This is a genomic window from Paraburkholderia sp. HD33-4 (genome assembly GCF_021390635.1).
GTDB lineage: Bacteria > Pseudomonadota > Gammaproteobacteria > Burkholderiales > Burkholderiaceae > Paraburkholderia.
Genome location: NZ_JAJEJS010000003.1, coordinates 1 through 115,343, shown reverse-complemented (window position 1 = coordinate 115,343; position 115,343 = coordinate 1). Strand labels below are relative to the sequence as shown.

Below are 115,343 nucleotides of genomic sequence, written 5' to 3'. Positions count from 1 at the left end.
CTTCTGGAACGCGCCTTATGTGATCGCCAACCACCGCCGCCATGCGTTGAAGGCGGGTGTGCCCGAGGCTGTGGTGGCCGCGATCCTGGAGAAGCGCCGACCCGAAGCAGGCGATGATCGTTTCGGTCTGGTTTGCGACGCGGTCTGCGACATTCTCGCGGGCGGCGCGATCGACGACGCGCGCTTTGCCCGATACGACGCGGGGCTGGGACGCGCGGTGATTGCCGAACTGCTCGTCACGGTCGGCTATTTCACGTCGATTTCACTCGGCATGACGCTGCACGCGCTCGAGCCCAAGGACTGACCCGAACGATCCGGCGGCGAGCGCGTTCTACAACGTGCCACCGCCGGCGACCGTAGCTTTAACGAGCTGGTGAAACCGCGGAGGTACACGACGTGTCAGCTCTCGACTGGTACTTGCAGATCAACCTGAAGGCGCGTCACCTGCGCCTGCTGGTAACGATCGACACATACCGCAACCTGACTCAGGTGGCCGACGTCACGCATGTGACCGTGCCTGCCGTCTCGAAGTCGCTGGCCGAACTCGAAAGGGGTATCGGGCTCACTTTGTTTTCGCGGACGGCACAGGGCCTCGTGCCGACGCAGTACGGCGATTGCCTGATTCGCCACGCGCGGGAAATGCTGACGATCCTGCATCAGGCGCGCGACGAATTGAAGGCGTTGAGTTCGGGCACCGAGGGCAAGATCCACATCGGCATGTTGCCCGCTTCGGCTTCGGTGCTGCTGCCGCAGGCGCTGAGCCTTCTGAAGCAGCGCTCGCCGGGGACCAACGTGATGGTGACGGAGGGCACGACGGGGTCGCTGCTGCCGGAGCTTTGGCAGGGGCATCTCGATCTCGTGGTGGGCCGTCTGCCGCCGCCGGATACGCTCGGTAGTTTCGAGGAGAAGGAACTGCTCGAAGAGCCGGTTACCTTGATGACGGGGAGGCATCATCCGCTGGCGCGCAGGAAGACGCTGGCGTGGTCGGATCTGCGGCCTTTTCCGTGGATACTGCCGCCGCTTGGCTCGATATTGCGGGATCCGCTGGAGCGGGCCCTTGAAGCGCATGATGTGCCGTTGACCAACAATTACATCGAGACGCTGTCGATTCATGTTGCGCGCGCGCATTTGCAGATTTCTGATTTCATTGCCGTGATGGCTGGGACGCCTGGTGGGGATACGGCTCAACCGCTTCATACGCTGCCGTTGAGTTTGCCGCGGTTGCTGCGGCCGGCTGGTGTGTTGTGGAATCGGAATCGAGGGCTGACGCCTAGTGCGCAACTGATGGTGGCGTGTTTGGAGGAGGCGGCCGAGCGGCTGCGGACAGGGGGTGGGACTGGGCCGCGGGCGGTGAGCGGTGCTTCGGGGCACTAGGCGGTTGGGGCGCCCCGCTGAGGGGCGGTAATGGTGGGGTTTCGCGTGGTCGACGCGGTGCTTTTTTTCGTTGTTCTGATTTTCTTGGCCTTTCCTTGCTGTGTTATCGGTCTATTAGCGTTGCCCCTGTGCGGGGCGGCACCTACTTTCTTTGCTGCTGCAAAGAAAGTAGGCAAAGAAGACAGCTCAAACCGCAAATTCTTAAGCGGGTCCCCCGGTCCGCATGAGGTAGTGGTGCATCTGGAATCCGTGCCCCCGCACATTCCGCACCAGTGACAAGGCAGTCATTCCTCCGGCGGCGCTGCGCGCGCCGAATTCCCGTTCAAAAACCACTGGTTGTTTTAGCGCATCGCCGGGCGAGCCGACGGCCCCCGCTGCGCGGGCCAAACCGTTGGTTCTCCTGGCAGACCCGTCCGCGACGCACGCAGTGCGGAGTGGGAGGGATGACGGCTTTGTCACCGGAGCGGAATGTGCGGGGGCACGGATTCCAGATGCACCACTGCCCGCTCCGAGCCAGGGGACCCGCTTATAAGCTGGCGGTTTGAGCTGTCTTCTTTGCCTACTTTCTTTGCAGCAGCAAAGAAAGTAGGTGCCGCCCCGCACAGTGGCAACGCTAATAGACCGATAACACAGCAAGGAAAGGCCAAGAACGCTAGAACAACAAAAAAAGCGCCGCCCCGCACAGGGCAACGCCAATCGACCGACAACACAGCAAGAAAAGGCCAACAAAGCCAGAACAACGACAAAAAAGGCTCCACCCCGCCCAAGGGGCACCGTAACCAAACCCTCAACCCACACCACGACCTCGCACCCCACCCCCCATCCCATCCAACGCGAAGCGCGAACCCCTTTACCGAACGGTTAACCCACCCGCAGCTTAATTCAATAGACGGAAAACCGCCGTGGAAAGATCATCTAGTCAACGAGATCACCTGAATAGCGAAGCGCCTTCCTCAAGCTGCGACGAAGCAGCGAAGAAGCAGCGAAGAAGCACTGGCTGATCCGACCGCCCAAGTCACAGGAGACTAAATTGAGCAAGAAAGTCCACCTCAAGCTCGCCATCGCCGAGCATCCCCACACCGCCGCAATCCGCAACGGTTCCATTCCCATCGAAGGCGTCGACGCCGAATTCATCACGGTCCACCCGCAAATCGGCGCATTCCGCCGTATGGTCCGCGACGTCGAGTTCGACGTGTGCGAGCTGGCCCCGACGACCTACATCATCGCGCGTGCCTATGGCGCACCCTTCGTCGCGCTGCCGATCTTCGTGGTCCGCCGCTTCCACCACTCGGGCCTGCTGGTGCGCCCCGACGCTGGCATCAAGACGCCGAAGGACCTCGAAGGCAAAAAGGTCGGCGTGCGCGCGTACTCGGTGACGACCGGCGCATGGACGCGTCAGGTGCTGATCGACGAATTCGGTCTCGATACGTCGAAGGTAACGTGGGTGGTCGACGACGAAGAGCACGTCACGCAACTCGAGCTCCCGCCGAACGTGATTCATGCGCCGGCCGGCACGTCGCTCGCCGAGATGATGGCCAAGGGCGAGCTGGTTGCGGGCTTTCACGGCAACGCAGGCATTGGCCGCACCGGCGACCCGACCGGCGGCTGGAAAGAGGTCGAGGCCGACTATCCGGATATGTTCCCGAACGCCGCCGAACTCGAAGCGGAATATTACGCGCGCACGGGCGTCTATCCGATGCACGGCACCATCGTCGTGAAGGACTCGGTGCTCGCCGAACATCCGTGGGTCGCCAGGTCGATCTACGACGCGTTCGACAAAGCCAAGAAGGACTGGCTCGCCAAGCTCGACGCAGGCGAGCTCACCGACAAGAAGAACAAGAAGTACCAGGAACTGCGCAAGATCGTCGGCCACGATCCGCTGCCCTACGGCATCGAGGAAAACCGCAAGACCATCGAGGCGCTCGAAGCGACGGCGTTCAAGCAGGGCCTCACGCCGCGCCGCATGACGATGAGCGAGCTGTTCGTCGATCCCCGCGCCTGAACCCGCGTTGACTCCGCATAGAACTCCGGACGGAAAAAAATGATCATCGATTGCCACGGTCACTTCACGACCGTTCCTGCCTCGTTCCGCGACTGGCGCGCCAAGCAGATCGACTCCGCCAACGACCCGGCCAACGCGCCGCCGCTGTCGGGCGCGCACGTCAGCGACGACGAGATCCGCGAAGGCGTCGGCAACGGCCAGTTGCGTCTGCAGAAGGAACGCGGCGGCGACCTCACGCTGTTCTCGCCGATCGCGGGCCTGATGAGCCACCACCTCGGCAACGAGCGCACCAGCCTCGAGTGGGCCGAGGTCTCGAACAACCTCGTGCGCCGCGTCTGCGACATCTACCCGGACAACTTCGTGCCCGTCTGCCAGCTGCCGCAATCGCCGCTGGCGCCGCCGAAGAATTCGGTGGCCGAGCTGCGCCGCTGCGTCGAGGAAATGGGCTTCGTCGGCTGCAACCTGAATCCCGATCCGAGCGGAGGCTACTGGACCGGCAAGCCGCTGACGGACCGCGAGTGGTATCCGCTCTACGAGGCGCTGTGCGATCTCGACGTGCCGGCCATGATCCACGTCGCCGCGTCGTGCAATCCGTGCCACCACGGCACCGGCGCGCATTACCTGAACGCCGATACTTCGGTTTTCATGCAGCTGCTGCAAGGCGACGTATTCAAGGACTTCCCGACGCTGCGTCTGGTGATTCCGCACGGCGGCGGGGCGGTGCCTTATCACTGGGGCCGCTATCGCGGCATGTCGCTGGAAATGGCGAAGCGTCCGCTCGAAGGACTGCTGAGTAATATCTTCTTCGACACCTGCGTCTATCACCACCCGGGCGTGGAATTGCTGACCAAGGTCGTGCCGACCAGCAACGTGCTGTTCGGATCGGAAATGATCGGTGCCGTGCGCGGCCGCGATCCGAACACCGGCGAGTACTTCGACGACACCAAGCGCTACATCGACGCCTGCTCCGCGTTGAGCGACGCCGACCGGCACGCGATTTTCGAAGGCAACGCGCGCCGCGTCTATCCGCGCCTCGACGCACACCTGAAGGCCAAGGGCCTGTAACGGAGCCGATAGCTCGATAGCTGGACGAACCTCATGAACTTCATCGACATTCATCCTCACATCATCTCGGACGATGAGAAGCGCTATCCGCCCGCGCCGCTGTTCGGCAAGCGCTCGGACTGGTCGCAGGAGCGCCCCAATACCGTCGAGGCGCTGATCAAGGCCATGGACGAAGCCGGCGTTGCCAAGGCGGCGGTCGTGCATTCGTCGACGACCTACGGCTTCGACAACAGCTACGTGGTGGACGGCTGCAACCAGTACAAAGACCGGCTCGTGGCAGTCGGCTCCGTGGACATGCTGGCCGACGACGTGCCCGCGGTGATCAAGGGCTGGGCCGACAAGGGCCTCGCCGGCTTGCGCATCTTCACCGGCGGCTCGACCAAGGAGTTCGACCCGAGCGAGCTCGACAACCCCAAGTCCTTCAAGGCATGGGAGATGCTCGCAGAATTGAACCTGCCGATGTGCATCCAGACCGGGCCTATCGGTCTGCCGCAGGTGCGCATGCTCGCCGAGAAGTTTCCGGGCGTGAACATCATCCTCGATCACCTCGGCCGCCCCGACGTGCTGGACGGGCCGCCGTACGCCAATGCCGCGAGCCTGTTCGCCCTGGCGGATCTGCCCAACATCTACATGAAGCTCACGCCGCGCATTTTCGGCGACGTGAAGAAGGAGAAGGCCAGCGCCGCGACCTTCTTCCCGCGTGTGGTCGAAGCATTCGGCGCGCAGCGCATGGCCTGGGGCTCGAACTTCCCGACCTCGCCGGGCACGCTCAAGGAGATCCTCGCGACGGCCGAAGAAGGGCTCGCGTGCCTCGGCGAGGCGGACCGCGCCTGGATCTTCGGCAAGACGGCGCAAAAGCTGTATCCGAGCCTCGGCTGATCGAACATTGCCAACCGCGCGTGCGCCGCAACCGAAGCGGCACCGCGCAGCGTGAAAGAGAGATTCAACATGTCCAACATTCGCCTGAACAGCATCATTCGCGCGTTCGAGTCGGGTAAGGCCGCGCACGCCGCCTTCTCCAAGCTCGACAAGCAGACCGCCATCGAGATGAGCGATGCGCCCTACGACGGCATCGTGTTCGAAATGGAGCACAACCCGTATGACGTGAGCGCGCTCGGCGATGCGCTGCAATACATGCTCAGCCGCAAGCAGATCGCGGAGTCCGGCTCGGTGGCGCCGAAGGTGACGCCGATTGCGCGCATCCCGGCCAACGGCGTCGAGATGAACCAGAGCTTCGCCAAGCAGGTCCTGGACCGCGGCGCCTATGGCGTGATCTGGCCGCACGTCGCGACCGTCGAGCAGGCATATAACGCGGTAGCGTCGTGCCGCTATGCACGACCGAAGAACGCGCCGCTGTACGAGCCGAAGGGCGTGCGCGGCGACGGGCCGGCCAATGCGGCGCGTTACTGGGGCCTGTCGATGCCGGAGTACTACGAGAAGGCCGACGTATGGCCGCTCGCACCGCAAGGCGAGATCCTCGTCGGCCTGATGTGCGAGAGCACGCAGGCGATCGAGAACCTCGACGACATCCTGGCCAACGTGCCCGGGATCGGCTTGATCCTGATCGGCGAGGGTGACCTCAGCCAGGAACTGGGCGTCCCGCGTCAGTACGAGCATCCCGAGGTCATCGATGCGATGCGCCGGATCGTCGAGACCTGCAAGAAGCACGATGTCGTCGTGGGCCATCCGCACGTCACGGCCAAGAACCATCGACGCCTCGCCGAAGAGGGCTACCGCTTCCTGATGTCGGCGCCGCAGCGGACTTACGGCGTGGTCGGTCTCGCGCGCGACATGGCAGGCTACTGATGAACGGCGCCGAAAGTCTCGTCGCGACCCTGGTCGAGCAGGACGTCGACATCTGCTTTGCCAACCCCGGCACTTCGGAGATGCATTTCCTTGCCGCGCTGGGCAACAACCCCGGCATGCGCAGCGTGCTGTGCCTGTTCGAAGGCGTGGCCACGGGCGCGGCGGACGGCTGGTACCGGATGAAGGACAAGCCGGCCTCGACGCTGCTGCACCTGGGACCGGGCCTCGCGAACGGCCTCGCGAATATTCACAACGCGAAGCGCGCGTCGTCGGGCATGGTCAACGTCGTCGGCGAGCATTCGGTGTCGCATCTGAAGTACGATCCGCCGCTGACCTCGGATATCGAGGGCCTCGCGCGGCCGCTGAGCCACTGGGTGCGCCGTGCCGAATCTGCCGACACGATCGGCTGGGATACCGCTCAGGCCGTGGCCAAGGCGAGCGAGCATCCGGGGCAGATCGCCACCTTGATCCTCCCCGGCGACACCTCGTGGCAGCGCACCGATGCGGAGCCCGTGCTGCCGCCGCCTGTACTGACGCGTCGCAAGACGCCGAGCGCCGCGCGCATCGAACACGTCGCCCAGGTGCTGCGCTCCGGCGAGCCGACTCTGCTCATTCTGGCCAACAAGGCGACACGCGGCGCGGCGCTCGAGAAGGCAGGCCAGATTGCCGAGGCGACCGGCGCGAAGCTGGGCTCGCAGTTCTTCACGGCGCGCATCGAGCGCGGCGCGGGCCGCGTGCCGATCGCACGCATCCCCTACGCGGTGCCGCTGGCCACGGCGTTTCTGAAGGACTTCAAGCACATCGTCACGGTCGAGACCACCGAGCCCGTGGCGTTCTTCGCCTACCCGGACAAGCCCAGTCTGCTCAAGGCGGAGGGCACCCTCGTGCATGCGCTGGTCGAGGCCGACGAGGACAGCGAACTCGCGTTCGAGATGCTGCTGCAGGCGCTCGGCGCAACTGGCACGAAGCCACTCCTTCAGGCGCGCGTCGAGACGCCGGTGCCGACGGGCGCGCTCAACCCCACGAGCATTGCTCACGCACTGGCCGCGGCGCTGCCCGAGCACTGCATCGTCGTCGATGAATCGCTGACGACGGGCCGCGAGTCGATGAGCCTGACCATGGGCGCGCGGCCGCACGACCTCATCAACAACATGGGCGGATCGATCGGCTATTCGACGCCCGTGGCGACCGGCGCGGCGCTCGCTTGCCCGGACCGGCGCGTGTTCTGCATGGTCGGCGACGGCAGCGCGATGTACACGATCCAGTCGCTGTGGACCCAGGCGCGCGAAGGCCTGAACGTCACGACGATCATCTTCGCCAACAACAGCTACGCGATTCTGAAGGCCGAATACGCCAACATGGGCGCGGGCACGCCGGGCGAACGCGCGTTGTCGATGATCGACATCGACAAGCCGCGCATCGACTGGCTGGCGATGGCAAAGAGCATGGGCGTACCGGGCATCGCCGTCGACACGGCGGAGGGCTTTTACAAGGCGATGGTCGATTCGACCCGCGAGCCGGGTCCGTGCCTCATCGAGGTCCGGCTGTAATTCGATTCTGAAGACACAAGCATTAGGAGAGACATCCATGACAACGACGCTCACGGGCGTGCCCACGCTGCGCACCAATCTGGCCGAATACGCGGTGACGAAGCCAATGCGCGACGGGCGCGTGAAGTCGGACCTGGTGACGCTGGACTTTTGCGGACCGACCCCGGCGCACAACGGCTTCAAGGCCATGGTGCGTGAGAACAGGTTCGACGCGGGCGAACTCGCCATCGTTACGTTCCTGCAGGCCAAGGCCTACGGCAAGCCCTACGTGCTGCTGCCGACGCCGATTTCCGGGCGCTTCCAGCATCATTGCGCCGGCTACAACATCGACTTCGGACACCTCGATCCGAAGGATATCGAAGGAAAGCAGGTCGGCGTTCGTACCTATACGCAAACGACTGCACTGTGGATTCGCGGCATCCTGCGCCATGAATATGGCGTCGACCTCGACAAGGTCACGTGGATGACGCTGGGTGACGGCCATCTGGCCGAGTACAGCGATCCGTCCAACTGTGTGCGCTTGCCGGCAGGCTCGTCGATTCCGGACATGATGCTCAAGGGCGAACTGGCTGCCGCGCTGCTCGGCGAAGACATGCCGAAGGACCAGCGCGTGCGCACGCTGGTCCCGCACGCGCATGCCGCCGCGAAGGACTGGTTCGCCCGCACCGGCGTCGTGCCGATCAACCACATGTTCGTGGTTCACGAGAATCTGTCGAAAGAGCGGCCGGACATCGTTCGTGAGTTGTATCGCATGATCGTGGCAAGCCGCTCGCTCGCCGAAGGCGTGCCGGCGATCTTTCCGCCGATCGGGCTGGAAGCGAATCGCAAGGGACTGCAACTGGCAGTCGACTGGGCGTTCGATCAGAAGATCATTCCGCGTCGCCTGTCCGTCGACGAGTTGTTCGACGATGTGACGGGCAGCCTCGGTTGAGCGATCGAAGCCGGGCCGCTTCAGACGGACACAACAACAGATAAGACATCGGAGACCAACTGTGGAGATCGCTCGACGCAACGAGGCGCGAACCGGGAAGCGCTGGGGCATCGTCGTGCTGCTCGCGCTCGGATTGATGATCGCCCACGCGGACCGCACGAGCATGTCCGCTGCGTTCGCGGACTACCATTTCGTGCGGGAATTCGGTCTCACGCATGTCGAGCGCGGCTGGCTCGGCTCGGCGATCTTCTGGTCCTACGGCCTGCTGCAATTGCCGATGGGCTGGCTGGTCGACCGTTATGGCGTGAAGTGGCCTTACTCGATCTGCTTCCTGTTGTGGTGTCTCGCGGCAGCCGCAACCGGTGTCACGACCACGCTCACGGGCCTGATTCTCATACGCCTGCTGATAGGCGTTGCCGAGGCGGTGGCGGTTCCCGCGACCTATCGGTATCTCGCGAACAACTTCGACGAAACCCGCAAAGGTACGGCCCTCGGTATCTACTCGATCGGCGGCAAGATGGGACCGGCGCTCGGCGCGCCGGTCGCAGCGTGGCTGATCGCGAACAGTTCGTGGAAGGCCATGTTCATCGTTACCGGTGCGGCCGGGTTGATCTGGCTGGTGCCGTGGCTTCTGATGCTCGACAACGATTTTCCGGGCAAGGCCGAACTTGCCGTTGCCAAACGTCGAGCGGCCTCGGTGCCGCTTGGCAATCTTCTGGCGAGCCCGGTGGTATGGGGCGGTCTCATCACCAATTTCTGCTACAGCTATTTCGCTTTCTACTGCATGACCTGGATGCCGGCCTATCTGGTCGAGCAACGCGGTCTGTCGCTGCGGCAGTCGGGGCTCTACACCTTTTTCAGCTTCGCCGGCATCGCCGTCGTGGCGGCGCTCGCGGGATGGGCGGCGGACCAGCTTATCGCGCGCGGCCGCGATGCCGTCGTCGTGCGCAAAGCGTTCATCGTCGCCGGGTTCATCGGCGGCACTACCGTTCTCCTCGGCGCATACACACGCTCGCCGCAGGCGGCGTTGTTCTGGAACATCGTGTCTCTTTCCCTTTTGGGGCTCGTCACCGCGAACAATCTGGCGCTAGTCAAGCTCACGCTGATTCCGAAGCAGGCGGTGGGTTTGAATACCGGCTTGCAACAGGTGGCGACCAGTCTTGCGGGTGGCGTCTCGGCCAGTCTGTCGGGCTGGCTGCTGCATGTCGGCGGTGACTACACGCTGCCCATGCTGGCCATTTTCGTGTTCCTGTTGCTCGGCGCGACCAGTACGGTGGTGTTGTTGCAGCGGAAGTGGGCGCCGAAAGTCGATGCGAGCGACATGGAAGCGCGGCTTAACGACGATGCGACGATTCAGACCTTGACGGGTGTCGGCATGCGGAACCCGGATGCTGCGGGCACTGAGCCGTAGATGCTCGATGATATCCGTCTCTTTTCATTCATTTCCGCGTGTGGGGGCGCAGGTGCATGGCTTGTGCCTTTGCGCCGCATCCGCTTTATGCCAAGAACAGTTTTCAAAAGCCACGCGCACGGCTGCGACGCGTTGGGCGGGAAGTCGTGATGAGCCAAATCAATGAAGAGTCGTCGCTGGCTTTAGAGGCGCATACCGGCGTGGCACCCTTGCTGCGGCATTCGTCGCTGACTCGCTTTCTGATCGCCCGCGTCGGTTCCATCACCGCCCAGCAGATGCTGCTGCTCGCGATTAGCTGGCATATGTACGACCTTACGTCGAGCGCGTGGTACCTCGGTCTCGTCGGCCTGTTCCAGTTCATTCCCGGGCTCGCCACGACGCTGGTCGCCGGGCATTGCGCCGATCGCATGCATCGCGGCCAGATCGTCGCGGTCTGTCTCGCGGCCCAGGCCGCCGTCGGAACGCTGCTTGCCTTCTCGACCCTGACGCATGTCGTGACCCGCGATCTGCTGCTCGGGCTCTCGCTCGTGCTCGGTGCGATCCGGCCGTTTCAGATGTCCGGTCAGCAGGCACTGTTGCCGATGCTGGTTCCGCAAACACTGCTGGCGCGATCGATGGCGCTCAGTACCGTGGTGCAGCAGGTGTGCGTCGTTGCCGGTCCCGCGTTGGGCGGCTTCCTGTTTGCGATCGGTGTCAATGCGCTCTATTTCACCTGCGCCGCGCTGTTCTGTGTGAGCGCGGTGTTGTACGCGCTGATACGTTATGACCATGTTGCGCCTGCGCGTGAGCCCGTGACGGCCGAGACCGTGCTCGCCGGCTTGCGCTTCGTGTGGAGCAACCCGTTGCTGCTCGGTGGCATTTCACTCGACCTGTTCGGTGTGCTGTTCGGCGGCGCCACCGCGCTGTTGCCCGTCTACGCAAAGGAGATTCTCCACGTCGGTCCACAAGGACTGGGGTTGCTGCGTTCCGCGCCTGCGGTGGGCGCGCTTGGTGTCGGGCTGATGCTGTCGAGGCGTGCCATTCGCAGTGGCGTCGGCAAGAAGTTGTTGATTGCCGTCGCAGTCTACGGAGGCGCTATCGTCGCGTTCGGAATTTCCCGTTCGTTTCCCGTTTCGCTGTTGTTGCTGGCGATCTCAGGCGGTGCCGATACGATCAGCGTGATCGTGCGCCAGACGCTCATTCAGCTCGAAACGCCGGACCGCATGCGTGGACGGGTCGCTGCGGTGAACACGCTTTTCATCGGTGCGAGCAATCAGCTTGGCGAATTCGAGTCTGGTGCGACAGCCGCGGCATTTGGCGTCGTCGGCTCGGTGGTACTCGGCGGATTCGCGACGATTCTCGTCAGTGCTGCATGGAGTCAACTGTTCAAGCCGCTGGCGCGCCGGGAGACGTTGCACTGACTCTGCGACGCGTTAACGTTTCGGTTAAGGCCTGCGCCTTTAACTTCAATAGACGGTAGCAGGCGTGCGGCCGATCATAAACATACCGTCGCGACTTTCCCAATGGATGAGAGTCGGATCGGGTCGTTTGGTGTTGGCGCACAAACGATTTTGCTGCAATAGCTTTGTGAATTTGCCAACACATTCGCGAAGCGCGGAGACACTCATGAGTGGTCAACTCGGTTCCCTTCGTGCCCTTATCGACGACTGGTTTGGAAATGGCGGACCGTTCAGGGTCACGCGACCAGGCCGCTCGACGAAGATGCCATGGCGAGCGGTACAAGTCGAAGTTTCGCGTTCGTCCGGAACGTTTGCGATTGTGTTCTTTCGCCACGACGATGGCTCCTGGTGTGTCTATCCGCCGCCGATCGTGCGGCCTGCGGTGAACTGGCTATGCGTCTAGTTGCTGCGATGCGCGTGCATCATGCCGAAGAACAATCACACTAACTGGTTCCAGGAAATCAACATGACAATCAATGGCGACATGCTTATCGGCTTTCAGGAAGTGCGCGGTGCCGAGGGTGAGCAGCGGGCGTTCAATCCCGCGACCCATTCGGAGATCGCGGAGCCGGTATTCGGCATGGGCGGCGCGGCGGAGGTCGATCGCGCGGCTTCGCTGGCCGCGGACGCTTTCGACCTTTATCGCAGCGCCCCGCTTGCGAAGCGCGCAGCTTTTCTCGAGGCCATTGCCGACAATATCCTGGCACTCGGGGACGAACTGATCGAACGCGCGCAAGCCGAAACGGGATTGCCCACCCAGCGGCTTCAAGGAGAGCGTGCACGCACGGTTGGTCAGTTGCGTCTGTTTGCCCAGGTCGTGCGCGACGGACACTTTCTCGGCGCCACCATCGATCGTGCGCAGCCCGCGCGTCAGCCTTTGCCGCGTGCGGATCTGCGCCTCGCAAAAGTGCCGCTCGGACCCGTCGCCGTATTTGGCGCGAGTAACTTCCCGCTCGCATTTTCGGTTGCGGGCGGCGACACGGCTTCCGCACTGGCCGCCGGTGCGCCTGTCATCGTGAAGGCGCACAGCGCGCATCTGGGGACTGCCAGGCTCGTAGGCGGAGCAATCCAGAAGGCCGTGAAGGAGCAGGGCCTGCCAGCGGGCACGTTCTCGCTGCTGTTCGGGTCCGGTCGCAAGCTGGGCGAAGCGCTCGTGTCGCATCCGGCGATCAAGGCGGTCGGCTTTACGGGCTCCCGGCGAGGCGGTATCGCACTGGTGCAGCTAGCGAACGTCCGCCCTGAGCCCATACCGGTATATGCGGAAATGAGCAGTATCAACCCGGTATTTCTGTTTCCCGCTGCGCTCGCGAACCGCGCCGAGGCAATCGGCAATGCATTTGCTGATTCTTTGACGATGGGTGCAGGTCAGTTCTGCACGAATCCGGGACTCGTTCTTGCCGTCGACGGCCCGGACCTCGAGCGCTTCATCAAGGCGGCTGGCGATGCATTGGCCGCCAGGCCGGCCCAGACCATGTTGACGCCGGGAATCTTCGATGCCTACTGCGCCGGGACGCAAATCGCCGGTACCGTACCGGGCGTGACGAAGGTAGCTCACGGCGAGCCCGCGGGCGAGCGCCCGAACGCCGCGCAGGCGATGCTCTATGTGACCGATGCGCAGCGCCTGCTCGCCTCGCCGGAACTCGAGGCGGAGATGTTCGGTCCGGCATCCGTCGTGATTCGCGCCCGCAATTTTGAAGAACTGGTCGAAATCGCAGAGCACGTTGAAGGGCAGCTTACCGTTACGTTGCAGATCGATGCGGCGGACGTGGCAGATGCCAGGCGGCTGTTGCCTACACTCGAACGCAAGGCTGGACGCATTCTCGCGAATGGCTTTCCGACGGGTGTGGAGGTTTGCCGTGCGATGGTTCATGGCGGACCCTATCCATCGACCTCGAATTCGATGTTTACGTCGGTTGGCGCGACGGCGATCGACCGCTTTCTCCGTCCCGTGTGCTATCAGGATCTGCCGGATATGTTGCTGCCGGATGCGCTGCAAGAGGCCAATCCTTCAGGCGTCTGGCGCATGGTGGATGGGGAACCGGCCGCACCGGCGCAATCGATGGATTCGGCGAACGCCGCAACGACGTAACGCGCAACCCGATCATCCCGCGGGAACGGACGATGGCTACACCGTCCAGTGTGCGGCCATCGTGTCGGAGCCGGATCGTCCCGCTTTCATTCCAACAGGCGCATCTGCCCGCGTGCCTCGAGTTGCTGCGACGCAGGAAGTTTGCTTTTTCGCCGCTTCCGTGGTCCTTGGCGTAGGCACGTGATCATGATCACTCGCGCCTCGTCTTCCGTGCAGGCAAAACCGTCAGGGCGCGTCACAGTGATCGTGTACTCTTCGCCAAGCTCGGTAGGCGCCTGCTGCGCTTTACCAGGCAGTTCGAGAAAGATCTTGGGCATAGGTTGGACGCCTTGGTTGGGATTGGCCTGCAGGGCGGCTACGCGCCGAGTGTCCACCGTCCGTTTGGACCGTTCAGTGCGGTTGCCAACTGTGCCGGCCAGCGCACTGACAGCGCGAGCGCTTTGCATCGCTGGGTCGTGCCGTTGATCAATGAGACGTCGTGTTCACCTCGGCAAGTGGCAATCGTGATACGTTAGCTGCCACAAGCAGCGATGGAGACCACCCATGCTGATTCCTCTGCTGTTACTTGCGGGGCTTCTATGGTGGATGTTCGCGGTCCATCCCGCCCGTTCCGTGATTGCCTCGGCCCTATACGTCATCGCATACGCGACGAGCACAGGCAATCCTGGCCTCGCGCAGGCTCAAACACAGCCGCCGTCGTTCGAGAGCTTCGCCGTCCCGGCCAGCAGCGCACCGCATGACGTCGCACCGGCGCAAGACGGCACCGTGTGGTACACCGCGCAGGCGCGGGGAGCGCTCGGGCGGCTCGACCCGCGCAGCGGCAAAATCGATACGATCGCGCTCGGCGCCGGATCGGCGCCACATGGCGTGATCGTCGGTCCCGATCGTGCGGCGTGGGTCACTGACGGCGGCCAGAACGCAATCGTCCGCATCGATCCGAAGACGCTTGCCGTCACGCGTTTTCCGCTGCCCAAAGACCGGCCAGACGCCAATCTGAACACCGCGGTGTTCGACAAACAGGGGCACCTGTGGTTTACCGGACAAAGTGGTATCTACGGTGAACTCGATCCGCAGCGAGCGCGCATGCGCGTCTTCGATGCACCACGCGGCGCCGGGCCCTACGGTATCTGCGTGACACGCTCAGGGGATCTGTATTTCGCGTCGCTGGCGGGGAATTACCTCGGTCGCATCGACCCGGCGACGGGCGCAGCGCAGGTCATCGAGCCACCAACGCCGCATCAGGGCGCGCGCCGCGTGTGGGCCGATTCCAGCGGGCGCGTCTGGGTCAGCGAGTGGAACGCCGGAAAAGTCGGCGTATTCGATCCCGCCACGCATCAATGGCGCGAATGGCGACTGCCCGGCAGCGATCCGCACGCGTACGCAATATTCGTCGACGATCGGGACATCGTCTGGCTCAGTGAATGGAGCGCTAACGCGCTGGTGCGCTTCGATCCGCGTGCCGAGCGCTTCGACGTGTTGCCGCTGCCGCGTGACCACGCAAACGTCCGCCAGATGATGGGCCGTCCGGGCGAAGTCTGGCTATCCGAATCCGCCACCGATCATCTGCTGCTCTACCGGTCGCGTGCAGCCGATGCGAGAGGGCAGTGACGACACACTGCACCGGGACCGGAATTGCGGTTCGCCGCGCCCGAGTGTGCGCGCTCGCTACAAAGATGGCTTAGAGCAGCTGCAGGGTTCGCGGATCGGCTTCTCCGCCGAAATACTTGCGCAAAGCTTCGACAAACACGTCGTTGTCGTTCGTGGCGCGCGCGAACAGGGTGATCGACGAGCGAAACTTGAGGTCATCCGGGTACCCGAAAATATCCTCGATGGAGCGGTCGCTGACGAGGTTGACCAGTTGCGTCGTTTCGCGCAGCCGTGGGCCGAGAATCGGGTGGCGCAGATAAGCTTGAGCTTCGGCCAGCGACGAAAGCGCGAAGCGCTGAGCCATTGCGCTGGCTCCGAGCCCCTCGATTTGGGGGAACACGAACCACATCCAGTGGCTTCGCTTGCGTCCATGCGTCAGTTCATCGCATACCTGGGCGTAGACCGGATCCTGTGCATCGAGGAAGCGCTGAAGGTCATAGGGATCGTCCATTTCTTACTCCGCTACAGATGTGAAAGCCTATCGTTGAACCACGATTTTCGCACCTGTTTCGCGGCGCGAGTGCGCGCGGTGCGAAAGAGTGCGGCTCGCGGCACTGGCGGACGAAGAATTCGTGATGTTCTCGCGCCAGGTGAGCCCTGTGTATTTCGGCAGCCTCGTGGCGTCCTGCCGCTCCAGCGGATTTTCTCCGCGCATCGTCCACGAGGTTCGCTCGGTGGCCTCTCAGGTCTTGTCGCGATAGTTGGCAGCAGGGGACTCAAGCAGAAAATGCGCAAGTAGTCGCGACGGTAGTCTCGATTCCGAATGCGCCGCTCCAGCAGATGAAGGCGAGTTCTACGCTGGATCTTTGGCCCGAACCGGCGACGGAAGAGACTTGAGTAGTCTCATGAGCCTTGCTTGCTGTAGCGGGGTCAACCCTCGTGTAGCGCTCAGCTGTTGAACGCGTGCGTGCCAATAAACGCCGCTGAACAAAGACTCCGCGGCACCGGCTGACAAGACCAGTTCGAGGTGGGAAATTGCATCCTCTGCAGTCACTGGCGTATAAGGGCTCTCTCTGTCTCCAGATCGTTTCCTGCTTGCCGTTTTCATCCACTTCTCTCAATGTGGTGACCGGATTGAATCCGGTCCGTGCGTCAGGCGTCGTCTTCCTCTGCAATTGCCTGAGGCGTGGCTATGTGGCCATGTGGTTACGTATGCGCCACGATGCAATCACTTTCGCGAGTCCGTTTGTTGCCACGACTGATGACGATTCAGATTTCGCAGCGTTCGTGCCCGCATTCGCTCCCGGCGATAGTGGCCAATGACCATCAACATTGCGATACCAAGAGCCGCGCCTCCGATAATCAGGCCTATCCAGGTTTCACTCATGACACGTTCCTCTCATCGAAGCGTTGGGATGTTGCGTGGGCGTCGCGCTACTGTTACTGCATGTGCTGGCCGCCGTTGATTGCAACATTGGCGCCGGTCACGAAGCCGGCATCGTCCGAACAGAGGTAAAGCACGAGCGCCGCCACTTCCTCGGGCTTGCCCAGACGCCCCATTGGGACATGCGGCAGGATCTTCGTATCGAGAATCTCCTGGGGAATCGCCGTGACCATCTTCGTCGCGAGGTAGCCCGGCGAAACCGTATTGACGGTTACCCCTTTGCGCGCCACTTCGAGCGCCAGCGATTTCGTGAAGCCGTGCATGCCGGCCTTGGCGGCGGCGTAGTTGGTTTGGCCGATCGAGCCTTTCGAGCCGTTGACGGACGAAATGTTGACGATGCGTCCCCAACCCCGTGCGACCATCTCTTCGCACAGCGGCTTCGTCATGTTGAAAACCGAATCAAGATTGGTGCGGATGACCGCGTCCCAGTTGACCTTGTTCATCTTCCGGAGCGTCATGTCCTCGGTGATTCCGGCGTTATTCACCAGAATGTCGACCGGGCCGACGTCAAACTGAATTCTGGCCGCACAGTGCTGGCATGAATCGTAGTCGGCCACATCGACCGGATACGCGAGAAATTTCCTGCCCTGTGTTTCCATGTTCGCGAGCCATTCACCTGCGCCGGTGTTGTTCGGCGAGTACGTGACTACCACCGCGTAACCTGCATCGTGCAGTTTCGTACTGATCGCTTCCCCCAGACCGCCCATACCGCCAGTCACTACAGCAATTCGTTTCGTCATTCTTTCCATCCGTGATGGTCATGTCTGCGAGGAACGTGAATAACCCAATGGCCGTCTCGCACAACGCGCTATTGATTTGGCACAACGTATTGCCGCGACCTGAATTGCATCAGGTCGTCCGACGAAAATGGTTCGGTTCGTTGTCTCTGCCGCAGCGAAATCGCACGCGTTGGTCCGCGGGTTGCGCACACGCTTGTCTGCTGACTATGTGAGACAGAAAACTTCGCTTCTGATGATGTCATTGGTACGACTAATTAATCAGAGGACACTGCGATCAGGATCGGCACCTCGCGCAAACACATTGCGCGATTTTGACGACTGCGGCGCAGCCGCCTGATCAAGCGACCAGACCATAGGTCGGATTTCCGCACGACAGTGCGCCACGCGCACGGCACTAGTTACCGGTAACAATTAAGAATGCGGATAAATCGTCTGCATTCCGTCTCTTGCGGTATGCGCACTGCGTCGAGGAGGTACCGTGAAGGTCGTAAATTCGACCGACGAGGCGATAGTAGTAGAAAAACTACATGTTTGCAACGACTTAAATGTAGTTTTTATACATTTATTAGCGAGTTAATTATTGCCGACGCATTGTTCAGGCTAGTGGGAGTTGTCGCTGTTTCGACAGGCTCGATGGCAACGCTTAGACCGGTCGCCAGTCCGGCATGGCGTTGGAGCAAGGCTTTGAGTTCAGGGCGCAGTCGGTCGCCGCCTTGGGCGGCGAGTGCGCAACCAGGACCGACGCTGCGGGCTGGCCGCTTCAAGGAAGATGCGGACTTCAACCCGGCTTGCCATCGGCTCGGGCGAGGACGAGCCACGCGGCGTACCGGACGCAATAGAGAACCAGCGCGGCCGCCCAGCATAGGCCGGACGCGTATATCCAGGCCATCGTGAGCTGCGGCCCGAGCCACGGGCCGAGTACCCGGATCAACGTCGCCAGAATGACGAGCCCGTAGCAGACGAGCTCGACCCGCCCGGCCACGAGTTCGCGTCCGGTATGTCCGCGCGCGGTGCGCGTGATCATCGCGATGATCGCGCATCCGATGACGCCGACCGTGAACGTATGAATCGCGACCGAATGCGGGGCAACGCCGAGCGCGGCGAGTGCCAGCATCACGAAGCCCGCCGGAATCCCCGCATAGGCGATATGCAGGATCAGGAGGATGGGGCGATAGCCGACGCGCCACGAACGCCATCCGCTGAGCCGCAGTCCATGAACGACCGCCGCCGCGGCGGACGCGGCAACGATTGCCGCCCATGGCGCACCGAGCGCGTCCAGCAGAAACGCGAGCAGCGTCGCCGGAATGACGGTCGCTTCGACGAATCGCCAGCGTCTCGCGCTAAAACCCGGAACCGCATTGGCGGTAAACGACGGAATGATGCGTCCGCCGATGATCGTCACGAACAGAACGAGCATCCCGACCGCGAGCCATGCACTGCGCAGCGCCCAGTCGCCGTGGCCGTGCATTGCCAACACATGGAAGAGGGCATTGAGAAGCGCGAGCAATCCGACCGCGACCGGCAGAAATACGTTGTGGCGATTCTTCGCCCTCAGGAGCACGCGCAACAGAACAAGCGCGACCACGGGCAGAAACGCCACGTCCACGACGACGCCGAGCGGGCCCGCGCCGAGCCACATCAGGATCCGGCCCGCAAGCCAAAGAACTAACAGTGCCGCGAGACCGGCGCCCTGCGCGGGATTCGTGCTGGTCCACGCGCGCACCGCCGTCAGCAAAAATCCCACGACGATTGCGGCGCCAAATCCAAAGATCATTTCGTGAACGTGCCACAGCGTTCCCGACATGTAGGACGTGGAGTCCAATAGCGGCCAACCAGCCAGCGCACCGAGCCAGAGCAGCATGGCAATACTGCCGAACAGAGCGCCGGCCAGATAGAACGGCCTGAATCCGAGCGCCCACAGGGCGATGCGAGGTGATGTGTCGACTTGATCTGATTCGATCCTGATGGTGCGCTTCATGACTGCTCCGACCGGCATCCAGGTGTTGATTCATCTTATACGCAGGACCTTTTCGCCACATGCGACGAATGTTCGCGCCAGGGGAGCCGGCTGGATGCCCGATGGCGCCAGGAAGAAGCCGCATCGACGCACCCGTCAGGCACGGTTAAACACGCGACGTCTGTCCCGACACCGAAAGCTGCCCATTGGCCTGGTTGACGTCGAAAATGCCTATTTCCGATCGGACGTTGATTCGCTCCGTTATTAGCGATACCTTTACATCTATCCTGGTCGTCGGGTCCTGGTCAACGAAGGGAGAACCGTTTCGTGAAGAGAACGTGGGCTTTCTTTTGCATCGTCGCATTGAGCGCGATCCTCGGCGGGTGCGGCAAGCAGGGATCGCAGAACGCCACTGAGGCGTCGGGCGCATCCGCGAGTTCGGCGCCGGTTCAGCCAGCACAGAGTGCGAGCGAGGCAACCGCCGCATCAGGCACGCAGGGAACCGGCGCGGTGGGCACGATCACCAAAACGCAATTGCCGGCGGAGGCAGCCGAAACACTCCGATTGATCAAAGCGGGCGGCCCTTTCCCGTTTAGCGATGACGGCGTCCTGTTTCGTAACAGTGCGGGTTTTCTGCCGAAGCATCCGCGCGGCTACTACCACACCTACACGGTTCGCACACCAGGTGCAACGGATCGCGGGCAGCGTCGGGTCGTATGTGGGGGGGCGCGCAAGCAGACCGGCGAGTGCTATTACACCGACGATTACTACGCCAGCTTCAAGCGCATTGCAGAATAGAGCAGCGATGAACTGCATCGGCGACGCATGGCGAATCGCCGAGCTGGACTCGATAACACAAAAACGCCCCGGACCTCCAATCAAGGAAACATCGGGGTGTCGTGTTTGCATGGACCGAGCCGCAACGGCTCGTTGAATCGCAGAGTCGACGGCAACCGTCAACGATCTCTTCTTCCATCGATCAGTCGAGCGATGCGATTCCAGAGGTGGGGAAACGCCACCTTCAAACGCATCAATCCGTCGACCAAAACGCTGAACGTTGATCACTTCATCCTGACCACCACGAAGTCAGTGGGAGATCCATCAATCAGAAAAACTGAAGGCAGCCATCAGAACTATGAGATTTTCCCGCCGTCTGGCTTCTGCGATAGTTGTTCTCAACCGTTGTGTTGAGTTTCCGTACCGCGCGTCGTCGACCAGGGAGAATCTGCATGCATCGTTTTGTGATCGTGGGAGGAGGGGCGGGTGGAATCGAACTCGCAACGAGGCTGGGCGATCGTTATGGCGGCCGGCGAAGAAGCGCGGCGCAACGTGCGTCCATTACGTTGATCGACCGCAACCCGACGCATATCTGGAAGCCCCTGCTGCACGAGGTCGCGGCGGGAAGCCTGGATCCGTTCGCACAGGAATTGGCGTATGCCGCGCAAGCCCAGTGGCACGGCTTCCAGTTCATCCAGGGCGAACTCGTTGGACTGGATCGCGACTCGCGGCACGTGCTGCTGTCGCCGTTGCTCGATGACGATGGAACCGAACTGGTACCTCCGCGCCGGATCGAGTACGACTCGTTGATTCTTGCCATCGGTAGTACAACGCACTACTTCGGCGTGCCGGGCGCGGCGGAAAACTCGCTGGCGCTCGATAACGTCGCCCAAGCGGAACGCTTCAGAAAACGCCTGATTGCGGCTTGCATTCGCGCCGAACAACAGCGAGACGCCGGTGAACAGAACGCTGATGGAGTGCCCGCCGATCGCACGCCTCGCGTCCAGGTCGCGATCGTGGGTGGGGGCGCTACTGGCGTGGAATTGTCCGCCGAATTGCGCAATACGGCGAAGGTACTTTCATCATACGGCTTGCATCGACTCGACCCGACACACGACGTCGGGATCGTGCTCATTGAAGCAGGGCCGCGGATTCTGCCGGCGTTGAAAGAGCGCGTGTCCACCGCAGCTGCCGGATTGCTGGGCAAACTCAACGTCAAGTTGATGCTCAACGAGCGGGTCGCGGAAGTCACGCCCGGACTGATCCGCACGAAAAACGGCAACACGGTACGTGCCGATCTCACTGTGTGGGCCGCGGGCATCAAGGCACCTGCGGTGCTATCTACGCTCGATGGGCTGACAGTCAATCATCTGGGACAACTCAGTGTGCGTCGCACGCTCCAAACGGATCTCGACGACCATATATTCGCGTTCGGCGATTGCGCGGCCTGCCCATGGTTAGGTTATGAGCGCAATGTTCCACCGCGCGCTCAGGCGGCTCATCAGCAGGCATCTTTTCTGGTCAAGGCACTTGCGCGACGCATCGACGGGCAAAAGCTTCCGGAGTTTGCCTATCGCGATCTCGGCTCGCTCGTGTCGCTCGGGCACGCCGATGCGGTGGGGAGTCTGATGGGAGGTCTCATCGGCGGCAGCATGCTGGTGGACGGACTGCTTGCTCGTTTCATGTACCTGTCGCTGTATCGGATGCATGTTGCAGCGCTGCATGGCTATGCACGCATGATCGTCAATACGCTCGCGCATCGGCTTCGTCGAAGCACGGCGCCGCACGTCAAGCTGCACTGAGCAACAGTTCGTTGTAAATGGCCAGAAGCGTCTGGCCGCGACAAGTAAATCAACCGGTTATAAGCACCAGGAAGACGGAGAGGACACCATGAAGAATTTCAACCTATCGCCGGTCAGTATCGACTCGAGCATTGGCGACAAGAGCGCTCGAAACGCCAAGGATGGCTCTGAAAATCGATCTCGATCGATATATAGATCGTTTCTTGCATCGACCGCATCGACGATCGCCTCGAATGTGCCGGAGAGACCGGACGTGTCGTCTGCCGCTGTCCTTGGCTACAACTGACACGCGTTCGAATTTCCGCCATTGGCTCGAGGTCCACACTCGACATTGGCTGAATGGCTGCGCTATAGTGGGTTTTATGGATACGAAACCGACCTCGCTGAAACTGCATCGTTGGTGGCACGCCTGAATCAGGCGGCCCGTTTCCCCACGCATATCGCAAACGTGATGCCGCCAGTCCTGGCGGCATTTCTGTTTCTGCGCGCTGACGACTGGTGCCATCGAAAATCTGAGGCTCCAGTCCATGAAGAACGCAAACCGTCCCACCATCCTGACCGGCGACCGAACCACCGGGCCGCTTCATCTCGGCCACTATATCGGTTCGCTGCGCGCGAGGGTTCAGCTTCAGCATGAAGCTCAGCAGTTCCTCCTTCTCGCGGACACACAGGCATTGACCGACAACGTCGGCCGGCATCAGAAAGTAACCGGGAATGTTATTGAAGTAGCGCTCGATTACCTTGCTGTCGGTATCGACCCGGCGAAGTCGACCATCCTCATACAGTCGCAGGTGCCGGAATTGGCGGAGCTGTCGCAGTACCTGCTCAATCTCGTGTCGGTCGCGCGTCTCGAGCGCAACCCCACGATCAAGGAGGAAATTCGCCTGCGGGGCTTCGAGCGTGACATCCCCGCCGGCTTCCTGACGTACCCGGTCAGTCAGGCCGCTGATATCACCGCGTTCAAGGCGACGCATGTGCCAGTAGGCGATGACCAGCTACCGATGATCGAGCAGACCAACGAATTGGTGCGTCGCTTCAACAACACCGTCGACCGATCAGTATTGATCGAATGCGAGGCAGTGCTGTCGCAGGTCACTCGATTGCCCGGCATCGACGGCAAAGCCAAGATGAGCAAATCCCTCGGGAATGCCATCACGTTGGGCGCTACTGAGGACGAAATTTCGAAGGCGGTCAACAACATGTATACCGATGCGAACCACTTGCGAGTCAGCGATCCGGGTCAGGTGGCGGGTAACGTCGTATTTGTGTTCCTCGATGCGTTCGAGCCGGACGTACAGAAGGTGGATGAGCTCAAATCGCATTATCGTCGCGGGGGACTGGGTGATAGCGTGGTCAAACGGGTGCTGAACGAGCGACTCCAGGCGCTTATCGAACCGATTCGCACGCGCCGTCGCGAACTGGAGGCAGACCGGGGCGAGGTACTCGCGATCCTGCGTCGCGGTACGATGCGCGCGCGGGAGGTAGCCGGAGAAACGCTGTCAGAGGTCAAAAGCGCGCTGGGCTTGAGCTACTTCCAGAACTGAAGCAGTGCAGAACAGATGCATAACCTACCTTGCCATCAGTCGATCACCTGGATTGGCCACGGCTTCATCGCACCACCCGGATCCGGTTCAATCCGATGTTCCGCTTTGTTTGCTTAGCCATTCGCAAAGGCTACGCAACTCGGGCTGCTCCGCGCGTGCCTTAAGCACGCAGCACGCGAACGATGCTCCGCAGGCAACAAACCCAAAGGGCGCCAGCAAGCGCTGACTCTCGATCTCTCTTGCCACCAGCATGGATGGCGCGACAGCGATACCAAGCCCGGCGGCGGCAGCTTCCAGCATCAGTGGCAGGTGATCGAACTGGCGGCCTTTGGCAAATGCCGGATCGTCCAGCCCCTGCGATTCCCCCCAGGTCGGCCATGCCCGTGGAGAGGATTTCGTGTGCAGCAGCGCAAGGCCGGCAACATCGAGCGGCCGCCGAAGGCCTGCGGCGAGGGACGGTATGCACACCGGGCCGACCCGATCCTCGAACAGCACGGTGGCGGCGATCGTGCGCGGCCAATCGCGCCCGCTGACGATCAGCGCATCGACACGCTGCTTGTCGAGCGCATCGAGTTCGCCGCAGGTATGCAGGTGCAAGCGGATTTCCGGATGAGCCGCCTCGAAGCTTGCCAGCCGAGGGATCAGCCAGTTGGCCAGGAAGCTGCCGGGCGCGCCGAGTACCAGTTCGGTTGCCCCAGCCGCACCGGCCAGGTCCGCACAGCAGCGTTCCAACTGGTCCAATGCCTGCCCCGCAGCCGCCTGAAGGCGCTCGCCGGCAGCCGTCAAGCGTACTCCGCCGGCGTGTCGCACGAAAAGCGAGCAGCCAAGCCAGTCTTCGAGCTGGCGGACCTGATGACTGACGGCGCTGTGGGTCACGCATAGCTCGGCCGCGGCGGCCGAGAGGTTCAGGCTGCGTGCGGCGACGTCGAAGAAACGCACGGCATTGAGAGATGGCAGACGGCGCACGGCTGTTCCTAGGTATGAATTTTTTTTACATCTTACTGCAAGAAATCCTCGCTTTTTAGAGGGGCTATGGCTTGTTACGCTGCAAAAAAATTTTGAAAAGGAGCGCAGCGATGATTACGCCCGGAAGTCCCTATACAACTGAAGGTCCCGATGCCTTTGGCCAGTTTGGCCGCTTCGGCGGCGCCTACATGCCTGAAACGCTGATGCCGGCTCTGCACGAGTTGAGCAGCGTCCTCGCCGGGGCGATGGCGGACCCGGCATTCCGTGCCCGCTATGGTCAGATCCTCACCGATTTTGTAGGGCGGCCGAGCCCACTGTTTCTCGCCGAAAACCTGACGCGCGAACTGGGCGGTGCCCAGATCTTCCTCAAACGCGAAGACCTCAACCACACCGGCGCGCACAAGATCAACAACTGCGTCGGCCAGATTCTGCTCGCCGAGCGCATGGGCAAGCGTCGCATCATTGCCGAGACCGGTGCGGGTCAGCACGGCGTGGCGACCGCCACGGTATGCGCGCTGTTTCGCATGGAATGCGTGGTCTACATGGGGGCAGCGGACATTGCCCGGCAGGCGCCCAATGTGGCGCGCATGCGCCTGCTCGGTGCCGAGGTGCGCGCGGTCCATACCGGTACCGCGACGCTGAAGGACGCGATGAATGAAGCTTTGCGCGACTGGATCACCCATGTGGACGACACTTATTACATGCTCGGCACCGGTGCCGGTCCTCACCCTTACCCGCGGATGGTGCGCGACTTCCAGCGCATCATCGGAGAGGAGACTCGCGAGCAACTGTTGGCCCGTTGCGGCCGTCTGCCGGATGCCCTGGTGGCCTGTGTAGGGGGCGGCTCGAACTCGATCGGCTTGTTCCACCCATTTCTCGCCGAGCCTGCGGTGCGCTGCTACGGCGTGGAAGCCGGCGGACTGGGGCTGGCCAGCGGCAAACACGCCGCCTGCCTGTCCGGCGGACGCCCCGGCGTACTGCACGGCAACCTGACCTATCTGCTGCAAGACGACGATGGCCAGATCGACGACGCCCATTCCGTGTCGGCCGGACTGGACTACCCCGGCGTCGGCCCCGAGCACGCGCAACTCCTCGAGACCAACCGCGTGCAGTACATGGTGGCGACCGACGACGAAGCATTGGCCGCCTTCCACTGGCTGGCGCGTGGCGAGGGCATTCTGCCGGCGCTGGAGAGTGCGCATGCGCTGGCTTTCGCCCGCCGGCTGGTTCCGACCATGACGCCGGAACAGATCGTCGTCGTCGGTCTCAGTGGCCGTGGCGACAAGGATTTGGCCACTATCCTCCACCATCAGGGAGAAACCGTATGAGCCGACTCGACGACACTCTAGCTCGCCTGCGCGAACAAGGCCGCAGCGGACTGGTCTGCTACTTCACCGCCGGCGACCCGGACTATTCCACCAGCCTGGCCTTGCTCCGCAGTCTCGGCGCAGCGGGGGCCGACATCATCGAGCTCGGTCTGCCGTTCAGCGATCCAGTGGCCGATGGCCCGAGCATCCAGGCCGCACACTTGCGCGCCCGTGCCGGAGGGCAGACTGTCGCGCGTACGCTGGAACTCGTTACGGCCTTGCGTGAAACCGATGTTTCTACACCCGTGGTTCTGATGGGTTACCTCAACCCGGTGATGCAGTACGGAGTGGAGCGTTTCATGTCTGACGCCGTGCGCGTCGGAGCCGATGCGCTGCTGGTGGTCGACCTGCCGGTGGAGCACGCCGCACCGTACCGGAAAACCGCCCGTGCCGCCGGCCTCCACCTTATCGCCATGACCGCCCCGACCAGCGACGACGCGCGCCTTGCCGAGGTGCTGTACGAAGCGAGCGGATTCGTCTATCACACGGCTCTCACCGGAACCACGGGAGCCATGCGTTGTGTTCCCGCCGAAGTCAGCAAGGCCATCACGCGCGTGCGTCGCCATACGACACTGCCAGTCGCGGCTGGTTTTGGCATCCGGGATACGGCTCAAGCGCGGGCACTCGCAGGTACTGCCGATTTGATCGTCGTTGGGTCGCAACTCATCGAACTGCTCGCGTCCAAAGGAGTGGAGGAGGTCAGGCAGGCTGTACGCCGCTATGCAGAGTCTCTGGCAAATAGATCCAGTAGCGCCGATTAGATGCGGTTGAGTCGTTGCTACGACGAGAGGCAGATGGCATTCCGCGCCGTTCAACACGACAGGTTGAAACTCGGGAGTGCGACCCCCTTTATTTTCGCCATATAGACGGGATTGTCGAATTGTTTCAGATCGACGACGTAAATCACTAAAAATGACAACGGCGAATTCGCGAGTTGCGATCAAAGGCGAACGTATCGACATTAATTTTTCTCTTTATTGTCATATTTTCGAAATAAAGCGATTAATCGCAGAAAAACAACGCTATTCAGGATGAATGGCTGATTTTCCGACGACTGTGTATGAAATCGCACATACCGAGAATTAAATCTAAATAAATCTTGAGCGCCGTTGGGTTGCGTAATTGCTGAAATTCCAAAACATTGAAAATAAGTTAGAAAAGAAATTGTCAATTAAACGAAAGGTATGTGGGGGCACTCCGTGATGGTAAATTTGCCTGCAAGGCGAAGGAAAACATGAAAAAGTTGCTCCCTGGTCTGGATGTGTTGCGTTTTCTGCTGGCCTGCTATTTGGTTTTTTACCATACGCTCTCTGAGTACCCGGCAGCCGACAAACTGCCGTTCTCTCAGGTATTCAAATTCGGTGGCGGTGCAACCAGTACCTTTTTCATATTATCTGGTTTTATTTTGTCACATGTTTACGTCGGAACAAGGCGTGGCGAAAGAATCGACTCATCGAAATTTTTTATAAACCGATTCACCAACCTTTATCCTATTCACATTATTACGTTATTGCTATCGATTGCGTTGATGGCTCTCGCGTCGCATCCCTATGACGTTGCGCTCAGTACGCTTGATTCCGCACCTGAGCTGATGCACACCATGAGCAGGACGGAAGTCGGCGTCAATCTGATTTTGCAAGTTCTTTTACTTCAGGCGTGGAATCCTCTTTATCTGGGGTTCAACATTCCGGCCTGGTCCTTGTCGACGCTGCTGTTCTTCTATTTGTTCTTTCCGTTCCTTGCGCCCCGCCTGATCTCCATGCGGCGCAAGTGGACGATGCTAACGGCGCTATGGGCTGCCTGCCTGCTCCCCCCGCTTGTCGTCGTTGCGAACGGCTGGTACGGAGTGTGGGCCATTGGGACGCTGCAGCGCAATCCGCTGCTGCGTCTTCCCGAATTTCTGGCGGGCATCGTCGCATACGGCATCTTCTCCGGACACGCAGAGCAAATCGAGAGATTCGTTGCCCGCCACTGGCGCATCGTGATGCTCACGCTAGCTGCATTTTTCGTCGGCACCGCCTACCTGTTCGCGGAGGGGCTCCCGGCCGCGGAGGTTCTCCTGCACAACGGTGCAATTCTGCCGGCGCAAATCGCGCTGATAGTCGTTTGCGCCAGCTTGCTACAAGATGCATCACCGCCTATTGCCGAATGGTTCCGGCGGCTCGGGAATGCCGCGTTGTCCATTTTCGCCCTGCAAATACCGTTTTTTATTCTATTTCGCAAAGCTCAGGAGGCGTTGGGCATTCCATATCCTCTTCAGTCCTGCTTCCATCGATTTCATTTATGCGCCAGCGCGGCCAGTCAGGTGCCGATGCATCTTTCTGCGTATCCCATCTATCTCGTCATGGTTCTGATTGGGTCGGTGCTTTTTCAGGAGAAGATCATCGCTCCTCTCCGACAACCCTTGCGCCGGACATTGACGCGGCAGGGTCGCTCGCCTGTTAAGGCGCACCTGCCCTCGAGTCCAGAGCCAAAGAGGGCGCAAATGGCTGCGCCCGGTGCTCTCGATGATGCCGTGTCCAAGCCATGACAACTGCGCCGCGCAGCCTTGCAGCCGAAGGGTCGCCACAACGCTGATGCGCGGATCAGCGGCCAGGCCGGGCATGGTCGTCGGCCCCGATGCTCTCGGTGCCGACGGCGAGCATCACCCCCATCACGCTGCCAGCGCGTCGCCGCGATAAAACGGATAGTCGGTATAGCCGATTTTCGTGCCACCGAAGAACGTCGGGCGATCGTACGGATTGAGCGGCAAACCCTTGCGCAAACGTTCGGGCAGATCCGGATTGGCGATGAAGTCGCGGCCGAAGGCAACGAGATCCGCATCGCCGGCTTGCAGGATGGCTTCGGCCGTGTCGCGCTTGAACCCGCCCGCCGCGATGATCACGCCGTGATAGTGCTGGCGAATCAGCTGCGCGGCGACGGGGTTCGGGTCTTTCGAATCGTCGTCGACGTTGCCAAGCACACGCGGTTCGATCAGATGCAGATACGCGAGATTCATCGCATCGAGTTGCTCGGCTACGAAAGTAAAAAGGCCTTCCGGGTCGCTATCCGACATGTCGCCCCAACTGCCGCTCGGGCCGAAGCGTACGGCAACACGGTCGCTGCCCCACACCGAGATCACGGCTTCGGTCACTTCGATCAGGAAACGCGCGCGATTTTCGAACGAGCCGCCGTAGATGTCCGAGCGCTTGTTGCTGCCGTCTTGCAGGAACTGATCGAACAGATAGCCATTGGCCGCGTGCAGTTCGACGCCGTCGAAGCCGGCCGCCTTGCCGCGCAGCGCGGCGCGGCGAAAGCTTTCGACGAGACCGGCGATTTCCGGCAAGCTCAGCGCGCGGCTCGGTGTGTTGGGGATCCAGCCTGCTTCCGTATAGGCCACGCCGCCGTGCGGCACGGCGGAGGGGGCGACCGGCTGCGCACCGTCAGGCTGCAACTGACTGTGCGACTGGCGTCCCGCGTGATACAGCTGAAGGAAGATGCGGCCGCCTTTGGCATGCACGGCATCGGTCACCTGCTTCCAGCCTTCGATCTGGCTGTCGTCGTAGAGCCCGGGCGCCCCGAGGTAGCCGTTGCCGTTGGGTGCCGCGATCGTGGCTTCGCTGATCAGCAAACCGCCTTTCGAGGTGCGCTGCGCGTAGTACTCGGCCATCAGCGGGCCGGGTCGCGCGCCTTCCTCGGCGCGCATGCGCGTGAGCGGCGCCAACACGACGCGATGGGCGATTTCGAAAGGTCCGACCTGGATGGGTGAATGAAGTTTGGACATGATTCTCTCCGGTTCAAGTGGCCATCGATGGCAATCGACGGCGGTGTCAATACTTGAAGAGAGTGTAAGAACCGATCCATAGAAGAAAAATGGGCCAGGGTTCCGAATATATCGGACAGAAATGTCCTAAATTGAAAGTGTCGTGTCGACATCGTGCTTGCGCCGCGGGTCCGGCGAGCCAGCCCACCAACCGTGCGGAGAAATGCTGATGGATAGCTTTGGCGGTATTTCTCTTTTCGTGCAGGTCGCCGATACACGCAGCTTCACCGAGACGGGACGCCAACTCGGTCTGTCGTCGTCGGCCGTTGGCAAGAGCATCGCGCGGATGGAAGAGCGCCTCGGCGTGCGGCTTTTTCATCGCAGCACGCGCAGCATTACGCTGACGGCGGAAGGCGCGCTGTTTCTCGAGCGATGCCGTCGCATTCTCGGGGAAATCGAGGCCGCCGAAGCGGAACTCTCCGGTGCCGCCGGGAGCCCGCGCGGCCGCCTGCGGATCAGCACGCCGCAATTGTCGGGGCTCATCATGCCGGCGCTGGACGGCTTTATGGCGCAGTACCCGGACATCGAAGTCGACGTCGATCTGTCGGATCGCATGGTGGACATTATCGAAGAGGGCTTCGATGCCGTCATTCGCACGGGCGAGCAGCACGACTCGCGGCTGGTGTCACGTCGACTGGGCTCGTGCGGCCAGGTACTGGTCGGCTCGCCCGGCTATCTCGAGCGGCACGGCACACCCGCGCATCCGTCCGAACTCGCTGCTCACGCCTGCCTGCTGCATAAATTTCCCGCCACGGGCAAGCTGGAGCGCTGGCCATTCCGGCTTGGGGCATCCGAAGCTCAGCCGGAATTACCTCAGACCTTCTCGGCCAATACCATCGAAGTGCTGGCCTTCCTCGCGCTTCAGGACAAGGGTCTCGCGTTCCTGCCGACATTCATCGTGCGCGATGCGCTGTCGAGCGGCGCCTTGCGGATCGTGCTCAACGACTATATCGAACAGACCGTGACCTTCTGGATCCTGTGGCCCGCAAGCCGTTACGCCGCGCCCAAGCTAAGGGTGTTCATCGACTACATCAGCCGCAACTTGCGGATCTGACGCCGGCTTCCAATGCGCCACGCGATTTCGGACGAGGATGTCCTGAATGTTCGGAACCGCTGCGTGTTTATCTTCAATGGTGCGCGCCTTAGTATGGGGCCTGTCGCTGCCACCGCCGCATATCAGCTTTCAAGGCGACGGTACGTGCTGCATCGTCGATGAGGTCCACTGGAGAGAAACATGTCCGAGCATCCTGTCGTTCTGATCACCGGCGCGCTGACCGGTATCGGCCGCGCTACCGCGCTGGCCTTTGCCCAGGAGCGGGCGCATATCGTCGTGTCCGGGCGGCGCGTCGAAGAAGGCCGGCAATTGGCCTCCGAACTGCGCGCGCTTGGATCGGAGGCTGAGTTCGTTCAGGCCGACGTCCGCTTCGAAGATTCGGTTCGTAACCTCATCGAGCGCACCGTCGAACGGTTCGGCAGGCTCGACGTGGCGGTCAACTCGGCCGGTACCGAGGGCGAGCCCGCGCCCGTCACGGAACTGACGCCTGAGCGCTATGTGGCCGTCTTCGATACCAATGTGCTGGGCACCATGCTCAGCATGAAACACGAGATGCGCGTGATGCTGGCGCAGGGGAGCGGCAGCATCGTCAATATCTCGTCGACGATGGGATCGCGTGGCGCGCCCAACGTCTCGCTGTATGCGGCAAGCAAGCACGCAGTCGAGGGACTGACCAAGTCCGCCGCGATCGAAGGCGCCGCCTCGGGCGTGCGCGTCAACGCCATCGCTCCGGGGCCGGTCGAGACCGCCATGCTCGCAAGGCTGACCGGCAACGAGGAACGCAAAACCGCGTTTCTCGCGAGCGTGCCGCTCAAACGGGCGGGGACGCCGGAAGAAATCGCCGACGCGATCGTCTTCATCGCGTCGGCGAAGGCGAGCTTCATCACCGGTGAGATTCTGAAAATAAACGGCGGGAAAACGGCATCGTGAAATGCGCCGTCAACCAGGCAAACGAGCTCCACACCATTCAAACCTGTCACATCGTTACCCACGAGGTGCCCCATGTCCGATCTGGTCTTCGAGACCCTTCCTCTCCCGCTGAAAAGCATTGCGACACAACCGTTGTTCGTCATGAGGCTCGACGTCAAGCCGATCGTGGTGGTCGGCCAAACGCCGGGACCGTTTCGCCGGGTCGGCATTGTTCCTTCGGGGACATTCGCGGGTGATCGATTGTCCGGAACCGTCCTCGATGGCGGCAGTGACTGGCAAGCCGTACGGGACGACGGCAGCACGACGCTCGATGTGCGTCTTCTGCTCAAGACGGATGATGACGTGACGATTGCGATGTCCTACCGCGGTGTTCGCCACGGTCCCGCCGAACTGATACAGCGGCTCGAACGAGGAGAGGTGATCGATCCATCGAGCTATTACTTTCGCATCGCCCCGATTTTCGAAGCGCCGGCCGGACGATATGAATGGCTCAATCGCATCATTGCCGTGGGAACGGGGCACCGCTTCGAAAATGGACCCGTGTATAGCGTGTTCGAGGTTTTGTGAGTGGCCGTCGACAGACGGACGCCGGTCTGCCTCGATCACGGCCATTTGGCGGAGCGCGCAATAAACTACTCAGTCACGGGATCGTGACAACAGACGCAAATCTTGTTTCCCTCCGGGTCACGGAAATACGCCCCGTAATAGTTCGGATGGTAGTGTGCTCGCAAGCCTGGAGGGCCTTCACAAGAACCTGAGTTCGCCAGCGCGCGGGCGTACGCGTTGTCGACCGAACGACGATCAGGCGCAAGCAAGGCCACCATCTGACCGTGTCCGTGTTCTGCTGCGTTGCCATCATATGGTTTGCCGATAAGGAAGAGCGGACGCGGCATCCCCTCGGCCATCCAACCTGCCCATGGTTTATCTGGCTCGCAAAACTTCAGTTTATGTCCTAACTCGTTCATGACGACCGAATAGAAATTCAACGCACGGTCAAAGTCATTAACCCCAACGAAAACATGCGAAATCATCCTGACGTGTTCCTGTTCGAGTGTTGATGTCTTTGGACCGTACCACGGCAGAGTTGCGCTCGACACGCTCGAGCGCGCGAGTGGCAACCTGGAAGGTTCGTTTAATGAATATGTAATGAATCGCCCGGAAACCCTGTCTTGGCGGGGGCGTCTGGAATTCTCACCCGACGAACTTCACTTCGGTCCCATTCAGCGCCGCGCATGTCACGGTACAGCGCGGTGTTGATTTTCACGGAGTCTTAACCCACCGTTTTCATCTAAATTTGACCCACCTCGAGACAGCGTAGTACATCTATTCCGGTGTGGATAACTCTTCGTTTCCAGCCGGTTTTGCTGCCCTTTTTCTCGTTGCCTTCGCTTTGGCAGAACTGGTCCTGAAGCGCCACGATTCGTTGCCAGTCTCGACGATGTGGCAATGATGCGTAACCCGGTCCAGCAGCGCTGTCGTCATCTTTGCATCCCCGAACACCGTTGCCCACTCGCCGAAGCTGAGATTGGTGGTGATCGCGACACTCGTATGCTCGTACAGCTTTGACAGCAGGTGGAACAGCAATGCGCCACCGGTCTGGCTGAACGGCAGATAGCCAAGTTCATCGAGAATCACCAGATCGACGTACATCAGCTTGTGTGCGATCTGGCCTTGTTTGCCCGCCGATTTCTCCTGCTCCAGGGCGTTGGTCAGCTCGACAGTTGAGAAGTAACGCACACGCTTGCCGTGGCGCTGTACGGCCTCGATTCCGATTGCCGAGGCAAGGTGCGTCTTGCCAGTGCCCGGCGAACCCACTACACACTGCCCATCATCATTGCGATGATGTGATCATCCGCTATCCGTTTCACCCTCGCTGCGGTGAACGGATAACCGTCATCGGGATGAACAATTACCGGGGCGAGTCGTATCTGACTATCAGGCAGCCCGATGGCACTCTGACGCATCTTCCGCCGTGGATGGCAGGCGAGGATGCTGCCCGCATGTCTGTCGTCGTCCAGCCGGAGTTGCCTCATGCGGTGCTGATCGAACTTCTGCGCCTGGTCGACACGGCGTTATCGTGCTTTGCGGCGGTAACACCTGAGGGAGGCAAAGATGCGCAACCAGATGACGAGGCAGAAGGATCTGTTCGAGGAAACTGTGCCGGAGGCGTTAGTATCAGAGGAGATGCAAGCCGAGCTGGTGACGCAACTGGCGCTGCTGATGTTCGCGTTGATCGACGTCATCGAAGCGGAGGCGCGTGATGAGCAAGATCGGCGCTGAACACCTTTCCCGTCGTGCATACGTGTACGTCCGTCAGTCAACGCTGGATCAGGTCCACCACAATCGCGAGAGCCAGTTGCGCCAATACGGGCTTGCCGATCGCGCACGCGGACTTGGCTGGCCAGATGCGACGGTTATCGATGACGACCTGGGTCGCTCCGGCTCTGGCAATCATCGTCCCGGATTCGAGCGCCTATTGGTGGCACTGTGCAGCGGCGAAGTGGGTGCCGTATTCTGCATCGAAGCCTCGCGTCTTGCGCGCAATGGTCGTGACTGGCACACGCTTCTGGAATTCTGCCGTCTTGTAGGATGCCTGCTGATTGACGAAGATGGAATTTACGATCCGAGACAGCCTAACGATCGCCTCCTGTTAGGCATGAAGGGCACGCTTTCCGAGATGGAGCTTTCGACGTTTCGCCAACGCTCACAGGCGGCTCTTGATCAGAAAGCCAAACGCGGTGAACTGTTCACGTCGGTGCCAATCGGTTATGTGCGTGCACAAGGAAATCGTATCGAGAAGGATCCTGATACCCGCGTCCGGGAAGCGCTCGATCTGGCGTTCCGGAAGTTTCGCGAGTTTGGTAGCGTCAGGCAGGTCCTCCTATGGATTCGACAGGAATGCATTGAGCTACCCGCGGTGAACTACGGCCCGGACGGTCGCCACATTGTATGGAAGCTTCCCGTCTATAACACCCTTCTGCACATCCTGACGAATCCGACTTATGGCGGCGCATACGCGTTTGGCAAGACCCGGACTATTGCTCGCATTGTGAACGGACGCAAGCGAGTGTTTGCGGGCAACCCCCTTCAGCGCGAGGAATGGCAGGCCTTGATCATCGAGCACCACGCGGGCTACATTAGCTGGGACGAGTACGAGGCGAACCGCAAATTGATTACCAATAACGCGAACATGAAGGGCAGCATGGTCCGCGGCGCTGTCAAGCGCGGGAGCTCGCTTCTGGCGGGACTGCTTCGTTGCGGTCACTGCGGGCGCAAGCTGCACGTTGCGTATTCCGGCACCAAAGGCACCGTCGCGCGGTACAACTGTCAGGGCAGCATGATCAATCATGGTGGCCCTCGCTGCATTTCGTTTGGTGCGGTTCGTGTTGATCAACGCGTTACTGAAGAAGTTTTGCGCCAACTTCAACCGTTAGGTATTCGTGCATCACTCGAGGCCATTGAACGTACACGAACAGAGCAGGACGAACGCGTGCGGCACAAGGAGCTGGCACTTGAACAGGCGCGGTATGAAGCTGCGCGAGCACGTCGGCAATACGATGCGATTGATCCTGAGAACCGGCTGGTTGCGGCGGAACTTGAGCGACGGTGGAATGAAACGCTGAAGACGCAGGTGCAAATACAGACCGAACTCGACCTCCTGCGCGAACAGTCATCGAGGGCGCTGAGTGCGGGCGCGCGTGATGAACTTCTGCGACTCGGTGAAGACCTGCCCCGGCTATGGCACCACCCGGCCAGTTCGGTCGAGATCAAGAAACGCATTCTTAGGACGGTCGTCAAGGAGATCGTTGCCACAAAGCAGGACGACACGATTCGTGCACTCGTGCATTGGCAAGGAGGCGATCACACCGAGATCGTGTTCGAGAAGAACCACACAGGTGAGCATCGCTGGGCCACCGATGTCGCAACGATAGACATCGTTCGCGCGTTGGCGAGAACGTTGGCAGATCAAGGCGTAGCGGCGGTCATCAATCGACTAGGCAAACGGACGGCGAAGGGCCACACCTGGACCGCCGCGCGAATCTGCACGCTGCGGAAGGACCATCGAATCCCTGCATATCGCGAAGGCGAACGGCAGGAGCGCCGCGAACTGACGGTTACAGAAGTAGCCACCCTGCTGGGTATCAGTGCGCCAACCGTCATCCGCCTGATTCGAGTCGGGAGGTTGCCGGCGTCACAGGCTTGTCTGGGTGCGCCATGGATCATCCAGCAGGTGGACGTCGACAATTATCTGGAGCGACGAGCTGCGGACCGTCCGCAATCAGATAACTCAAATCAATTATCCATTGATCTTCAATGACATAGGGAGGTGAGCATTATGTCTCGTGCCCGGGGCCGCCGATGAACACGACGTTGTGTGCGCTTGCGAGAAACGACAGTTCGCTGAGTTCACGAATCAGCGCTTCATCAACTTGTGCCTGTGCGAAGTCGAAGCCTTTCAGGTCGCGGTGAGCCGGGAAGCGTGCGGCGGTCATCTGGTAAGCGATCGAGCGGACCTGCCGTTCGGCGGTTTCCGCCATCAACAGCTGCTTCATGAAGCGCTCCGGCTCGAAGTCAGTGTGACGCGCCTGTGCCAGTAGCTCCGGCCAGGTACTCGCCATGCCGTGCAGTTTGAGGCCCTTGAGCTGGGCAATGATGTCGTTAGACATGACGATCCTCCGGTGGGTTGGCGCGTAGCGTCTCGTAGCGATTCACGTCAGCCGCCGGTTCTTCCTTGAGCTGGAGTTTCGTGGTGGCGAGACTGGCACTCGTGACAGGCGCCTTCAGCCGGCTCAGCACGTTCAGGACATGCTCCCCACTGGGGCGCCCTGAATCCAGCGCAGCCTGCACAGCGAGCAGCACAGCATCGAGTCCGTGTTCGCGCACCGCGGCGAGCACCTGCGTCATGATGCGATCGCCGCCCGGGTGTTTGAGCAGGTGCCGCTGCAATAGCTGCAGCGGTTGCGGCATCGTGATGAAGGGCGCACCGTTGCGCAGTGCGCCGGGTTTGCGCTCGACCAGCGTGATGTAGTGTCGCCAGTCGTAAAAGGTCATGTGCCGCTCGAAGCTGCGTTCGTGGCGGGCGATCTCGTGCGCGTCGGCGACGACGCTGAGATACGCCGGATAGCAGCGCACGCTCACCAGCTGGTTCGTGTACTCGGTAGGCACGCTGTAGCGGTTGCGCTGGACGTGGATCAGGCTGGTCGACGAAACCCGCAGGGTCTGCTCGACGTAGCCGTCGAACGGCCGTGGGTTGGGCATCAGCCGGGTGCGCTCGTCCTGCAACACGTCCTCGACTGTCAGCTCGGGCCATTGCGGGTGCCGCATGTGCCAGGCTTCGCGACACTGGCCGGCGACCCATTCGTTCAGAATCTCCAGCGTCTCCCAGCGCCGTAGCGCCGCTTCGTGCCAGATCTGCCGTCGGCGGTCCTGAACATTCTTTTCGACGATGCCTTTCTCCCAGCCTGCCGCCCGGTTGCAGAACTCTGGCTCGAACAGATAGTGGCTGCACATCGCTTCGAAGCGTGCGTTGACCGCGCGCTCCTTGCCGCGGCCAACCTTGTCCACGGCGGTCTTCATGTTGTCGTAGATGCCGCGCCTGGGCACACCGCCGAATGCGGCGAATGCGCGGGCGTGCGCGTCGAACAGCATCTCGTGACTCTGGGTGGGATAGGCGACGAGCCAGAACGCGCGGCTGGCGTTGAGTTTGACGTGGGCAACCTCGAGGCGCCGCCGCAGCCCGCCGATGAAGGCGTATTCGCAGCTCCAGTCGAACTGGAAGGCTTCGCCGGGCTCGAAGGCGAGCGGCACGTAGGCCTTTCTGCGCGGCGCTTCGGCCTGTTCCTCATGCCAGCGCCTCACGAACGCGCTGACGCGGCCGTAGCTGCCCGCGTAACCCTCGCCGCGGATCGCCTCGAACATGAATCGCGCGGTGCGCCGGTCGCGCTTCGGGCGATGACTGTCCGCCCGCAGCCAGCCCGTCAGCTGTGCGGCCCACTCGTCAACAACGCTCGGACTGACGCGCTTTGGATACTTCGGCTCGACAGAATCGGTCTGCCGCAGCCAGCTGCGCACCGTGTTTCGGGACAGGCCCGTACGCCTCGCAATCTCGCGCAGCGGGACCTGCTCGCGGAAATACATCCGCCTGATCTTGGCCAATATGCCCACCGTGATCACCTCTGTATCCCCTGCTCAAAGATTGAGCAGGACATTCAATCACGTGGGTCAAAATTCGATGAAAATTACGCCCCTTAGTGGGTCAATTCTGCGTGAACATCAACAACCTCAGTGATCAACGTACGATTGGCGCTGAATCCTCGCGCAGTTTCGTCGAAGAATTTCGTGAGGTATACAAAGGAACGGTGATTGCAGCCGGTGGCTTTGACGGCGATAGCGCAGAAGCTTCCCTGAAGCGCGGCACGCTCGATCTAGTCGGCTTTGGAAGTCCATTCATTGCAAATCCCGACCTGGTGCAAAGGCTTGCCAGCGGTTGGCCGCTGGCGAAGGCTGATCGCGCCACCTACTACGGTTCGCACGGTGCGCGCGGATACACGGACTATCCAACTTATAGCGAATCCGAAATCGCATCGCGGTAAATGCACACGACGTCCTCGACTAAAGGAGCAAGCACATGACCGAAGCTAGCCTCAGTAAGCTTCTTGATTTGGAAGAGATCAGGAACTTGCGCATTCGTTACAGTCACTATCTCGATACCAACCACGTGGAAGCACTTGGCGAATTGTTTGCCTCCGACGGCGTTTGCGATGCAGGCAGGGGCGTCTGGGTTGGTCGCGAAGAGATCCGTGCGGGCCTGTCCGAAGCCTTCAAGGCTTATGACCACGCCGGTCACGGGTCCTACCCCTTCCTCCACGCAGTCACCAACCACTGGGTCGAGATTATCGATGCCGACACGGCGCAGGGACGTTGCTATCTCCTTGACCTGGAGACTGCCGAGAAGCCCGAACGCGATCCATGGCTGCTCCTCGGCTCTTACGCCGACGAATATCGCCGTATTGATGGCCGTTGGTACATCAATCGGACGCGACTAGATATCGTGTGGCCCGCACGCAATGGCGGTGGAGGTCTTCCGGGGCTCGGACTGGTACTGCCAACGCGACCGGTACCCTGACTTTAGGGCGCTCGTAAAGCGCCATATTGCAATTCAGACTCGAGGGTATCGATGGAATCGGCAAAGCACGATGAAATGAAGGATCAGGCCGCCTGGGCAGTATCTCGGCTCGGTCCGCTCGAAGACGTCGTTTCAGCCGGGAAGCTCACGCTGGGGCAAATTAGGCCGTTGGAGGCCTATGCTCTCGCACGCAGCGTCGGGCGGAAGACGGTGTAGCGTTCGCGAGTAAAGTCTCAGGGCTTGGGACGACCTGCAGGCGAACGGTCGGTAATTGCCCGGGCGCCCGCGCTTTCCTGCTATCGCTTTGTCCGCGCCAGCCCGCATCGTTACCTCACGTATTGTCATCGTGATCGTCCCAGCCGCGCTCATAATTGCTCAGACGTAGCTTTAGGGTTGGTTTCCTAGTGGTTTCAGAGGCGCGATGAAGCGCGGTCGATGGCTGTGCGACCGGCGGATTCCGTCTTACCCGTTAAAAACGACCTACAGTGGGAACCCGTCAGCAAACTGCTCACGAAGATAATTCACAAACAGTCCGACTGCCCGAGGAACATGCGACGCATACGGTCGCAGGATATAGAGCGTTTCGGCGAACGCGCCCGTGACGCGCCACTCGGGCAGTACGACAACGAGCTTGCCCGCCTGCACAGCGGCCTGCGCCGTGAAGTCAGGAACCAGCGCGATGCCGAGACCTTCGAGGGCGGCATCACGCAAGGTCTCGCTGTTATTGGCTGAGAACGGCCCGTTCACAGGCAGGATGACGGGCTTCGCCTCTCTCTTTCGCCCCGTCTTGCGTTCGAACGACCACATTGTTTCTCCGCTCGAACGTGGGTAAAAGAGGCAGGCGTGCGACGCGAGGTCGTCTGGGTTCGCTGGCGTGCCGCGCTTGCGCAGGTAGCCTCTGGTTGCGACGATCACCGAGTCGGTGTCGCATAGTTTCCACGCAACATGGGTGTCGGGCGGCTCAGCCGTGTGACGGATCGCCAGATCGAAACCTTCAGTCGCAAGCGATGCGAGCCGGTCGGACACTTCCAGCTGAACACGTACTTCCGGATTGGCCGTCAGAAACGTCGGCAGCCTGGCGACAAGCTGCTGGCGCGCAAACGCGACTGGAGCGGTGACGCGCACGAGGCCCCGCGGGACACCAGACAGTTCGCGGACCTGCGCGAAGCTCGCGGCGATCTGCGAATACTGACTGCGCGTGCTGTCCACGAGCTGCTGACCCGCTTCCGTCAGCCGCACGCTGCGAGTGGTGCGTTGCACAAGCGAGATTCCAGCTGCCCGCTCCAGTTCGGCGATGCGCTGGCTCATCGCGGCTTTGCTGACGCCAAGGCGCGTGGCTGCCGCGGTGTAGGTTCCCTGTTCGGCAAGCGTCGTGAGCCAGTGCAAATGCACCCATAGTTCTTCGATATTTCGCGGTTCCATACGGTGATTGTTCACAATGGCAAACATTGAATTCAATGTTAGCGTCTTTCCAGCGCGTGCGCTCGTCCATACACTTCAGTCATTGCCATTGCGGCAACCCATCATTTCGAAGGAGACGACATGCAAGCCTTTACCGACAGCACCGACGTTGGCCATTTCATCGCGGGTCAGAGGGTCAACGGAACCTCAACCCGGAGTCAAGCCGTGTTCAATCCGGCAACGGGAGCACGGGCCCGCAAACTGCTGCTCGGTGAGGTCGCTGATGTCGATGCCGCCGTGGCAAGCTCGAAGGCTGCGTTTCCGGCCTGGCGCGACACGCCGCCGATCCGCCGCGCGCGCGTCATGCTGCGCTTCCTCGAATTGATGAACAAACACCGCGACGAGCTGGCCGCGATCATCACCGCCGAGCACGGCAAGGTGTTTTCGGATGCACAGGGCGAAGTGGCGCGTGGCATCGATGTGATCGAATTCGCGTGCGGAATTCCGCAACTGCTGAAGGGCGATTACACCGAGCAGGTGTCGACCGGCATGGACAACTGGACGTTGCGCCAGCCGCTCGGCGTCGTCGCGGGCATCACGCCGTTCAACTTCCCGTGCATGGTGCCGTGCTGGATGTTCCCGGTCGCGATCGCGGCGGGTAACGCGTTCATCCTGAAGCCGAGCGAGCGCGATCCGTCGGCGGCGCTGTTCATGGCGGACCTGCTGAAGCAGGCTGGCCTGCCCGATGGCATCTTCAACGTCGTGCAGGGCGACAAGGTCGTCGTCGACGCGCTGCTCACGCATCCGCAAGTGAAGGCGATCAGCTTCGTCGGCTCGACGCCGATCGCGAACTACATCTACGAAACCGGCGCGAAGCACGGCAAGCGGGTTCAGGCGCTTGGCGGGGCGAAGAATCACATGGTCGTGATGCCGGATGCGGATATCGATCAGGCCGTCGATGCACTGATCGGCGCGGGCTACGGCTCGGCGGGCGAGCGTTGTATGGCGATCTCGGTCGCGCTGCTGGTGGGCGATGTCGCTGACAAGATCGTGCCGCGACTGGCCGAGCGCGCGAAGCAGCTCAAGATCAAGAACGGGATGGAATCGGACGCGGAAATGGGCCCGATCGTCACGCGCCAGGCGCTGGAGCGCATCGAAGGCTACATCGCGTTGGGCGTCGATGAAGGTGCGAAGCTGGTCGTCGATGGTCGCGGCTACACGGTGCCGGGTCATGAAGGCGGCTTTTTCACGGGCGGTACGCTGTTCGATCACGTCACGCCGGAGATGCGCATCTACAAGGAGGAAATCTTCGGCCCGGTGCTCGCTTGCGTGCGCGTGAAGGACTTCAGCGAAGCCGTCGATCTCATCAATGAGCACGAATTCGGCAACGGCGTCGCGTGCTATACCCGTGACGGCCACATCGCGCGTGAGTTCGGACGTCGCATCGAAGTGGGCATGGTCGGCATCAACGTGCCGATCCCCGTGCCGATGGCATGGCACGGTTTCGGTGGCTGGAAGCGCAGCCTGTTCGGCGACATGCATGCATATGGCGAGGAGGGCGTGCGCTTCTACACGAAACAGAAGTCGATCATGCAGCGCTGGCCAGAGAGCACCGAAAAGGGTGCCGAGTTTGCGATGCCAACCGCGAAGTGAGCGTGGGCTATAGGTGAAAATCGAGCTGATCCGCCAGGTAATGCTGTCGCCTTGTGTGCGGCTGCGGCGGATCGGTGAGCTTGCCCGGGCAGTCTGCCGGCCCGCGGGTGCCCGTCCTCGACCTGCATCTGCGTATGCGCTGGCCCAGCCGATGTATTATCAACCGCGCCCCAGAAGATTGAATCTGGTTTCCAGTTTCTGAGGCGCCGCTCAGTGCGTATCTTTTCTGGTTCGCTTCCTGTTCGCTGCAGTGTTCTGTCCGGAATACCGCCTTTCGCGCAACGCCGCGCAGACCAACCAGTCAACTCCGCCATGGATGCGGTAGGGCATTCAGGTCAAAAGACTCCAGATGGCGAGAAACGGCGTGTCACCGGATCGCATTGCATGCAATCCGTGTGGCTCATTGTGTATTCCTCCGACAATCCCGGGTCAAACCATTCCCCGTCCTTCTGGCGAAACTCGCCTCGGGTGAAGAGAACATGTGCTTCCTCGGGCGGGTGACTATGATCCGGGTAGCGTGTGTTCGGCACCATGAGGGAGAAACCGGGCTGAACGTCATAACGACTCTCCGCGCCGCCAGGTCCGCAGATCATCCCGTGTACGTGCCCGTCGATGAAATCTGGACTGCCATGTTGACCTGTAGTGCGGGGGGACCAACCGGGTGTCGGTTCGAGCGTCTTGATCGCACGCGCGGCGGCGCCGAACTCAGTGTTCTCGCCGATGACAGGAGCGAGAGCAGTATTAAGCCACTCGCACGCTGGATATCGGGTGCTATGTCGAACGCCGTCGTCCGACGGAATTCTCAATCGTTCGAACACCAAAGCGGCAACTTCTCGTCCGCCGGGTGGTAACAACTCCGACTGGAACAGGCGCTGTGCGATCGCGACAAAGGCTGCGACGCTTTCGACCCGATTCGTCACGTTGACTCCCTGTTGAAAAAAAAGCCGGTCCAGGACCGGCAAACGCTTCTCGCGTGGAAACTCTAGTTGGGACGTGGGATTGACAACGCCGTGTCATCGTCACGACGACCGAATCACGTCACCTGAATACGACCGTTTTGCTGCCGTCCAGAAAGACTCGACTCTCGATATGAAACCTGACGGCTCGTGCGAGTGCCAGCTTTTCCGAATCACGCCCTGCGGCAACCAGCTGTTCGGGACGGAATGTATGGTCGACCCGCTCCACTACCTGTTCGATGATGGGGCCTTCGTCCAAGTCGCCGGTAACGTAGTGCGCTGTGGCCCCGATCAGTTTTACGCCCCGTTCAAAGGCCTGATGGTATGGCTTGGCGCCCTTGAAACCCGGCAGGAACGAGTGATGAATGTTGATGGCCTTGCCGGACAACTCCCTGCACAGATCGTTCGAGAGCACTTGCATGTAGCGGGCAAGGACCAACAGGTCGCTGCGAGTACCGAACTGGGCGTTCTCGATGTGCAAGGCGCCTGGCGCCTGATGCCGCACAATCTCAAACTGCGGCAGGAAATCCTGAAGGAGAAGGGTAACCGACGTTCGCAGACGTCAGTCGAGGCGAATCCGATCGAAGAGTACGTGCAATGCAAACTGGCCAAGGCAAAGGGGACACGCAGGGCAACCTCAAACATCGCGGCGCTTCTCGGCAAGCCTGTTCCTGTTGATCAAGCCCCTTTAGTCTTCGGTGCGAGCATGCGCTTGACGACCAGGGCGAGCGGAACAGTAAAGACAAAATGCGACATGAACCCGCCGATGATCACGTTGGGGTCGAAATAGTTCGGGTGGCTGCTGGACGAGATCATGATCATCACGTGCATCACAATCCACGCAAAGATTGCATAGAACAGCGCGACAAACGTCGCTTCAAAGCCGCGCCGGCGAAAGTAAGGCCAGATCACCGCAAACAGCACGCCCCATGACAGCGCGAAAACGAAATGAATCGCTGTACCAAGGAAGTACGCCCAGATGCCGAGCGCATCCTGGACGTCCTTACCGAATACCAACCCCGTCGCGTTGCGCGGAATGCCGCCAAGCGGCATCAGATGTTGGGCTCCGACCCAGACGAGCGCCTCGTAGACCCAGATGAGGAGGGCACCAGTCAGACCGCCGGCCACGCCCGCTTTGATCGTTACCTTGATGTCGCGTCGATCGCGCGTCGCGTTAAAACGCTTGCCCGCCCCGTTGCTGCTCGTACTGATATGGCTAGCCATCAAATCTCCTGAGATGTTACGTTGAACGACTGGCGCCTTTCGGCGACATTACGACGCCGATTAGATGGGGTGTCCGGTTTGTCCCATCGAGGATGACGGCGTCTACGGGATCCAAAGTACAAATCCGGGCAACTGTTCGAAAGTTCGGGTAAACGCAAAGATTCCGGGCGTAATCGCCACTAGACTAACGCTGGATGCCTACTTGAACGGACGGTGCCAGATCTGGAAAGCCCGCCGGATAGACTCGGCACGGTATCCCGTCTGGTTTGGCCGTTCCTCGGTCCGACCTTGCCGTTGAGAACGATTCGATAAAGAAAATAGATGGCCGAATAACAACCTTGCAACCGATGGAAAGTGCCGTTTCGGACTCAGTCATCCGCCGCGATTGGGCTTACCCTGCTTCGCCAAGGATGTGGTCGGCGAGCTTGATTTCGCTCAGGTCATGATTTGAGACGCCGACATGTTTGACCTTCCCGCTCCTCAGCAACGAAATCAGATGCGGAGTCCACCGAGGCAACAAGAGGCGAGAAAATGCCTCGTCTGGAATCGCGTTATAAACCGTCGATTTTATTTGGCATCGCTTGTGCATTTCAGTCGCTATCCGCACAACTCAAAATGCCGGCTTTCCTTCATATATACAACAGCTTACGGCACTTTACGAAATCTAATGAATATGTAATAGCTGGCGGCAGAACCGTGCACACATGCCCGCTATTGGACCGACGACAGGAGAGCGCGCTCGCACATGGTGCCTGGGTCCATTCGTCCGCACGCCGAATTCTGCCAGGAAGCCTTCCGACAGTTCTGCCGCCAAATCCCGTTGCCCTCCCCACGACATCCATCTAACCGCCGAAGGAACGGAAGCGCGGCTTCTCCGACAACTCCCCGCTCCAATGCCATTCTCGCGAATTGGCATGACAGTTGCTTTGAACGTCTCCGCGCGCTGAGCCACGGTTATTCGCGGCCAGCATCGGGTTGGGCGATCAACGGAGAGGCAAATTGAAACTAATAAGTGCGGTCATCAAGCCATTCAAGCTTGATGAGGCTCGAGAAGCCTTGTCATCGCTTGGTGTCTCTGGAATCACGGTGACGGAGGTCAAAGGCTTTGGGCGTCAGAAAGGGCACACCGAACTGTATCGGGGCGCCGAGTACGTCGTCGATTTCCTGCCGAAAGTGAAGATCGAAGTCGCCGTCCCGGATGACATCGTCGATCAGGCTATCGAAGCGCTCGAGCGTTCGGCGCGTACCGGCAAGATCGGTGACGGCAAGATCTTCGTCATGCCGATAGAACAGGTGATCCGGATCCGCACCGGCGAGACCGGCGCGGACGCCTTATAAAGAAATAGCGACAAGAGGAAAGAGAGATGCGCAAACTGTTGATGACTTTGTTGATGGCCGGCTCATTGCTCGCGGGCGGTGTCGGGACCGCATTCGCGGACGACGCGTCGGCGCCAGCGGCCGCCTCCGTGGCGGTCGCGCAAGCGTCCGCGACTCCCGCGGCACCGGCCGCGGCGGATGCCGCCGCATCGGCGCCGGCCGCCCCAACCGCACCGTTCTCGGTCGATTCATCGAAGATCAACTCCGGCGACACCGCGTGGATGCTGACCTCCACCGCGCTGGTGCTGTTCATGACGATCCCGGGCCTCGCGCTGTTCTACGGCGGCATGGTCCGCAAGAAGAACGTGCTGGCGACGCTGATGCAAAGCTTCGCGATCACCTGTGTCGTGACGATCGTCTGGACCGTGGTGGGCTACAGCCTCGCGTTCACGCCGGGCGGCTCGTTCATCGGCGGCTTCTCGCGGGTGTTCATGACGGGCATGAACTACATCAAGGGCGACAAGGCCACGACGCTGACCGTCAGCCACCTCGCGCCGACGATCCCCGAGACGGTCTACTTCGTCTATCAGATGACCTTCGCGATCATCACGCCGGCGCTGATCACCGGTGCGTTCGCGGACCGCATGAAGTTCTCGGCGATGCTGGTGTTCATGACGCTGTGGTCGATCATCGTCTACTCGCCGATCGCGCACATGGTGTGGGAACCGAGCGGCTGGCTGGCTAGCGCTGGCATCCTCGACTTCGCGGGCGGCACGGTGGTGCACATCAACGCCGGTATCGCGGGTCTGGTGTGCTGTCTGGTGCTCGGCAAGCGCGTCGGCTATGGCCGGGAAGCGATGGCGCCGCACAACCTGACGCTCACGCTGATCGGTGGTGCGATGCTGTGGGTGGGCTGGTTCGGCTTCAACGCGGGTTCGGCGGTGGCAGCGGACGGCCGTGCCGGTTTCGCGATGTTCGCGACGCAGGTGGCGACCGCCGCGGCGGCGCTGGCATGGATGTTCGCCGAATGGGCAGCCAAGGGTAAGCCGTCGGTGCTCGGTATCGTATCGGGCGCGGTCGCGGGTCTGGTGGCGGTGACGCCGGCGTCGGGCTTCGTCGGCACGCTCGGCGCGCTGGTGATCGGCTTCGTCGCGGGTGTGGTCTGCTTCTGGTCGGCCACGTGGCTCAAGCACAAGCTCGGCTACGACGATTCGCTCGACGCGTTCGGTGTGCACTGCGTAGGCGGGATCGTGGGCGCGATTCTAACTGGCGTGTTCGCGGTCAAGGATATCGGCGGCGCGGACGGCGACGTGGTGCTGCAACTCAAGGGTGTCGCGACGACGCTGATCTACAGCGGGGTGGTTTCGTTCGTCCTGCTCAAGGCAATCGACGCCGTGATGGGGTTGCGTGTCGCCGAGGAAGAAGAGCGCGAAGGACTGGACCTGGTCCTGCATGGCGAGGCGGTCGAATAACGGTTGCGGCGCGCACGGAGCGGGTACGACGGTCATCGCCTGTCCTTGGGGGTGGCCCGTACCCGCGGGCATCGCTGCCATGCGCGGCAGCGCGCCTGCGTGCCCTGGGGTTGGGGGCCTGGCGCTTACAGCGGCCAGGCCGCGACTGAAGTCGAAGCACCCTTCGTACTTGAGGGCATGCGGGTGTCTGCCCGGTACGCGCCCGTACTGCCGAAGTTCGGCCGGACGAGCGAGGAGGTCGTGCCGGGTTCGAGCAACCGGATTTCCGCCAGCCGATGAAAAAGAATAATCAGCAGCAAGTCGTCGTACTGGTTGTTCTCATATCTCAAATCGCCTTTTTGGCAATGTTCGCATTCGCTGAACATGTCGTCAGGCATAACAAATGGGTCGCCGCGGGATTTGGATTCGACCTTTTATTCGGTCTGATTCTGTCGGTCGGCTTTGTCGGAGTGTGGCGCACGCGCGCTGTCGATTCAGATTTTCTCGGCTTCCTTCTGGCTAATCCGGTTGATCTGGCAGTCGTTATTGCGACCGCCGGTCAGCTAGTGGCCATTCTGCTTGTTTGAGGCGATTGGAAAACGCATTTAGTTATAGAAGCGGATCGGCGCGAACTGCGCATTCCTGGTGATACCTGCCGGGATCGAAGTCCAATTAAAAAAGAGCTGTTCTATTTTTCTGCAATCGCAAATGGGGCATAAAGGCATGAAAAAAACCTTGCTGGCAATCGGGGTCCTCGGTGCATTTTCGGTTTCCGCGTATGCGCAAAGCAGCGTGACCCTGTACGGGCTTATCGACACGGGACTGATCTATACCAACAACCAGGCCGGTCATAGCAATTGGCAAATGGCGACCAGCTCCACGCAGAATACGGTATTCGGCCTCAAGGGTACTGAAGATCTGGGAGGCGGTGTCCGCACGACGTTCAAACTCGAGCAGGGCTTCAATCTGAACAACGGTAGCCAGGCCTTTCCGGGTGATGGGTTCGGTTCGCAGGCCTGGGTTGGGTTGCAAAGCGATAATCTCGGCACCGTGACGTTCGGCCGCCAGTTCGATGTGCTGAACGACCAGCTCGGACCGATCTCCGCGGGCAGCAATACGTGGGGCGGTAACCTCGCCGCACACCCGTTCGAGAACGACAACCTGGCGGCCGACTCGGTGGTGGTCAACAACTCGGTCAAGTACGTGAGCCCCACCTATGCCGGCGTGACGTTCGAAGGCATGTATTCGTTCAGCAACAAGGCGGGAGGATTCGCGGACAATCGCGCGTACGGCTTTAGCGTAGGTTATGCCCAGGGCCCGGTGAATCTTGCAGGTGGATACCTGCAGTTCAATAACGCGGGCGGCGGCGTATCCGGCACGAATCCAAACGGGGCAATCGCGCAGGGCGACGGCAGCGCGAACTTCATCGCGGAGCGCCAGCGTATCTGGGGTGCAGGCGGCAATTACACGTTCGGTCCCGCAACCGTCGGACTACTGTGGAGCCATACTCAGATCGACAACATGGCGGGCGTCATCTCGCTGGGCCTGGGTAGCTATCTGCCGCTTGGCGGCAATCTGCGACTGGACAATTACGAGGTGAACGCGCACTACTCGGTGACGCCTGCGTGGAGCGTATCCGGTGCCTATACGTTCACTGACGGCGCCTACAACCAGGGGGCCACGAACGCCTCGCCGAAATGGAATTCGGTCATGCTGCAGACCGACTATTCGTTGAGCAAACGTACCGACGTGTACCTGGAAGGCGTCTATCAGCATGTTCATGGGGCGCCGGCCGATTCCGTGCTCGCGGAGGCGATGATCAATACGCTTTCGCCATCGTCGACGGGCACGCAGGTCGCGGTCACCGTGGGACTGCGACACCAGTTCTGAGCTACTGATCGCCTTTCGCCACTGGTAGGTCGTCGGCGCGGCTAAGCCGCGTGGGCGGCCCAGTACGAAATCGCGTCCTGCTTGTCGAACACGAAGGCTTTCAGCGCGAGTTGCTGCTCCGGACTCAAGCCTTCGAATTCGAGGCCATGCGTGCAGAGCGCCGCTGGAGTCGTTCCGGTCTGAACGTTACGGATGACGGCGACAGCCGAGAATTCCGTGTCGACACTTCGCGTCGTGAGTTGAAGCGCAACGCGCAGGCGCTCGCCGATCCTTCCGATCGGCGCGCTCGTCGCGAGCGACATGCCGAACACGCTAAGATCGCAGCCCACTCCCATTCCATCGAGCGCGGGACCCGTCAAATCGATTCCATGGCGCACGGCGAGATGCGTGCGCACACGCACCGCTTTACGCTCCCGCAACTGCCGGATGTTGCCCGGCGCGGACAGCACCAGGTAGTCGAATGGGTGCGTGCAAACCGTCTCGACGGTACACACGAACCAGAACACCGCCTGGGTAGTGACCGCAACGATCTCGACGTTCTCGCCGGGCATCGGCATCAAGGGCTGACCGCCGACCACGGGCGGTGTGACGAACAGCGTATGGCTCGGACTGAAACCGATGACCCGGCTCGCATGCATCGCCCGGCCCATGCCGATCTGGCTGCGCATGCCGAGCAGCGCACCGATGGTCAGGTGCATGTCTTCGAGCGTGACCGGATGCGGCTCGGCGTTGCGCGAGTTCTGCTGGAATGCAGTTGCGTCGCCGCGCCGAGGATGGAAGTGTGACAGCAGGAAATTGCGCTGGGATTCGCGGCACAGAATCGTGCCGGCACGAAGCAGCACGCTGCCATCCTGGTCTACGACGCGCCACGGAAGTGGCTCCCCGATCGGTAATTCTTCGCCGGCCAACGGCGCTACAGTTTTCGTGCTGCTTGGACCCTCGTCGTGCTTGCTCTCAGGCATTGTTCACCCGTTATTCTGTTTTAAGGCACTTGTTCTAGACTGCTATATTTTTTATACCATCTTACCGACGGATCGATATACCGTCAAAGCGACTTTCGGCAATAGGGATGCCGCCTATGCGCGATGTGGTCCGACGATGCCCAGCCGGGCGATGCGCCGGTACAGCGTCGCGCGCGACATGCCTAGAGCCGACGCGGCGGCGTTGGGACGCCACTGGCAACGCGTGAGGGCCGCGACGATGCGCGCCCGTTCGTCGTCGGGGCTGGCCGGCGACGTGGAGTCCGCCGCGAGGACAGGCGCGAAGGCGGGCGCGAGTTGCGCCGCGAAGTCCGGCGACACGTGCCGCATCTCGACACGAGCCGAATCGCAGACCGCGCACGCATAGCGCAGCACGTTGCGCAGTTGCCGGATGTTGCCGGGCCACGCGAAAGCGGCAAGACGCTCGGCGAATTGCGGATCGAGCATCAGCACATGGCTGGCCGCCTGGGCTTCCTCGTTGAACACCGTATCGATCACATCGCGGATGTCGGCTCGCTCGCGCAGTGGCGGTATCCGCAGAGTCGCACCGCTCAGGCGATAGTAGAGATCCTCGCGGAATGATCCCGCTTCGACCATCTGCATCAGATCGCGGTGCGTCGCGCAGATCACATCGATATCGACGCGCACCGGCGTATCGCCGCCGAGCGGCACCACTTCACCCTCGGCCAGCACGCGCAGCAGGCGTGTTTGCAGGCCGAGCGGCATGTCGCCGATCTCATCGAGAAACAGCGTGCCGCCGTGCGCGAGCGCGATCTTGCCGCGCGCGCCTCGGCTGCGCGCACCGGTGAAGGCGCCGGGCGCATAACCGAACAGTTCGCTCTCGATCAGCGGCTCCGGAATCGCGCCGCAATTCACGGCGACGAACGGCCGCGTGCGCCGCGAACCCGAATCATGCACCGCGTGCGCGAACACCTCCTTGCCCACGCCGGTTTCGCCGAGCAGCAGAACCGGAAGTCGCTTGCCGGAGATCCGCAATGCGACTTCCGCATTGCGCGCGATCCGTTCGTCCGAGCTGTGCAGAAAGCGGCTCATCGCGCCGATGCTGTTGCCCGCTTGCAGATCGCCCGGCCGGGGTGTGACGAGCGGGCGAGCCGCGCGTCTCATCGGAGCGCGAATGCGTGCATACAGCATCGCGCCGGTCGCGCGCAGCCGCAGCGCCACGATCATGTCGGTGCGCGCGACGTCGTGCAGACGGACCTCGGACGTGTCGAATATCTCGTCGATGTGACGCGGACCTTCGAGGCCCGCGATACTCTCGTGCGCCTTGCGGTTCGCGGCGACGATGTTGCCGCATTCGTCGAATGCGATCAGCGCTTCGGGTTGAGCTTCGACGAAATGGCGGCTTTGATGGCCGAACAGGATCCAGTGCTGTGCGGTCTGATTCAGGAAGTAACCATCCTCGATCAAACTCGCGCTTTGCCGCACCAGTTGAAAAACCAGTCCCTGGCTGTCGCGGTTGTCGGGCGATTGAATCGCCGATGCATCGAGCACGCCGATCAACTCGCCGGTCGGCGCGAAGATCGGCGAGGCGCTGCACGTGAGCGTCGTGAACGCGGCCCGGAAGTGATCGGTCTTGTGCACGGTGATCGGCGCGAGATCGGTGAGCACGTTCGCAATGCCGCACGTGCCTTCTTCGCGCTCGGACCAGCACGAGCCGATATACAGCCCCGCATGCTTGAAATCGTTGCGCCGGTCGCGGTCGATCCGATAGTCGATCGTGACGCCGTGCGCGTCGGACAGCATCACGCAATAGTCGGCGACGCGAATCATTTCGTGCAGCCGCGTCAGGCACTGGCCCGACGCGCGTAGAAAGGCTTCCTCCTTGCCCTGGACTTCGCGCAGCTCGGCGGAGCTCAGCACGCGCGGGCCGATCACGGAGCTGGGGTCGAGCCGGTACTGCTCGTACGAACGCTGCCACGACGACACGAGGCGCGGCGAATTCGCGGGCGCGGGCAGGCGTCCTTCGATGGCCCCGCGGACGCGATCGATGTGCTGCGTTTGAGAAACGTAGGGCATGGCCGGCTCCAGGCGAGCGACACCGAGTAGGGCGCGTCCCTGACTTGTAGCACATCCACAACGAGCAATCACATTGCGGCGCAGCACATAAGGGGCGTGAGACGAACGTCTCAGCGCTGGGCGAGACGCTGGTCGCATCGAGCAAACCCCTGTCTGGCGCGGTACCGCGCATGCATCGCGGCGCGCGTCGAGGCTCTTGCCGCATCGCCGGACATGCGCGTGAGACACAGTGAACTGCGCAGCGCAGGTCTGATGACAGCGGCCGCGAACGCCAGACCCCCGCGTCTGCCCTTTGAATACGACGCTTGCGCCGCATGCGCACGGCGCGCGAGCAACTGGCCCGACCTTTGCAGTATGGCTGGCAGACGAAAGCAAACGCGACAGCAAACACGAAAGCAAACGCGGCAGCAAACGCGGCAGCAAGCGCGGCAGCAAACGCGGAAGCAAGCGCACTTCATCACAGCAGGTCCGCTTCGCGACTCGCGCACAGGAGACAAGCCAGTGTCATTACCCATCACCGTCGGCGTGATCGCGAACCCCGCATCGGGCCGCGATATTCGACGCCTCACCACGCACGCTTCGGTGTTTCCGACCGCCGAGAAAGCGAACATGGTCGTGCGCCTGCTCGCGGGTCTCGGCATGCTCGGCGTCGCTCGCGTGCTGACGTTGCGCGACCAGACCGGTGTCGCCGCCCTGGTGCTGCGTGCGCTCGAAACGCATGCGGCCGTGGCCGAGCGGCAGCCGTGGCCCAGCGTCGAATTCCTCGAGCTGCCGATCACGGACAGCGCGGCGGACACCCACGCGGGTGTCGCGCGGATGGTCGGCCTGGGTGTCGATCTGATCGCGGTGCTGGGCGGCGACGGCACGCATCGCGCGGTCGCCGCGCATTGCGGCGACGTGCCGCTGCTGACGCTGTCGACGGGGACCAACAACGCGTTTCCGGAATTGCGCGAAGCGACGGTGGCGGGACTCGCGGGTGCGCTCGCCGCTTCGGAACTCGTGCCGCCCGAGGTCGCACTGACGCGCAACAAGCGTCTCGTGGTCCGCTGCGTCGCGGGTCCCAACGAGGGGCGCGAGGAAATCGCGCTGGTCGATGTGTGCGTGAGCCGCCAGCGCTTCGTCGGTGCGCGGGCCGTCTGCGAGCCGGCGGATATCGAAGCGCTGTTTCTGACGTTCGCGGCGCCGGATGGGATCGGCCTGTCGTCGATCGGCGGCGCGTGGGCGCCGGTCGAGCGCAGCGCGCCCTACGGGCTGCATCTGACGTTCGCGCGCGCGGGCGAATCCGGCGTGCCGATCTTCGCGCCGCTTGCGCCGGGCCGCGTCGACCGGGTGACGATGCGCACCTGCGAGCGCTTCGAAACTGGCCGCTGGACGCCGCTGCATACCGAACAGGGAACGCTCGCCTTCGACGGCGAGCGCGAGATCGAGCTCGAACGCGACGACCGCTACGAGATCGCGCTCGACTGGGCGGGACCGCTCACCGTCGATGTCGGCCGCACGCTGCGCTATTGCGCGTCGCGGCAGCTGATGCGCGAAGCGGCGGCGCGTCGCAGGTAATCAACTCAGGAGGATGCGAACGCCTGAAGCAAAGCAGGTTGAAGTAGCAGTGACCATCAAGATCATTCCCAGGAGACACACCATGTCTGTATCGACGCAGTTGAGCAAGGAAAAGCTGCTGGAAGCGTACCGGATGATGCGCACGATCCGCGAGTTCGAGGAACGTTTGCACGTCGAATTCGCCACCGGCGAGATACCCGGCTTCGTGCATCTGTATGCCGGCGAGGAGGCGTCGGCGGTCGGCACGATGATGCATCTGAACGACGCGGACTATGTCGCGACCACGCACCGTGGTCATGGCCACTGCATCGCGAAGGGCGTAGACGTGCGCGGCATGATGGCCGAGATCTACGGACGCAGCACCGGCGTGTGCCGCGGCAAGGGCGGCTCGATGCATATCGCCGATCTGTCGAAAGGGATGCTCGGCGCCAACGGGATCGTCGGCGCGGGTGGTCCGCTCGTGTGCGGAGCGGCGCTCGCCGCGAAGCTCAAAAAGACCGGCGGCGTGGGCGTGTGCTTCTTCGGGGACGGCGCGTCGAACCAGGGCGTGATCTTCGAATCGATGAATCTCGCTTCCGTGTGGCGCCTGCCCGCGATCTTCGTCGCGGAGAACAACGGCTATGCGGAGGCGACGTCGTCGACGTGGTCGGTCGCTGCCGACAACATCGCCGACCGCGCGAGCGGCTTTGGCATGCCCGGCGTGATCGTCGACGGCTTCGATTTCTTCGCGGTGCACGAGGCGCTCGGTGCAGCAATCGAGCGGGCGCGCGGCGGCGGCGGTCCGACGCTCGTCGAAGTGAAGCTTTCGCGCTATTTCGGTCACTTCGAAGGCGATGCGCAAACGTATCGCGCGCCCGGCGAAGTGCAAAAGCTGCGCGACGAAAAAGACTGCCTGAAGCGTTTCGAGGAGCGCGTGGTGCGCGCCGAAATGCTAAGCGCTGACGATCTGCGCGGCGTCGATGCCAAGGTGAAGCAGTTGATCGACGGCGCGGTGAGTGAAGCGAAGGCTGCGCCGTTGCCGACGGCCGCGGATCTGCTGACCGACGTCTACGTGTCCTATCCGTAATTCGCAGTGCGAACCAATCAACCTTCAGCTTTGCATGGGATCGGAATAAGCACTAAAGCGCTAACTCCGATCGACAGGAGACAGTCATGGCACGGAAGATCACGTTTTCACAGGCGATCAACGAAGCGCTGAGCCAGGAGATGGCGCGCGACGAAACCGTCATCGTAATGGGCGAGGACAACGCGGGCGGCGCCGGCTCACCAGGGGAACAGGATGCGTGGGGCGGTGTGCTCGGTGTGACCAAAGGGCTCTTTCATAAGTATCCGGGGCGCGTGCTCGACACGCCGCTGTCCGAAGGCGGCTTCATCGGCGCGGCGGTCGGCGCGGCCGCATGCGGCCTACGTCCGGTGGCCGAGCTGATGTTTATCGATTTCATGGGTGTGTGCTTCGACCAGATCTTCAATCAGGCCGCGAAGTTTCGCTATATGTTCGGCGGCAAGGCAGTGACGCCGGTCGTGATTCGCACGATGCAGGGCGCTGGCCTGCGCGCGGCCGCACAGCACTCGCAGATGCTGACGTCGTTGTTCACCCACGTACCTGGGCTGAAAGTAGTGTGCCCGTCGACGCCGTACGACGCGAAGGGCCTGCTGATCCAGGCGATTCGCGACAACGACCCGGTCATCTTCTGCGAGCACAAGCTGCTGTATGGCCGCGAGGGCGACGTGCCGGAAGAGTCGTATGCGATTCCGTTCGGCGAAGCGAACGTGGTGCGCGATGGCGACGACGCGACCATCGTCACCTATGGCCGCATGGTTCACCACGCGACGGATGCCGCCGAAAAACTCGCGAAAGAGGGCATCCAGGCCGAGGTGATCGATTTGCGCACGACCTCGCCGCTCGACGAGGAGACGATCCTCGAAAGCGCTGAGCGCACCGGGCGCGTCGTCGTGGTCGACGAGGCGAATCCGCGCTGCTCGATCGCGACCGATATCGCCGCGCTGGTCGCGCAGCGAGCGTTCCATTCGCTGAAGGCGCCGATCGAACTCGTGACCGCGCCGCATACGCCCACGCCTTTCGCAGGCGTGCTCGAAGACCTGTATATCCCGTCGGCGGAGAACATCGCCGCGGCCGTGCGGAAAGTGAGGAGCTGAGCAATGCCGATTCATATGATCACGATGCCCAAGTGGGGGCTGTCGATGGAGCAGGGACAGGTCAACGGCTGGTTGAAGGAGGTCGGCGAAAAGGTCGCGAAGGGCGACGAGATACTCGACGTCGAGACCGACAAGATTTCATCGGGTGTCGAGTGCGCTTTCGACGGCACGCTGCGCAGACAGATCGCGCAGCAGGGCGACACGCTGCCGATCGGCGCGCTGCTCGGTGTCGTCGCCGACGCCGAGACGTCCGATGCCGACATCGATGCTGCGGTCGAGTCGTTCCAGCGCGACTTCGTGCCGGCCACCGCGGACACCGCGGAGGCCGGACCGCAGCCGGAAAAAGCACAGATCGGCGGGCGCACCGTGCGTTACCTGAAGATCGGCGACGGCGGCACGCCCGCGGTGCTGATCCACGGCTTCGGCGGCGATCTGAACAACTGGCTGTTCAATCATGCGGATCTCGCCGCACACCGCGCCGTGTGGGCGCTCGATCTGCCGGGGCATGGCGAGTCGGGCAAGGCGCTCGACACAGGCAGCCTCGACGAACTGGCCGACAGCGTGATCGCGTTTCTCGACGACCGGGGCATCGAGCGCGCGCATCTGGTCGGCCATTCGATGGGTAGCGCCGTGTCGATGACGGTCGCCGCGCAGGCGCCCGAACGCGTCGCGTCGCTGGCACTGATCGCGGGCGCGGGGCTCGGCGACGAGATCAATCGAGAGTACATCGAAGGGTTCGTCGAGGGCAGCAGCCGCAACGCGTTGAAGCCGCACCTGGTGAAGCTGTTCGCCGACGGGTCGCTGGTCACGCGGCAACTGATCGAAGACATCGTCAAGTACAAGCGGCTCGAAGGCGTGAACGACGCGTTGCGCAAGATTGCCGGGTCCGCATTCGAGGGCGGCGTGCAGCGTCGCGTCTATCGCGAGCGGCTCGACACGCTCGCGCCGCGCACGCTGGTGATCTGGGGAGCGCAGGACCAGATCATTCCGGCCTCGCACGCGCAGGGGCTGCCCGCTCAGGTGCGCGTGCACGTGATCGACGGCAAAGGGCACATGGTGCAGATGGAGGCTGCATCGGAAGTGAACCGCCTGCTCAACGAGTTCTTCGGATAACCGCAATGGACGCCTCTGCTCATACCGACAGCCTCACGGCGCTTGGCCAGCATGGCAAGCGCAACCGCGACAAGCTTGCCCGCATTCCGGTGAAGATCGTGCCGGCGGAACATTCGACCGTATTGCCGAAGCCGCCCTGGCTGCACGCGCGGCCGATGATGAGCGAAACCGTCGCGGGCATGGCGGCGATTCTGCGCGAACACAAGTTGCATTCGGTCTGCGAGGAGGCGATGTGTCCGAACATCGGCGAGTGTTTTGCACAGCGCACCGCGACATTCATGATCATGGGAGGGATCTGCACGCGGCGCTGTGCATTCTGCGACGTTGCGCATGGCCGGCCGCAAGCGCTCGACGACGATGAGCCCGCGCGGCTCGCCGATGCCGTCGCGGCGCTTGCGCTGCGCTACGTCGTGATTACATCGGTGGACCGCGACGACCTGCGCGACGGCGGCGCCGCGCACTTCGCGCGCTGCATTGCGCTCGTGCGCGAGCGCGTGCCGGGCATTCGGGTGGAAATCCTGACGCCCGATTTTCGCGGGCGAATCGACCGCGCGCTCGATGCGCTGTCCGGGGCGTGGCCCGACGTCTTCAACCACAACATCGAGACGGTGCCGTCGCTGTATCGGGCAGCGCGGGCCGGCGCGGACTATCGCGGTTCGCTCGAGCTGCTTGCGCGCGCGAAACGGCGGAACGCGGCGGTGGTGACCAAATCCGGCCTGATGGTCGGCCTCGGCGAAACCGACGGCGAATTGCTCGCGACGATGCGCGATCTGCGTGCGCACGACGTCGACGTGCTGACGATCGGTCAGTACCTCGCGCCGTCGCGGTACCACATGCCGGTGCGGCGATACGTGTCGCCCACGACGTTCGACATGCTGCGCGACGAAGGTTTGAAGATGGGGTTCCGGGAAGTGGTGTCGGGGCCGCTCGTGCGTTCGTCGTATCACGCGGATCGGGTTGCGGGAAAGCTTTGAATGCGGGTTGTAGGTTGTCAGAGATAGTGAGAAAAATCTCACTGAGATGACGATGTTTGCCGACGGGTCAGTCGGCCTAAGCCGACGGCTGTTCGGCCCGCACCCGCACCCCTCAGAGTCGCGCGACGTCTGCTGCAGCGTTTCAAGGCATACCTGAAGCCCAGATTGAAACCGCTATATTCGGCCACGCATCCATTTTTGACTGAATTGGATGAGTCATTCGCCTGCATTCCGTAAAGCAATCTTCTATATTCATTTAACGCGAAGAAACGAAGGGGACGCGTTGGCCGCCGCGCGCCAGATGTGCGGCCGTGCGGGAGGCGTGTGCTTCAGAGCATCGAGTCTTATCGGCGAATTTGCGCCTGCATGCCTATCTCACCGACTTGCGTAATGCCGCCGGGCGGCTCAGTCAACAAGGACAATAAGCAATGACGCTCACCCGCGTGTTTAGCCGTGGCTATTCTGCATTCGCAATTTGCGTACGAACTTTGGCGCTGATGAGCTCGCTCGCACTCGCCTCCTGCGGCGACAACCTTTCCGCCGATCCCGCTTACGTGACGATGGCACGGCCGCAGATCATGCAACTACTCGCGCACACGCAGACCTCCGGCGCCGTCGTGTTTGTCGAATCGCCGAACGGAAACTGGAGCGAATCGTTCGGCACTGCGCAGAGCGTGGTCTGGGCCACGAGCGCGGATTCGCCCGATGGCACAGCGCCCGCCGATGCAATCGGAAAGCTGCTGATTGCCGCGCTTGGCAACGAGAACATCGTCGCCGATCTCGATGAGATCAAGCCTTGAGCGCCAACGAAGATAATTGCGGGCGAGCAATGACGATCAAACGCACTTTCTCAAAACGCTAACTGAGCCTGGGAGACCTGAAATGAACAGGAGATTCCTGAAAATAGTCATGCGCCTGTCTGCGATCGCCACGGCGACGCTATTGATATCGTGCGGCGGATCGATTGACAGTAGTAATAGTACCGCCGTGCCCGATTCGATCCTGCAGGTGATGCAAAAGCCGGTGTACAAAGGCGCGACGTGGTCGCTCCAGGTCGTCGATCAGGGCACTGGAAGTGTGATTTACGATCTGAACTCCAGCTCGCAGGTGTACATCGCGTCGGTGCGAAAGGTCTTTACAACCGGCAACGCGTTGAATGCGATCGGCGCGCAGCACAGAGCGGTGACACCGGTGTATAAAACCGGCACCGTCGATGCGACCGGCACGCTCAACGGCAATCTCATTCTGGTCGCGAGCGGCGATCTGACGATGGGCGGACGCGCGAATCCAGATGGCACGATTGCACTCACGTCGTTCGATCACAACGAAGCGAACGGTCTCGGCAATGCGGTGCTATCCGCGCCCGATCCTCTCGCCGGCTATAACGCGCTAGCACAGCAGGTGGCGGCCGCCGACATCACGAAGGTCAACGGTGACATCGTGATCGACGACCGGCTTTTCACCGCATTCGACTTCCGTGACGAGTTCATGGCAACCCCGATCTTCGTCAACGACGATCAGGTCGACGTGTCGTTCACCCAGAGCACTGAGGGCCAGCCGCTGCCGTTCGACTACCGGCCCAAGTCGGCGGCGGTGACTGTGCAGTCGACCCTCTCGACCGGCAGCGCGTCGTCGCTGGCCTCGATCGAACTCGATCCGGACGAGCGCCAAACGTTTCTGACGTGTATCGGCACGACGCCGTGCGTCGGAAGCGTCAGCGGCTCGGTGCCGGTGGGCTACGTACCGGTGCCAGTGAATACGTTTCCGTTGGTCCGCACGTTCCGCATCACGGCACCGTCAAGCTACGCGCGCACCGTGTTCATCGAAGCGCTGACGCGCGCAGGCGTCACGGTGACGGCCGCGCCGATCGGCGTCAATGCCACTGCGTCGCTGCCGGCGAAGGGCTCGTACTCGAGCGCGCAGCAGGTCGCGCAATTGACGGCCGCACCGTACGCGCAGGACATCCGGTTCGTCAACAAGGTCAGCTACAACCTCGGTGCCGACACGACGCTATTGATGTGGGGTCTTGCAAAAAACAATTCGACTACGATGGACGCCGCACTCACAGCCGAGCAGACCGAATTGCAATCGACGTTCGCTATTTCGCCGAGCCAGTATCACTTCGTTGACGGCAGTGGCGGCGGTGAAACGACTGCCAATGCCAAAGCCGTGATCTCGATGATGCGCGGGATGGTATCGAAACCCGACTTTGCCGCGTATAAAGATTCGATGCCATCGCTTGGCGTCGATGGTTCGCTGACGACAGTCACCGCCTTCGAGTCCGATCCGACGCTTGCTGGCGCAAAAGGTCAGGTTCAGGCGAAGACCGGAACCTACGTCGTTGAAAATCCAGCTGTACCCGGAACGGGGTTGCTCAGAGGGCAGGCGCTTGCCGGCTATATCACCGCAAAGAGCGGGCGGCAGCTCGTATTCTTCATGACGGTCAACAACGTACCGGTTCCCGGCGGCGTTTCGGATGTGGTGCCGGTATTCAACGACGAGGGGATGATCGCCGCAACGTTGTGGAAACTGCAATGACGTTCGACGCGCCGTGAGTCAGTGGCGGGCCCAGCCCGAAAACCGGGCGCCTCAATATTGCGAGTAGACGATGCCGAGAATGTCGGCTTCGTCGTTAAACACGTCGAGCGCTGCGGCGGGCGTGCTGGCCGGGCCAGCGTGGTTGACAAAGAGCGCATAAGCAAGCTGGCGTCCGCTCTTTGCGCTGATATAACCAGCCATGTTGATTGCGACCATCTGTCCACTTGCGTCGATCGTCGCTCCGCTCTTCACCAGGATGTTCTCCTTGCCGACAACGGTTTTGCCGACTGCCGCGAGCGAACCGTCGGTGCCGAGGATCGACAGTGCGTTGCGATACACGGTGGCGTTCGCGCCGCGGTGCATCGTCGCGAGTAGCGTTGCGGTGGTGCGTGCGGTCGCGCGGCAGTCGGGCGTGCCGCTGCCGTTGGTCGGGAAGTCGAAGCTCGATCCGTCGAGGCCGAGCGTGCCGGTGAGATATTTGCGTTCGGTGCCGAGTGCATCGCCGACGGTACGTGCGCCTTGCGCGACTCCCTGGTACATCAGGCTGAGATTCGCACCAGTGTTCAGGCTGACTTTGAGGATCAGTTTCGCGAACTCGGAATAGGGCGGTGACGTGAAGCTCGCAACCTGGTTCGCACTCGTATAGCTTTGCGAAGATGGCAATGCGGCCGACGCATTCGGTTGCACCGCGGGCGCGCTCACTGTCACGCCAGCACGCGCGAGCGCATCGACGAGCGCGGTGCGCGCGAACGACGGCGGATCGTCGATGCGAACGTTGCTCACGTAGATGTCGTTGCCGATCAGCGCCGACCTGTACGCAAGCGGGATCGTCGCCGGGGTGTCGAGCCCGGCTCCCCCCGAGACCGTCGCCCTACAGCCAGGTGTCGAGACGCAACTGAGCGGGGCTTTGTCGAAGGCGTCGCCGGACACGACGATGTCGGGATCGATACCGGCAGCGGTCGTAACGGCCGTGCCCTGGAACATCATCGCGCTGGTGCGCGGTCGCCAGTCGAGCACCGCCGCCTGGCCGACGCCCGCTCCCGGGCTCAGCGTCATGTCGATCACGTTCTCGTTGACGAGCATCGGCGAGATCAGCACATTGCCGTTTGGCACGCGAAACGAATCGAACAGGCGGTCATCGACGATCACGTCGCCATTCACCGACGTAATGCCGGAGGCACGCACCTGCGCGGCAAGCGCATTCATCGCGGTGAGCGGATCTTCGGGCGTCAGGATCGCCCCCTGGAAACCCCGTGCATCGTTGTGATCGTAGTCGGTGAAGTCGACCGTGCCGTCCGGCTTCTGGCGGCCGCCAAACGTCAGATCGCCGGAGGCCTGGATGATCAGGTCACCGGTCAGCTTACCGGTCGTATCGACCGTTCCGTTGCGATAGACGGGCGTCTTGAAGCGATGGTCCGCGCCGATCACACCCAAAGCGGTGGCGACAGAGTAGAGTTTGCGCACCGAAGCGGTGAAAATCATCGTGTCGGGATTCAGCGAGTAGAGAATCTGACCCGTTCCCGCATCCATCACAATCATCGACCACTGTGATTGCGCGCTGACGTAACGTGGCTTGTACATTACTTGCGCATAGGGATCGGTCGCCGATATGTCGCTACCGCACCCGACGATTAACGAGCACGATACTAGTACTGCGAAAACCGACCGCGACTGTGCGCGCATGGGTGTCCCTGCCTGATTAGGGGATCTTTCAGCATAGGTTTCAGCGAACCGGGATGCAAATAGGGATGCTTGCAAGCTCCGTGCGGTGACTCACATATCGATGGCTTCGCCGTAGCTGGAAATGCGAGCCAGAATCCGTTGGCGCATGGCGCCGTATTTGCCACACTGATCCGCAGGGTCATACCGTCGCATCTCCTCAACGGATGTCAGCAAGGACCCGGTTTTACAAGCGTTCAATCAAGCGCGGATCCCCCAACTCGCAATACCTATGACATGCCGCACGCGCCGCGTTCGCCGCGCCATGTACGAGCAGCGGCGCATCCGCGCGGCGTGACATCGACACCACGATGGACGGCGGCGAAGGCTGCAACGGCAACTCCACCACCTCGCCGCGGGCGATCAGATCGTCGACAAAGAGACGCGGAATCGCCGCCACGCCAAACCCATCGCGCACGAGTTGCACGATCACCGAAATCGAAGGCGAGCCCGTGATACGCGTATCCGCTAGCGGCACGCCATTGGCGAGCGCCAGCTTGGCGACGATGTCCTCCAGCGCGCGATGCGGCGCCGTTCCGCGCCCGAACGTCAGGATCGGATGACGCAGCACGCGTTTCGCGAGCCCGCTGCGCGAAAGCGGCAACAGACCCGCGCGCGCTATCCAGTGCACCGGATAGTTCGCGAGCGCGTCGCACACCACGGATTCCTCGTCGCTGCCTTCCACGCGAATGATGAGATCGAGTTCGCCCGCCATCAGCCGCCGCTGCAAAACAACGCTCACGTCCACCGCCAGCTCAACTTCGAGTTGCGGGAAGTCGTCTGCGAGACGCCGCATGTAATCGGCGAGCCAGCTATGCACGACCGTCTCGATCACGCCGAGCCGCAGCTTGCCGCGCATCGCGCCTTCATGTGACGCAGCGGCCTGCAACTGGCGCGTCGCTTCCACCACGGCCTTCGCATAGCCCAGCAGATATTCGCCGTTCGCCGTGAGCCGGAAATCACGGCTCTCGCGATCAACGAGCGTGGTTTGCAATTCGTCTTCCAACGCTTTCAGACGCTGCGAGATCGCCGCGGGCGTGGCGTGCAAAGCCGTCGCCGTGGTGCGAAAACTGCGCAGCTTGGCCAGCGTGACGAAGGTTTCGAGAAAGCGCGTGTTCATAGGCCGAAGGTGACAACAGCGACTGGGAGAGTTGCTCCAAAAAACTCATCGTGATTCGGGAAAACCCGCGATTTCGTTAAGAAATTCTATCCATTTGTCGCAAATAAAACTAGTTGGCATCATATTTTCTTCTTTTCTATGCTTTGTTTGAGCGCAAAAACAGCGCTTCGCGCATCTCACCTGTACGCAGTCGACAAAGACGAACCAGAGCAACCCGCACGAGCACGCTGACACCATGACTCCATTCGAATTTCGCAGAACCGTACGACATCGCGACTTCCGCGGCCCCACGGCTGGCCATTGCGGCGACTTCGCGCAAGCCAATCTCGCGATCCTGCCCGCCGCGTACGCGCACGATTTCCTGCGCTTCTGTCATGCGAATCCGAAGCCGTGTCCGCTGCTCGGTGTGGGCGAGCCCGGCGACTTTCGCGTGCCGGTGCTTGGGCGCGACATCGATATCCGCACCGATGTTCCGGCCTACAACGTCTACCGCGATGGCGAGTTGAGCGAATGCGTCGCATCGATCGAAACGCACTGGCGGGACGATTTCGTCGTGTTCGCAATCGGCTGCTCGTTCTCGTTCGAACACATGCTCGCGAAGGAAGGCATCGGACTGCGCCATGTCGAAGAAGGCCGAAACGTGCCGATGTATCGCACGGACATTCCGAACCAGCGCGCGGGCGTGTTCGGAGGCGAACTCGTCGTGTCGATGCGCCCGCTACGCGGCGCTGACGCGATCCGCGCCGTGCAGATCACGAGCCGTTTTCCGGGCGTACACGGCGCACCCGTGCATATCGGCGATCCGGCGGAACTCGGTATCGCCGATCTCGCGCGCCCCGAGTTCGGCGATGCGGTGACGATCCACCCGGGCGAACTGCCGGTCTACTGGGCGTGCGGTGTGACGCCGCAAACCGCGTTGATGGCCGCGAAGCTACCGATCGCCATCGCCCACGCGCCGGGACATATGCTGATGACGGACATCACCAACGCATCGCTGGCCATCTTCTGAGCGTTCCTGCGGCGCGCGTGGCCTAACACGGCGCCGTCGAGCCACAACCCAGTCAAAGCATCCCGAAGCCATCCGGCCGACAGGCCCGGAGGGAATGACGCATCCCTACGCTCTTGCGTGGCTTCGCTCGTTACTCATGCGTCTATCCACAGGAGCAGCAGATGGACAGCAAGACACTCATGGCAAGCGTCAACGATGCCACCGACATGAAGGCAACGGCAGACAGCCCGCAGCTTTCCTGGTACGCGGAAGCCGGTCCGCGCGCACGCCGGGCGTTCTGGAGCTGCAAGGTCGGCTATATGCTCGACGGCATGGACACGCAGATGCTCTCCTTCGTCATTCCGACGCTCGTGGCCACCTGGGGCATCTCGCTTGCCGACGCCGGCTTCATCGGCACTATGACGCTGCTTTCGTCCGCGCTTGGCGGCTGGATCGCGGGGATACTATCCGATCGTATCGGCCGCGTACGCACGTTGCAGCTCACCGTGCTGTGGTTCGCGGTGTTCACCGCGTTGTGTGGTCTCGCGCAAAACTACGGCCAGCTGCTCGCCGCCCGCGCGCTCATGGGCTTCGGCTTCGGCGGCGAGTGGACGGCGGGCGCCGTGCTGATCGGTGAAGTGATCCGCGCACGCGATCGCGGCAAGGCGGTCGGTCTCGTGCAATCCGGCTGGGCGCTCGGCTGGGGCATGGCCGCCCTGCTCTACGCCGTGCTGTTCTCCGTGATGGCTCCTGAAATCGCGTGGCGCGCGTTGTTCCTGATCGGGCTCGTGCCGGCGCTCCTCGTGCTCTTCATTCGCCGATACGTGAAGGAACCCGAAGTGTTCGAGCAAGCCAAGGTTGCGCAGCAGGACGCGCAGGACCCACCACGTTTCACCGAAATCTTCGCACCCCGGCTGCTTACGACGACGCTGCGCGCCGCACTCCTCACCACAGGCGCACAGGGCGGCTACTACGCGATCACGACATGGCTGCCGACGTTCCTCAAGACCGAACGTCATCTCACGGTGCTGGGCACCGGCGGCTATCTGGCGATGATCATCGCCGGTTCGTATGTGGGTTATCTATGCAGCGCGTGGCTCACGGACCGCATCGGCCGCAAGCCGAACTTCATCCTGTTCGCGCTCGGCTCGATGGCGATTGCTTTCGTGTACACCTCGTTGCCGCTGACGAATGCGTCGATGCTGTGGCTCGGCTTTCCGCTTGGCTTCTTTGCGTCGGGCATTTTCTCCGGCATGGGCGCATTGCTCACCGAACTCTTTCCGACCCGCGTACGCGGCTCCGGCCAGGGCTTTTGCTACAACGTCGGCCGCGCGATCGGGGCGCTGTTCCCCGTGCTGATCGGCACACTGTCGAGCCGGTTTGGCCTTGGCACGAGCATCGGGATATTCGCGGTGGCCGCATACGGCGTGCTGATAATCGCCGCGCTCACCTTGCCCGAAACGCGCGGCCGTGAACTCGAATCGGCCTGATTGGCATCTCTCGCATCTCTTACATATTTCGCATCCAAGACCTCGACACCATGAAGCACAATCACAGCTCCGATGTTTGCACGCCGTCCCGCTGGCAGTTCTGGATAGACCGCGGAGGCACCTTTACCGATATCGTCGCGCGCCGCCCGGACGGCACGCTCACCACGCACAAGCTGCTCTCTGAAAACCCTGAGCAGTATCGCGATGCGGCCGTCGCAGGGATTCGTCATCTGCTCGGATTGCAAGCCGGCGAAGCTATCACCCCACACGACGTCGAAATGGTCAAGATGGGTACAACGGTCGCGACTAACGCTCTGCTCGAACGCAAGGGCGAACCGGTCGCGCTCGTCACCACGCGCGGCTTTCGCGATGTGTTGCGAATCGCGTATCAGAACCGCCCGCGCCTCTTCGATCTCGACATCGCGTTACCGGAAGCGCTCTACGAGCGCGTAGTCGAAATCGACGAACGGGTAAGCGCGCAAGGCGAAGTCGTCGCGTCGCTCGATCGCGTTGCGGCAGAACGTGCACTGCACGAGATTTACGACGCGGGCATTCGCGCGCTCGCCATCGTGCTGATTCACGGCTATCGCCACACGTCGCATGAACGTGAACTGTCAGAACTGGCACGTCGTATCGGCTTCACGCAGATCTCCGTGTCGCACGAAGTTTCGCCGCTGATGAAAATGGTCTCGCGCGGCGATACGACCGTCGTGGACGCGTATCTGTCGCCGATCCTGCGCCGTTACGTTGATCAGGTCGCGCACGAAATGCCCGGCGTGAACCTGCAGTTCATGCAGAGTAGCGGCGGACTGACACGCGCCGATGTGTTCCAGGGCAAGGACGCGATCCTTTCCGGTCCGGCGGGCGGCATCGTCGGTATGGTGCGCGCGGCGCAGGCGGCGGGCTTCGAGCGCGTGATCGGCTTCGACATGGGCGGCACGTCGACGGACGTCTCGCACTTCAACGGCGAGTTCGAGCGCGTGTTCGAAACACAGGTAGCAGGCGTGCGCATGCGCGCGCCGATGATGAGCATTCACACGGTAGCGGCTGGCGGCGGCTCGGTGCTCGGCTTCGACGGCGCCCGGCTGCGTGTCGGCCCCGACTCGGCAGGCGCGAATCCCGGCCCCGCCGCGTACCGGCGCGGCGGCCCGCTTGCGGTCACCGACTGCAACGTGATGCTCGGCAAGATCCAGCCCGACTATTTTCCGCGCGTGTTCGGTCCGCATGCGAACGAGCCGCTGGATCGCGATGTCGTCGCGCACCGCTTTCAGGCGCTCGCCGACGAAATCTTCGCGGCGACGGGGCAGCGCCGCACGCCCGAAGAACTCGCGGAAGGCTATCTGGAGATCGCCATCGGCAGCATGGCGAACGCGATCAAGAAAATTTCCGTCCAGCGCGGCCATGACGTCTCGCAGTACGTGCTGACGACGTTCGGCGGCGCAGGCGGTCAGCACGCATGCGGGGTGGCCGACGCGCTCGGCATGACGCGCGTGTTCGCGCATCCGCTCGCAGGCGTGCTCTCCGCGTACGGCATGGGTCTCGCGGATCAAACCGCCATGCGCGAACGGGCGCTGGAAATCACGCTCGACGCAGCCTCGCTGCCAACGCTTGAAGCCGCACTCGATGCCCTCGCGGACAACGCAACCCACGCCCTGCTCGAACAGAGCGTTGACGTGGCGCGCATTACGACCGAGCGGCGTGTGCATTTACGTTATCAAGGCACCGATTCGTCGCTTGCCGTGCCCGCGGGCAGCGTCGACGCAATGCGCGCCGCGTTCGAAGCGGCCTATCGTCAACGCTACGCGTTCCTGATGGCGGATACGCCGCTCATCGCGGAACTTGCGTCCGTCGAGGCGATTGGTCATTCCGATGCACCCGTCGATGTGGGCAACCTGTCGCCGCGCGCGGCAGACGACGCGCTTCGTGCGCAGACGGTCGTACGCATGTATTCGGCTGGCGCGTGGCACGACGCGTCGCTCTACCAGCGCGACACGCTGTGCGCCGGCGACACGCTCAATGGCCCGGCGATCATCGCTGAAAAGAACGGCACCACCGTGGTCGAGCCGGGCTGGCAAGCCGTTCTGAGCGCACAGGGCAACGTGGTGATGACGCGTGTACAACCGCTGCCCACTCGCCGCTCGATCGGCACCGAGGCCGACCCCGTGCGCCTGGAAATCTTCAACAACCTGTTTATGTCGGTTGCCGAGCAGATGGGTTTGCGCCTGCAAAACACGGCGTATTCGGTCAACATCAAGGAGCGTCTCGACTTCTCGTGCGCGATCTTCGACGACGCAGGTAACCTGATCGCCAACGCACCGCACATGCCGGTGCATCTCGGCTCGATGGGCGAGAGCATCAAGACGGTGATCGAGCGCAATCGCGGCGCGATGCGCGACGGCGACGTGTTCATGCTGAACGACCCGTATCACGGCGGCACGCACTTGCCCGATGTGACCGTCATCACACCCGTGTTCGCTGATGGTTCGTGCGAGCCGCTCTTTTACGTCGGCTCGCGCGGTCATCATGCGGATATCGGCGGCATTACGCCGGGCTCGATGCCGGCGGCCTCCTCGCATATCGAAGAAGAAGGCGTGCTGATCGACAACTGGCAGCTCGTCTCGGCGGCCGTGCTGCGCGATGCCGACACTCGCGCGCTGCTCGCGTCGGGTCGCTATCCCGCGCGCAACATCGCGCAGAACATGGCCGATCTGCGCGCGCAGGTTGCAGCGAACCAGAAAGGTGTGGACGAGTTGCGTCGCATGGTCGCGCAATTCGGCCGCGACGTGGTGCTCGCCTTCATGCGTCACGTGCAGGACAACGCGGAGGAAGCGGTGCGCCGCGTGATCGGCGCGCTCAAGGACGGCAGCTATCGCTACGAACTCGACAACGGCGCGGTGATCGAGGTTGCGATTCGCGTCGATGCCGCGACGCGCAGCGCCACGGTCGATTTCAGCGGCACGTCTGCGCAGTTGCCCAACAACTTTAACGCGCCGAAGGCGGTCTGCATGGCGGCAGTGCTCTATGTGTTCCGCACGCTCGTTGGCGACGATATCCCGCTCAACGCAGGTTGCCTCAGGCCGCTGTCGGTGATCGTTCCCGACCGCTCGATGCTCAATCCGGTGTATCCGGCGGCGGTGGTATCGGGTAACGTGGAGACGTCGTCCGCAATCACCAATGCGCTCTATGGCGCACTCGGTGTCGTGGCATCGAGCCAAGGGACGATGAACAACTTCACCTTCGGCGATGCCCGCTACCAGTACTACGAAACGATTGCGGGCGGCAGCGGCGCGGGCAACGGTTTCAGCGGCGTCGATGCTGTGCAGACACACATGACCAACTCGCGCCTGACCGATCCCGAGGTGCTCGAATGGCGCTACCCGGTGCGGCTCGAATCGCATATGATCCGCGCGGAATCGGGTGGCGCGGGACGCTGGCACGGAGGTAACGGTGCGATCCGGCGCATTCGCTTTCTCACGCCGATGACGGCGTCGATTCTGTCGAATAACCGCATTCATGCGCCTTTCGGCGCGGGTGGCGGACGGGCGGGAAGCTGCGGCAGCAATCGCGTCGAGCGCGCGGATGGTCAGATAGTCGCTTTAGGTCATATCGCGAGCGTCGAGATGGAGGCGGGAGATGTGTTCGTGGTGGAAACGCCGGGGGGCGGTGGTTTCGGGGAAGTCTAATTCCCGTGCAGCGGGGCTTGTGTCCAGCCTGGGCTCGTCGTGCCACGCTGGCATGGTTGACTGACCAGCAGTGGGTAGGGCGCCTCTCAGAGTAAAGCAGCCGTTGGAGGGTCCCTGGCGCCGCCAGTGCGAACGGCCGATACTGGCCGACTCAGAACTTTCTGCAGCCGGACATGCTTTTCCAGAGAGCCAGATCAATGAACTGCCTTTCGAGAACTTCCTTTGACGGTGATTGCAGTGTCGTAACAGCTCGCTGACAATAATGCAGGCGTGCTATTGCGCAGATGTCTCAGAGCGCGGATCACGCTGCGGCCCACAGGTCGGGGCTGCGGTCGTCAACCGACACATCGCGACTGCGGCGCCGTTCACGATAGACACGCGCTCCATGGATCGGCCGGCAAACTCCGTCTGCGCAATGCCTTGCCGGAGGCCGCCACAAACGCTCTCCGATGCCTCATTGATGCAGAATTGGCGCTAAGGCCACAACGACACGACCTGAATACGATGGACGACCCAGAATCGCTTTCCGTGGCACTGCCCGACGGCACTAAGGTCTCCGCGCTCCTCCGAGTGCCGGAGGACGCGCGAGCCCTGTATGTCTTCGCGCACGGTGCCGGGGCGGGCATGCAGCACGCCGGCATGTCGTCATTGGCCGACGCGCTTGCGGCGGTCAATGTCGCCACATTGCGCTACCAGTTTCCGTACATGGAGCGGGGCTCCAAGCGGGTGGACTCGCCGGCCGTGGCACATGCTGCCGTGCAGGCAGCCGTCGCAGAGGCCCGCCGGCGGCTGCCAGCCCTGCCGCTCTTCGCGGGCGGCAGGTCGTTCGGCGGCCGCATGACGTCCCAAGCCCAAGCCATCTCCCCGCTCGACGGCGTGCGTGGCCTCGCTTTCGTCGCGTTCCCGCTGCACCCGGCGGGCGCGCCCGGCGTGGAGAGGGCACGGCACCTGGCGGACGTCACGGTGCCGATTCTCTTCCTGCAGGGCACGCGCGACAAGCTGGCCGAGCTTCACCTGCTGAGGTCGGTCGTCGGGACGCTGGGGCCACGCGCCACGCTGCATGTGGTGGACGACGCAGATCATTCGTTCCACGTGCGCGCGTCCTCCGGCCGGACCGACGCGGAGGTCGTGCTCGAACTGGCACGGACGATGGCGGCGTGGTTCTTCGCCGAAGGAGAGTTCGTGCCCGTTACGTGAGCGAGCGCAGGAATGCTTGTAGCGTAGTCGGGGCGGCGACCCGGCGAATTCGCCGTGCTGCGCTCGCCCGCTCAATGCCTTTCCCTTCGCTATCCGCAGATGGTCTGTCGCATAGCCACGATAAGCGACGCCTGTCGCGTCAGCGACCAAAAGTGCTCGGCAGTAGTCACTGCGTTTCTGCAAGTCAGAAGGCCTGGATAAGACTTGACGTTCCAGAGATCATCTGGACACCCCCGAACACAGCTATCACGATGGCCGACATACGCGAAAAGCTGTGCGTCAATGAGACAGGTATCGCTTTCCGAAATGTGGTGGTCCCAGTGCTCAAGCACAACCACCAGACGGCAGAGCCGACAAACACCCCGCTGACCATTCGCGATACCGCTAACCATCCAAGGCCGTCGTGTGAACCCGACTGCGGCCCGAGCGCTGCAAAAATCCCGATGAACGACAGAATGGTCATGGGATTGGACAGCGTAAGGGCAAACGTAGTCAGGAAATCGCGAGCGACAGTTGCGCGCCGTGCTCCTTCGGAAACGTTAGGAACAGCAGGCGCTTCGCGAGCAATACCGCAGGCCAGCCAAACAAGAAACACTCCACCGCCGATTTTCAGGGCCACGCTCAGCATCGGCAGCGCCGCTACCACGCCAGCGATACCGAGCGCGCCGAGCAACCCGTAGATGCCATCCGCGCATGCTGCGCCGATGCCTGTTGCAAAGCCGGAGCGAAAACCACGGCTTAGACTGCGCTGGATGCACAACATACCGATGGGGCCAACCGGAGCGGCAATGCAAAAACCCATCACCATCGACTTAACGAACAACATGACCTTCTCCGACGAAATGCGTTGATATGGAGAAGCATCGTAGGCGGTTTATGATCGTGCAAGAAGTCAGTTTTTAAGAGAAGATGGCGTTTTTGCCTTAAAAACTTCGGCACAATGGACGAACTGGATTGGAAGGTGCTTTCCTTGTTGCAGCACAACGGACGCATGACCTATACCGATCTGGGCCGCGAGGTACATCTATCGGTGCCGGCGGTAACGGAGCGCGTCAAGCGCCTGGAAGAAACCGGGGTCATCGAAGGCTACTCAGCACGGATCAACCTCGTCGCGGCGGGCTATGCGGTGAATGCGCTGATCGGCATTACTGTGCCGCAACCTGCAAAAGCGAAGTTTCTTAAGTTGCTCGACACGATTCCCGAAGTGCTGGAATGCCATCACGTGACCGGGGCGGACTCCTACGTCATGCGATTGGTGGCGGTGAGTCTGGCCGATCTGGAACGACTGATTGAACGTATAAACTTGTACGGCGAGACTCGCACGTCAATCGTGATGTCGACCCCGCTAGCTGCCCGGGGTCTGCAACGGCCGCCCGCCAGGCCGCGCAGATGAACGACGCCTTCACTTTGGAAGCTGCCCCTTGAGCGGAAATGAGTTGATTGGCCGCAACGGGTCCAGGCCGTGTGGAAACGCCGATTTTTCCGCAGCATGCTCGACCACCTTTGCGTCTTGGCGTAGTTTGCTGTTTCCTCGGTCAATTTCGCGACGACGATCGGCTGAGCGACTTTGTTACCTTCCGGACCGTCGTCTCCCGTCCGCTCGGCAGGCATAACGGGGCGGGTCTTATGCACCCGCCAGTCGCATCGCTTTCATTGTTCTCGAGAACCCCAGTATTTTTAGCACTCGCATGAGGTTGTAGCTCAGCACATGCAGGCTCATCTCGGTACCGACGTTGGCCAGCCTGCGTGTCAGGAAGTGCGTGTAGCCCATCCAGTGCTTGAACGTCCCGAAGACATGTTCTACGGTTCGCCTTCGGACTGTCATCGCATCCGGAGTTTTGTCGAGCCGCCGCTGAACTGCCTCCAGCACTGATTCGTGCTCCCATCGGGAGATTCGTCGATACACGCTCGGCGTGCATTGCGACTTGATGGAGCACTGGGGACAAGCACTGCTCCAGTAAGAGCGGCGTTGCAGCCCCTTTTCCTCCCTGGTAAAGCGGTAAATCGCGCGTTGGCCGGCGGGACATTGATATTCGTCATCTCGTGCCGAACGCGTCTACAGGTGCTGGAGCGCAATGGAATCTTCGAGCTACTGATCGAAGATCCGGGCGAGCCGAAATAAGGCCAGAGCGGTTGTCGTCGCCGCGCCGCCGACCTGTTCGACGGTGTATGAGATGCATAAGCGCGGCCTCGGCCGCGCGATCCGTATCGACACGCCACACGCTGGCCGCACGGTGCGCCATCCGCAGGGGGAAAACGATGGCGGGTCGATGGAGCGCTGACACGCCCATTGCGCCCTAACGCTAGCGCTCAGCGATGCGCAAGTCGCGCTGAGTGTGCTTCGGCGCGTAGTCGCCGTCATCACCAGACTGGCGTTCCCGTCGCGTACCGGCAAGCTTTCAGGCGGCCCGCAAATGCGGGCCACCCGTGCCGGCTCATTGGCCGCCTTCGTGAAGAGACAGAGTGTTCTTCACCGACGTCACTCCGGGAACTTGCTGCGCAATCGCAGTAGCCTTCTCGATCTGGGGCTGTTCTGGAACATCCCCAGCGAGTGTCACCGCGCTACCTTTGATCAACACCCTGACGCCCGAAGTTTCGATCCCCCCTTTTGAAAGCGCGTGCAATACCTTTTTGCTTAGCGCCCGGTTCGCCTTTCTCACGTCCGACTTGGACGGAGTCGCCGATTCCGTGGACGTGGCAGCGGCATCGCTGGCTTGTGACCATGCGTTCATGGACGCGACAACGATCAATGCCCCACCGGCCAGCCTGAGTGTTTTGCTTACTTTCATGTCCTTCTCCCGTGTTGACGCGCTACGCGCAGACACGGCGCAACTCCCGATGCGCCGCAGTCGTATGTCCTTCACACCCTCCGCAAACCTCTTGTGACGACTTCGAGACCGAAATGTCAGAGTAAGCCGCCACAGGTCTGCGACGTTTGCGGTGCGGTCGTACGGTGAAAATGCTCGGGTTTTGGCCGGTTTGCTATCGGACTTTGGTCCCATTTACGCTCTATCCGTCTGACGAATCAGGAACATTGACCATGGATCCGTTGATGGAGCGCGGACGATTTGGCCTGTCGTCTTGACTACGCATATCGATAGACTCCCCAACCGGTCTTCCTGCCCAGGCGTCCCGCCGCCACCAGTTCACGCAGCAGCGGACATGCACGGTATTTGGAATCGGCGAAATCTTTGAGATGCTGACGTAGAACCCAGCGCCTCCAATGTCGGCTCAGGCCGAATTATGTGTGTCCTCGTTCGTCAGCTTCCGGATGTAGTGCGGCCGTTGAAACAGCAATTTTCCCCGCTCGCTGAACGGCAGGTCGTGGCCCGAATCCGGTCCGCGCGGTTGTCACGGGCAACTAGGCTCACGACTGCTCGGAATTTGCACTTTCGTTGGCAATGACCACACGCCTTTTCACTTTCTGCGGCACCGCACACGGATGCCGAGCCTTCGATGGGGCCGCCGGGCCCCAGAACGTCATTTTTCTACACGTTTCGCGAACGTCTTTGAGTACGCGCGTCGTTTCTCCGTGTCGTACAGTCCGCACGAGCGCAAGTCCCTGCGTATCGGCCCGGTTCGGCGTGGCCAAAGTTCGCAAATCCGGAAACATCAGGCCCTCCGGATCACCGCTGCAGCAGGCGCCCGAGGCAACCGGGCGCGGCAAGATCGTGGCGCAATTCCGTGAATACCTCCCCGTAACCTCGGCTTTTCGACGGATTGGCCGCCGGGGAGGTAGCCGACAATTCGTATCCATGCAAGGCGGATCCCAGCGCGCGGCCGCCTCCGGAATGACGAAACGGTATTCGTCACCACGTGCACTTTGTCGAGGCAGACATGTCAAGCAACATTACGATCACGGACGAACTCGTATCTGAAATCGCAAACCGGATGGCCGACGAGGGCCAGAAGGTGTCTCCGGTGGCCATCTGGAACGAAGTCCATACCGGTTCGGTGGTCGCGGTGTCCGCGGCATTGCGTAAATGGCGCGAAACGCGCGCCGCGCGGGTGCCGCAGGTCGTCGAGCGTCCGGCTTTGCCGGAAACCGTGACGGACACGATGCGCGATGCGCTCGACCGGCTGTGGACGTCGGCGCAGGACGAGGCCGAGCGCGCGGTGGCGCGACGCCTCGCCGCGATGCGCCAGCGCGTCGAGGACGCCAGCAACGAGCGCGACGACGCGCTAGCCGAACTGCAAACCACCGTCCAGGAACTAGATGCGCTGCAGGTCGAGTTGAACAAGATCACGAGCGCCTACGACGAGAAGGTCGATGCAGTGGCCGGGCTCGAAGAGGACATCGCGCTCGCGGTGCAACGCACCGACGCAGCGGAGAAGCGCGCGCAGCAGCTCGCCGATCGCGTTTCGCTGCTCGAAGCGGAACTGGAGCGCGCGGAACAGGCCGCGGAGAGCGGTGCGATTGCACGCGACGAAAGCGAGACCGTAGGCGAAAGCGAGATGGCGAGCGAGTCGGCAGCAGCAGCCGTCGAAACGCCGGTCGGCGAAGCGGAGCGCGCGGCATTGGAGGCGGCGCATTCCGAAGCGGTCGCCCGTCTTGAAAGCGAGCTCGAAGCGATTCGCGTGGAACTGCAGGCCGAGCAGGAAGCGCACGCCGCCCGACGTGACGAAGTCGCGGGCGCGCAGGCTGAACGGGATGCCGCCGCGCTTGAATTGCAGACTGCCCAGACGCAAATCGCCAGCCTGACCGATGAGCGCGGCGCGGACGCCTCCGAAATCGCGAGGCTGTCGGCCAGCTTGTCCGAAGCGCAGGAGCGCGCCGACGCGGAGCAGCAGCGCGCGGCCGAACTGGCCGAGAGCGCGGCAGCGAGCGAACAGGCCGAGGGCGCGGAGTCGGCGTCGCCGTTGGCTGTCGACTCGCAGGAGCTCGAAGCATTGAAGGCGCAGATCTCGCGCGACGCGCAAGCGCATGCCGCCGCGATTGCCGAAGCGCGGGAGACCGTCAGGAAATGGTCCGAGTACTCGAACGCACTGAAGCAGCAACTGGCTCAGGCGAATGAAAAAATGGTGGTTGTCGTTGCCCGCGGCGCAGGCGAAGCAACGTTGAGCCGCCGGCTTGCCGCTGAACTGGGCCAGCTCAAGCCGGAGCATGAATTGCTGCGCAATGAAATTCAGCAGCAAGTGGTCGTCGAAACGATCAACGCTCACCTCGAGAAACAGGGCTATCGCTACGACGAGAAGACGGGTGCGGTGTCGAAGCTGAACACCGAAAGCACACCGGCGTGACGGTACTGTTGATTGGATGACGCGCGTCGCGGGTAGGGCGACGCGCATTGTGCTCGTAGGAAAGGTGGCGCTGTTGGTGTCGTTCGCTTCGGCGATACGGCTCGGCAGCGCCGTTTGTTTTTTGCGCGCTAGAAATCAGCGACCAAGCCGAAGATCGCTGTGAAGCCGCCGGGATATGGCGTTCCGTTGAGCGGATAGTCGAGCGAATAGGGCGCCGCGAATAGAGCGCCCCGTGGCAACGCTGGCCGTTCTATCGGCGAGAGCCGGTCGACCGCTGCACGCGCCATCCACGTGACCATCGTTGCCGGACGGGCCAGCTAGCTCATTCCGAAGCAGGAACACCTGCCGGCACACTGTGCCGCGACCGCGAACCGTCGTTCGATGCAAACAGGTAGTAGGTCACGGCCGTCGCCACCAGGCCGACGATCCAGGAGACGTCCGCACCGCCCATGATCGATGCCCACGGACCGTGGAAGAAGCTCTCTTCCATGAACGGAACCTGAATCGCGATACCGAAGATGTAAATCGCAATCGCCTTGAAATTGAACGAGCCGTACACGCCGCCGTTGTTGCTGACGATCTCGGACACGCGGTAGCGCCGGTTGCTGATCAGGTAGAAGTCGACCAGATTGATCGCTACCCATGGCGCGAGCACGATACGCATCGCGAAGATCGCATTCAGGAAGATCGCGATGAAGTTGCTCGAAGCCCACAACGCGGTGACGGTGGACGAAACCAGCAGCACCGTCGACACGACGATGCGAACGTTGCGGCCCGGCACCCAGTTCGGACGGAACGTTTGCGCGGCGGTAATGAACGACAGCACCCCGCCATACAGATTCATGCCGTTGTGCCCGATGATATTGACCAGGAACAGCAGGATCAGAACGTAGCCGAACACGCCGGTTTGCGCGCGAATGGCTTCCATCGGATCGGTGGCGTGGCTGGTGCTGATCGCCAGTACGCCGAACAGGAATGCGAAGATCGTGCCGAGCGACGTGCCGAAATACGTGAACGCGAAGGTCTTCGCGAAGCCGGTGGTGGCCGGAAGGTAGCGCGAATAGTCGGACGTGTAGGGCGCGAAGCTGATTTGCCAAACGGCGCAAAGCCCGAACATCGCGAACCAGTTCGACACGTCGAAATGGCCTTGCTGGAAAATCCGCGCGTCGAGACCGGGCGCCATCATGATCATGCCGATCAGCAGCGCGCCACCCATGAACCATGCGCCCACCTTGTTGAAGCGGTGAATGAAGTGATAGCCGATTACGCCGACGAGCGTCGCGAGAATCGCGCCGAGCACGGTGCCGACCGCCACGGGCACCGCGGGCGCGGCGGTGTGCAGCGTCTTGCCCGCGAGGATGATGTTCGACACGAAGAAGCCGAGATAAATCAGCGTGGTGAAACCGACCACGAGCAGCGAGCCATAGCGGCCAAACTGCGCGCGGCTTTGAATCATCTGCGGCACGCCGACGAGCGGACCTTGCGCGGAGGTCAGCGCATGGAAAATGGCGCCGAAGAACTGACCGGCGGCGATCGCGAGAATCGCGCTCACCACGTCCAGGTGAAAGACCAGTACCGAAGTCGCGCCGGAAATCACCGCAAGCGGCGCGACGTTCGTGCAGAACCACAGGGTGAACAGATCGACGGGTTTGCCATGCCGATTCGCGGGAGCGACGTACTCGATCGAGTTGCTTTCAATAGTCAGAACGCTGTTATCGTTCGACGGGCTTTTCATAGTGTCTCCATTTTTATTGCACAGGCGGCACCCTGCCACGTTCGATGAACGCGACATGGCGTCGCCCTTTACGGCTTTGAAGTGGTGCAGCAGGAAAAGGATCGCGGTCCGTCGCTCGTGGGAATGAGCGCGGACCGCGCGCCGGGCTCAGCGCATCACGAACGGATCGCTGATCGGCTCGTCCGAGGTGCGCAGCCATACCGACTTCGTCGTCGTGTACTCGAGCGCGGCGGCCATGCCGCCTTCGCGCCCGTGGCCGGAAAGTCCGAAGCCGCCGAACGGGACGAGCGGCGACACCGCACGATAGGTGTTGATCCAGACGATTCCCGAGCGCACGCGCTTCGAAACGCGATGCGCGCGAGTCAGGTTGGTGGTGAAGATGCCCGCGGCGAGACCGTAGGCGGTGCTGTTCGCCTTGTCGATCGCCTCCTGCTCGGTCGCGAACGTATCCACCGAAAGCACCGGCCCGAACAACTCCGTCGTGATGCTGTCCGCGTTGCTCACGCCGGTGCAGTCGAGAATCGTCGGCGCGTAATAGTAGCCGTCGCGCTCCAGCGTCTTGCCGCCCGCGAGTACCCTGGCGCCCTGAGCCACCGAGCTCGCGACGACCTTCTCGATGTTGCGCAGTTGCCTGTCGGTGCAAAGCGGCCCGTATTCGGTCGTCATCTCGTTGGGTGAACCCACGCGTATGCGCGACACGCGCTCCACCAGCAGCGCGAGAAACTGCTCTTTCACGGAGGCTTCGACCAGCAGCCGCGAGCCCGCCACGCAGCTTTGACCGCTCGCCGCGAAAATGGCCGCGACCTGCGCGTTCACGGCGCTCTGGATATCGGTATCGGCGAACACGATGAAGGGCGACTTGCCGCCCAGTTCCAGCGACACCTTCGCGAGGTTGTTCGACGTGTTCGAGACGATGTGCCGTGCGGTTTCCGGGCCGCCCGTGAAGGCAACCTTGTCGACCTTCGGATGGCTGCTGAGAACCGCGCCGCATTCCGGCCCGAAGCCGGTAATCACGTTGACGACGCCCGCCGGGAAGCCGGCCTCGTGCACGAGCTTCGCGAATTCGAGCAGCGGCCCCGGCGCCTCCTCGGAAGCCTTGAGCACGACCGTGCAACCGGCGGCGAGCGCCGGCCCGAGCTTGACGGCGGATAGAAACAGCTGGCTGTTCCACGGGACGATGGCGGCGACCACGCCGACAGGCTGCCGTTCGAGCCAGACCTGCATGTCCGGCTTGTCGACGGGAATGTTGCTCCCTTCGATCTTGTCGGCGATCCCGGCGTAGTAGCGGTAGTACTCGGCGACGTAAGCGATCTGACTGGACGTCTCGCGAATGATCTTGCCCGTGTCGTTCGTTTCGATTTCAGCGAGTCGCGGCGCAGCCTTTTCGACGAGCGCTGCCAGCTTGTACAGCAGCTTGCCGCGCGCCGAGGCGGTGAGACCGGCCCACGCGGAATCGGTCAGCGCGCGGTTGGCCGCCTCGACCGCGCGGTTGACCTGCTCCGTGCGCGCTTCCGGCATCTGGGCCCACGCTTTGCCGGTGGCCGGGTTCACGCTCGCGAAAGTGGCCGCGCCGGGTTCGAACTGTCCGTCGATATACAGCTGAAAATGCGAATCCATGGAGTCGGCCCCTTATCTGAACGCAGGCATCACGTGGTTGATCATGCGTTCGAGCGACGCCTTCTTACGCTCGAAGCTCATGCCCGTATCGATCCAGAACGAGTACTCGTCGAAGCCGAGCGCCTCGTAGGCCTTCAGGCGCCCGATCACTTCCTCGGGCGTGCCGATCACGTTGTTCTTGCGCATCGCCGCGGGTGTGTAGAACGGGTGAGCGGCAATCTCTTCCGGGCTCAGCGTCTTGATCATGCCGCGGCTGATAGGCCGCTCGTTCTTGAACCACGCGCCGAAGTAGTTGTAGAACGTGTTCACTTCGTCGGCCGCGACCTGCGCGTCGTCCTCGCTGCCCGCGACATAGGTGTGACGCAGCAGCATGATCTGCGGACGCGGCAGGTTGCTGAACTTCTCGCACGCGGCATTGAAGTGGCCAACCAGCTTCTCGACCTCTTCGTCGCCCAGATGCAGCGGCGTCACCTGCACGTTGCAACCGTTGGACACCGCGAACTCGTGGCTGTTCGGGTCGCGCGCGGCCACCCAGATCGGCGGATGCGGGCGCTGTAGTGGTCGCGGTGAAGACGTCGTGGAAGGGAATTTCCAGAACTCGCCTTCGTGCGCGTAGTCGCCTTCCCACAGTTTTTTCACGGCCGGAATCAGTTCGCGCATGCGTTGACCCGCGCCCCACGCGTCGAGCCCCGGATGCAGGCGTTCGTATTCGAACGAATAAGCGCCGCGCGCGATGCCCAACTCCAGGCGGCCGTTCGAAATGATGTCGGTCATCGCCGCTTCGCCGGCGAGCTTGATCGGATGCCAGAACGGCGCGATGACCGTGCCGGTGCCGAGCCGCACGTTCTTCGTCTTGTTCGCGAGGTCCGCGAGATTGATGAACGGATTCGGCGCGATCGTGAAGTCCATGCCGTGGTGCTCGCCGGTCCAGACGGCGTGCATGCCGCCGCGGTCAGCAATCTGGCAAAGCTCGACCATTTCGTCATACAGCTGCTTCTGACTGGTCTGCTCGGAGACGCGCTCCATGTGAACGAAGAGTGAGAATCGCATGATGTAACCTTTCAGGAATGAAGCGGGCGGACTGTGCCGTTGCTGTGGTCGCCGAAGTACAACCCGTAACTTTTCAACTGGCTTTCCTTGCGGTAGCGGTGGAGCATGCTGGCCAAGGCGCTGTCCTGCAACGCTTCGGTCTCGATGTCGTCGAGGCTGATGAATTTGCCCGAGGCGTCACCCGAAGCGGCGAGTTCGTCCGGCGCGCTGCACAGGAACGAGATGTACTGGTAGTGGGTTTCGGTGTTGTTGTAGGCCGAATAGATGAAGCTTGCCGATGCGTCCGGCTGATACTTGCTGAAGATCTCGGCGAGTGCCTTGTCGGCGCCTTCCTTGCCGATCTCCTTCGACGGGAGTCCCCATTTGTCCTCCGCCGATTTCACCAGCAGCACCTTGTCGTCGCGCGCGATGATCGCGCTGACGATCACCTTCGGGCCCGCGATGACTTCGGCCGACACCCTGGCCGGCGTGAAATAGCCGCCGCGGTAGTAGCCGAGGCCCGCGTATCCGGCCGAATGAAACGCCTCGACCTTGCCGACGATCAGCGCATGGTCGCCCGCGTCGATCACCGCGTGCGTGGTGCAGTCGAACCACGCGCTAACGCCGTCGATCAGCGGGTTGCGGTGCTCGCTCAGATGCCAGCCCACGTTGGCGAAGCGATCGTCGCTCGGTCGCGCGAACGTGTTGGACAGATCTTTTTGCCCTTCCGCGAGGATGTTGATCGCGAAGTGCCCAGTGGTGGAAAACATCTGGTAGTTGCTCGACGTCTTCGCGATGCTCACCAGCAGCAACGCGGGGTCGAGCGAAACGGACGAAAACGAATTGGCGGTGAAGCCGAGCGGCTTGCCGTCGTCGCTGGCGGTGGTCACGATCGTCACGCCGGTCATGAACGCGCCGAACGCGTCGCGCAGTTCGCGGGTGTTGAGTTTCGCTGCTTCACGGCTAACTTCACAGCTAACTTCACGGCTAACTTGCTGGCTGTCTTGCTGACTCGTCTGTTGGCTCATTTCACACTTCCGCTTCGTGGTTTTCCGTCTGCGGCGCCGTCTGCAACCAGGCACGCAGCGCGCGATTGACTTCCTGAGGCGCGGTCAGATTCACCATATGCCGCTCGTTCTCGATCACGACCGCGTGACCGCGATGGGCGGCTCGGGCCATCTGTCTGGCCATTTCCGGCGTCGAGTTCGGATCGTCGGAGCCGGTGAGCACGAGGGCAGGGCAGGCGATCGTGTTCCAGCCGTCCGCATACATGTCGTCGCCGTTCGCGAAGGCCGTATAGGCGGTCGCGTAGCCACTGAGGTTGACCGACATCAGCCACGACTCGACCCGTAGCGCGGCAACGCGCTGCGACTCCTCGGCCGTGAACCAGCGCTGCAACGGCGTGGCCACGTCGATGGCGCCCGAGTGCAGTTCGGCCGCGCGACGCAGCACGGCATCGCGCGCTTGCGCGGTGCGTCGATAAACGCCGTTCAACACGGCGACGCGCTTGACCAGATCGGGGCGCGTGACCGCGACGCCCGCGGCGATCAACGAACCCATCGAATGGCCGGCCAGATTGACCGGGCCCATGTCCAGCGACTCGATGAAACCCGCTGCCCACTCGACGAACTGTTGCAAGCCCGCACCCGGTTCCAGCGGATCGCTGCGACCGTGGCCCGGCATATCGACCGAGATCACCCGGAACTCGTGCGCCAGCGCTTCGATCTGCGGATACCAGGCGAGCGCCTGCATGCCTACGCCGTGGATCAGCACCAGCGGTTCGCCGGTGCCGTGCTCCAGATAGTGCGCGACGCGCTTAGTTGACAGCTGCAGGGTTCTTGACGTCATTTCCGAGCTCTGCGAGGTCTTTGTAGCGGTCGCCGATGCGGTGATGCGGGCGGCCCCCAATCGAGGCACCAATCGCGATCACGAGTTCGTCCTCGGCCGGCGCGTCGGCAATCGCGAACTGCAGCGTCAGGTAGTGCGAACGGCGGCCTTCGTCGTTCTTGTCCATCATCGGAATCAGCAGCGGCGCGTTGGCGGGGCCGCGCGTGTTGTTGAACGCCAGATACGACTTCGCACCGACGGCCGAGCGATAGATGTTGCCGAAGTGCAGCGTGTGGATCAGCGCGGACGCATGCTCGATCTCACCCGCAAGGCCGACGATCGCGCTCTTGCCGAACGCTTCGACCGCTTCGCCCGAACCGGCTTCGTCGATGATCAGTTTGGTCAGGTGCTCGCTCAATTGCGGCGCGAGCGCGCGAATCTCGGGAGACAGGTCTTCCACATAACCGCGGCCCGCCCACGGGTTCTTGATCACCGCGGCCGCGCCGATCATTTTCAGCGGCTTGGCGGCGACTTTGTCACCGTCGACGAAGACGGTCTCGACATGGAGGATGGATTTGCGAATCAGGCTCATGGCAACTTCCTGAGTGGGTTGGATGTGTGAGGCATTGTGGTATACCATGTTACGGCATGCCATGAGTGTTAACCCGGGGCGTCGCTGAGAGCCGCGTCCGGCGGGGAAAAAGGGCGTTTTTGCGAGGGATTGGATTGCGATCGTTGACGCCAAAATGACGCGGCGCGCGATTCGTCAGGCCATCAACGAAGCGGCAGGCATTGCGCAAACCATTGTGGATTCAAGGAGGAGATATGGCTGCATACTGGATCGCCCACGTGACCGTGCTCGACGGGGCGAAATACAAGGGCTACACGGACATCGCACCGCAGGCGTTCAACAAATACGGCGCGGTGTTTCTCGCGCGCGGCGGCGCGTCGGAGGTGCTGGAAGGCGAGTCGTTCGAGCGACACGTCGTGATTCGGTTCAGGGACATGCAAACGGCGCTCGACTGCTATCACTCGCCCGAATATCAGGCCGCCAAACAGAAGCGCGATGGACATTGCCGGGCGCAGATCACGATCGTCGAGGGCTTGGGCGGCTGATTGTGCCCTTGCATGCAAGCCTGGACGTCAGATAAGTCATAATATGGCATTCCACGCCCGCACCCCGCGGGCGGGCCTTCGTCCACCGTCCCACTGCCGCCTATGCAAGACCTCAAAATCGACCGCAATGTCAAAACCTTGCGTGAGCTCACGCTCGACAAACTGCGCGCCGCGATAGTCCAGGGATATTTCCGGCCGGGCACCCGACTCGTCGAACGCACGCTGTGCGACGAGCTTGGCGTGAGCCGCACCGTCGTGCGCGAGGTGCTGCGGCATCTGGAGACCGAAGGTCTGGTCGAGATCGTCGCGCGGCAAGGACCGATCGTCGCGCGGCTCGACCCGGCTCAGGTCGGCGAGATCTATGAGTTGCGCGGGCTTCTCGAAGCGAACGCCGCGCGCGCCTGCGCCGAGGGCGCCACGCCGGAAGTGGTGCGGCAACTGCGCGAGGTCCGCGCGGTCATCGAAGACGCATTCGAAAAACGCGATTTGCCGCGCGTGCTCGAATACACCGAGCGCTTCTACGAAACGCTGTTCGAAGCCGCGAAGAAACAGGTGTCGCTGGCGGTCGTCACGTCGCTCAACGCGCGCATCAACCGCCTGCGCGCGTTGACCATCGCGACGCCGGGGCGCGGCGGCGACTCGAACCGCGAAATGAACCAGCTGCTCGACGCGATCGAGCGGCGCGACGGCGACGCGGCCGCCGCGGCGTCGTTCGCGCATATCAAGCGGGTAGCTGAACTGGCTTTGGCGGTGCTTGCCGCGCAGAACGAGACGAGCGGCGACGCCTGAGCCCGTCTGTAGTCGTCCCTGCCAACGCCGCCGGCACATGCCGGCGGCTTTTTTTTGCCTGTTAGATCGGGCAAACACGCGCATAGCCCAAAGCGTGCCAGCGTAACCTTCCCAAATATCATGGTATTCCATAATACGTTGAGCATTGTTGTGGGCCATAAGATGGAATACCATAATCTCATCGATTGAGATTTGCGACTCGAAGCCTGAAAGGAGAACCCCATGACGTTGGAAGCGTTCACGCTGCGTGGCTGTGGTCTGCATCGCCATCTGGAGCGTGTCTGATGAAGCCCGATCTGTCGCCAACGCGTGCGATCTCGCATGGCCAGCAGGGTCGAACCGCGGGCACCTGCTACAGCGTGTACGTGCCGCAATCGGACGCCGCGCCCGAAACCGTTGTGCTGATCCACGGCGTGGGTATGAACCAGAGCGTGTGGGCGCCGCAGATCGATGCGTTGTCCGGATCGTTTCGCGTCGTGGTCTACGACATGCTGGGGCACGGCGACAGCGTGCTGCCGAGCGCGGAGCCCACGCTCGACGAATACGCGGCGCAGCTCGCGTCGCTGCTCGACGCGCTGCAGATCGAGCGGGCGCATGTGGTCGGGCATTCGATGGGCGCGCTAGTCGCACTCGAATTCGCGCTGACCCACCCGCAGCGCACGCTGAGCGTCGCCGCGTTGAACGCGGTGTACGACCGCACGCCGGCACAGCGCGAGGCGGTGATGACGCGGGCGGCCACGCTAGGCGACACGCGCGCCGACACTGGCGTCGACGGAACGCTGTCGCGCTGGTTCGGCGATCCGATTCCGGGGCACCTGACCCAGGCCGCGCAGGCGGTGCGCGCGCTGCTGCTTGCCGTCGATCCGGTTGGCTACGCTCGCACCTACCGCCTGTTCGCCAGCTCGGACGACGCGCACGTCGGGCGTCTCGCGAGTCTCGCGGTACCCGCGCTGTTTCTGACAGGCGAGGGAGATCCGAACTCGAGCGCGCAGATGTCACAGGCGATGGCGGCGGCAGCACCACGTGGCCGCGCTGAAGTCATCGCGAACGCGCGCCACATGATGAACGTCACCGACCCGGAGCGCGTGAACGCAAGCCTGCTTGCATTCCTCAACGAAGCATCGGCGGTGCGACGGACGAATGCCGCAACGACCGCGACAACGACCGCGAAAACTACCGCAGTACCAACCGGAGAACGCCATGGCTGAGCCGATCACCGCCCCGAGCGCGGAACCCGCTTTCGATATCACCGAATTTCGTCGCGCGCTCGGCGCATTCGTGACGGGCGTGACCGTCGTCACGACGATCCAGCCGGACGGCTCGCCGCGCGGCTTCACGGCGAATTCGTTCACGTCGGTGTCGCTCGATCCGCCGCTGATTCTGGTATGCATCGCGAAGACAGCGGCGAGTTACGCGGTGTTCTCGGACACGCGCCGCTTCGCGGTCAGCGTGCTCGCGGAAGATCAGAAAAACGTGTCGGGCGTGTTCGCGTCGAAGGCCGCGGACAAGTTCGCGCAAGTGCCGTGGAGCACGCGCAAAACGGGCGCGCCGGTGATGGATGGCGCGGCGGCGAGCTTCGACTGCACGACGCATGAGGTGGTCGATGCGGGCGATCACATCATCCTGATCGGTCGCGTGGTGGACTTCGTGCAAACGAGTTCGTCGCCGCTCGGCTATTGCCGTGGCGCGTACGTGAACTTCAGCCTGTCGCAGGACGCGCTGGCAGCGGCCGGTGCGCGCGCGAAAGTCGGCGCGATCCTCGAGCATCGCGACGGGCTCGTGCTCGTCGACACCGGCAAAGGCTTGGGGCTGCCAACCGGCATCAAGCTCGACCCGGCCAGCGACTCCGCGAGCCTGCACGGCGTGCTCGCCAGGCTCGGCCTGCAAGTGCATCTCGACTTCCTGTTCGCGGTATTCGAGGACGGCAGCGGCAAAGAGCCCGGCGTGCATATCTACTATCGCGGCCGCGTGATTCCCAACGCCTCGCCGTGGCTCGACAGCAGCGTGCGCATCGTGCCGCTGTCCCAGATTCCATGGGACGAAGTCAGCGACCCGGCCGTGCGCTCGATGCTCGAACGCTATGAACGCGAACGCAGGCAGGACGCGTTCGGCATTTATGTCGGCGATAGCGAAGCCGGCACCGTGCAGCCGCTCGGCATCGCTCATTGAACGCGGGGTACCGCGGCAACGACGCACCGAAGCGCTGCAACAGACAACTCACAACGATGAAGCCGGCGCGTTATCTCGCCGCCGGACCGACGAAGCAACACCCAACCGTATCCCGGAGACAGACATGAGCAGCAGAAGCATTCCGTTTATCGCGCCGTTGTTCGTTGCTTGCGCGACGACGCTCGCGGCAGCGTCCGCATTCGCGGCAGACCCGATCGTCTTCACGAGCTGGGGCGGCACCACGCAGTCGTCGCAACAGAAGAATTGGGCGCAGCCGTTCACGCAGGCGAGCGGCATCACCGTGTTGATGGATGGCCCGACCGACTACGGCAAGCTCAAGGCGATGGTCGATAGCGGCAACGTGAGCTGGGACGTCGTCGATGTGGAAGGCGACTTCGCGTACGCCGCGCAAAAGGCCGGCCTGATCGAGCCGATCGACTACTCGGTCGTGAAGAAGGACGAACTGGACCCGCGCTTTGCGACGCCGGACGCGGTGGGCAGCTTCTATTACTCGTTCGTGCTCGGCTACAACAAGTCGAAGTACACGGGCGCGCAGCCGCAGACGTGGGCCGATCTGTTCGATACGAAGAAATTCCCGGGCAAGCGCACGTTCTACAAGTGGTCGGCGCCGGGCGTGCTGGAAATCGCGCTGCTCGCCGATGGCGTGCCGCCCAACAAGCTCTATCCGCTCGACCTCGATCGCGCGTTCAAGAAGCTCGACACGATCAAGAGCGACATCGTCTGGTGGAGCGGCGGCGCGCAGTCGCAGCAACTGCTCGCGTCGGGCGAAGCGCCGATCGGGATGTTCTGGAACGGGCGTTTGCATGCGCTCGCGCAGACCGGTGTGCCGGTGGCCATTTCGTGGAACCAGAACCTGACCGCCGCCGACATGCTGGTGATTCCGAAGGGCGCCAAGCACCGCGCGGAAGCGATGAAGTATCTGGCGGCCGCCACGAGCCCGCAGGCACAGGCGAAATTCGCCGCCGAGACGGGCTACGCGCCGATCAACGTGAAGTCGGCCGCACTGATGCCGGCCGCGATGGCGAAGACGCTGCCCGACCAGTACAAGGACTCGCAGATCAATCTCGACATGAAGTACTGGGCCGACAACCGCGACGCGATTGCGAAGCGGTGGTACGCGTGGCAATCGAAATAACCGGGATAGACCGACGCTAGAGCCGTGCGCCGCGCCGCGAACCGGCGCGCAGAGAGACACCGAGCAGGAGACATCATGCCCAACATAATGAGTACCGTCGCGCATCCACCCGCGATGGCCGCGCGCAAGCGGCGCGACTGGCGCAGCATCTGGCTGCTGACGCCGGCCATGCTGCTGCTGCTGATCTTCTTCCTGCTGCCGGTGCTGTCGCTGCTGTTGCGCAGCGTGCTCGAGCCGACCCTGGGACTGGAGAACTATCAGCAACTGGTTGGTTCGACCACGTATCTGCGGGTCTTCGGCAATACCTTCCTCGTCGCGACGGTCGTGACGCTGGTCACGGTGCTGGTGGGCTTTCCGATGGCGTGGCTGCTGGCGATCGCGCCGCGCAAGCTGAGCTCCTTTCTATTCGCGATCCTGCTGCTGTCGATGTGGACCAACCTGCTCGCACGGACTTTCGCGTGGATGGTGCTGTTGCAGGGGACGGGTCCGATCAACCGCGCGCTGATGGCGATCGGCCTGATTCACGAGCCGCTCGCGCTCGTGAACAACCTCACCGGCGTGACGATCGGTATGACGTACATCATGCTGCCGTTCCTCGTGATGCCGCTGCACGCAACGCTGCGCGGCATCGACCCGTCGACGCTGCGGGCCGCCGCAGTCTGTGGCGCGAGCCGCTGGCAGGCCTTCTGGCGGATCCTCGTGCCGCTCGCGATGCCGGGCGTAGCCTCCGGCGCGCTGATGGTATTCGTGATGGCGCTCGGCTACTTCGTCACGCCCGCGCTGCTGGGTGGCCCGTCTTACATGATGCTCGCCGAACTCATCGCGCAGCTCGTGCAGGAACTGCTGAACTGGGGTCTCGCCGGTGCCGCCGCTTTCGTACTGCTGAGCGTGACGCTCGTGCTCTATGCGTTGCAATTGCGCTTCACCGGCAGTGCGCGCGCCATTCAGGGAGGACGCTGACATGTTGCTCGATTTCGATCGTCTCGGTGGGCTACGCTGGGCGTTGGTGGCGATAGGCGCGGCCGTCGCACTGTTTCTGTTGCTGCCGATCGTGTTCATCGTCGCGCTGTCGTTCGGCGATTCGCAGTGGCTGATTTTCCCGCCGCCGGGCTGGACGCTGGAGTGGTATCGGCAGCTTTTCACCGACGCGGGCTGGATCGACTCGCTGCTCACGAGCGCGAAGCTGGCCGTGATCGTCATGGCGCTGTCGGTGCTGCTCGGCTTTCTTGCCTCGCTGGCGCTGGTGCGCGGCAAGTTCCGCGGCCGCGAAGCGGTGAAAGGCTTCTTCCTGACACCGATGGTGCTGCCCGTCGTCGTTCTGGCCGTCGCGCTGTACGCGTTCTTTCTGCGCATCGGCCTGAACGGCACGATGACCGGCTTCGTGCTCGGCCATCTGATCATCGCGCTGCCGTTCTCGATCATCTCTATCAGCAACTCGCTGGTGAGCTTCGATACGGCGCTCGAAGACGCGGCGCTGATCTGCGGCGCGTCACCGCTCACCGTGAAGCTGCGCGTTACCCTTCCCGCGATCCGCCTCGGCCTGTTCGCCGCTGCGATCTTCGCGTTTCTCGCATCGTGGGATGAAGTCGTGGTGTCGATCTTCATGTCGAGCCCGACACTCCAAACGCTGCCCGTGCGTATCTGGTCGACGCTGCGGCAGGACCTGACGCCCGTCGTTGCGGCGGCGTCTTCACTGCTGGTCGCGTTGACGACCGTATTGATGCTGGCGGGCGCGGTGCTGCGCCGCGTGCGCTAACCGAGGTAAACAAGCCATGACCGAATTCCTGCAAATCCAGCGTCTGCGCAAGACCTACGACGACGTGGTCGCCATCGACCAGGTTTCCCTCGATGTGCGCAAGGGCGAATTCATGACGTTTCTCGGACCGTCCGGTTCGGGCAAGAGCACGACGCTGTATATCGTCGCGGGCTTCCAGGAGCCCACCGACGGCCGCGTGCTGCTCGACGGCAAGCCGTTGCTGGCGGTCGCGCCGAACAAGCGCAACATCGGTATGGTGTTTCAGCGCTATACGCTGTTCCCGCACCTGACGGTAGGCGAGAACGTCGCGTTTCCGCTGCGCGTGCGCCGCCGCCCCGAAGCCGAAATCAAGGCCAAGGTCGACAAGATGCTCAAGCTCGTGCATCTGTCCGAGTGCCGCGACCGGATGCCCGCGCAGCTGTCGGGCGGGCAGCAGCAACGCGTGGCGATCGCCCGCGCGCTGGCCTACGATCCGCCCGTGCTGCTGATGGACGAGCCGCTGTCCGCGCTCGACAAGAAGCTGCGCGAGGAAATCCAGCTCGAATTGCGCCGCATCCACCAGGAGACGGGTGTGACGATCCTGTACGTCACGCACGACCAGGAAGAAGCGCTGCGGCTGTCCGACCGCATCGCGGTGTTCAACAAAGGCCGCATCGAGCAGGTGGGCACCGGCGAGGAGCTGTACGCGAACCCGGCGTCGCGCTTCGTCGCGAGCTTCATCGGCAATTCGAATTTCCTGCCGGTGAAGGTGACGAAGAATAGCGAAGGCCGCATGAACGGCGTGTTCCCGAATGGTCACGAGATCGCCTCGGATGCCTTCAGTCGCGACCTCACCGCGGGCGACGAGGGCACCTTGATGATCCGCCCTGAACAGATGCGCATCAGCGCGCTGCAACGTGCAAGCGGCGTGAACGGCACGAGCGGCCTGCCTGTGACGGTGCGTGATATCACCTATCTCGGCGACGCGATGCACTACGCGGTGGCGACGCCGTGGCAGCAGGAAATCTCGATCCGGATGCCGGCCGCGCATCGCCACGACAGCGGCATCGCGATCGGCACCCAGGCGCTGGTCGACTGGGACGCACGCGATGTGCGCCTGTTCGCGCAAGCATGACGGCGGCTGCCATGAGCGGCTCACTGCCATCGCTGAAGGTTCAACGCCCGACCACCACGTTGCGCGAACTCGCGCTCGAGAAAATGCGCACGGCGATCCTGGAGGCCCATTTCCATCCCGGCGAGCGGCTCGTCGAGCGCTCGCTGTGCGAGATTCTCGGCGTGAGCCGCACCGTCGTGCGCGAGGTGTTGCGGCATCTGGAAACGGAGGGGCTCGTCGACTCGATACCGAACCAGGGGCCGATCGTCGCCGTGCTCGACTTCGAGACGGCGGCGGAGATCTATGAAATACGCGCACTGCTCGAAGGCGAGGCGGCAATGGCGTGCGCGCAGCATGCGGACGAGCACACGGTCACGGATCTCGCCGGCTTCATCGAGCAGATCCAGACGGCCTTCGAAGCGCAGGACCATCAGGCCGTCAGGGCGCTCACTTCGGCCTTCTACGAACGCATGTTCATCGGCGGCAAGAAGCATGTGGCGTGGGAGATCGTGCAGTCGTTGACCGCGCGCATCAACCGCCTGAGAGCGCTGACGATTGCCTCCGACGACCGCGGCCGCCAGGCCGTCGGCGAGATGCACCAGATCCTGTCGGCCATCGAGGCTCGCGATACCGCAGCCGCGCGCGAGGCCGCGATCGCGCACGTGCACAGAGTGGCCGAAATCGCCCGCAAGCTGCTGGCGGACGGGCACGAGCAGGCTGTGTGGCGTCAGGCGGGCTAGGGCCTGTTCACGCTAATAACGGGCTTGCGCTGGCCGCCAGAAGGGCCGAGCGCAAGGAGCATGACGCGGCGATCGGCCCTTCTGGCGGCCAGCCCCGCGATGGATTTTTTTGGAACAGGGGAACGTGTCTTTCCGCCCGTATTGCGGCGTCGGTCGTCGCTTGTTTGGCTCGGCCAAACGGCGCTCCTCGCTCCTTGCACTACAGGCGGAAAGGCACGTTCGCAAGCCCGTTATTAGCGTGAACAGGCCCTAGCACGCGTTCCCAATCAAACGACTGGCGCAGCGCGGCATCAACCGCATTTTGTGTATCAAAGGAAAGTAACGTGGAATTGAAGACCCTGTTGAAGGATGCGGCGCTTCTGCGCAATCAGGCCTACATCGACGGCCAATGGCGCGCCGCCGACTCGGGCGCGAGTTTCGACGTGTCGGACCCGGCAACGGGCGCAACGCTCGGCAGCGTTCCCTTGATGGGAGCAGCCGAAACGACGCGCGCAATCGATGCGGCCAACGCCGCATGGCCGGCATGGCGAGCGCGCACGGCGAAGGAGCGTGCGATTGTGATGCGTCGCTGGTACGACCTGATGATCGAGAACGCCGACGACCTCGCGCTGATCCTGACCGCGGAACAGGGCAAGCCGCTTGCCGAAGCGAAAGGCGAGATCCTTTACGGCGCGTCGTTCATCGAATGGTTCGCCGAGGAAGGCAAGCGCGTGGCCGGTGACACGCTGGCGTCGCCGGCGTCGGACAAGCGGCTCGTCGTCCTCAAGGAGCCGATCGGCGTATGCGCCGCCATCACGCCGTGGAATTTTCCGAACGCAATGATTACGCGCAAGGTGGGCCCGGCGCTCGCGGCGGGCTGCCCGATCGTCGTGAAGCCCGCCGAAGCCACCCCATTCTCGGCGCTCGCGCTCGCGGTGCTGGCCGAGCGGGCCGGCGTGCCCAACGGCGTGCTCAACATCGTGACCGGTGACCCGAAGGCGATCGGCGGCGCGATGACGAGTAGTCCCGTGGTTCGCAAGCTGTCGTTTACCGGATCGACCGGGGTGGGCAGACTGCTGATGGCGCAAAGCGCGCCCACGGTGAAGAAAGTCACGCTCGAACTGGGCGGCAATGCGCCGTTCATCGTGTTCGACGACGCCGATCTCGACGCTGCGGTGGAAGGCGCAATCGCATCGAAGTACCGCAACAACGGGCAAACCTGCGTGTGCACGAATCGCTTCTACGTGCATGAGCGGGTCTACGACGCGTTCGCATCGAAGTTGGCTGCGGCGGTCGAAGCCCTGAAAGTCGGGCACGGCATGGAGGGCGGCGTCACGCTGGGTCCGCTGATCAACGACGCGGCAGTTAGCAAGGTCGAGGCGCACATCGCCGATGCACTCGGCAAAGGGGCGTCGCTCGTCACCGGCGGCAAGCGGCATGCGCTCGGCCATGGCTTTTTCGAGCCCACGGTGCTGACCAACGTAAGCGCGCAGATGGACGTTGCGAAAGACGAGACCTTCGGCCCGCTTGCGCCGCTGTTCCGCTTTTCGAGCGACGAAGAAGTGGTGAAGCTCGCCAACGATACCGAGTTCGGACTGGCCGCCTACTTCTATAGCCTCGATATCGGCCGCATCTGGCGAGTGGCCGAGCAACTCGAATACGGCATGGTGGGCATCAATACCGGTCTGATCTCGAACGAAGTCGCGCCGTTCGGCGGCGTGAAGCAGTCGGGTCTCGGCAGGGAAGGCTCGCACTACGGCATCGACGATTACCTCGTGATCAAGTACCTGTGCATGGCGGTTTGACGTCGGTCCGAGAGTCAGCATGACGCACGGCCAAGCGTAGAATTGCGGGCGCAGCGGCGAGTCCATTCGTCGCCGGACCGGAGACCGATGGCTGATGGAAATCAAGTGGATCGAAGACTTCATCGCGCTCGCCCGCTATCAGAGCTTTTCCCGCGCGGCGGAGTTTCGCAACGTCACGCAGTCGGGTTTCAGCAGACGGATTCAGCAGCTCGAACAATGGGTCGGCGCCGATCTCGTCGATCGGAGCGGCTTTCCGCCGACCTTGACTCCGGCAGGGCAACTGTTTCGTGACGCGGCCGAAGACATTCTCGACAAGCTGTTCGATACGCGCGCCATCATTCGCACCGAACAGCGCATCGCGGGCACGAGCCTGCAGATCGCCGCGGGCCACACGATCGCGCTCAACTTCCTGCCCGCGTGGTTACGCACGCTTTCGAAGCACGTCGGCGAGGTGCGCGCGCGCGTGATTCCGGCGAACGTGCACGATTCGATACTGATGCTGGTCAACGGCAACTGCGAGCTGATGTTCGCTTATCACCATCCGCAGTTGCCGTTGCATCTCGATCCGGCCAGATATGAATGCGTGACCGTGGGCGTCGACACCTTCATGCCGGTATGCAGGCCCAATCAGCGGCTTGCGCACGCGTACCGTCTGCCCGGCGTGATCGAGCATCCGATGCCGTTCATCGCCTATACGGAGACCAGCTACTTTGGCCGCTGCTTCGCGTTGCTGATGGAGCAGAGCAAAGCGTCGCCCGCCTTGCATCTTCACTATGAATCCGACATGGCCGAGGTCGTGAAGAAGCTCGTGCTGGAAGGCGAGGGCGTTGCGTGGCTGCCGAAGAGCTCGATCGCGGCCGAACTCGACACCGGCCAACTCGTCGCCGCCGGCCGCTCGGAATGGCAGCTGGAGCTGGAGTTGCGCGTGTACCGCGACCTCACGAATCGCAGCGAACTTCTCGATACGCTGTGGCGGCACCTGCGAGCCTCGTCGGGGCCCGCCGCCTAGCGCCGATAGGGTTATCCCGCGTTATGCGAAACTTGCATAGCCGTATGCAACACTAGCATTCACGTCTTTTCTGCCGTCTCTAGAATTCCGTCCAGACACAAAAAACGGTACCTCGACATTCGATGTACCGGCCATTTCCGAGCGCGCGCCGGTTGCTGACGACCGTTCGTGCGCCATCCCAGGACGGAGACACATGAAGAATCGGCTTACCCTCTACATCCTCGCCGGCATGCTGCTCGGCGTGGCCGTCGGTTATGTCTGCCATCGCATGGCGGCCGATGCCGCGCAGGCGAAGGAGATCGCCGGCTACTTTTCCATCGTCACCGATATCTTCCTGCGGCTCGTGAAGATGATCATCGCGCCGCTCGTGTTCGCTACGCTCGTGTCGGGTCTCGCCGGCATGGAAGGCACGAGCGACGTGCGCCGCATCGGTCTGCGCTCGATCGCGTGGTTCCTGTGCGCGTCGCTGTTCTCGCTCGCGCTCGGCCTCGTGCTCGCGAATCTGCTTCAACCGGGCGCGGGTTTGCACATGACCCAGACGAGCGCTGATGTTGCCACCGGCCTCAACACGTCGAGCCTGAACTTCAAGGACTTCGTCACGCACGCGTTCCCCACCAGCATCATCGATTCGATGGCGCGCAACGATATCCTGCAGATCCTCGTGTTCTCGGTGATGTTCGGCATCGTGCTCAGCGTCATCAAGTCGGACTCGCGCGTCGCGCCGCTGATCGCCGGGGTCGAAGGGCTCGTGCCGACCATGCTGAAGCTGACCGATTATGTGATGCGTCTCGCGCCCCTGGGTGTGTTCGGCGCGCTGGCATCGGCAATCACCGTGCATGGCCTCGACGTGCTGACCACGTACGGCAAGCTCGTCGCCAGCTTCTATACGGGGCTCGCGCTGCTGTGGGTCGCGCTGATCCTCGCCGGCTACGCGTTTCTCGGCAAGCCGATCTGGGCCTTGCTCAAGGCGATCCGCGAACCGGCGATGCTGGCGTTCTCCACCGCGAGCAGCGAGGCCGCCTATCCGCGCCTGACGGAGAAGCTGGAGGAATTCGGCGTCGACAAGAAAGTGGTCGGTTTCACGCTGCCGCTCGGCTACGCGTTCAATCTCGACGGCTCGATGATGTATCAGGCGTTCGCCGCGATCTTCATCGCGCAGGCTTTCGGCATCGATATGCCGATCAGCACGCAAATCGTGATGCTGCTCGTGCTGATGGTCAGCAGCAAGGGTATGGCAGGCGTCGCGCGCGGCTCGGTCGTCGTGGTCGCGGCCGTGGCGCCGATGTTCCATCTGCCGCCATCGGGCGTCGTGCTGGTGCTCGCGATCGACCAGATTCTCGACATGGGGCGCACGGCGACCAACGTGATCGGCAACAGCATCGCGACGGCAGCCATCGCGAAGTGGGAGGGCAAGCGCGCGGCGCGCCAGCAACGCCGTGCGGCGCTGGCGACGGCTTCGTTCGGCCAGCTCGAAGGCGAGACGAAATGAGCGGCATCGACGCAACGGCTGCCACGAGCGCGCGCAAGTTCGGCGTGGTGGGTGGGCTTGGCCCGCTCGCAAGCGCGGACGTGTTCTTCAAACTGATCAAGTCGACGCCGGCCACGCGCGACGCCGAGCATTTCGATGCGATCTTCGAGCAGCAGCCGTTTCGCAGCGCCGATGCCGACAGCGAGACGTTGACGCAGCGCAAGCTGTACATCTTCGACCTGATCAGCAGCTTCGAGAAGCGCGGCGTGACGACGGTCGTGCTGCCGTGCTTTCTGAGTCACACGTTCATCGACGAACTGAAGGCCAATTCGCCGCTGCAGATCGTCGACATGATCGATGCGGTGCGCAGCCACGTGCGCAGAAGATTTCCCGCGGTGCGCCGCGTGGGCGTGCTCGCGTCGGCCCATACACGGCGCAAGCGCCTGTTCGAGAGGTACTTCGCGGCACCCGAGTTCGAAGTGATCCATCCGCGCATCGGCGACGGCATCGATTTCGTCACGCAAGCCGTCTATGCCGAGGATGGCGTGAAGAGCGGCAATCTGCGTGGCCGTCCGGTCGAGTTGCTGCGCGCGGCATGCGAGGATCTGATCGCGCAGGGCGCCAACGTCATCGTGCCGGGGCTCACCGAGATCGCGCTCGTCGCGGACGAACTCGGTGCGTTGCGCGTGCCGCTCGTCGATTCGAACCTCGCTTACGCGCAGTATGTGGTGTCCGGCCAGTACCACACGCCCGAGACGATCTTCAAGGTCGGCGTGGTGGGCGGCGTGGGTCCGGCGGCCACCGTCGATTTCATTCACAAGATCGTGCGCGCGACGCCCGCCAGGCGCGATCAGGATCACATCAAGCTGCTCGTCGAGCAGAACCCCCAGATTCCGGATCGCACGGAGAATCTGATCGGCGATGGACCCGATCCGACCATCTCGTTGTACGCGACCTGCAAGAAACTCGAAACAGGCGGCGCGGATTTGATCGCGATCCCGTGCAATACGGCCCATGCTTTCGTCGAGCGGATCCAGCCTTATCTCGGCGTGCCGATCGTCAATATGCTGACCGTGACGGTGCGGTATCTGCGCGAGTCGTTTCCCGCGCTGCGCTCGGTCGGTGTACTCGCGACCTCCGGCACGCTCGCGAGCGGCGTCTACGAGAAGGCGCTCGAATCGCAAGGCTTACGGCAGGTCGTTCCGGCGCCCGCGCTACAGGCGCGCGTGATGGAAGCGATCTATGGCAAGGAAGGCGTGAAGGCAGGATTCACGGCCGGGCAGTGCCAGCAAGACCTCGCCGCGGCGATCGACGGGCTCATCGCCGACGGCGTCGAAGCGATCGTTCTCGGCTGCACGGAACTGCCGCTGCTGCTTCGCGAGCCGTATGTAATAGGCGCGAACGGCGCACGCGTGAGCGTGGTCGATCCGACCGATGTACTGGCGAAGCAGTGTGTCGCCTGCGCGAGCGCACCGCCAGGATAACCCAACCGCATCAACCCACCAACGCGACGGACCTGCACACGACGTGTGCCGGATGACCCCGCTCGCCTGTCGATTTCAGAACCTCAGAGGTACTCATGCTTGCACCGACCGAACGTATCGAACACGACCTTCTCGGCGATCTCGCCGTGCCCGCGACCGCGTATTACGGCGTACACACGCTGCGCGCGCTGCAAAACTTTCCCATCACGGGCATTCCGATCGCCGCGTATCCGAACCTCGTCAACGCACTGGCGAGCGTGAAGGAAGCCGCCGCGCTGGCGAACCACGATCTTGGCCTGTTGAGCGCCGTGAAGAAGCAGGCGATCGTGCACGCATGCAGGCAGGTGCGCTCAGGCACCGCACACGAGCATTTCGTCGTCGATGTCATTCAAGGCGGCGCGGGCACGTCGACCAACATGAACGCGAACGAGGTGATCGCCAATCTCGCGCTCGAACATCTTGGACAACAGCGCGGCGAATACGCGGTTCTCCACCCGAACGAGGACGTGAACCTCGGCCAGAGCACCAACGACGTCTATCCGACCGCGCTGAAGATCGCCACGTACGCGGGAATCATGCAACTCGTCGACGCGATGGGCGTGTTGCGCGCATCGTTCGAACGCAAGGCAGTGGAGTTCGGCAACGACCTGAAGATGGGCCGCACGCAGCTTCAGGATGCCGTGCCGATGACGCTCGGCCAGGAGTTCAGCACTTTCGCGGTGATGCTCGGCGAGGACGAAGAACGGCTGAAGGAAGCGGCCCAGCTGATCTGCGAGATCAATCTCGGCGCGACGGCGATCGGCACCGGCATCAACACGCATCCGGAATACGCGCAGCTCGCATGCAAACACTTGAGCGACATAACGGGTATCGCGTTGACCACGTCGCCGAATCTGATCGAAGCGACGCAGGATGTCGGCTCGTTCGTGCAGCTCTCCGGCGTACTCAAGCGGGTCGCCGTGAAACTGTCGAAGACCTGCAACGACCTTCGTCTGCTGTCGAGCGGTCCTCGCGCTGGCCTCGGTGAGATCAACCTGCCGCCCGTGCAGGCGGGCTCGAGCATCATGCCGGGCAAGGTGAATCCGGTGATTCCGGAGGTCGTCAACCAGATCGCGTTCGAAGTGATCGGCAACGACGTGACGGTGAGCTTCGCCGCCGAAGCCGGTCAGCTGCAGCTCAACGCGTTCGAGCCGATCATCGCGCACAGCCTGTTCAAGAGCGTCGCCCACTTGCGCGCGGGGTGCCTCACGCTTGCGTCGAAATGCGTTGACGGCATTACCGCGAATCGCGAGCGGCTGCGCGCGATCGTCGAGAGCTCGATCGGCATCGTGACCGCGCTCAACCCGTACATCGGCTATACGCACTCGACCGAAGTCGCGAAGGAAGCGCTGGTGTCGGGGAAGAGCGTGGCGCAGATCGTGATCGAGAAGGGCTTGTTGAGTCAGGCGCAGCTCGACGAGATCCTTCAACCCGCGATGCTGACGCAACCACGAAAAATGACGTCGGCCGGATGAGCGACGGAGGCCTTTCCGGTCACAGGTCGCTGCATGCGCACGCGACTCTTTTAAACGATGAAGGAGACGAAAGATGAACATCGACACGTTCAATCGAAAAGCAATCCGGCTGTGCGGTTCTGCGGCCCTGCTGATCGCGGCACTCGGCGCGGGTACTTGCGCGCAGGCAGCCGACGCGCCGTCGCAACAGGCTAGCGCCGCCACGGCAATGCCGCGTGTTCTGGTGCTGGCCACCGGCGGCACGATTTCCGGAACCGCCGATCCCCGCTCGGCGATCGGCTACAACTCGGGCAACGTGAAGGGGCAGGAGCTGGTGCGCGGCGTGCCGGGCGTCGAGAAGCTCGCGACCATCAGCGCGGAGCAGATCTCGAACGTCGGCTCGCAGGACATGAACGACAAAATCTGGTTGCAGCTTGCGCATCGGATCGACGAGGCCTTCGAGCGCAACGAGGCCGACGCCGTCGTGATCACGCACGGCACCGATACGATCGAGGAAACCGCGTTCTTCCTGAACAACGTGCTGCGCTCCGACAAGCCGGTGGTGCTGGTCGGCTCGATGCGGCCGGGCGGTTCCACGAGCGCCGACGGTCCCAACAATCTGTACGAAGCCGTCGAAGTGGCCGCGAGCCCGCAGTCGCGGGGCAGGGGCGTGATGGTCGTGATGAACGACCAGATTCACGCGCCGCGCTGGATCACCAAGACCAATACCACCGCGGTACAGGCGTTCGCATCGCCGAATGCGGGCGCGATCGGTTATGTCGATCCGGCCAGCGTGCGCTTCGTCCAGCCGGCGGTGCCGTCGACGCGCGCTGCGCTGAGCCTGCCCGCGAATGGCCAATTGCCGCGCGTCGATATCGTCTACGCGCATAGCAACATGGATGGCCGCCAGATCGATCATGCGATCGCCGATGGTGCGAAGGGCATCGTCGTAGCCGGCGAAGGCGATGGCGACATGTCGAAGGAAGCGCTCGCGGCGCTCGACCGCGCGGCGGCAAAAGGCATCGTGGTGGTTCGCTCGACGCGGCTGGTGTCGGGGTTCGTGAACCGGAACGTCGAGGTGGACGACGACAAGCGCGGATTCGTGGCATCGCTCGATCTGAATCCGCAGAAGGCGCGCTTGCTGACGCAACTGCTGGTGGCCAATGGCGTGACCGACCCGGTCAAGGTGCAGCAGGCGTTTAGCGGGACGTGGTGATGGCTTGGGGGCGGCGTTGGCGGCGCCGCCCCGCACTCAGCGTCTGCAACGACGCGACAGGAAGCGGTGGCGCATGTTGGAGCGCCGTCGCTTGCGAAGGGCGCGGCGGGCTACGGAACGATGGTTCGCATCGTAGCGCCGCCGCTATGGTCAGTTCGATCAGGACTGGGGCGCCTGCCCGTCGGCCGACGTCGTCATTTCTCCAGGGCGGCGCAGCATCTTGTCGACTTCGCCAGCATGCATCTCCTCGACCTGGATCATCTGACGGGCGAACTCTTCGAGTGCAACCGAGCGGTCCTCGACCAGCGCCAGCAGGTCGCGATAATGCCCCAACGCGACGTTCTCGGCTTGCAACGACTCGCGCAGGATCGAAGCGATATCGAAGGTGTGCGAGTCGAGGAGGGGACCGATCGCAAGCGACGGATAGGCGCCCAGCGTGGTGATCCATTCTCCGGCCTGCTGCGCGTGCAGCAACGATTCATCTGCCTGCGCGCGCAGCCACGACTGGATCGGAATACGTCCGAAGCCGAAAACCAGAAACGAGTAGTGCGTATATCGCACGACGCCGGCCAACTCGGATTCGAGGATCCGGTTCAGCACCGCAACAACGTCTTCCTTGTTTATCTCGGCCATTTGATATCCCCTTTCATGTCACTGCGACAGACTCGGTCCGCGATGCGCCGCTCGTATCACGCCATGTGGTCTCGACGGATATTGATAAATGTAGTCCGTCGAGGCGATCGCGCAAGCCTTATTGCCCAGCCATCAGCGACGCAAGCAACTTGAGCAGGCTGTCGATATTGACCGGTTTGACGAAGTGATAGTCAAAGCCCGCCGATTGCGCGCGCAGCCTGTCTTCCGTCTGACCGTATCCGGTGATCGCGATCAGCAACGGCTTCGCAGCGCCCTTGCGGCGAAGCTGCCGCGCCAGTTCGTATCCGTCGATATCCGGCAAGCCGATATCGAGCAATGCCACGTCCGGTACGAATGACGGCGCGGCTTGCAGCGCCTCGACGGACGAATAGGCGACGCAAGCGGTATGTCCTTCGGATTCGCACAGCATCGCCAGCGAATCGGCGGCGTCGCGATTGTCATCCACGACCAGCACGCGCAGCGCGGTTCGCGCAGGCCCCGGCGCTGGCTCCGACAGCGCGACTGCCGAATGGCGTTCAAGGTGGTGCAGACGCGGCAGTCGGACCGTGACCGTGGTGCCGAGATTGGGGCCGTCGCTGTGCACGGCGATCGTTCCGTTGTGCATTTCGACCAGCTTCTTGACGAGCGACAGGCCGATTCCGAGGCCGCCATCCGAGCGATCGAGCGTGCGTTCGCCTTGTGAAAAGAGCTCGAACACCTTCGGCAGAAGCTCGGCCGAAATGCCCGTTCCGGTATCTTGCGTGACGATGGAAACCCATTCGTCGTCGGCCTCGACACTCACCGTGATATGCCCGCTCTCTGGCGTGTACTTGCTCGCGTTGTTCAGGATGTTGACGAAGATCTGCGAAATCCGCGTGATGTCGCCGGATACCCACGTGGTCGGATCGCCAACACTGACGTGCAACTGCTGATGACGTGCTTCCGCCATCGCCGCGATTGCCTCGACAGCGTGATAGACGGCGGTGCCGACCAGAACGGGCTCTAGCTGCAGCACGATACGGCCTTGCGTGATGCGCGACACTTCGAGCAGATCGTCGACGATTCGCGTCATGTGCTCGACCTGCCGACGCATCAGGTTGATCAGTTCGTGTGGGCGTGAGGCCGGCTCGGGCTGCTTTTCGAGCAACGCGATGGCCGTGCGTAGCGGCGCGAGCGGATTGCGCAGCTCGTGCGCAAGCATCGCGAGAAACTCGTCCTTGCGGCGATCGGCTTCGCGCAGCATCAGTTCGAGCTGCTTGCGCTGGGTGATGTCGATCACGCTGGCGATGATGCGCAACGGCTTGCCGTCCGCGCTTCGCTGAAGCAGCGCGCTGCCTTGCATCCATTGTTCGCCTTGCGCGCTGCGCACACGAAATTCGAAGTTCGCGCCCGGGTCCTGGCCTTCGATCAGCCGGTGGACATATTGTTCGAGCGTGGCGCGGTCGTCGGGGTGCACGTTGCGCAGCGCCTCGTCGTACGTGAGCACGTGGTCGATCCGTGGTGCGAGGCCCTCTTCGAACGATAGCGTGCGCGAGGCGAGGTCGAAGCCGACAATGGTGAGCCGCGCCGCCTGCATCGCGACGGACAGACGCAGGTTGCGTGCTTCGATCGCCGATTTCGCTTCATACTGAGGCGTCACATCGGTCGTCGTGCCGAACCACTCCTGCAATTTTCCCTGGCTGTCGAACAGGGGCGCCGCCTGGGCGTGCATCATCCGGTACTCGCCGTCGTAACGCCGCATGCGGAACATGGTGGAGCCGGGCGCGCATCGCTGCAGCACATCGACCCACACCTTCTGTGCCGTCGCGCGGTCGTCCGGGTGAACGTAGTCAAGCCATCCCCAATCCTCCAGAGGAACCACGTCGTCGCCCGTGAATCGGCTCCAGTCCTCGCCCGCCGGTCGGATGTCGCCGTTCGGCCCGGCCGACCACACCAGTGCGCCCGTCGATTCGACGAGCACCCGATAACGCCGCTCGTTGAGGCTGAGCTGTTCTTCGGCCGCCCGCTGCTTGCTGATATCGAAGGTCACGCCGTAAACATGCGCCAGCGTGCCGTGATCGTCGAATTCCGTATGGCCGCGCATGCGCAGCCAGCGTGGTGAAGTCGATCCGCCGTCCAGCACGAAGTCGAATTCGAAGGGGCCGCCGTGTTGCAGAGCGGCATCGACTTTCTGCTGGAAGAGCGCCCGATACTCGGGTTCGACCCGGTTCTCCAGATCGGATAGCGCGAGCGCATCGGTGCCGGGCGGAAACCCGTACAGGTCCGCGAGTTGCGATGTCATTCGCACGACGCGGCTCTTCATGTCCCATTCCCACGCGCCCATGCGAGCGCCGTGGAAGGCGGCCTTCAGGCGTCGCTCGCTTGCTTCGTACATGGCCCAGGCATGACGGGCTTCGTGGATATCGGTCGCGACGCCCACCGTATCGGCGATGCGGCCAGTGGTGTCCAGTTGCGCCTGAAGATGCAATGCGTGCCAGCGATATTCGCCGTCCGCGCGCAGCAGACGCACTTCGACATTGCCGAGCAGGGTGCCGTCGCGCATTTGCCGCACTGCGTCGAGCACATGATCGATGTCGTCGGGATGAACGAATGCCTTCCAGTGCAGCCCGACGAGGTCCGGGGCGGAAATGCCGAGATACCGCGATGTCCACGGGTTGGCATAGCAGACGACACCGTCGCGATCGGCACGCCAAACGAATGAAGGAAGGAAGTGAGCAGGATCGTTCATCAGCGTCCTTGCATCGGTTTCCTCTGCAGGCACGTCGCCGAAGATGATCTGGCGCTGCAGGCATGGTGTGCCTGGTTACGTTAGCTAGCCCGGAGAGCCCTAGACGATGTTTGTACCATGCGGATGTTCATGCGGTAAAGACGAGCCAGGTAGTCGTTTCTAGCCAGATAGTCGAAGAAGGGCCGTCGCGTCAGACGCGCGAGGACCGTCGCATTCCGACATTCGGGTCACGCGTTGGCGCCAACGGCCTATAAAGGTGGTTCAAGACATTGGGACGGTCCGAACCGCAACAACGGCATGTTGATGGAAAAAAATACATCACGACGTGATGGAATATCCAGCGCGGGTCGGATGACAGCTGGCATCCTCGACCGCGCGGTGTCGCCCCCGCCTGGTTTCGTCGCAGAAGGATGCGGTGAAGGCATTGAACTTGCTCAACTCTGCATATCAAGCCGAGGGTCTCGCCGACACGGACGCGTTCATCATTTCTGCCTTGAATGCATCCATGACAGGACCGCAGGCCATTCAAAGGAGACGACGATGAATCACCCCGAAAACACCAATCCGCAGCAAGGTCAGCGGCGCGACGCGGATGTGATGAGCGAAACCTACGTGCCGTCATACCGTTTGTTATTGAAAGAGCCAACCGTCCTGCTCGCGGGCAATCCGACTGACCGCGCGGATGTCGCGACTGCAGCGATCCTGGGCTATAACTGACGGTCGCGCGCGATGCGTCGGTCCGCTGCGACTTGTCGGCCTCTGCATACACCAGTTACAAAGCGGCGCGTAGTGTCTCATCGGCAGCGGCAAGACGCAGCGCAATGGTCTTCACGAGAAATCGATGCAACTGTTGCGCCGTTGCCGGATCCTGCTGTTCGAGTTCGAGCAGCCGGGAGATCGTCAAGCCGTAGACGCGTGTCGGTGCCTCCGCAATCACATCCGCGCTGCGCTGCTGCTGCGTGTACACCGCCATTTCCCCCACGACCGTGCCCGGGCCGAACGAGCGCAGACGCGCTGAGCGGCCACTGCGGAGCGGCAGCGAGATCGCGACACGTCCTTGCTCGACGAAATACATTGCGTCGCCCGGTTCGCCGTGTAGAAACAGCGCCTGCCCCGACAGGAGATCATGCATCTCCAGAGCCGCGCTCAACCTGTTCAACGCACCGGCCGTGAAATGCGGGGCGAGCATCGCTCGCAGGTCGCCGCCGTGCGCGAGCGCGAGCGGGTTCGACGCAAGCAGTTTGTCTTCGATCCACTCGAGACCCGCATCGAGCGTATCGAACTCATGGATCTTCAGATTGAGCGTGCCGGTCTTCACGAGCAGATCGCGCGAGCGCTGTGGCAGCGCGGTCAACACGAGGTCCGAGTTGTTTGCCGCGCACAGCTGCCTCAGCTTGACGAAGCTGATGGATACCGACGCATCCATGCCATGGGTCGCCGCAAAGTCGAGCACGACGAAGCGGACCTGCGCCGGATTGCTCGCACCGATTCGCTCTCGCAGACGCTGCAGAATCGAATTGGCCGTGCCGAAAAAGAGGAACCCTTGCAGGCACATTCCGCATACCTGGGCGCCGATTGCACGCAGAGACTGGGTCTGTTCGATGCTGCGCTCCACATTCGATGTCCGCGTGCGCAGGTCGAATTCCATGCGTATGCAGCCGACCCGCCCGTAGAGCAGCGTGAACATCACACACGCCGCAACGACGCCCACCCCTACGCCGACGATCACGCCATACGCCGCGATAGTGCCGAGAATCACGGGCACGAGCAGGTACTCGTACCAGTTGAGCTTCGTCCAGGCGCCCGCGAGCCAATGCACGAGCAGGCGCAGCCCCATGAAGAGCTGAAGCCCGACCAGCACCGGCACGGGAAAGAGCGCCACGATGCCCGGAGAGGTGGCGAGCACCGCAACACAGGCGAGCGAGGCGAACACGCCCGCCACCCGGCTCGTCGCGCCCACCCGCGCATTGAGCATCGAGCGATTGAACGACTGGTAGCCGACCATGCCGCCCAGCAGTCCGCTCGCGAGATTGGCGAGGCCGGCGGCGCGCATCTCGCGATTGAGGTCGACGTCCTCGCCCGTGGCCGCGCCGATCGCCGTTGAATTCATCAGGATCGTCACGGCCGATACCGTAGTCACCACCAGACTCTCGGGAAGATGCGCGCCGACGGCCGACCAGTCGATGCCGCCCCTTCCGAGCCCCGCGGCCAGGTGCATGTCCGGCAACCCGGTGAGGTGCAGCTTGACGCGCGGCAGCAGCAGACCCATGCCGCGCGCGTCGTCGATGGAAAGGCCGGCCATGTGCAGCAGTACGTAGAAAAGCACCACGCCGAAGGCCAGGGTGAGCGGCAGCGCGGCAATGTGCTGCCACGTGCGCATCAGCACCGTGGCCAGCACGCCGACGACTAGCGCCGGGACCCATGTGAGCCAGTGAAGGTGCGCGAGCAACGCGAGCGTGTGCCAGTGCAGCGGCTGGCCCGTCAGCACGCGGAACGCCCCGGCCAGCAGCAGGTAGCCCGTGCCCGCGAGAAACCCGCCGAGCACCGGATATGGCAGGAACTGTAACGAACGGCTGCGCCTGGACGAGCCGATCGCATAGAGGACGATGCCCGTCATAACCGAACAGAGCGCGATTGCGATCAGGACGGTGAGAATCAGCGTCTGCGATGAACCGCCGTCCGCGCGCACGCTGCTGGCCACCCCCGCCGCCACGCCCGCGAGAAAGGCCGCGGCATTGCTGTCGGGGCCGCCGATGTTGACGCGCATCGAACTCGTCAAGGCGATCACGAGCGCCGTGACGACGCAGCTCACGAGCGCGGTGGGCACGCCCAGCATCGCGTAACGGGCAAGATCGGCGCTGAAGATCATCGTGCCGAGGCTCATCGCATAGCACAGCATGACGAGCGTCGAAACGGCGCCCGCCGCCACGTCGCCTGGCAGGCTCGCCATACGCGAGCGCAGCGGGACGTCGGAGACGGAAACGGTCTTGCCCGGCTTCACGTGGATCCCCGGTCGAATGCAAGGGCGCCGTGGGGCGTGCTGCCCAGTATCCCGCTCGGCTCGAACGGCTGTCAAACGCCATGCAGCGTGCCTGTCGGACACCTACACTGCTTATTCATCGGCCCTGTACTTTGCGAAGGCCACGCTAAGGCCATGCTAAGGCCATGCAATCGCGGGCCGATCACACCGGCGGCCGGCACGCGCGCTATTCGTCTGAGCTTTTGACGGCGGAACCATGCATCGGATGCAGGGCGACGAACATGGACATCGAGAAATGGCTGCAGAGCCTCGGGCTCGAACAATACGCGCACGCGTTCGCGGCCAACGACATCGACATGTCGCTGCTGGGGCAATTGACCGACGTCGACCTGAAAGAGCTGGGCGTACAGTCGCTCGGCCACCGTAAGCGCATTCTGGCCGCGGCGGCGGGATCGCTAACGGCAGCGGCGCCGCTACCGCCCCAGACACCCGCGAACGACCTGCCCGCCGACGAGCGCAGGCAGGTCACGATTCTGTTCGCGGATCTCTGCGGGTACACGATGCTGTCGCGATCTCTCGATCCTGAAGACTTGCGCGCGCTGATCGGACGCTTCACGGCGCTGGTCGACGGCATCGTGCTCGGTTATGGCGGCACGATCGACAAGCACATCGGCGACGCGGTGATGGCACTGTTCGGCGCTCCGCGCTCGCACGAGACGGACACGCTGCGCGCCGCGCGCGCCGCGCTCGACATTCACGATGGCCTCGCGCGGCTGGCCGCGCAGACCGGGCGCGCGTTGCAGGCGCACATCGGGATTGCGAGCGGCGAGGTCATCGCGGGCGCGGTGGGCCGCGCCGACGCGCAGGACTACACCGTGCATGGCGATCCGGTAAACCTGGCCGCTCGGCTCGTGGCAGCCGCGCAGGCGGGCGAAACCTGGATCTCCGACGACGCGGCGCGCACACTCGGCGATGCCGTCATTTGCGAAGCAATCGGCGAGCGGCGCTTCAAGGGCATCGACACACCGGTGAAGGCGTGGCGCCTCGTCGCGCCTGGCAGCGAGCCAGTCAGGACGAGCCGCAGCCGCTTCGTCGGACGTGAAGCCGAGCTCGAACAGTTTCACGGCATCCTGCATGCGTGCATTGCAAGGCGCGCAGGGCATGTCGTTCACGTGCGGGGCGAAGCCGGAATCGGCAAGACGCGGCTCGTCGACGAGATGCGCCGCCGTGCGCAGGCACAGGGCTTCACGCTGCATCGAAGCCTCGTGCTCGATTTCGGCGTCGGCGAGGGCCAGGATCCTGTGCGAACCATCATTGCAAGCCTGCTCGGATTGCCGGCGGGTGCATCGGTAGAAGCGAGGCAGGCCGCCGCCGCGCATGTCGCGAACCAGGGGATCGTCGAGCCCGAGCAGATCGCGTTTCTGCACGACTTCCTCGACCTCCCGCAGAGCGCCGAATGGCAGACCATCTATGAGGCGATGGATCACGGCGCGCGCAAGCGCGGCAAGCTGGCGCTCGCCGCGAGGCTGACCGAGGACGCTTGCGCCCGTGCGGCGACGCTCATCGTCGTCGAAGACCTGCATTGGGCCGACGCCGAAGCGATCGGCTACCTGTCGGCGTTCGCGTCGGGCATTGCCAACGGCACTGGCCTGCTGGTGACGACTTCGCGCGTGGAAGGCGATCCGATCGATGCGAGCTGGCGCGCACGTTGCCGCGACACGCCGTTCGCCACGATCGATCTCGGGCCGCTTCGCAAGGACGAGGCGCTGAGCCTGGCGGGCAATTTCATCGATGCGACCCAGCGCGTCGCGCTCGCCTGCATCGAGCGCGCGGGAGGCAATCCGTTGTTTCTCGAACAACTGCTGCGCAACGCCGAAGAAGGCAGTGGCAGCAACGTGCCCGGGTCGATCCGCAGTCTCGTGCTCGCGCGGATGGACCGGCTCGCGCCCCGTGACCGCCTGGCGTTCCAGGCGGCCGCCGTGATCGGCCAACGTTTCGACCTCGCGCTGCTGCGACGACTGGCCGACGATCCCGGCTATCTCTGCGACGGCCTGCTCGTCAATGCGCTCGTGCTGCCGGAAGGCGAGGACTTCCTGTTCGCCCACGCGCTGATCCAGGAGAGCGCCTACTCGACGTTGTTGCGCGCGCGCCGCCGTGAACTTCATCTGCGCGCGGCTGAATGGTTCGCACAGACCGATGTCACGCTGCACGCCCAGCATCTGGACCGCGCCGAAGACGCGCACGCGCCGCATGCCTATCTGGGCGCAGCGGCCGCACAGCGTGCCGCCCATCGTTTCGAAGCCGCGCTGCGGCTCGCCGAGCGCGGCATCGAGATCGCGCGGTCCGACGCGGACCGCCATGCATTGAGCTGCTGCAAGGGCGAACTTCAGCGCGACCTGGGCGACATTGCGGGATCGATCGCCACGTACCGTACGGCACTCGCCGCCGCCACCGACGACGCCGCCCGTTGCGAGTGCCAACTCGGGCTCGCGGAGGGGCTGCGTGTCAGCGAAGGGCTCGACGAAGCACTCGGCCTGCTGGCCGAAGCGCAAAAGATCGCGGAGCGGGACGACCGGCTGGCCGAGCTTGCAAGCCTCCATTATCTGCGCGGCAACATCCTCTTTCCGCTCGGCAAGATCGACGCCTGCTGCGCCGAACATGAGCGCGGCCTTGCGTACGCGCGGCGTCTCGGCCTGCCCGAGGCAGAGGCTCGCGCGCTCGGCGGCCTTGCGGATGCGGCGTATGCGCAGGGGCGCATGCGCACCGCGTTCCATCATTTCAGCGGATGCGTGGCGATGAGCCGGGAACATGGGTTCGGCCGCATCGAGGTGGCCAATCTGTCGATGCAGGGCTTCAGCCGCATTTATCTGAACGACGCAGGTCAGGCGCGCGAGGACGCAATCGCCGCCGCCCGCGCCGCCGAATTGATCGGGCAGCCTCGCGCGCAATTGCTCGGGCAGACGCTGGGCGTGTTCGCCTGCCAGGAACTGGGCGACGCGCAGGCGGCCAGCAATCATCTGGTGCAGGAGATGCGGGTGATCCGGCAACTGGGTGCGCGCCGCTTCGAAGCGCAGAACCTGGAGATGCAGGGGCGCGTGTTGCTGGACAGAGGATGCCGTAGTGAAGCGGTGACGGCGCTGCGCGAATCGCTCGCCATCTCACGCGAGGTGGGGACCCAGTTTTGTGCGCCGAAGACCTTGAGCGCACTGAGCCGCGCGATCGACGACCAGGACGAGCGTACGCGGCTACTGGCCGAAGGCGAGGCGCTGCTGCGGCTCGGCGCGGTCGGCCACAATCATCTGTGGTTTTACCGCGACGCCATCGAAGCGATGCTTGGAGCGGGCGATCCTGCTGGCATGCTGCATTACGTGGACGCGCTCGAAGGCTATACACAGCGCGAACCGTTGCCGTGGTCCGAGCTTTTCGCGGCGCGTGGCCGTGTGCTGGCGCGCGCGCTTCAGACGCCGCTCAACGAAGCCATCCGAGATGAACTCCTGCGACTGCGAGAGGCGCTGCAGGAGGCCGGTTTTCGCAATTACGTGAGCGCGGTCGAAGCGGCGCTTGCGGCTTGATGTCGTGATTCACCTGAATGTGAACCGTCGCCGCGCCTTGTCCGGCACTTTTCGTGCTCATGTGCTCATGGCGACAGTGGCTAGGGCGCGAGCCATCCACGCCGGATCGGCCACGACAACGTCTTTCGATACAGCGAGATAAGCAGGAGCATGAACGCATCGCCCGCACGCGCCCAGAGTGGTGCAAGGAGGGCATACGTCAGGCACGCGACGCTCACAGCGCCCACCATATCGAGCGGAAAATGCACGCCGATGCGCACGCGTGCCAATGCGACCGCCGCGCCTGCGAGCGTGATGAGCAGTCCGGCGCGGACGAGCCCCGCGAAAAGCAATGTGAGTGCGATGCTCGCGAACACCGTGACGTGATCGCTGGGAAACGAGGAATCCGGCACATGTTCGACGAATGTATGGCCGAGGCCGATCATGAACGGCCGTGGATGCACCCAGATCAGTCCGATCAGCTGATTGAAGCCGAGCGCAAGAAAGCTGACGCAACAACCGCGCACGGCTGCCTCGCGCTGACGGCGATCGCCGAACAGCCACATGAGAGCGAGCACGGCGGGAATCAGATAGATCAGGTCATTCGCGATGGTGAGTGCGATGTCGATCTGCCATTGCGGTGAATCGGGTCGTGCGTTGATCAGAAGGAACAATGCGCGGTTCAGCGCTTCGAGCTTATTCATGGCGCGGGTTCTGGAGGCGGAGTAGCGTGCCATGCTATCCCGCGAACCTTATGAAAGCCTTAGCGCGCCTAAACGGTCGCGCGTAACGCTATGCGTGTTGCTCGCCCAGAACGATCTTATGGATATTCTCCGCGTACACCCATTCGCGGCCCTGGTGCTCGATGAAGTCCATGAAAGCAAGCGGACCACTGCAGTAAATCTGTGTGGTGGGATGAGTTGGACTCATCGCGTGAGCACTTTTCTCCACGACGAGATCATCGGGCAGGCCGAAATAGCGATAGACCTTGCCGTGATTTTGAATCGCGTCGAATACTTCTCGATGCACCGCCTGGTCAGCGGACCGGGCGAAGTGGTGCACCTCGAACTTCTGTCCCGCGGATGCGAGCCGCTTTGCGATTCCCGCGATCGATGCGGCGCCTATGCCGGCTGCGTAAAGAATGGATCGCACACGATCGTCAAGAACGGTGGGGGGGCTTATCGGCATGCCGACAAATGCTTCATCCCCTTCCTTCATCGGAAACCCGGCGGCCGGGCTATCTGCTTTTCTATCGTCTCTTTGTCTTGCGCCTACTACGTAGGTATTCGACAGGGACGAATCATGGAGCAATGGATAAATTCTTCCGTTGTTGCCTGCATGGTTCCGACAAAGCGCGATGGACGCGCCATCGGCAAACGGCGGAAGCACCGATCCGGATGTTGTTCGAAGCTCAATGGCATGGTACCCCTCGGCAATTTGCCAGCTCCGGCCCACGATGACGGGAATCAGGTTAGCGCGCATGTCTTCTCCAGTAGGTCCTGTCTTCGAGGGTAGGGCGGACTGGAGTCACCAGCAAGACGTTGTGGTCGAATGTCAGTCATATGGCTCGGGCAATGTAGCGCCCGAGTGAAACGGCCTCACCCGGTCCGTCTGGACCCTCTCCGGAGAGGGAAGTGGTCATCGAGCATGGCCGCGAGACCGCTGTGATGATCTCAGTCGAATACGATACGCGGGAAGTAAAGCGAAACGACCCAGTTAGGCTGGTCGACGATCTCGTTGATGTGCAAGTCGGCACAAACACTACAGAGCAGGTAAGCATCGATTGCGCTGAGGTGGTGTTGTTTCATCAGCAGATCGATCATCCCGGAAACTGCGGCCCGTGCTCCTTCCATCAGATCCGGACCAATGCCCGTGGTGACCTCATAGCCGCTTGCGTCCAGGTGACGACTGACGGGGCCCGGCGTGGTAAATCGGGGAAACGGGAGGTTCGCTCCTTTGATCAACTCGAACTTTGCCGCCAGAGACACAGGACTTTCGATTGCCGTTCCGCACACCTCGCCGTCCCCCTGCGCGGCATGCGTATCGCCGACAGAGAACAACGCGCCCTTCACCTCGACGGGAAGGTAGAGTTCCGTGCCGGCACAAATGTCGCGGATATCCATGTTGCCACCGACACGGCGGGGTGGAATCACACTGTGCACACCCGCTTCGCCTGGAGCGAGGCCAATGGTGCCGCAAAATGGCTTCAACGGAACCCGGCCCCCTGGTCCGAACATCGCTGGGGCATTGAGGGCCGGCTCATACTTCCAGATATGCAGCGCGGGCTCGGGGAACTGATCTGCCAGCAGGCCAAAACCAGGAATGTTCGCCGTCCAACCCCAGCCCGAAGGCGCGAACGATAACAGCGTCACCTTGACGGCGTCGCCCGGCTCCGCGCCGTCGATATATACCGGGCCGACAACCGGGTTCACCCTTGCAAAGTCCAACCGTGGAATGTCGGCGACGCTCGAGTTCGCGGTAAGTTGTCCGCCGGATGCATCCAACGGAAAGAACTCGACGGTTTCGTGGGGCGCGACGGTCAGTACCGGGCTTAGCGAGTTGTCCCAGCCAAGATGGTTCTGATGCTCATGGATTGTGTGGCGCGTGCACGGTTTTTCGTTCATTGCTCGCTCCCCAAGGATGTCCGCTGCAAAGCGTTTTATGCAATCACGAACACCGATCGTCGATCTGTTCGTTCGCCCACGTTTCGGCCGCCGAGGCAGCAAAATTCGTTCCATCAGGAATCATGTCCGAAACCTGTGCCAGCCAACGGTCGCGAAGCTTAGGCAATGTCCGTGCCGCGTCGAGCGTGCATCGTCGCCGAGGCGAGGCGTGTCACAAATGACCAATGCCATGGAATAACGGCGCGCCGTGAGCGTTTGTAGATTAGGCGTCGCGTGCAAGACCGCGAAGCCGTGGAACCGCGAAACGGCATTGTCGGCTGCGCACGGCGGGTGCGTGCCCGTTTTGCAGAAGGTTTGTCGGTCCTTTTTGTAAACGTTCACCGGGGTCGCGGCACTTGCCGCCAGCAATTCGCGACTCGCCGGCTCAACGCGTGGCCGCGCGATTAATCAGTCGCGTTGGCCGTGCAGGAGAGTTCTACATGAAAGTATCAAGACTACTATCGGCCGTATGCGTGATCATCGCGCTAGGCGTCGCATCGTTGACGTTGGGCGCGTGCCAGTCCATGGGCGACACGAGCTCGTCGGGCAGCAGCGGCATGAGCAGCGGCGGGGGCGGCTATTGATGCGCGTTCGCGCGGCCGTCAGCGCCGGGTGAACTTCGCAGCGGAAGTCATATCGCGGCTCCCGCAGCCGCGGCGCTATACGTGTGCGCTGACGGCTGACTCGGTCTGGGCGGACCATCTGCTTCAGGATGCGGCCGAGCGGGCGCTCGCGGGCCGACATTTTGTTCCGGGAGGAATCTGGCTTTCGGGCCGCTTCTCGAACAGAGCAGCCCGCTGAATGACCATCCAGGTGCAAGAGCGGACCACCGTAGATGGCCTGCAGTACGCGTTCACACACCTCGGCGGAAAGCTGGCGTTGACGACTCCAACGTCAGATGTGTGAAAGGTCCACAGAACTGGTACTCTCGGCCAGGAGTTCCGACGGCTCGATCCAGCAAACTGCCTTTTGGCTATGAGATGCGCAGGCGCCCTTTCCGACGACGATGCGCTTGGCGGAGGCTGCGCGTAACGATCGAGATCGTCTGCGCGAAATTCTTTTCCACCGATGCGCCCTCGCACTGACCACGCGTGCCGGCCAACTACAACGAACCATGAATCCCGGCATCGTCTACGCCTTTTCCGCCTTCGTCATCTGGGGGCTCTTTCCCGTCTACTTCAAGACGCTCCACCAGATTCCCGCGCTCGAGATGCTCGCCCACCGCATGGCGTGGTCGCTCGTGTTCATCCTCGCTGTGCTCGTCGTGCGCCACCACTGGGCGTGGCTGCGGCCCGCGCTGAACGACAGGCGCCTCGTTGCACGCTTCGGCGCGAGTGCGGTGCTGCTCTCCGCCAACTGGGGCATCTACATCTGGGCCGTGAACGCGGGTCAAATCGTCGAGGCGAGCCTCGGCTATTTCATCAATCCGCTTATCAACGTGTTGTTCGGCGCCGTCTTCCTGCATGAGCGGATGCGCTCGCTGCAATGGTGCGCGGTGGCGCTTGCGGCGCTTGGCGTGGCCTGGCTCACCTGGCAAAACGGCGCGCCGCCGTGGATCAGCCTCGCGCTCGCGCTGACGTTCGGCGGCTATGGTCTCTTGCGCAAAACTGCAAAGCTTGGCGCGCTCGAAGGCCTGGCACTCGAAACGGTGCTGCTCTTTCCCGTGGCGATCGTCTATCTGATGATGATCGGGATCGCCGGCGCGAGCCATTTCACGCATGCGTCGCGCGGGCTGCAACTGCTGCTGGCCGCCGCCGGACCTATCACGGCCGTGCCGCTGCTGCTCTTCGCGGCGGCGGCGCGACGCATCCCGCTCTCGATGCTCGGCCTGATCCAGTACGTGACGCCCACGCTTCAGCTCCTCACTGGCGTGCTGATCTACGGCGAGCCGTTCGGGTCCGTGCGCGCGATCGGCTACGGCGCAATCTGGGCAGCACTCGCGCTCTACTCGTTCGAAGGGCTGCGTGGCACGCTGGCCGCTGCGCGGCAGGCGCGCAGGGCATTTTGAAGAGCTTGAAGGGTGGAGCGCCGCCACCTGGGGCTTGCAGAACTAAGGCCGCCCCTCGCTTGGTACTTCCGATGCCTTGCTGAGTTCTCCCATGAGAATCTGCGCGATGACGTTCGCGGGTGCGCGGCCATCGGGCGCCGCCGCCGTCGTCGCCCACGTGACGATCGTCGTGTTCGTTGCCGGATCGTAGCCCATGAACGTATTGAAGCCGGGTATCTCGCCCGTGTGTCCGTAGAACGTGCCGAATTTGGCAAGACCGAGGCAGTAACTGGCGGCCATCGGATCCGACGGGTTGACAGACTGGCAACTGGCGAGCCGTTGTGCCTGCAGATCGGCGTTCAGATAGCCGCCACCCACCATCCGTTGCACATACGCCGCCAGTTCCTTCACGGTCGAGATGCCTGAGCCCGCGGTCCAGCCCCAGGATGTGCTCACGCCGGTCACATCGGTGGGTTGCAGCGTCCCGTTTTTCGCGGCGGCCTGGCGCTCAGGGGATAGCGCGTCGCTATCCGCCGTCTCGGCATTGGTGCCCCACTGGTAGCCATGCGGCGACGGCGCAGGCAGCGACGTGTCGTCCTGCGGCGGAAGAAACGTATCGGTCAAACCAAGCGGCATAAAAAGACGCGCCTTCATTGCGTCTGCCGCGCTCATCCCGGTTAGCTGCTCGATGACGAGTCCGAGCAACACCGTGTTCGTGTTTGAATAGCGAAAATCCGCCCCTGGCGCGAAATACACCGGCTGGCTCAACCCGATGTTCAGCAGTTCCGTCGTGGTCCACACTTTGTTCGGCTGCGAATCGAGCGTTTGATTGAACGCGAGACTGGTCGAATAGTTGTAGAGGCCGCTGCGCATCGTCAGCAACTGCTCGATCGTGATCTGGTCGCCGTTTGGAACGTTCGCGACGTATTTGCCGATGGGGTCGCTCAACTGCAGCTTTCCCTCCTGCACGAGTTGCAGAATCACCGTGCCGGTCCAGGTTTTCGTCACGCTGCCGACGCGAAAGTGAGCGGTCGTCGGTATTGGCGTGTTCGTGCCTCGCACTGCCGTTCCGAATGATTCGAGCCAGTTGCCGTTCGGCGACTGCACATACACGACGGCACCGGACGTCATCGTGTCTGCGAGCAACGCGTTGATCTGCGGGCGTGCCGCGGTAGCAAATGCCGGCTCGTTCGATGTTAGCGTGTCATTACCACCGCAAGCGGAGAGCGTCACGCCTATCCCGACTGCCATTGCAACCGCCGCATACAGGCGACGCGAACGCACGCGCGCTGTGTATGCAACATAGCGGGAAGTCGCCATTGTTTTTCCCTTCTTGAACGTGACGCCATGTCATGGTGGCCGGTCGAGAGGCCGGTATAGCATCGCTCGATCCACGCATCTTCACGGACCCGCTCAAAACGAAATGGGCACCGTCAGGAGAGTGCGCTGCACCAGGTTTTCCCGGGCTATGGCCTTTCATTCTTCGTTCCGGCTGTGCTGAACAACTATAGGACGTGGATAGCGAATCTGGCGTGCAATTTACGGAAGCAGGAGTCGGAAGCAGGAATCAGCTGACGCCGTCGCCGTCCTCCCTTTGCGGCAGAAACTTGAGACGGCATCGTTACGTGAGCGAGGACAAAGTATCCGATGCACCCGCGTCCATTGCGGAATCGACGTAGCGCGAATCGGCCGAATTCAAATGCGGATGAGACATTCAGGTGACCGTATCGCCAGTCTACCCAACGCCTAATCATGGCCGGCAGTACGCACGCATTCGAACAGCTCGTCGGAAAAAGCTGCCGTTGAACGCTACAACGTGAGCTCTGAGGCATGTTCGCAGAAGTGGTGCTCTCGGCGCGAACCGGCCGTTG

92 protein-coding genes and 7 pseudogenes (1 of these 99 running past the window's edge) are annotated in these 115,343 nt (G+C 62.4%); 64 read left to right on the top strand and 35 right to left on the bottom strand.

Annotation, left to right across the window (positions count from 1 at the left end; translation table 11 throughout):
* The 11 genes from L0U84_RS35155 to L0U84_RS35105 form a co-directional block, all read left to right on the top strand.
* Positions 1 to 304, top strand: the 3' portion of a protein-coding gene (locus tag L0U84_RS35155) for a carboxymuconolactone decarboxylase family protein (RefSeq protein ID WP_233857211.1). 227 nt of this gene lie to the left of the window's left edge; the window shows 304 of its 531 coding nt (coding positions 228-531); its start codon lies off the left edge, out of view; it ends in the stop codon at positions 302 to 304.
* Between the two features lie 113 nt (positions 305 to 417).
* Positions 418 to 1,374, top strand: coding sequence for a LysR substrate-binding domain-containing protein (locus L0U84_RS35150; RefSeq protein ID WP_233857209.1), 957 nt, complete (start codon positions 418 to 420; stop codon positions 1,372 to 1,374).
* A gap of 1,030 nt (positions 1,375 to 2,404) precedes the next feature.
* Positions 2,405 to 3,376, top strand: coding sequence for an ABC transporter substrate-binding protein (locus L0U84_RS35145; RefSeq protein WP_233857207.1), 972 nt, complete (start codon positions 2,405 to 2,407; stop codon positions 3,374 to 3,376).
* Positions 3,377 to 3,415: 39 nt separating this feature from the next.
* On the top strand, positions 3,416 to 4,441 hold the full coding sequence (locus tag L0U84_RS35140) for an amidohydrolase family protein (protein WP_233857205.1): 1,026 nt from the start codon (positions 3,416 to 3,418) through the stop codon (positions 4,439 to 4,441).
* 33 nt (positions 4,442 to 4,474) lie between these two features.
* Complete coding sequence (locus L0U84_RS35135; RefSeq protein WP_233857203.1) at positions 4,475 to 5,320, top strand: amidohydrolase family protein; 846 nt, start codon at positions 4,475 to 4,477, stop codon at positions 5,318 to 5,320.
* A gap of 69 nt (positions 5,321 to 5,389) precedes the next feature.
* Entirely contained in the window at positions 5,390 to 6,247 is an 858-nt protein-coding gene (locus L0U84_RS35130; RefSeq protein ID WP_233857201.1) for an HpcH/HpaI aldolase family protein, read from the top strand.
* Positions 6,247 to 7,797, top strand: a complete 1,551-nt coding sequence (locus L0U84_RS35125; RefSeq protein WP_233857199.1) for an acetolactate synthase large subunit — start codon at positions 6,247 to 6,249, stop codon at positions 7,795 to 7,797. The genes L0U84_RS35130 and L0U84_RS35125 overlap by 1 nt, the downstream gene beginning before the upstream one ends.
* Positions 7,798 to 7,834: 37 nt before the next feature.
* Positions 7,835 to 8,728 (top strand): phosphate ABC transporter substrate-binding protein, encoded by an 894-nt coding sequence (locus L0U84_RS35120; RefSeq protein WP_233857197.1) that lies wholly within the window; start codon positions 7,835 to 7,837, stop codon positions 8,726 to 8,728.
* A gap of 61 nt (positions 8,729 to 8,789) precedes the next feature.
* Positions 8,790 to 10,139: an MFS transporter gene (locus L0U84_RS35115; RefSeq protein WP_233857195.1), complete on the top strand. Its 1,350-nt coding sequence runs from the start codon at positions 8,790 to 8,792 to the stop codon at positions 10,137 to 10,139.
* 149 nt (positions 10,140 to 10,288) lie between these two features.
* A complete protein-coding gene (locus tag L0U84_RS35110) occupies positions 10,289 to 11,539 on the top strand; it encodes an MFS transporter (protein WP_233857193.1) in 1,251 nt (416 codons plus the stop codon).
* A gap of 505 nt (positions 11,540 to 12,044) precedes the next feature.
* Positions 12,045 to 13,667, top strand: a complete 1,623-nt coding sequence (locus tag L0U84_RS35105; RefSeq protein ID WP_233857191.1) for an aldehyde dehydrogenase (NADP(+)) — start codon at positions 12,045 to 12,047, stop codon at positions 13,665 to 13,667.
* A gap of 86 nt (positions 13,668 to 13,753) precedes the next feature.
* On the opposite strand, the gene L0U84_RS35100 is transcribed toward L0U84_RS35105, so the two are convergent.
* Positions 13,754 to 13,984: a hypothetical protein gene (locus L0U84_RS35100; protein ID WP_233857189.1), complete on the bottom strand. Its 231-nt coding sequence runs from the start codon at positions 13,982 to 13,984 to the stop codon at positions 13,754 to 13,756.
* Positions 13,985 to 14,210: 226 nt separating this feature from the next.
* On the opposite strand from L0U84_RS35100, the gene L0U84_RS35095 reads away from it, so the two are divergent.
* Complete coding sequence (locus tag L0U84_RS35095; protein WP_233857187.1) at positions 14,211 to 15,275, top strand: Vgb family protein; 1,065 nt, start codon at positions 14,211 to 14,213, stop codon at positions 15,273 to 15,275.
* A gap of 70 nt (positions 15,276 to 15,345) precedes the next feature.
* Here the strand turns inward: L0U84_RS35095 and L0U84_RS35090 are convergent, their stop codons facing one another.
* A complete protein-coding gene (locus L0U84_RS35090) occupies positions 15,346 to 15,765 on the bottom strand; it encodes a DUF1810 domain-containing protein (protein ID WP_233857178.1) in 420 nt (139 codons plus the stop codon).
* A gap of 73 nt (positions 15,766 to 15,838) precedes the next feature.
* Here L0U84_RS35090 and L0U84_RS35085 point away from each other — a divergent pair.
* Positions 15,839 to 16,003, top strand: a pseudogene (locus L0U84_RS35085) (LysR family transcriptional regulator); the annotation flags it as partial.
* Between the two features lie 691 nt (positions 16,004 to 16,694).
* Here the strand turns inward: L0U84_RS35085 and phbB are convergent.
* Positions 16,695 to 17,438 (bottom strand): acetoacetyl-CoA reductase, encoded by a 744-nt coding sequence (gene phbB / locus L0U84_RS35075; protein ID WP_233857174.1) that lies wholly within the window; start codon positions 17,436 to 17,438, stop codon positions 16,695 to 16,697.
* 778 nt (positions 17,439 to 18,216) lie between these two features.
* On the bottom strand, positions 18,217 to 19,416 hold the full coding sequence (locus L0U84_RS35070; protein ID WP_233857172.1) for an NnrS family protein: 1,200 nt from the start codon (positions 19,414 to 19,416) through the stop codon (positions 18,217 to 18,219).
* A 306-nt stretch (positions 19,417 to 19,722) separates the two neighbouring features.
* Here L0U84_RS35070 and L0U84_RS35065 point away from each other — a divergent pair, with 306 nt between their 5' ends.
* From L0U84_RS35065 to trpS, 4 genes are all read left to right on the top strand, one after another.
* Positions 19,723 to 20,193: a ribonuclease gene (locus L0U84_RS35065; protein ID WP_233857170.1), complete on the top strand. Its 471-nt coding sequence runs from the start codon at positions 19,723 to 19,725 to the stop codon at positions 20,191 to 20,193.
* A gap of 431 nt (positions 20,194 to 20,624) precedes the next feature.
* Positions 20,625 to 21,974, top strand: a complete 1,350-nt coding sequence (locus L0U84_RS35060) for an NAD(P)/FAD-dependent oxidoreductase (RefSeq protein WP_233857168.1) — start codon at positions 20,625 to 20,627, stop codon at positions 21,972 to 21,974.
* A gap of 88 nt (positions 21,975 to 22,062) precedes the next feature.
* Positions 22,063 to 22,260 (top strand): hypothetical protein, encoded by a 198-nt coding sequence (locus L0U84_RS35055; RefSeq protein WP_233857167.1) that lies wholly within the window; start codon positions 22,063 to 22,065, stop codon positions 22,258 to 22,260.
* Positions 22,261 to 22,501: 241 nt separating this feature from the next.
* Entirely contained in the window at positions 22,502 to 23,518 is a 1,017-nt protein-coding gene (trpS, locus tag L0U84_RS35050; RefSeq protein ID WP_233857165.1) for a tryptophan--tRNA ligase, read from the top strand.
* 87 nt (positions 23,519 to 23,605) lie between these two features.
* On the opposite strand, the gene L0U84_RS35045 is transcribed toward trpS, so the two are convergent.
* Entirely contained in the window at positions 23,606 to 24,484 is an 879-nt protein-coding gene (locus L0U84_RS35045; protein WP_233857163.1) for a LysR substrate-binding domain-containing protein, read from the bottom strand.
* Between the two features lie 110 nt (positions 24,485 to 24,594).
* Between L0U84_RS35045 and trpB the strand changes: the two genes are divergently transcribed.
* The 3 genes from trpB (at position 24,595) to L0U84_RS35030 (ending at position 28,381) form a co-directional block, all read left to right on the top strand.
* Entirely contained in the window at positions 24,595 to 25,812 is a 1,218-nt protein-coding gene (trpB, locus tag L0U84_RS35040; protein WP_233857161.1) for a tryptophan synthase subunit beta, read from the top strand.
* On the top strand, positions 25,809 to 26,612 hold the full coding sequence (gene trpA, locus L0U84_RS35035; RefSeq protein ID WP_233857159.1) for a tryptophan synthase subunit alpha: 804 nt from the start codon (positions 25,809 to 25,811) through the stop codon (positions 26,610 to 26,612). Before trpB ends, trpA begins: the two co-directional genes overlap by 4 nt.
* Positions 26,613 to 27,085: 473 nt before the next feature.
* Positions 27,086 to 28,381 carry an acyltransferase family protein gene (locus L0U84_RS35030; protein WP_233857146.1) on the top strand — a complete coding sequence of 432 codons (1,296 nt, stop codon included), beginning with the start codon at positions 27,086 to 27,088 and terminating at the stop codon, positions 28,379 to 28,381.
* Between the two features lie 123 nt (positions 28,382 to 28,504).
* Here L0U84_RS35030 and L0U84_RS35025 read toward each other — a convergent pair whose 3' ends face one another.
* On the bottom strand, positions 28,505 to 29,614 hold the full coding sequence (locus tag L0U84_RS35025) for an alkene reductase (protein WP_233857144.1): 1,110 nt from the start codon (positions 29,612 to 29,614) through the stop codon (positions 28,505 to 28,507).
* A gap of 208 nt (positions 29,615 to 29,822) precedes the next feature.
* Here L0U84_RS35025 and L0U84_RS35020 point away from each other — a divergent pair, with 208 nt between their 5' ends.
* The 3 genes from L0U84_RS35020 (at position 29,823) to L0U84_RS35010 (ending at position 32,204) form a co-directional block, all read left to right on the top strand.
* Entirely contained in the window at positions 29,823 to 30,707 is an 885-nt protein-coding gene (locus L0U84_RS35020) for a LysR family transcriptional regulator (protein WP_233857142.1), read from the top strand.
* Between the two features lie 180 nt (positions 30,708 to 30,887).
* Positions 30,888 to 31,637, top strand: a complete 750-nt coding sequence (locus tag L0U84_RS35015; RefSeq protein WP_233857141.1) for an SDR family NAD(P)-dependent oxidoreductase — start codon at positions 30,888 to 30,890, stop codon at positions 31,635 to 31,637.
* 72 nt (positions 31,638 to 31,709) lie between these two features.
* Positions 31,710 to 32,204 carry a DUF3237 domain-containing protein gene (locus tag L0U84_RS35010; protein WP_233857139.1) on the top strand — a complete coding sequence of 165 codons (495 nt, stop codon included), beginning with the start codon at positions 31,710 to 31,712 and terminating at the stop codon, positions 32,202 to 32,204.
* A gap of 65 nt (positions 32,205 to 32,269) precedes the next feature.
* Here L0U84_RS35010 and L0U84_RS35005 read toward each other — a convergent pair whose 3' ends face one another.
* Both L0U84_RS35005 and L0U84_RS35000 read right to left on the bottom strand, forming a co-directional pair.
* Positions 32,270 to 32,668 (bottom strand): VOC family protein, encoded by a 399-nt coding sequence (locus tag L0U84_RS35005; protein WP_233857137.1) that lies wholly within the window; start codon positions 32,666 to 32,668, stop codon positions 32,270 to 32,272.
* A gap of 292 nt (positions 32,669 to 32,960) precedes the next feature.
* A pseudogene (locus L0U84_RS35000) lies at positions 32,961 to 33,455 on the bottom strand (ATP-binding protein); the annotation flags it as partial.
* Positions 33,456 to 33,749: 294 nt separating this feature from the next.
* On the opposite strand from L0U84_RS35000, the gene L0U84_RS34995 reads away from it, so the two are divergent.
* Positions 33,750 to 33,917: a hypothetical protein gene (locus L0U84_RS34995; RefSeq protein WP_011493047.1), complete on the top strand. Its 168-nt coding sequence runs from the start codon at positions 33,750 to 33,752 to the stop codon at positions 33,915 to 33,917.
* A complete protein-coding gene (locus L0U84_RS34990; RefSeq protein WP_233845960.1) occupies positions 33,898 to 35,955 on the top strand; it encodes a recombinase family protein in 2,058 nt (685 codons plus the stop codon). Before L0U84_RS34995 ends, L0U84_RS34990 begins: the two co-directional genes overlap by 20 nt.
* Before the next feature lie 28 nt (positions 35,956 to 35,983).
* On the opposite strand, the pseudogene L0U84_RS34985 reads toward L0U84_RS34990, so the two are convergent.
* A pseudogene (locus L0U84_RS34985) lies at positions 35,984 to 36,304 on the bottom strand (ATP-binding protein); the annotation flags it as partial.
* Entirely contained in the window at positions 36,297 to 37,775 is a 1,479-nt protein-coding gene (gene istA / locus L0U84_RS34980; RefSeq protein ID WP_267939715.1) for an IS21 family transposase, read from the bottom strand. The gene istA and the pseudogene L0U84_RS34985, both read right to left, overlap by 8 nt.
* 128 nt (positions 37,776 to 37,903) lie before the next feature.
* Here istA and L0U84_RS34975 point away from each other — a divergent pair, with 128 nt between their 5' ends.
* Both L0U84_RS34975 and L0U84_RS34970 read left to right on the top strand, forming a co-directional pair.
* Positions 37,904 to 38,230 carry an oxidoreductase gene (locus L0U84_RS34975; RefSeq protein ID WP_233857135.1) on the top strand — a complete coding sequence of 109 codons (327 nt, stop codon included), beginning with the start codon at positions 37,904 to 37,906 and terminating at the stop codon, positions 38,228 to 38,230.
* 35 nt (positions 38,231 to 38,265) lie between these two features.
* Positions 38,266 to 38,763 carry a nuclear transport factor 2 family protein gene (locus L0U84_RS34970; RefSeq protein WP_233857133.1) on the top strand — a complete coding sequence of 166 codons (498 nt, stop codon included), beginning with the start codon at positions 38,266 to 38,268 and terminating at the stop codon, positions 38,761 to 38,763.
* A 480-nt stretch (positions 38,764 to 39,243) separates the two neighbouring features.
* Here L0U84_RS34970 and L0U84_RS34965 read toward each other — a convergent pair whose 3' ends face one another.
* On the bottom strand, positions 39,244 to 40,185 hold the full coding sequence (locus tag L0U84_RS34965) for a LysR family transcriptional regulator (protein ID WP_233857131.1): 942 nt from the start codon (positions 40,183 to 40,185) through the stop codon (positions 39,244 to 39,246).
* 120 nt (positions 40,186 to 40,305) lie between these two features.
* Between L0U84_RS34965 and L0U84_RS34960 the strand changes: the two genes are divergently transcribed.
* Positions 40,306 to 41,817: a CoA-acylating methylmalonate-semialdehyde dehydrogenase gene (locus tag L0U84_RS34960; RefSeq protein WP_233857122.1), complete on the top strand. Its 1,512-nt coding sequence runs from the start codon at positions 40,306 to 40,308 to the stop codon at positions 41,815 to 41,817.
* A gap of 335 nt (positions 41,818 to 42,152) precedes the next feature.
* Here L0U84_RS34960 and L0U84_RS34955 read toward each other — a convergent pair whose 3' ends face one another.
* The 3 genes and pseudogenes from L0U84_RS34955 to L0U84_RS34945 form a co-directional block, all read right to left on the bottom strand.
* Positions 42,153 to 42,779 carry a dimethylsulfonioproprionate lyase family protein gene (locus tag L0U84_RS34955; protein WP_233857120.1) on the bottom strand — a complete coding sequence of 209 codons (627 nt, stop codon included), beginning with the start codon at positions 42,777 to 42,779 and terminating at the stop codon, positions 42,153 to 42,155.
* 76 nt (positions 42,780 to 42,855) lie between these two features.
* Positions 42,856 to 43,218: pseudogene (locus L0U84_RS34950) on the bottom strand (formyltransferase family protein); the annotation flags it as partial.
* A 233-nt stretch (positions 43,219 to 43,451) separates the two neighbouring features.
* The gene (locus L0U84_RS34945) at positions 43,452 to 43,997 is read right to left on the bottom strand and encodes a hypothetical protein (RefSeq protein WP_233857118.1); all 546 of its coding nucleotides are present in this window, start codon (positions 43,995 to 43,997) and stop codon (positions 43,452 to 43,454) included.
* A 999-nt stretch (positions 43,998 to 44,996) separates the two neighbouring features.
* On the opposite strand from L0U84_RS34945, the gene L0U84_RS34940 reads away from it, so the two are divergent.
* From L0U84_RS34940 to L0U84_RS34925, 4 genes are all read left to right on the top strand, one after another.
* Complete coding sequence (locus L0U84_RS34940) at positions 44,997 to 45,335, top strand: P-II family nitrogen regulator (RefSeq protein ID WP_129962986.1); 339 nt, start codon at positions 44,997 to 44,999, stop codon at positions 45,333 to 45,335.
* Between the two features lie 26 nt (positions 45,336 to 45,361).
* Positions 45,362 to 46,786, top strand: coding sequence for an ammonium transporter (locus L0U84_RS34935; RefSeq protein WP_233857116.1), 1,425 nt, complete (start codon positions 45,362 to 45,364; stop codon positions 46,784 to 46,786).
* 275 nt (positions 46,787 to 47,061) lie between these two features.
* Positions 47,062 to 47,352: a hypothetical protein gene (locus L0U84_RS34930; protein WP_233857114.1), complete on the top strand. Its 291-nt coding sequence runs from the start codon at positions 47,062 to 47,064 to the stop codon at positions 47,350 to 47,352.
* 136 nt (positions 47,353 to 47,488) lie between these two features.
* Positions 47,489 to 48,655, top strand: a complete 1,167-nt coding sequence (locus L0U84_RS34925; RefSeq protein ID WP_233857112.1) for a porin — start codon at positions 47,489 to 47,491, stop codon at positions 48,653 to 48,655.
* 41 nt (positions 48,656 to 48,696) lie between these two features.
* Here L0U84_RS34925 and L0U84_RS34920 read toward each other — a convergent pair whose 3' ends face one another.
* Together L0U84_RS34920 and L0U84_RS34915 are read right to left on the bottom strand one after the other, a co-directional pair.
* Positions 48,697 to 49,497, bottom strand: a complete 801-nt coding sequence (locus tag L0U84_RS34920; RefSeq protein WP_233857110.1) for a flagellar brake protein — start codon at positions 49,495 to 49,497, stop codon at positions 48,697 to 48,699.
* A 234-nt stretch (positions 49,498 to 49,731) separates the two neighbouring features.
* The gene (locus L0U84_RS34915; protein WP_233857108.1) at positions 49,732 to 51,672 is read right to left on the bottom strand and encodes a sigma-54-dependent Fis family transcriptional regulator; all 1,941 of its coding nucleotides are present in this window, start codon (positions 51,670 to 51,672) and stop codon (positions 49,732 to 49,734) included.
* A 501-nt stretch (positions 51,673 to 52,173) separates the two neighbouring features.
* On the opposite strand from L0U84_RS34915, the gene L0U84_RS34910 reads away from it, so the two are divergent.
* The 7 genes from L0U84_RS34910 to L0U84_RS34880 all read left to right on the top strand — a co-directional run bounded on the left by L0U84_RS34910 (position 52,174) and on the right by L0U84_RS34880 (position 60,011).
* Complete coding sequence (locus L0U84_RS34910) at positions 52,174 to 53,229, top strand: ATP-NAD kinase family protein (protein WP_233857106.1); 1,056 nt, start codon at positions 52,174 to 52,176, stop codon at positions 53,227 to 53,229.
* Between the two features lie 82 nt (positions 53,230 to 53,311).
* On the top strand, positions 53,312 to 54,295 hold the full coding sequence (locus L0U84_RS34905) for a thiamine pyrophosphate-dependent dehydrogenase E1 component subunit alpha (protein WP_233857104.1): 984 nt from the start codon (positions 53,312 to 53,314) through the stop codon (positions 54,293 to 54,295).
* A gap of 86 nt (positions 54,296 to 54,381) precedes the next feature.
* Positions 54,382 to 55,386, top strand: a complete 1,005-nt coding sequence (locus L0U84_RS34900; protein WP_233857102.1) for an alpha-ketoacid dehydrogenase subunit beta — start codon at positions 54,382 to 54,384, stop codon at positions 55,384 to 55,386.
* A 3-nt stretch (positions 55,387 to 55,389) separates the two neighbouring features.
* Entirely contained in the window at positions 55,390 to 56,499 is a 1,110-nt protein-coding gene (locus tag L0U84_RS34895) for an acetoin dehydrogenase dihydrolipoyllysine-residue acetyltransferase subunit (RefSeq protein ID WP_233857100.1), read from the top strand.
* 5 nt (positions 56,500 to 56,504) lie between these two features.
* The gene (lipA, locus tag L0U84_RS34890; protein WP_233857098.1) at positions 56,505 to 57,473 is read left to right on the top strand and encodes a lipoyl synthase; all 969 of its coding nucleotides are present in this window, start codon (positions 56,505 to 56,507) and stop codon (positions 57,471 to 57,473) included.
* Positions 57,474 to 57,970: 497 nt separating this feature from the next.
* Positions 57,971 to 58,273: a hypothetical protein gene (locus tag L0U84_RS34885; protein WP_233857096.1), complete on the top strand. Its 303-nt coding sequence runs from the start codon at positions 57,971 to 57,973 to the stop codon at positions 58,271 to 58,273.
* An 82-nt stretch (positions 58,274 to 58,355) separates the two neighbouring features.
* Positions 58,356 to 60,011, top strand: coding sequence for a D-alanyl-D-alanine carboxypeptidase/D-alanyl-D-alanine-endopeptidase (locus tag L0U84_RS34880; RefSeq protein ID WP_233857094.1), 1,656 nt, complete (start codon positions 58,356 to 58,358; stop codon positions 60,009 to 60,011).
* 51 nt (positions 60,012 to 60,062) lie between these two features.
* Here the strand turns inward: L0U84_RS34880 and L0U84_RS34875 are convergent, their stop codons facing one another.
* Both L0U84_RS34875 and L0U84_RS34870 read right to left on the bottom strand, forming a co-directional pair.
* Positions 60,063 to 61,592, bottom strand: a complete 1,530-nt coding sequence (locus L0U84_RS34875) for a D-alanyl-D-alanine carboxypeptidase/D-alanyl-D-alanine-endopeptidase (protein ID WP_233857092.1) — start codon at positions 61,590 to 61,592, stop codon at positions 60,063 to 60,065.
* 325 nt (positions 61,593 to 61,917) lie between these two features.
* Positions 61,918 to 62,850: a LysR family transcriptional regulator gene (locus tag L0U84_RS34870; protein WP_233857090.1), complete on the bottom strand. Its 933-nt coding sequence runs from the start codon at positions 62,848 to 62,850 to the stop codon at positions 61,918 to 61,920.
* A gap of 229 nt (positions 62,851 to 63,079) precedes the next feature.
* Here L0U84_RS34870 and L0U84_RS34865 point away from each other — a divergent pair.
* The 4 genes and pseudogenes from L0U84_RS34865 to L0U84_RS34850 form a co-directional block, all read left to right on the top strand.
* Positions 63,080 to 63,859: pseudogene (locus L0U84_RS34865) on the top strand (putative hydro-lyase); the annotation flags it as partial.
* A 161-nt stretch (positions 63,860 to 64,020) separates the two neighbouring features.
* Positions 64,021 to 65,328: an MFS transporter gene (locus L0U84_RS34860; RefSeq protein WP_233857086.1), complete on the top strand. Its 1,308-nt coding sequence runs from the start codon at positions 64,021 to 64,023 to the stop codon at positions 65,326 to 65,328.
* 50 nt (positions 65,329 to 65,378) lie between these two features.
* A complete protein-coding gene (locus L0U84_RS34855) occupies positions 65,379 to 69,011 on the top strand; it encodes a hydantoinase B/oxoprolinase family protein (protein WP_233857084.1) in 3,633 nt (1,210 codons plus the stop codon).
* Positions 69,012 to 69,515: 504 nt separating this feature from the next.
* Positions 69,516 to 70,208 (top strand): alpha/beta hydrolase family protein, encoded by a 693-nt coding sequence (locus tag L0U84_RS34850; protein ID WP_233857082.1) that lies wholly within the window; start codon positions 69,516 to 69,518, stop codon positions 70,206 to 70,208.
* Between the two features lie 184 nt (positions 70,209 to 70,392).
* On the opposite strand, the gene L0U84_RS34845 is transcribed toward L0U84_RS34850, so the two are convergent.
* On the bottom strand, positions 70,393 to 71,034 hold the full coding sequence (locus L0U84_RS34845) for a LysE family translocator (protein ID WP_233857080.1): 642 nt from the start codon (positions 71,032 to 71,034) through the stop codon (positions 70,393 to 70,395).
* Between the two features lie 114 nt (positions 71,035 to 71,148).
* Between L0U84_RS34845 and L0U84_RS34840 the strand changes: the two genes are divergently transcribed.
* Entirely contained in the window at positions 71,149 to 71,601 is a 453-nt protein-coding gene (locus L0U84_RS34840) for an Lrp/AsnC family transcriptional regulator (RefSeq protein ID WP_233857078.1), read from the top strand.
* Positions 71,602 to 71,832: 231 nt separating this feature from the next.
* On the opposite strand, the pseudogene L0U84_RS34835 reads toward L0U84_RS34840, so the two are convergent.
* From L0U84_RS34835 to L0U84_RS34825, 3 genes and pseudogenes are all read right to left on the bottom strand, one after another.
* A pseudogene (locus L0U84_RS34835) lies at positions 71,833 to 72,255 on the bottom strand (transposase); the annotation flags it as partial.
* A 388-nt stretch (positions 72,256 to 72,643) separates the two neighbouring features.
* A complete protein-coding gene (locus L0U84_RS34830; protein ID WP_233857076.1) occupies positions 72,644 to 72,997 on the bottom strand; it encodes a BON domain-containing protein in 354 nt (117 codons plus the stop codon).
* 296 nt (positions 72,998 to 73,293) lie between these two features.
* Positions 73,294 to 73,419 (bottom strand): annotated as a pseudogene (locus L0U84_RS34825) (3-hydroxyacyl-CoA dehydrogenase family protein); the annotation flags it as partial.
* 626 nt (positions 73,420 to 74,045) lie between these two features.
* Here L0U84_RS34825 and L0U84_RS34820 point away from each other — a divergent pair.
* Complete coding sequence (locus L0U84_RS34820) at positions 74,046 to 75,449, top strand: DNA-binding protein (RefSeq protein WP_233857074.1); 1,404 nt, start codon at positions 74,046 to 74,048, stop codon at positions 75,447 to 75,449.
* 322 nt (positions 75,450 to 75,771) lie between these two features.
* On the opposite strand, the gene L0U84_RS34815 is transcribed toward L0U84_RS34820, so the two are convergent.
* The 6 genes from L0U84_RS34815 to L0U84_RS34790 form a co-directional block, all read right to left on the bottom strand.
* The gene (locus L0U84_RS34815) at positions 75,772 to 77,184 is read right to left on the bottom strand and encodes a purine-cytosine permease family protein (protein WP_233857072.1); all 1,413 of its coding nucleotides are present in this window, start codon (positions 77,182 to 77,184) and stop codon (positions 75,772 to 75,774) included.
* A gap of 147 nt (positions 77,185 to 77,331) precedes the next feature.
* A complete protein-coding gene (locus L0U84_RS34810) occupies positions 77,332 to 78,801 on the bottom strand; it encodes an aldehyde dehydrogenase (RefSeq protein WP_233857070.1) in 1,470 nt (489 codons plus the stop codon).
* Positions 78,802 to 78,813: 12 nt separating this feature from the next.
* A complete protein-coding gene (locus L0U84_RS34805) occupies positions 78,814 to 79,851 on the bottom strand; it encodes an LLM class flavin-dependent oxidoreductase (protein WP_233857068.1) in 1,038 nt (345 codons plus the stop codon).
* Positions 79,852 to 79,862: 11 nt separating this feature from the next.
* Positions 79,863 to 80,858 (bottom strand): flavin reductase, encoded by a 996-nt coding sequence (locus tag L0U84_RS34800; protein WP_233857066.1) that lies wholly within the window; start codon positions 80,856 to 80,858, stop codon positions 79,863 to 79,865.
* A gap of 1 nt (position 80,859) precedes the next feature.
* The gene (locus L0U84_RS34795; protein ID WP_233857064.1) at positions 80,860 to 81,678 is read right to left on the bottom strand and encodes an alpha/beta fold hydrolase; all 819 of its coding nucleotides are present in this window, start codon (positions 81,676 to 81,678) and stop codon (positions 80,860 to 80,862) included.
* Positions 81,647 to 82,249 carry an amino acid synthesis family protein gene (locus L0U84_RS34790; RefSeq protein ID WP_233857062.1) on the bottom strand — a complete coding sequence of 201 codons (603 nt, stop codon included), beginning with the start codon at positions 82,247 to 82,249 and terminating at the stop codon, positions 81,647 to 81,649. The genes L0U84_RS34795 and L0U84_RS34790 overlap by 32 nt, the downstream gene beginning before the upstream one ends.
* Positions 82,250 to 82,482: 233 nt before the next feature.
* On the opposite strand from L0U84_RS34790, the gene L0U84_RS34785 reads away from it, so the two are divergent.
* From L0U84_RS34785 to L0U84_RS34715, 15 genes are all read left to right on the top strand, one after another.
* Entirely contained in the window at positions 82,483 to 82,773 is a 291-nt protein-coding gene (locus L0U84_RS34785) for a DUF1330 domain-containing protein (RefSeq protein WP_233857060.1), read from the top strand.
* Positions 82,774 to 82,875: 102 nt separating this feature from the next.
* The gene (locus L0U84_RS34780; protein WP_233857058.1) at positions 82,876 to 83,562 is read left to right on the top strand and encodes a GntR family transcriptional regulator; all 687 of its coding nucleotides are present in this window, start codon (positions 82,876 to 82,878) and stop codon (positions 83,560 to 83,562) included.
* 296 nt (positions 83,563 to 83,858) lie between these two features.
* Positions 83,859 to 84,770, top strand: a complete 912-nt coding sequence (locus tag L0U84_RS34775; RefSeq protein WP_442794123.1) for an alpha/beta fold hydrolase — start codon at positions 83,859 to 83,861, stop codon at positions 84,768 to 84,770.
* Positions 84,763 to 85,731, top strand: a complete 969-nt coding sequence (locus tag L0U84_RS34770) for a flavin reductase (protein WP_233857054.1) — start codon at positions 84,763 to 84,765, stop codon at positions 85,729 to 85,731. Before L0U84_RS34775 ends, L0U84_RS34770 begins: the two co-directional genes overlap by 8 nt.
* Before the next feature lie 124 nt (positions 85,732 to 85,855).
* The gene (locus tag L0U84_RS34765; protein WP_233857052.1) at positions 85,856 to 86,887 is read left to right on the top strand and encodes an ABC transporter substrate-binding protein; all 1,032 of its coding nucleotides are present in this window, start codon (positions 85,856 to 85,858) and stop codon (positions 86,885 to 86,887) included.
* Positions 86,888 to 86,962: 75 nt separating this feature from the next.
* Positions 86,963 to 87,847 (top strand): ABC transporter permease, encoded by an 885-nt coding sequence (locus tag L0U84_RS34760; RefSeq protein WP_233857050.1) that lies wholly within the window; start codon positions 86,963 to 86,965, stop codon positions 87,845 to 87,847.
* Position 87,848: 1 nt separating this feature from the next.
* Positions 87,849 to 88,643 carry an ABC transporter permease gene (locus L0U84_RS34755; protein ID WP_233857041.1) on the top strand — a complete coding sequence of 265 codons (795 nt, stop codon included), beginning with the start codon at positions 87,849 to 87,851 and terminating at the stop codon, positions 88,641 to 88,643.
* Positions 88,644 to 88,659: 16 nt separating this feature from the next.
* Positions 88,660 to 89,757 carry an ABC transporter ATP-binding protein gene (locus L0U84_RS34750; RefSeq protein WP_233857034.1) on the top strand — a complete coding sequence of 366 codons (1,098 nt, stop codon included), beginning with the start codon at positions 88,660 to 88,662 and terminating at the stop codon, positions 89,755 to 89,757.
* Positions 89,758 to 89,768: 11 nt separating this feature from the next.
* Positions 89,769 to 90,476: a GntR family transcriptional regulator gene (locus tag L0U84_RS34745; protein WP_233857032.1), complete on the top strand. Its 708-nt coding sequence runs from the start codon at positions 89,769 to 89,771 to the stop codon at positions 90,474 to 90,476.
* Between the two features lie 323 nt (positions 90,477 to 90,799).
* The gene (locus tag L0U84_RS34740) at positions 90,800 to 92,260 is read left to right on the top strand and encodes an NAD-dependent succinate-semialdehyde dehydrogenase (RefSeq protein WP_233857030.1); all 1,461 of its coding nucleotides are present in this window, start codon (positions 90,800 to 90,802) and stop codon (positions 92,258 to 92,260) included.
* A gap of 94 nt (positions 92,261 to 92,354) precedes the next feature.
* A complete protein-coding gene (locus L0U84_RS34735; protein ID WP_233857028.1) occupies positions 92,355 to 93,269 on the top strand; it encodes a LysR substrate-binding domain-containing protein in 915 nt (304 codons plus the stop codon).
* Positions 93,270 to 93,462: 193 nt separating this feature from the next.
* Positions 93,463 to 94,758, top strand: a complete 1,296-nt coding sequence (locus L0U84_RS34730; RefSeq protein ID WP_233857026.1) for a dicarboxylate/amino acid:cation symporter — start codon at positions 93,463 to 93,465, stop codon at positions 94,756 to 94,758.
* Positions 94,755 to 96,221 carry an aspartate/glutamate racemase family protein gene (locus L0U84_RS34725; protein WP_233857024.1) on the top strand — a complete coding sequence of 489 codons (1,467 nt, stop codon included), beginning with the start codon at positions 94,755 to 94,757 and terminating at the stop codon, positions 96,219 to 96,221. Before L0U84_RS34730 ends, L0U84_RS34725 begins: the two co-directional genes overlap by 4 nt.
* 95 nt (positions 96,222 to 96,316) lie before the next feature.
* The gene (gene aspA, locus L0U84_RS34720) at positions 96,317 to 97,735 is read left to right on the top strand and encodes an aspartate ammonia-lyase (RefSeq protein ID WP_233857023.1); all 1,419 of its coding nucleotides are present in this window, start codon (positions 96,317 to 96,319) and stop codon (positions 97,733 to 97,735) included.
* Positions 97,736 to 97,808: 73 nt separating this feature from the next.
* Positions 97,809 to 98,930: an asparaginase gene (locus L0U84_RS34715; RefSeq protein ID WP_233857021.1), complete on the top strand. Its 1,122-nt coding sequence runs from the start codon at positions 97,809 to 97,811 to the stop codon at positions 98,928 to 98,930.
* Positions 98,931 to 99,089: 159 nt separating this feature from the next.
* Here L0U84_RS34715 and L0U84_RS34710 read toward each other — a convergent pair whose 3' ends face one another.
* Both L0U84_RS34710 and L0U84_RS34705 read right to left on the bottom strand, forming a co-directional pair.
* Positions 99,090 to 99,563 carry a ferritin-like domain-containing protein gene (locus L0U84_RS34710; protein ID WP_233857019.1) on the bottom strand — a complete coding sequence of 158 codons (474 nt, stop codon included), beginning with the start codon at positions 99,561 to 99,563 and terminating at the stop codon, positions 99,090 to 99,092.
* A gap of 118 nt (positions 99,564 to 99,681) precedes the next feature.
* The gene (locus L0U84_RS34705) at positions 99,682 to 102,291 is read right to left on the bottom strand and encodes a PAS domain-containing hybrid sensor histidine kinase/response regulator (RefSeq protein ID WP_233857017.1); all 2,610 of its coding nucleotides are present in this window, start codon (positions 102,289 to 102,291) and stop codon (positions 99,682 to 99,684) included.
* Positions 102,292 to 102,831: 540 nt separating this feature from the next.
* Here L0U84_RS34705 and L0U84_RS34700 point away from each other — a divergent pair.
* Positions 102,832 to 103,008 carry a hypothetical protein gene (locus L0U84_RS34700; protein ID WP_233857014.1) on the top strand — a complete coding sequence of 59 codons (177 nt, stop codon included), beginning with the start codon at positions 102,832 to 102,834 and terminating at the stop codon, positions 103,006 to 103,008.
* 55 nt (positions 103,009 to 103,063) lie between these two features.
* Here L0U84_RS34700 and L0U84_RS34695 read toward each other — a convergent pair whose 3' ends face one another.
* Positions 103,064 to 105,292 (bottom strand): SulP family inorganic anion transporter, encoded by a 2,229-nt coding sequence (locus L0U84_RS34695; protein ID WP_233857000.1) that lies wholly within the window; start codon positions 105,290 to 105,292, stop codon positions 103,064 to 103,066.
* Between the two features lie 260 nt (positions 105,293 to 105,552).
* On the opposite strand from L0U84_RS34695, the gene L0U84_RS34690 reads away from it, so the two are divergent.
* Positions 105,553 to 108,843 carry an adenylate/guanylate cyclase domain-containing protein gene (locus tag L0U84_RS34690; protein ID WP_233856998.1) on the top strand — a complete coding sequence of 1,097 codons (3,291 nt, stop codon included), beginning with the start codon at positions 105,553 to 105,555 and terminating at the stop codon, positions 108,841 to 108,843.
* A gap of 80 nt (positions 108,844 to 108,923) precedes the next feature.
* Here the strand turns inward: L0U84_RS34690 and L0U84_RS34685 are convergent, their stop codons facing one another.
* The 3 genes from L0U84_RS34685 to L0U84_RS34675 all read right to left on the bottom strand — a co-directional run bounded on the left by L0U84_RS34685 (position 108,924) and on the right by L0U84_RS34675 (position 111,446).
* Positions 108,924 to 109,526 (bottom strand): phosphatase PAP2 family protein, encoded by a 603-nt coding sequence (locus L0U84_RS34685; protein WP_233856996.1) that lies wholly within the window; start codon positions 109,524 to 109,526, stop codon positions 108,924 to 108,926.
* 88 nt (positions 109,527 to 109,614) lie between these two features.
* The gene (locus L0U84_RS34680) at positions 109,615 to 110,304 is read right to left on the bottom strand and encodes an oxidoreductase (RefSeq protein WP_233856994.1); all 690 of its coding nucleotides are present in this window, start codon (positions 110,302 to 110,304) and stop codon (positions 109,615 to 109,617) included.
* Between the two features lie 191 nt (positions 110,305 to 110,495).
* Positions 110,496 to 111,446: an acetamidase/formamidase family protein gene (locus L0U84_RS34675; RefSeq protein WP_233856992.1), complete on the bottom strand. Its 951-nt coding sequence runs from the start codon at positions 111,444 to 111,446 to the stop codon at positions 110,496 to 110,498.
* A gap of 479 nt (positions 111,447 to 111,925) precedes the next feature.
* Between L0U84_RS34675 and L0U84_RS34670 the strand changes: the two genes are divergently transcribed.
* Positions 111,926 to 112,069 (top strand): hypothetical protein, encoded by a 144-nt coding sequence (locus tag L0U84_RS34670; RefSeq protein WP_233856990.1) that lies wholly within the window; start codon positions 111,926 to 111,928, stop codon positions 112,067 to 112,069.
* 530 nt (positions 112,070 to 112,599) lie between these two features.
* Positions 112,600 to 113,493: an EamA family transporter RarD gene (gene rarD / locus L0U84_RS34660; protein WP_233856988.1), complete on the top strand. Its 894-nt coding sequence runs from the start codon at positions 112,600 to 112,602 to the stop codon at positions 113,491 to 113,493.
* Between the two features lie 42 nt (positions 113,494 to 113,535).
* Here the strand turns inward: rarD and L0U84_RS34655 are convergent, their stop codons facing one another.
* The gene (locus L0U84_RS34655) at positions 113,536 to 114,723 is read right to left on the bottom strand and encodes a serine hydrolase domain-containing protein (RefSeq protein ID WP_233856986.1); all 1,188 of its coding nucleotides are present in this window, start codon (positions 114,721 to 114,723) and stop codon (positions 113,536 to 113,538) included.
* Positions 114,724 to 115,343: the final 620 nt, after the last annotated feature.

Bases quoted from the DNA above. Each gene is read 5' to 3' on its own strand.
- L0U84_RS35140 (WP_233857205.1), top strand. From the start codon at position 3,416: ATGATCATCGATTGCCACGGTCACTTCACGACCGTTCCTGCCTCGTTC.
- L0U84_RS35135 (WP_233857203.1), top strand. From the start codon at position 4,475: ATGAACTTCATCGACATTCATCCTCACATCATCTCGGACGATGAGAAG.
- L0U84_RS35130 (WP_233857201.1), top strand. From the start codon at position 5,390: ATGTCCAACATTCGCCTGAACAGCATCATTCGCGCGTTCGAGTCGGGT.
- L0U84_RS35125 (WP_233857199.1), top strand. From the start codon at position 6,247: ATGAACGGCGCCGAAAGTCTCGTCGCGACCCTGGTCGAGCAGGACGTC.
- L0U84_RS35120 (WP_233857197.1), top strand. From the start codon at position 7,835: ATGACAACGACGCTCACGGGCGTGCCCACGCTGCGCACCAATCTGGCC.
- L0U84_RS35110 (WP_233857193.1), top strand. From the start codon at position 10,289: ATGAGCCAAATCAATGAAGAGTCGTCGCTGGCTTTAGAGGCGCATACC.
- L0U84_RS35105 (WP_233857191.1), top strand. From the start codon at position 12,045: ATGACAATCAATGGCGACATGCTTATCGGCTTTCAGGAAGTGCGCGGT.
- L0U84_RS35100 (WP_233857189.1), bottom strand. From the start codon at position 13,984: ATGCCCAAGATCTTTCTCGAACTGCCTGGTAAAGCGCAGCAGGCGCCT.
- L0U84_RS35095 (WP_233857187.1), top strand. From the start codon at position 14,211: ATGCTGATTCCTCTGCTGTTACTTGCGGGGCTTCTATGGTGGATGTTC.
- L0U84_RS35090 (WP_233857178.1), bottom strand. From the start codon at position 15,765: ATGGACGATCCCTATGACCTTCAGCGCTTCCTCGATGCACAGGATCCG.
- phbB (WP_233857174.1), bottom strand. From the start codon at position 17,438: ATGACGAAACGAATTGCTGTAGTGACTGGCGGTATGGGCGGTCTGGGG.
- L0U84_RS35070 (WP_233857172.1), bottom strand. From the start codon at position 19,416: ATGAAGCGCACCATCAGGATCGAATCAGATCAAGTCGACACATCACCT.
- L0U84_RS35060 (WP_233857168.1), top strand. From the start codon at position 20,625: ATGCATCGTTTTGTGATCGTGGGAGGAGGGGCGGGTGGAATCGAACTC.
- L0U84_RS35055 (WP_233857167.1), top strand. From the start codon at position 22,063: ATGAAGAATTTCAACCTATCGCCGGTCAGTATCGACTCGAGCATTGGC.
- trpS (WP_233857165.1), top strand. From the start codon at position 22,502: ATGAAGAACGCAAACCGTCCCACCATCCTGACCGGCGACCGAACCACC.
- trpB (WP_233857161.1), top strand. From the start codon at position 24,595: ATGATTACGCCCGGAAGTCCCTATACAACTGAAGGTCCCGATGCCTTT.
- trpA (WP_233857159.1), top strand. From the start codon at position 25,809: ATGAGCCGACTCGACGACACTCTAGCTCGCCTGCGCGAACAAGGCCGC.
- L0U84_RS35030 (WP_233857146.1), top strand. From the start codon at position 27,086: ATGAAAAAGTTGCTCCCTGGTCTGGATGTGTTGCGTTTTCTGCTGGCC.
- L0U84_RS35025 (WP_233857144.1), bottom strand. From the start codon at position 29,614: ATGTCCAAACTTCATTCACCCATCCAGGTCGGACCTTTCGAAATCGCC.
- L0U84_RS35020 (WP_233857142.1), top strand. From the start codon at position 29,823: ATGGATAGCTTTGGCGGTATTTCTCTTTTCGTGCAGGTCGCCGATACA.
- L0U84_RS35015 (WP_233857141.1), top strand. From the start codon at position 30,888: ATGTCCGAGCATCCTGTCGTTCTGATCACCGGCGCGCTGACCGGTATC.
- L0U84_RS35010 (WP_233857139.1), top strand. From the start codon at position 31,710: ATGTCCGATCTGGTCTTCGAGACCCTTCCTCTCCCGCTGAAAAGCATT.
- L0U84_RS35005 (WP_233857137.1), bottom strand. From the start codon at position 32,668: ATGATTTCGCATGTTTTCGTTGGGGTTAATGACTTTGACCGTGCGTTG.
- L0U84_RS34995 (WP_011493047.1), top strand. From the start codon at position 33,750: ATGCGCAACCAGATGACGAGGCAGAAGGATCTGTTCGAGGAAACTGTG.
- L0U84_RS34990 (WP_233845960.1), top strand. From the start codon at position 33,898: ATGAGCAAGATCGGCGCTGAACACCTTTCCCGTCGTGCATACGTGTAC.
- istA (WP_267939715.1), bottom strand. From the start codon at position 37,775: ATGTATTTCCGCGAGCAGGTCCCGCTGCGCGAGATTGCGAGGCGTACG.
- L0U84_RS34970 (WP_233857133.1), top strand. From the start codon at position 38,266: ATGACCGAAGCTAGCCTCAGTAAGCTTCTTGATTTGGAAGAGATCAGG.
- L0U84_RS34965 (WP_233857131.1), bottom strand. From the start codon at position 40,185: ATGGAACCGCGAAATATCGAAGAACTATGGGTGCATTTGCACTGGCTC.
- L0U84_RS34960 (WP_233857122.1), top strand. From the start codon at position 40,306: ATGCAAGCCTTTACCGACAGCACCGACGTTGGCCATTTCATCGCGGGT.
- L0U84_RS34945 (WP_233857118.1), bottom strand. From the start codon at position 43,997: ATGGCTAGCCATATCAGTACGAGCAGCAACGGGGCGGGCAAGCGTTTT.
- L0U84_RS34935 (WP_233857116.1), top strand. From the start codon at position 45,362: ATGCGCAAACTGTTGATGACTTTGTTGATGGCCGGCTCATTGCTCGCG.
- L0U84_RS34930 (WP_233857114.1), top strand. From the start codon at position 47,062: ATGAAAAAGAATAATCAGCAGCAAGTCGTCGTACTGGTTGTTCTCATA.
- L0U84_RS34925 (WP_233857112.1), top strand. From the start codon at position 47,489: ATGAAAAAAACCTTGCTGGCAATCGGGGTCCTCGGTGCATTTTCGGTT.
- L0U84_RS34915 (WP_233857108.1), bottom strand. From the start codon at position 51,672: ATGCCCTACGTTTCTCAAACGCAGCACATCGATCGCGTCCGCGGGGCC.
- L0U84_RS34905 (WP_233857104.1), top strand. From the start codon at position 53,312: ATGTCTGTATCGACGCAGTTGAGCAAGGAAAAGCTGCTGGAAGCGTAC.
- L0U84_RS34900 (WP_233857102.1), top strand. From the start codon at position 54,382: ATGGCACGGAAGATCACGTTTTCACAGGCGATCAACGAAGCGCTGAGC.
- L0U84_RS34895 (WP_233857100.1), top strand. From the start codon at position 55,390: ATGCCGATTCATATGATCACGATGCCCAAGTGGGGGCTGTCGATGGAG.
- lipA (WP_233857098.1), top strand. From the start codon at position 56,505: ATGGACGCCTCTGCTCATACCGACAGCCTCACGGCGCTTGGCCAGCAT.
- L0U84_RS34885 (WP_233857096.1), top strand. From the start codon at position 57,971: ATGAGCTCGCTCGCACTCGCCTCCTGCGGCGACAACCTTTCCGCCGAT.
- L0U84_RS34880 (WP_233857094.1), top strand. From the start codon at position 58,356: ATGAACAGGAGATTCCTGAAAATAGTCATGCGCCTGTCTGCGATCGCC.
- L0U84_RS34875 (WP_233857092.1), bottom strand. From the start codon at position 61,592: ATGTACAAGCCACGTTACGTCAGCGCGCAATCACAGTGGTCGATGATT.
- L0U84_RS34870 (WP_233857090.1), bottom strand. From the start codon at position 62,850: ATGAACACGCGCTTTCTCGAAACCTTCGTCACGCTGGCCAAGCTGCGC.
- L0U84_RS34860 (WP_233857086.1), top strand. From the start codon at position 64,021: ATGGACAGCAAGACACTCATGGCAAGCGTCAACGATGCCACCGACATG.
- L0U84_RS34855 (WP_233857084.1), top strand. From the start codon at position 65,379: ATGAAGCACAATCACAGCTCCGATGTTTGCACGCCGTCCCGCTGGCAG.
- L0U84_RS34850 (WP_233857082.1), top strand. From the start codon at position 69,516: ATGGACGACCCAGAATCGCTTTCCGTGGCACTGCCCGACGGCACTAAG.
- L0U84_RS34845 (WP_233857080.1), bottom strand. From the start codon at position 71,034: ATGTTGTTCGTTAAGTCGATGGTGATGGGTTTTTGCATTGCCGCTCCG.
- L0U84_RS34840 (WP_233857078.1), top strand. From the start codon at position 71,149: ATGGACGAACTGGATTGGAAGGTGCTTTCCTTGTTGCAGCACAACGGA.
- L0U84_RS34830 (WP_233857076.1), bottom strand. From the start codon at position 72,997: ATGAAAGTAAGCAAAACACTCAGGCTGGCCGGTGGGGCATTGATCGTT.
- L0U84_RS34820 (WP_233857074.1), top strand. From the start codon at position 74,046: ATGTCAAGCAACATTACGATCACGGACGAACTCGTATCTGAAATCGCA.
- L0U84_RS34815 (WP_233857072.1), bottom strand. From the start codon at position 77,184: ATGAAAAGCCCGTCGAACGATAACAGCGTTCTGACTATTGAAAGCAAC.
- L0U84_RS34810 (WP_233857070.1), bottom strand. From the start codon at position 78,801: ATGGATTCGCATTTTCAGCTGTATATCGACGGACAGTTCGAACCCGGC.
- L0U84_RS34805 (WP_233857068.1), bottom strand. From the start codon at position 79,851: ATGCGATTCTCACTCTTCGTTCACATGGAGCGCGTCTCCGAGCAGACC.
- L0U84_RS34800 (WP_233857066.1), bottom strand. From the start codon at position 80,858: ATGAGCCAACAGACGAGTCAGCAAGACAGCCAGCAAGTTAGCCGTGAA.
- L0U84_RS34795 (WP_233857064.1), bottom strand. From the start codon at position 81,678: ATGACGTCAAGAACCCTGCAGCTGTCAACTAAGCGCGTCGCGCACTAT.
- L0U84_RS34790 (WP_233857062.1), bottom strand. From the start codon at position 82,249: ATGAGCCTGATTCGCAAATCCATCCTCCATGTCGAGACCGTCTTCGTC.
- L0U84_RS34785 (WP_233857060.1), top strand. From the start codon at position 82,483: ATGGCTGCATACTGGATCGCCCACGTGACCGTGCTCGACGGGGCGAAA.
- L0U84_RS34780 (WP_233857058.1), top strand. From the start codon at position 82,876: ATGCAAGACCTCAAAATCGACCGCAATGTCAAAACCTTGCGTGAGCTC.
- L0U84_RS34770 (WP_233857054.1), top strand. From the start codon at position 84,763: ATGGCTGAGCCGATCACCGCCCCGAGCGCGGAACCCGCTTTCGATATC.
- L0U84_RS34765 (WP_233857052.1), top strand. From the start codon at position 85,856: ATGAGCAGCAGAAGCATTCCGTTTATCGCGCCGTTGTTCGTTGCTTGC.
- L0U84_RS34760 (WP_233857050.1), top strand. From the start codon at position 86,963: ATGCCCAACATAATGAGTACCGTCGCGCATCCACCCGCGATGGCCGCG.
- L0U84_RS34755 (WP_233857041.1), top strand. From the start codon at position 87,849: ATGTTGCTCGATTTCGATCGTCTCGGTGGGCTACGCTGGGCGTTGGTG.
- L0U84_RS34750 (WP_233857034.1), top strand. From the start codon at position 88,660: ATGACCGAATTCCTGCAAATCCAGCGTCTGCGCAAGACCTACGACGAC.
- L0U84_RS34745 (WP_233857032.1), top strand. From the start codon at position 89,769: ATGAGCGGCTCACTGCCATCGCTGAAGGTTCAACGCCCGACCACCACG.
- L0U84_RS34735 (WP_233857028.1), top strand. From the start codon at position 92,355: ATGGAAATCAAGTGGATCGAAGACTTCATCGCGCTCGCCCGCTATCAG.
- L0U84_RS34730 (WP_233857026.1), top strand. From the start codon at position 93,463: ATGAAGAATCGGCTTACCCTCTACATCCTCGCCGGCATGCTGCTCGGC.
- L0U84_RS34725 (WP_233857024.1), top strand. From the start codon at position 94,755: ATGAGCGGCATCGACGCAACGGCTGCCACGAGCGCGCGCAAGTTCGGC.
- aspA (WP_233857023.1), top strand. From the start codon at position 96,317: ATGCTTGCACCGACCGAACGTATCGAACACGACCTTCTCGGCGATCTC.
- L0U84_RS34715 (WP_233857021.1), top strand. From the start codon at position 97,809: ATGAACATCGACACGTTCAATCGAAAAGCAATCCGGCTGTGCGGTTCT.
- L0U84_RS34710 (WP_233857019.1), bottom strand. From the start codon at position 99,563: ATGGCCGAGATAAACAAGGAAGACGTTGTTGCGGTGCTGAACCGGATC.
- L0U84_RS34705 (WP_233857017.1), bottom strand. From the start codon at position 102,291: ATGAACGATCCTGCTCACTTCCTTCCTTCATTCGTTTGGCGTGCCGAT.
- L0U84_RS34700 (WP_233857014.1), top strand. From the start codon at position 102,832: ATGAATCACCCCGAAAACACCAATCCGCAGCAAGGTCAGCGGCGCGAC.
- L0U84_RS34690 (WP_233856998.1), top strand. From the start codon at position 105,553: ATGGACATCGAGAAATGGCTGCAGAGCCTCGGGCTCGAACAATACGCG.
- L0U84_RS34685 (WP_233856996.1), bottom strand. From the start codon at position 109,526: ATGAATAAGCTCGAAGCGCTGAACCGCGCATTGTTCCTTCTGATCAAC.
- L0U84_RS34680 (WP_233856994.1), bottom strand. From the start codon at position 110,304: ATGCGCGCTAACCTGATTCCCGTCATCGTGGGCCGGAGCTGGCAAATT.
- L0U84_RS34675 (WP_233856992.1), bottom strand. From the start codon at position 111,446: ATGAACGAAAAACCGTGCACGCGCCACACAATCCATGAGCATCAGAAC.
- L0U84_RS34670 (WP_233856990.1), top strand. From the start codon at position 111,926: ATGAAAGTATCAAGACTACTATCGGCCGTATGCGTGATCATCGCGCTA.
- rarD (WP_233856988.1), top strand. From the start codon at position 112,600: ATGAATCCCGGCATCGTCTACGCCTTTTCCGCCTTCGTCATCTGGGGG.
- L0U84_RS34655 (WP_233856986.1), bottom strand. From the start codon at position 114,723: ATGGCAGTCGGGATAGGCGTGACGCTCTCCGCTTGCGGTGGTAATGAC.